General features: G+C 35.1%; 104 protein-coding genes and 1 tRNA gene (2 of these 105 cut by a window edge). 68 read left to right on the top strand and 37 right to left on the bottom strand.

Going from position 1 to position 115,343, the window contains the following annotated elements:
- The 3 genes from ACNQGN_RS01050 to katG form a co-directional block, all read left to right on the top strand.
- Window positions 1-689: the 3' portion of a rubredoxin gene (locus ACNQGN_RS01050; protein WP_417986021.1), read on the top strand. Its footprint begins 751 nt before the window's first position; the window shows 689 of its 1,440 coding nt (coding positions 752-1,440); the start codon falls outside the window, past its left edge; its stop codon occupies window positions 687-689.
- A 51-nt stretch (window positions 690-740) separates the two neighbouring features.
- Complete coding sequence (locus tag ACNQGN_RS01045) at window positions 741-1,289, top strand: acyl-CoA thioesterase (protein ID WP_417986020.1); 549 nt, start codon at window positions 741-743, stop codon at window positions 1,287-1,289.
- A 316-nt stretch (window positions 1,290-1,605) separates the two neighbouring features.
- A complete protein-coding gene (katG, locus tag ACNQGN_RS01040) occupies window positions 1,606-3,834 on the top strand; it encodes a catalase/peroxidase HPI (RefSeq protein ID WP_417986019.1) in 2,229 nt (742 codons plus the stop codon).
- A 155-nt stretch (window positions 3,835-3,989) separates the two neighbouring features.
- Here katG and ACNQGN_RS01035 read toward each other — a convergent pair whose 3' ends face one another.
- The 13 genes from ACNQGN_RS01035 to rocD form a co-directional block, all read right to left on the bottom strand.
- A complete protein-coding gene (locus ACNQGN_RS01035; RefSeq protein WP_417986018.1) occupies window positions 3,990-4,313 on the bottom strand; it encodes a cupin domain-containing protein in 324 nt (107 codons plus the stop codon).
- Between the two features lie 15 nt (window positions 4,314-4,328).
- Window positions 4,329-5,279 carry a bifunctional helix-turn-helix transcriptional regulator/GNAT family N-acetyltransferase gene (locus ACNQGN_RS01030; protein ID WP_417986017.1) on the bottom strand — a complete coding sequence of 317 codons (951 nt, stop codon included), beginning with the start codon at window positions 5,277-5,279 and terminating at the stop codon, window positions 4,329-4,331.
- A gap of 203 nt (window positions 5,280-5,482) precedes the next feature.
- Window positions 5,483-6,490: a GTP 3',8-cyclase MoaA gene (moaA, locus tag ACNQGN_RS01025; protein ID WP_417986016.1), complete on the bottom strand. Its 1,008-nt coding sequence runs from the start codon at window positions 6,488-6,490 to the stop codon at window positions 5,483-5,485.
- On the bottom strand, window positions 6,477-7,391 hold the full coding sequence (gene moaCB / locus ACNQGN_RS01020; RefSeq protein WP_417986015.1) for a bifunctional molybdenum cofactor biosynthesis protein MoaC/MoaB: 915 nt from the start codon (window positions 7,389-7,391) through the stop codon (window positions 6,477-6,479). The genes moaA and moaCB overlap by 14 nt, the downstream gene beginning before the upstream one ends.
- On the bottom strand, window positions 7,392-7,829 hold the full coding sequence (locus tag ACNQGN_RS01015; RefSeq protein ID WP_417986014.1) for a molybdenum cofactor biosynthesis protein MoaE: 438 nt from the start codon (window positions 7,827-7,829) through the stop codon (window positions 7,392-7,394).
- A gap of 18 nt (window positions 7,830-7,847) precedes the next feature.
- Entirely contained in the window at window positions 7,848-8,927 is a 1,080-nt protein-coding gene (gene moeB / locus ACNQGN_RS01010; protein ID WP_417986013.1) for a molybdopterin-synthase adenylyltransferase MoeB, read from the bottom strand.
- Between the two features lie 88 nt (window positions 8,928-9,015).
- Window positions 9,016-9,252 (bottom strand): MoaD/ThiS family protein, encoded by a 237-nt coding sequence (locus ACNQGN_RS01005; protein WP_417986012.1) that lies wholly within the window; start codon window positions 9,250-9,252, stop codon window positions 9,016-9,018.
- Window positions 9,249-10,046 carry a uroporphyrinogen-III C-methyltransferase gene (gene cobA, locus ACNQGN_RS01000; RefSeq protein WP_417986011.1) on the bottom strand — a complete coding sequence of 266 codons (798 nt, stop codon included), beginning with the start codon at window positions 10,044-10,046 and terminating at the stop codon, window positions 9,249-9,251. Before cobA ends, ACNQGN_RS01005 begins: the two co-directional genes overlap by 4 nt.
- A 5-nt stretch (window positions 10,047-10,051) precedes the next feature.
- A complete protein-coding gene (locus ACNQGN_RS00995; protein WP_417986010.1) occupies window positions 10,052-10,615 on the bottom strand; it encodes a molybdenum cofactor guanylyltransferase in 564 nt (187 codons plus the stop codon).
- A gap of 18 nt (window positions 10,616-10,633) precedes the next feature.
- Complete coding sequence (locus tag ACNQGN_RS00990) at window positions 10,634-11,377, bottom strand: sulfite exporter TauE/SafE family protein (protein ID WP_417986009.1); 744 nt, start codon at window positions 11,375-11,377, stop codon at window positions 10,634-10,636.
- 10 nt (window positions 11,378-11,387) lie between these two features.
- On the bottom strand, window positions 11,388-12,560 hold the full coding sequence (locus ACNQGN_RS00985) for a molybdopterin molybdotransferase MoeA (protein ID WP_417986008.1): 1,173 nt from the start codon (window positions 12,558-12,560) through the stop codon (window positions 11,388-11,390).
- Window positions 12,561-12,863: 303 nt separating this feature from the next.
- A complete protein-coding gene (locus ACNQGN_RS00980; protein WP_417986007.1) occupies window positions 12,864-13,826 on the bottom strand; it encodes an arginase in 963 nt (320 codons plus the stop codon).
- 10 nt (window positions 13,827-13,836) lie between these two features.
- Window positions 13,837-15,087, bottom strand: coding sequence for an ornithine--oxo-acid transaminase (gene rocD / locus ACNQGN_RS00975; RefSeq protein WP_417986006.1), 1,251 nt, complete (start codon window positions 15,085-15,087; stop codon window positions 13,837-13,839).
- Between the two features lie 227 nt (window positions 15,088-15,314).
- Here rocD and ACNQGN_RS00970 point away from each other — a divergent pair, with 227 nt between their 5' ends.
- The 5 genes from ACNQGN_RS00970 (at window position 15,315) to ACNQGN_RS00950 (ending at window position 21,006) form a co-directional block, all read left to right on the top strand.
- Complete coding sequence (locus ACNQGN_RS00970; protein WP_291249121.1) at window positions 15,315-15,767, top strand: Lrp/AsnC family transcriptional regulator; 453 nt, start codon at window positions 15,315-15,317, stop codon at window positions 15,765-15,767.
- 23 nt (window positions 15,768-15,790) lie between these two features.
- Entirely contained in the window at window positions 15,791-17,995 is a 2,205-nt protein-coding gene (locus tag ACNQGN_RS00965) for a penicillin acylase family protein (protein ID WP_417986005.1), read from the top strand.
- A gap of 145 nt (window positions 17,996-18,140) precedes the next feature.
- On the top strand, window positions 18,141-18,914 hold the full coding sequence (locus ACNQGN_RS00960; RefSeq protein ID WP_417986004.1) for a dienelactone hydrolase family protein: 774 nt from the start codon (window positions 18,141-18,143) through the stop codon (window positions 18,912-18,914).
- Window positions 18,915-18,946: 32 nt separating this feature from the next.
- Window positions 18,947-19,990 (top strand): DUF3667 domain-containing protein, encoded by a 1,044-nt coding sequence (locus ACNQGN_RS00955; RefSeq protein ID WP_417986003.1) that lies wholly within the window; start codon window positions 18,947-18,949, stop codon window positions 19,988-19,990.
- 5 nt (window positions 19,991-19,995) lie between these two features.
- Window positions 19,996-21,006: a M28 family peptidase gene (locus tag ACNQGN_RS00950; protein WP_417986002.1), complete on the top strand. Its 1,011-nt coding sequence runs from the start codon at window positions 19,996-19,998 to the stop codon at window positions 21,004-21,006.
- Between the two features lie 122 nt (window positions 21,007-21,128).
- Here the strand turns inward: ACNQGN_RS00950 and ACNQGN_RS00945 are convergent, their stop codons facing one another.
- The 6 genes from ACNQGN_RS00945 to ACNQGN_RS00920 form a co-directional block, all read right to left on the bottom strand.
- Window positions 21,129-21,986 (bottom strand): sulfurtransferase, encoded by an 858-nt coding sequence (locus ACNQGN_RS00945; RefSeq protein ID WP_417986001.1) that lies wholly within the window; start codon window positions 21,984-21,986, stop codon window positions 21,129-21,131.
- A 228-nt stretch (window positions 21,987-22,214) separates the two neighbouring features.
- Window positions 22,215-23,408, bottom strand: a complete 1,194-nt coding sequence (locus ACNQGN_RS00940) for a PAS domain-containing sensor histidine kinase (RefSeq protein WP_417986000.1) — start codon at window positions 23,406-23,408, stop codon at window positions 22,215-22,217.
- 405 nt (window positions 23,409-23,813) lie between these two features.
- Window positions 23,814-23,887, bottom strand: a tRNA-His gene (locus ACNQGN_RS00935).
- 75 nt (window positions 23,888-23,962) lie between these two features.
- Window positions 23,963-24,679 carry a bacillithiol biosynthesis deacetylase BshB1 gene (gene bshB1, locus ACNQGN_RS00930; RefSeq protein WP_417985999.1) on the bottom strand — a complete coding sequence of 239 codons (717 nt, stop codon included), beginning with the start codon at window positions 24,677-24,679 and terminating at the stop codon, window positions 23,963-23,965.
- Between the two features lie 95 nt (window positions 24,680-24,774).
- Window positions 24,775-25,836 carry a chorismate-binding protein gene (locus tag ACNQGN_RS00925; RefSeq protein ID WP_417985998.1) on the bottom strand — a complete coding sequence of 354 codons (1,062 nt, stop codon included), beginning with the start codon at window positions 25,834-25,836 and terminating at the stop codon, window positions 24,775-24,777.
- Complete coding sequence (locus tag ACNQGN_RS00920) at window positions 25,836-26,273, bottom strand: PaaI family thioesterase (RefSeq protein ID WP_417985997.1); 438 nt, start codon at window positions 26,271-26,273, stop codon at window positions 25,836-25,838. The genes ACNQGN_RS00925 and ACNQGN_RS00920 overlap by 1 nt, the downstream gene beginning before the upstream one ends.
- 139 nt (window positions 26,274-26,412) lie before the next feature.
- On the opposite strand from ACNQGN_RS00920, the gene ACNQGN_RS00915 reads away from it, so the two are divergent.
- The 12 genes from ACNQGN_RS00915 to ACNQGN_RS00860 all read left to right on the top strand — a co-directional run bounded on the left by ACNQGN_RS00915 (window position 26,413) and on the right by ACNQGN_RS00860 (window position 46,867).
- On the top strand, window positions 26,413-27,939 hold the full coding sequence (locus ACNQGN_RS00915; protein WP_417985996.1) for a hypothetical protein: 1,527 nt from the start codon (window positions 26,413-26,415) through the stop codon (window positions 27,937-27,939).
- 247 nt (window positions 27,940-28,186) lie between these two features.
- On the top strand, window positions 28,187-30,745 hold the full coding sequence (locus ACNQGN_RS00910) for an endonuclease (RefSeq protein ID WP_417985995.1): 2,559 nt from the start codon (window positions 28,187-28,189) through the stop codon (window positions 30,743-30,745).
- Window positions 30,746-30,834: 89 nt separating this feature from the next.
- Window positions 30,835-34,488 carry a phosphoribosylformylglycinamidine synthase gene (gene purL / locus ACNQGN_RS00905; protein ID WP_417985994.1) on the top strand — a complete coding sequence of 1,218 codons (3,654 nt, stop codon included), beginning with the start codon at window positions 30,835-30,837 and terminating at the stop codon, window positions 34,486-34,488.
- Between the two features lie 191 nt (window positions 34,489-34,679).
- Window positions 34,680-35,870, top strand: a complete 1,191-nt coding sequence (locus tag ACNQGN_RS00900) for a BaiN/RdsA family NAD(P)/FAD-dependent oxidoreductase (protein ID WP_417985993.1) — start codon at window positions 34,680-34,682, stop codon at window positions 35,868-35,870.
- A 660-nt stretch (window positions 35,871-36,530) separates the two neighbouring features.
- Complete coding sequence (locus tag ACNQGN_RS00895) at window positions 36,531-36,965, top strand: hypothetical protein (protein ID WP_417985992.1); 435 nt, start codon at window positions 36,531-36,533, stop codon at window positions 36,963-36,965.
- Between the two features lie 173 nt (window positions 36,966-37,138).
- Window positions 37,139-38,914, top strand: a complete 1,776-nt coding sequence (locus ACNQGN_RS00890) for an AMP-dependent synthetase/ligase (protein ID WP_417985991.1) — start codon at window positions 37,139-37,141, stop codon at window positions 38,912-38,914.
- 24 nt (window positions 38,915-38,938) lie between these two features.
- Complete coding sequence (locus ACNQGN_RS00885; RefSeq protein WP_417985990.1) at window positions 38,939-39,985, top strand: proline iminopeptidase-family hydrolase; 1,047 nt, start codon at window positions 38,939-38,941, stop codon at window positions 39,983-39,985.
- A gap of 191 nt (window positions 39,986-40,176) precedes the next feature.
- On the top strand, window positions 40,177-40,563 hold the full coding sequence (locus ACNQGN_RS00880) for a hypothetical protein (RefSeq protein ID WP_417985989.1): 387 nt from the start codon (window positions 40,177-40,179) through the stop codon (window positions 40,561-40,563).
- A 134-nt stretch (window positions 40,564-40,697) separates the two neighbouring features.
- Complete coding sequence (locus ACNQGN_RS00875) at window positions 40,698-41,165, top strand: MarR family winged helix-turn-helix transcriptional regulator (protein WP_417985988.1); 468 nt, start codon at window positions 40,698-40,700, stop codon at window positions 41,163-41,165.
- Window positions 41,149-43,539: a 3-hydroxyacyl-CoA dehydrogenase/enoyl-CoA hydratase family protein gene (locus ACNQGN_RS00870; protein ID WP_417985987.1), complete on the top strand. Its 2,391-nt coding sequence runs from the start codon at window positions 41,149-41,151 to the stop codon at window positions 43,537-43,539. The genes ACNQGN_RS00875 and ACNQGN_RS00870 overlap by 17 nt, the downstream gene beginning before the upstream one ends.
- Window positions 43,540-43,631: 92 nt before the next feature.
- On the top strand, window positions 43,632-44,813 hold the full coding sequence (locus tag ACNQGN_RS00865; RefSeq protein WP_417985986.1) for an acetyl-CoA C-acyltransferase: 1,182 nt from the start codon (window positions 43,632-43,634) through the stop codon (window positions 44,811-44,813).
- Window positions 44,814-45,076: 263 nt separating this feature from the next.
- Entirely contained in the window at window positions 45,077-46,867 is a 1,791-nt protein-coding gene (locus ACNQGN_RS00860) for an acyl-CoA dehydrogenase family protein (protein WP_417985985.1), read from the top strand.
- Window positions 46,868-46,945: 78 nt separating this feature from the next.
- Here ACNQGN_RS00860 and ACNQGN_RS00855 read toward each other — a convergent pair whose 3' ends face one another.
- The 3 genes from ACNQGN_RS00855 to ACNQGN_RS00845 all read right to left on the bottom strand — a co-directional run bounded on the left by ACNQGN_RS00855 (window position 46,946) and on the right by ACNQGN_RS00845 (window position 49,041).
- On the bottom strand, window positions 46,946-47,467 hold the full coding sequence (locus ACNQGN_RS00855) for a DUF4251 domain-containing protein (protein ID WP_417985984.1): 522 nt from the start codon (window positions 47,465-47,467) through the stop codon (window positions 46,946-46,948).
- A 90-nt stretch (window positions 47,468-47,557) separates the two neighbouring features.
- Window positions 47,558-47,986, bottom strand: coding sequence for an META domain-containing protein (locus ACNQGN_RS00850; RefSeq protein ID WP_417985983.1), 429 nt, complete (start codon window positions 47,984-47,986; stop codon window positions 47,558-47,560).
- 137 nt (window positions 47,987-48,123) lie between these two features.
- The gene (locus ACNQGN_RS00845) at window positions 48,124-49,041 is read right to left on the bottom strand and encodes a YihY/virulence factor BrkB family protein (protein WP_417985982.1); all 918 of its coding nucleotides are present in this window, start codon (window positions 49,039-49,041) and stop codon (window positions 48,124-48,126) included.
- Window positions 49,042-49,376: 335 nt separating this feature from the next.
- Between ACNQGN_RS00845 and ACNQGN_RS00840 the strand changes: the two genes are divergently transcribed.
- The 3 genes from ACNQGN_RS00840 to ACNQGN_RS00830 all read left to right on the top strand — a co-directional run bounded on the left by ACNQGN_RS00840 (window position 49,377) and on the right by ACNQGN_RS00830 (window position 51,784).
- Window positions 49,377-49,904: a superoxide dismutase family protein gene (locus ACNQGN_RS00840; protein WP_417985981.1), complete on the top strand. Its 528-nt coding sequence runs from the start codon at window positions 49,377-49,379 to the stop codon at window positions 49,902-49,904.
- 19 nt (window positions 49,905-49,923) lie between these two features.
- Window positions 49,924-50,493, top strand: coding sequence for a YdeI/OmpD-associated family protein (locus ACNQGN_RS00835; RefSeq protein WP_417985980.1), 570 nt, complete (start codon window positions 49,924-49,926; stop codon window positions 50,491-50,493).
- Between the two features lie 88 nt (window positions 50,494-50,581).
- Window positions 50,582-51,784: an LETM1-related biofilm-associated protein gene (locus tag ACNQGN_RS00830; protein WP_417985979.1), complete on the top strand. Its 1,203-nt coding sequence runs from the start codon at window positions 50,582-50,584 to the stop codon at window positions 51,782-51,784.
- Window positions 51,785-51,812: 28 nt separating this feature from the next.
- On the opposite strand, the gene can is transcribed toward ACNQGN_RS00830, so the two are convergent.
- Window positions 51,813-52,448, bottom strand: a complete 636-nt coding sequence (can, locus tag ACNQGN_RS00825; protein WP_417985978.1) for a carbonate dehydratase — start codon at window positions 52,446-52,448, stop codon at window positions 51,813-51,815.
- Window positions 52,449-52,734: 286 nt separating this feature from the next.
- On the opposite strand from can, the gene ACNQGN_RS00820 reads away from it, so the two are divergent.
- Complete coding sequence (locus ACNQGN_RS00820; protein WP_417985977.1) at window positions 52,735-53,676, top strand: LysR substrate-binding domain-containing protein; 942 nt, start codon at window positions 52,735-52,737, stop codon at window positions 53,674-53,676.
- A 43-nt stretch (window positions 53,677-53,719) separates the two neighbouring features.
- Here the strand turns inward: ACNQGN_RS00820 and ACNQGN_RS00815 are convergent, their stop codons facing one another.
- Together ACNQGN_RS00815 and mnmC2 are read right to left on the bottom strand one after the other, a co-directional pair.
- Window positions 53,720-53,917, bottom strand: a complete 198-nt coding sequence (locus ACNQGN_RS00815) for a hypothetical protein (RefSeq protein WP_143388061.1) — start codon at window positions 53,915-53,917, stop codon at window positions 53,720-53,722.
- 148 nt (window positions 53,918-54,065) lie between these two features.
- Complete coding sequence (gene mnmC2 / locus ACNQGN_RS00810) at window positions 54,066-54,728, bottom strand: tRNA (5-methylaminomethyl-2-thiouridine)(34)-methyltransferase MnmC2 (protein WP_417985976.1); 663 nt, start codon at window positions 54,726-54,728, stop codon at window positions 54,066-54,068.
- 306 nt (window positions 54,729-55,034) lie between these two features.
- Here mnmC2 and ACNQGN_RS00805 point away from each other — a divergent pair, with 306 nt between their 5' ends.
- A complete protein-coding gene (locus ACNQGN_RS00805; RefSeq protein WP_417985975.1) occupies window positions 55,035-56,102 on the top strand; it encodes a branched-chain amino acid aminotransferase in 1,068 nt (355 codons plus the stop codon).
- Window positions 56,103-56,191: 89 nt separating this feature from the next.
- Here ACNQGN_RS00805 and ACNQGN_RS00800 read toward each other — a convergent pair whose 3' ends face one another.
- Together ACNQGN_RS00800 and ACNQGN_RS00795 are read right to left on the bottom strand one after the other, a co-directional pair.
- Window positions 56,192-56,581 (bottom strand): pyrophosphohydrolase domain-containing protein, encoded by a 390-nt coding sequence (locus ACNQGN_RS00800; RefSeq protein WP_417985974.1) that lies wholly within the window; start codon window positions 56,579-56,581, stop codon window positions 56,192-56,194.
- A 309-nt stretch (window positions 56,582-56,890) separates the two neighbouring features.
- Complete coding sequence (locus ACNQGN_RS00795; protein WP_417985973.1) at window positions 56,891-58,930, bottom strand: dipeptidyl-peptidase 3 family protein; 2,040 nt, start codon at window positions 58,928-58,930, stop codon at window positions 56,891-56,893.
- A 288-nt stretch (window positions 58,931-59,218) separates the two neighbouring features.
- Here ACNQGN_RS00795 and ACNQGN_RS00790 point away from each other — a divergent pair, with 288 nt between their 5' ends.
- From ACNQGN_RS00790 to ACNQGN_RS00775, 4 genes are all read left to right on the top strand, one after another.
- Window positions 59,219-60,409, top strand: a complete 1,191-nt coding sequence (locus tag ACNQGN_RS00790) for an SRPBCC family protein (protein ID WP_417985972.1) — start codon at window positions 59,219-59,221, stop codon at window positions 60,407-60,409.
- Window positions 60,410-60,471: 62 nt separating this feature from the next.
- Window positions 60,472-61,014: an RNA polymerase sigma factor gene (locus ACNQGN_RS00785; RefSeq protein ID WP_417985971.1), complete on the top strand. Its 543-nt coding sequence runs from the start codon at window positions 60,472-60,474 to the stop codon at window positions 61,012-61,014.
- A 31-nt stretch (window positions 61,015-61,045) separates the two neighbouring features.
- On the top strand, window positions 61,046-61,459 hold the full coding sequence (locus ACNQGN_RS00780; RefSeq protein WP_417985970.1) for a hypothetical protein: 414 nt from the start codon (window positions 61,046-61,048) through the stop codon (window positions 61,457-61,459).
- A 40-nt stretch (window positions 61,460-61,499) separates the two neighbouring features.
- Complete coding sequence (locus ACNQGN_RS00775; protein ID WP_417985969.1) at window positions 61,500-61,958, top strand: sensor of ECF-type sigma factor; 459 nt, start codon at window positions 61,500-61,502, stop codon at window positions 61,956-61,958.
- A 274-nt stretch (window positions 61,959-62,232) separates the two neighbouring features.
- Here ACNQGN_RS00775 and ACNQGN_RS00770 read toward each other — a convergent pair whose 3' ends face one another.
- Window positions 62,233-63,297 carry a sialidase family protein gene (locus tag ACNQGN_RS00770; RefSeq protein WP_417985968.1) on the bottom strand — a complete coding sequence of 355 codons (1,065 nt, stop codon included), beginning with the start codon at window positions 63,295-63,297 and terminating at the stop codon, window positions 62,233-62,235.
- A gap of 114 nt (window positions 63,298-63,411) precedes the next feature.
- Between ACNQGN_RS00770 and ACNQGN_RS00765 the strand changes: the two genes are divergently transcribed.
- The 4 genes from ACNQGN_RS00765 (at window position 63,412) to ACNQGN_RS00750 (ending at window position 70,506) form a co-directional block, all read left to right on the top strand.
- Window positions 63,412-64,905 carry a hypothetical protein gene (locus ACNQGN_RS00765; RefSeq protein ID WP_417985967.1) on the top strand — a complete coding sequence of 498 codons (1,494 nt, stop codon included), beginning with the start codon at window positions 63,412-63,414 and terminating at the stop codon, window positions 64,903-64,905.
- Window positions 64,906-65,023: 118 nt separating this feature from the next.
- Window positions 65,024-66,985: a KUP/HAK/KT family potassium transporter gene (locus ACNQGN_RS00760; RefSeq protein ID WP_417985966.1), complete on the top strand. Its 1,962-nt coding sequence runs from the start codon at window positions 65,024-65,026 to the stop codon at window positions 66,983-66,985.
- 120 nt (window positions 66,986-67,105) lie between these two features.
- On the top strand, window positions 67,106-69,091 hold the full coding sequence (locus tag ACNQGN_RS00755) for a KUP/HAK/KT family potassium transporter (RefSeq protein ID WP_417985965.1): 1,986 nt from the start codon (window positions 67,106-67,108) through the stop codon (window positions 69,089-69,091).
- 179 nt (window positions 69,092-69,270) lie between these two features.
- On the top strand, window positions 69,271-70,506 hold the full coding sequence (locus ACNQGN_RS00750; protein WP_417985964.1) for an RsmB/NOP family class I SAM-dependent RNA methyltransferase: 1,236 nt from the start codon (window positions 69,271-69,273) through the stop codon (window positions 70,504-70,506).
- A gap of 125 nt (window positions 70,507-70,631) precedes the next feature.
- On the opposite strand, the gene rho is transcribed toward ACNQGN_RS00750, so the two are convergent.
- Window positions 70,632-72,431, bottom strand: coding sequence for a transcription termination factor Rho (rho, locus tag ACNQGN_RS00745; RefSeq protein WP_417985963.1), 1,800 nt, complete (start codon window positions 72,429-72,431; stop codon window positions 70,632-70,634).
- A 181-nt stretch (window positions 72,432-72,612) separates the two neighbouring features.
- Here rho and ACNQGN_RS00740 point away from each other — a divergent pair, with 181 nt between their 5' ends.
- The 3 genes from ACNQGN_RS00740 (at window position 72,613) to ACNQGN_RS00730 (ending at window position 75,551) form a co-directional block, all read left to right on the top strand.
- On the top strand, window positions 72,613-73,026 hold the full coding sequence (locus ACNQGN_RS00740) for a DUF4293 domain-containing protein (RefSeq protein ID WP_417985962.1): 414 nt from the start codon (window positions 72,613-72,615) through the stop codon (window positions 73,024-73,026).
- A gap of 143 nt (window positions 73,027-73,169) precedes the next feature.
- Window positions 73,170-73,832 (top strand): response regulator, encoded by a 663-nt coding sequence (locus ACNQGN_RS00735; protein WP_417985961.1) that lies wholly within the window; start codon window positions 73,170-73,172, stop codon window positions 73,830-73,832.
- Window positions 73,833-73,856: 24 nt separating this feature from the next.
- Window positions 73,857-75,551, top strand: coding sequence for a tetratricopeptide repeat-containing sensor histidine kinase (locus ACNQGN_RS00730; protein ID WP_417985960.1), 1,695 nt, complete (start codon window positions 73,857-73,859; stop codon window positions 75,549-75,551).
- 3 nt (window positions 75,552-75,554) lie between these two features.
- Here ACNQGN_RS00730 and ACNQGN_RS00725 read toward each other — a convergent pair whose 3' ends face one another.
- Window positions 75,555-76,052: a metallophosphoesterase family protein gene (locus tag ACNQGN_RS00725; RefSeq protein WP_417985959.1), complete on the bottom strand. Its 498-nt coding sequence runs from the start codon at window positions 76,050-76,052 to the stop codon at window positions 75,555-75,557.
- Window positions 76,053-76,335: 283 nt separating this feature from the next.
- Between ACNQGN_RS00725 and truA the strand changes: the two genes are divergently transcribed.
- The 5 genes from truA to ACNQGN_RS00700 all read left to right on the top strand — a co-directional run bounded on the left by truA (window position 76,336) and on the right by ACNQGN_RS00700 (window position 82,422).
- Complete coding sequence (gene truA / locus ACNQGN_RS00720; protein WP_417985958.1) at window positions 76,336-77,070, top strand: tRNA pseudouridine(38-40) synthase TruA; 735 nt, start codon at window positions 76,336-76,338, stop codon at window positions 77,068-77,070.
- Window positions 77,071-77,116: 46 nt separating this feature from the next.
- Window positions 77,117-78,871: an ABC transporter ATP-binding protein gene (locus tag ACNQGN_RS00715; RefSeq protein WP_417985957.1), complete on the top strand. Its 1,755-nt coding sequence runs from the start codon at window positions 77,117-77,119 to the stop codon at window positions 78,869-78,871.
- Between the two features lie 312 nt (window positions 78,872-79,183).
- Window positions 79,184-80,572, top strand: a complete 1,389-nt coding sequence (lpdA, locus tag ACNQGN_RS00710; RefSeq protein WP_417985956.1) for a dihydrolipoyl dehydrogenase — start codon at window positions 79,184-79,186, stop codon at window positions 80,570-80,572.
- 305 nt (window positions 80,573-80,877) lie between these two features.
- A complete protein-coding gene (locus ACNQGN_RS00705; protein WP_417985955.1) occupies window positions 80,878-81,651 on the top strand; it encodes a hypothetical protein in 774 nt (257 codons plus the stop codon).
- A gap of 282 nt (window positions 81,652-81,933) precedes the next feature.
- Entirely contained in the window at window positions 81,934-82,422 is a 489-nt protein-coding gene (locus ACNQGN_RS00700) for a hypothetical protein (RefSeq protein WP_417985954.1), read from the top strand.
- Between the two features lie 471 nt (window positions 82,423-82,893).
- On the opposite strand, the gene ACNQGN_RS00695 is transcribed toward ACNQGN_RS00700, so the two are convergent.
- Window positions 82,894-83,109: a hypothetical protein gene (locus tag ACNQGN_RS00695; RefSeq protein ID WP_417985953.1), complete on the bottom strand. Its 216-nt coding sequence runs from the start codon at window positions 83,107-83,109 to the stop codon at window positions 82,894-82,896.
- A gap of 172 nt (window positions 83,110-83,281) precedes the next feature.
- On the opposite strand from ACNQGN_RS00695, the gene ACNQGN_RS00690 reads away from it, so the two are divergent.
- From ACNQGN_RS00690 to ACNQGN_RS00660, 7 genes are all read left to right on the top strand, one after another.
- On the top strand, window positions 83,282-83,803 hold the full coding sequence (locus ACNQGN_RS00690; RefSeq protein ID WP_417985952.1) for a DUF6134 family protein: 522 nt from the start codon (window positions 83,282-83,284) through the stop codon (window positions 83,801-83,803).
- A 10-nt stretch (window positions 83,804-83,813) separates the two neighbouring features.
- A complete protein-coding gene (locus tag ACNQGN_RS00685) occupies window positions 83,814-84,503 on the top strand; it encodes a CPBP family intramembrane glutamic endopeptidase (RefSeq protein ID WP_417985951.1) in 690 nt (229 codons plus the stop codon).
- Window positions 84,500-85,489 carry an NAD-dependent epimerase/dehydratase family protein gene (locus ACNQGN_RS00680; protein ID WP_417985950.1) on the top strand — a complete coding sequence of 330 codons (990 nt, stop codon included), beginning with the start codon at window positions 84,500-84,502 and terminating at the stop codon, window positions 85,487-85,489. Before ACNQGN_RS00685 ends, ACNQGN_RS00680 begins: the two co-directional genes overlap by 4 nt.
- Window positions 85,482-86,288 carry an SDR family NAD(P)-dependent oxidoreductase gene (locus ACNQGN_RS00675; protein WP_417985949.1) on the top strand — a complete coding sequence of 269 codons (807 nt, stop codon included), beginning with the start codon at window positions 85,482-85,484 and terminating at the stop codon, window positions 86,286-86,288. The genes ACNQGN_RS00680 and ACNQGN_RS00675 overlap by 8 nt, the downstream gene beginning before the upstream one ends.
- Window positions 86,289-86,383: 95 nt before the next feature.
- Window positions 86,384-86,767 carry a heavy-metal-associated domain-containing protein gene (locus ACNQGN_RS00670; protein WP_417985948.1) on the top strand — a complete coding sequence of 128 codons (384 nt, stop codon included), beginning with the start codon at window positions 86,384-86,386 and terminating at the stop codon, window positions 86,765-86,767.
- Between the two features lie 343 nt (window positions 86,768-87,110).
- Window positions 87,111-87,461 carry an MmcQ/YjbR family DNA-binding protein gene (locus tag ACNQGN_RS00665; RefSeq protein ID WP_417985947.1) on the top strand — a complete coding sequence of 117 codons (351 nt, stop codon included), beginning with the start codon at window positions 87,111-87,113 and terminating at the stop codon, window positions 87,459-87,461.
- A 107-nt stretch (window positions 87,462-87,568) separates the two neighbouring features.
- Window positions 87,569-88,015, top strand: a complete 447-nt coding sequence (locus ACNQGN_RS00660) for an endo-arabinase (protein WP_417985946.1) — start codon at window positions 87,569-87,571, stop codon at window positions 88,013-88,015.
- 96 nt (window positions 88,016-88,111) lie between these two features.
- On the opposite strand, the gene ACNQGN_RS00655 is transcribed toward ACNQGN_RS00660, so the two are convergent.
- The 6 genes from ACNQGN_RS00655 to ACNQGN_RS00630 form a co-directional block, all read right to left on the bottom strand.
- Window positions 88,112-88,471 (bottom strand): response regulator transcription factor, encoded by a 360-nt coding sequence (locus ACNQGN_RS00655; protein ID WP_417985945.1) that lies wholly within the window; start codon window positions 88,469-88,471, stop codon window positions 88,112-88,114.
- Window positions 88,472-88,703: 232 nt separating this feature from the next.
- Window positions 88,704-91,058 (bottom strand): response regulator, encoded by a 2,355-nt coding sequence (locus ACNQGN_RS00650; RefSeq protein WP_417985944.1) that lies wholly within the window; start codon window positions 91,056-91,058, stop codon window positions 88,704-88,706.
- A 6-nt stretch (window positions 91,059-91,064) separates the two neighbouring features.
- Window positions 91,065-91,490 carry a response regulator gene (locus tag ACNQGN_RS00645; RefSeq protein WP_417985943.1) on the bottom strand — a complete coding sequence of 142 codons (426 nt, stop codon included), beginning with the start codon at window positions 91,488-91,490 and terminating at the stop codon, window positions 91,065-91,067.
- Between the two features lie 22 nt (window positions 91,491-91,512).
- Window positions 91,513-91,923, bottom strand: a complete 411-nt coding sequence (locus ACNQGN_RS00640; protein ID WP_417985942.1) for a response regulator — start codon at window positions 91,921-91,923, stop codon at window positions 91,513-91,515.
- A gap of 16 nt (window positions 91,924-91,939) precedes the next feature.
- Window positions 91,940-92,653, bottom strand: coding sequence for a sensor histidine kinase (locus tag ACNQGN_RS00635; protein WP_417985941.1), 714 nt, complete (start codon window positions 92,651-92,653; stop codon window positions 91,940-91,942).
- 10 nt (window positions 92,654-92,663) lie between these two features.
- The gene (locus ACNQGN_RS00630) at window positions 92,664-94,985 is read right to left on the bottom strand and encodes a PAS domain S-box protein (protein WP_417985940.1); all 2,322 of its coding nucleotides are present in this window, start codon (window positions 94,983-94,985) and stop codon (window positions 92,664-92,666) included.
- A gap of 613 nt (window positions 94,986-95,598) precedes the next feature.
- On the opposite strand from ACNQGN_RS00630, the gene ppsA reads away from it, so the two are divergent.
- The 20 genes from ppsA to ACNQGN_RS00530 form a co-directional block, all read left to right on the top strand.
- The gene (gene ppsA, locus ACNQGN_RS00625) at window positions 95,599-98,019 is read left to right on the top strand and encodes a phosphoenolpyruvate synthase (RefSeq protein ID WP_417985939.1); all 2,421 of its coding nucleotides are present in this window, start codon (window positions 95,599-95,601) and stop codon (window positions 98,017-98,019) included.
- Between the two features lie 8 nt (window positions 98,020-98,027).
- Complete coding sequence (locus tag ACNQGN_RS00620; RefSeq protein ID WP_417985938.1) at window positions 98,028-98,783, top strand: SDR family oxidoreductase; 756 nt, start codon at window positions 98,028-98,030, stop codon at window positions 98,781-98,783.
- A gap of 38 nt (window positions 98,784-98,821) precedes the next feature.
- On the top strand, window positions 98,822-99,280 hold the full coding sequence (locus ACNQGN_RS00615) for an OsmC family protein (RefSeq protein ID WP_417985937.1): 459 nt from the start codon (window positions 98,822-98,824) through the stop codon (window positions 99,278-99,280).
- 74 nt (window positions 99,281-99,354) lie between these two features.
- A complete protein-coding gene (gene acsA, locus ACNQGN_RS00610) occupies window positions 99,355-101,088 on the top strand; it encodes an acetate--CoA ligase (protein ID WP_417985936.1) in 1,734 nt (577 codons plus the stop codon).
- Between the two features lie 37 nt (window positions 101,089-101,125).
- Window positions 101,126-102,649 carry a S1C family serine protease gene (locus ACNQGN_RS00605; protein WP_417985935.1) on the top strand — a complete coding sequence of 508 codons (1,524 nt, stop codon included), beginning with the start codon at window positions 101,126-101,128 and terminating at the stop codon, window positions 102,647-102,649.
- Between the two features lie 66 nt (window positions 102,650-102,715).
- Window positions 102,716-103,705 carry a pyruvate dehydrogenase (acetyl-transferring) E1 component subunit alpha gene (pdhA, locus tag ACNQGN_RS00600; protein ID WP_417985934.1) on the top strand — a complete coding sequence of 330 codons (990 nt, stop codon included), beginning with the start codon at window positions 102,716-102,718 and terminating at the stop codon, window positions 103,703-103,705.
- 65 nt (window positions 103,706-103,770) lie between these two features.
- Entirely contained in the window at window positions 103,771-104,031 is a 261-nt protein-coding gene (locus tag ACNQGN_RS00595; RefSeq protein WP_417985933.1) for a zinc ribbon domain-containing protein, read from the top strand.
- A 26-nt stretch (window positions 104,032-104,057) separates the two neighbouring features.
- Complete coding sequence (locus ACNQGN_RS00590) at window positions 104,058-105,056, top strand: alpha-ketoacid dehydrogenase subunit beta (protein ID WP_417985932.1); 999 nt, start codon at window positions 104,058-104,060, stop codon at window positions 105,054-105,056.
- Entirely contained in the window at window positions 105,049-106,275 is a 1,227-nt protein-coding gene (locus tag ACNQGN_RS00585; RefSeq protein WP_417985931.1) for a dihydrolipoamide acetyltransferase family protein, read from the top strand. The genes ACNQGN_RS00590 and ACNQGN_RS00585 overlap by 8 nt, the downstream gene beginning before the upstream one ends.
- A complete protein-coding gene (locus ACNQGN_RS00580) occupies window positions 106,272-106,529 on the top strand; it encodes an acyl carrier protein (RefSeq protein WP_417985930.1) in 258 nt (85 codons plus the stop codon). Before ACNQGN_RS00585 ends, ACNQGN_RS00580 begins: the two co-directional genes overlap by 4 nt.
- A 10-nt stretch (window positions 106,530-106,539) precedes the next feature.
- Window positions 106,540-106,938, top strand: a complete 399-nt coding sequence (locus ACNQGN_RS00575) for a DUF2784 domain-containing protein (RefSeq protein WP_417985929.1) — start codon at window positions 106,540-106,542, stop codon at window positions 106,936-106,938.
- A 254-nt stretch (window positions 106,939-107,192) separates the two neighbouring features.
- Entirely contained in the window at window positions 107,193-108,182 is a 990-nt protein-coding gene (locus ACNQGN_RS00570) for an NAD(P)-dependent oxidoreductase (protein ID WP_417985928.1), read from the top strand.
- A 103-nt stretch (window positions 108,183-108,285) separates the two neighbouring features.
- Window positions 108,286-109,395: a site-2 protease family protein gene (locus tag ACNQGN_RS00565; protein ID WP_417985927.1), complete on the top strand. Its 1,110-nt coding sequence runs from the start codon at window positions 108,286-108,288 to the stop codon at window positions 109,393-109,395.
- Window positions 109,376-110,530, top strand: coding sequence for a phospholipase D-like domain-containing protein (locus tag ACNQGN_RS00560; RefSeq protein ID WP_417985926.1), 1,155 nt, complete (start codon window positions 109,376-109,378; stop codon window positions 110,528-110,530). Before ACNQGN_RS00565 ends, ACNQGN_RS00560 begins: the two co-directional genes overlap by 20 nt.
- Before the next feature lie 196 nt (window positions 110,531-110,726).
- Window positions 110,727-110,852, top strand: coding sequence for a hypothetical protein (locus ACNQGN_RS00555; RefSeq protein WP_417985925.1), 126 nt, complete (start codon window positions 110,727-110,729; stop codon window positions 110,850-110,852).
- A gap of 184 nt (window positions 110,853-111,036) precedes the next feature.
- A complete protein-coding gene (locus ACNQGN_RS00550; protein WP_417985924.1) occupies window positions 111,037-112,098 on the top strand; it encodes a reverse transcriptase domain-containing protein in 1,062 nt (353 codons plus the stop codon).
- Between the two features lie 76 nt (window positions 112,099-112,174).
- Window positions 112,175-112,747 (top strand): YceI family protein, encoded by a 573-nt coding sequence (locus ACNQGN_RS00545; protein ID WP_417985923.1) that lies wholly within the window; start codon window positions 112,175-112,177, stop codon window positions 112,745-112,747.
- A gap of 283 nt (window positions 112,748-113,030) precedes the next feature.
- Window positions 113,031-113,945 carry a DnaJ C-terminal domain-containing protein gene (locus ACNQGN_RS00540; RefSeq protein ID WP_417985922.1) on the top strand — a complete coding sequence of 305 codons (915 nt, stop codon included), beginning with the start codon at window positions 113,031-113,033 and terminating at the stop codon, window positions 113,943-113,945.
- Window positions 113,942-114,232, top strand: a complete 291-nt coding sequence (locus ACNQGN_RS00535; protein ID WP_417985921.1) for a chaperone modulator CbpM — start codon at window positions 113,942-113,944, stop codon at window positions 114,230-114,232. Before ACNQGN_RS00540 ends, ACNQGN_RS00535 begins: the two co-directional genes overlap by 4 nt.
- 278 nt (window positions 114,233-114,510) lie before the next feature.
- Window positions 114,511-115,343, top strand: the start of a protein-coding gene (locus ACNQGN_RS00530; RefSeq protein ID WP_417985920.1) for a cation-translocating P-type ATPase. Its footprint extends 1,762 nt past the window's final position; the window shows 833 of its 2,595 coding nt (coding positions 1-833); it begins with the start codon at window positions 114,511-114,513; its stop codon lies beyond the right edge, outside the window.

The following is a 115,343-nucleotide window of genomic DNA, read 5'->3' as shown; positions in this document are numbered from 1 at the left end:
TATGCATCACCCCCTGGAAGTCTTTTATCGTAAAAGGGATTCCAAAGGAGCGAAAATTAGATTGGGAAAAATTCTTAGGTAAAAAAGGAATTAATGTTCGCCACTCTTTATTGGAACTAAACTGGCATTTGCCTGTTGCCATGGAATGGGCTTTAAATCTTAAAACTTTCCTGGTTCGAACGCTGGATCAGTTTGACATAAGTACGTACGGACTTACCTTTGGTATATCCGAATACAATCGTGAAGGCCATTATTTCACTTCGATTGTGGTCGAAAAAAATGAATTACCAAAAGACTTAGAATCCATCAAAATTAGGGATACCTATAATGTTTTGTATGCCAAAAATTTTGACCCAAATACTAAAGAATATATTGTTCACGCACAAGATGTAGACAAACTGGAATTGCCAACCATCTTGATTGAACTGAGCAGAAAATATTTTGAAGAACTGGGAAATCTAATTATTGAAGTAAATACAACGGCCACAAAAAAAGAGAAAAAAGAACAAGACATTCACCAATGTCCGGAATGCCTGACTTTATACAATTCAGAATACGGTGATACTATTCAAGGCATTGAAAAAGGGGTTTTATTTAAAGATTTACCCGAGGACTATTGCTGCTCTTTATGTGAATCTCCAAAAATAAATTTCATAGTATTGAAAGGAGAAAAACTGGACTCTGTATAACATCAGTTCAAAAGAGAAAACAGTCCTTTTAAAAATAACAAAAATCGACATATGAATAATACTTTCAAAACAGTAAGCTCATCTCACATAACCATTTCTGAATTAATGTTACCTTCACATACTAATTTTAGTGGCAAAATACATGGAGGTTATATTTTGTCATTACTGGACCAGATTGCTTTTGCCTGCGCTTCAAAGTTTTCCGGAAATTATTGTGTAACCGCTTCTGTAGATACAGTGAATTTCTTAAAGCCTATTGAGGTGGGCGAATTGGTAACTATGAAAGCAAGTGTAAATTACGTGGGAACCAGTTCCATGATTATTGGTATTCGTGTAGAAGCCGAAAATATTCAGACAGGAGTCGTAAAACATTGCAATTCTTCTTATTTCACAATGGTTTCCAAAGACAAAGATGGAAAAAATGCACCCGTTCCCGGTTTAATTCTTACAAACCTAAAAGAAGTAAGCCGTTTCCAGAACTGTGTAAAACAAATTGATTTAAAAAAAGAAAGAGAATATCAAAAGAGCATTTCTACTTTTGGTTCTATTGAAAATATTTTAAGTCTAAACCTGTATAATGTTAAGGTGGAGTTACACTAATTAACTACTACCTAAAACGCTATCATTTTTAGCTTTGCTGAAAAGTGATTACAAAACTGCAATAGAAAGTAATATTTTTGCTTTTATTCCGGATCAATCAGGTATTTCAATGATTCTTGCGTTTGTAGGAGTACTTCCCCCTGGGCGATTTCCAAAAACTCCGATTCCCCTGCACTATTTAATCATTTTTCCATAAGTTGATTGCATAACTGACTTTAATAATAGCTATAATTTTTATCTATTGAAAAAATAATTTTCATAAATAAAAATTGCTAAATTAGCATTGAAAGTTTATAAAACAAAAATCAGCCCTATTATGGAAAACAACAATAATCTGAACACATTACCTGGTGACGCAAGTATGTGCCCGTTCTCAGGAGCAGCACAAAAGAAAAGCGCTGGCGCTGGTACAAGAAACAGTGACTGGTGGCCTAATCAATTAAAATTAAATATACTTCGCCAAAACTCGCCCCTATCCAATCCAATGGGAGCGGAATTCAACTATGCCGAAGCGTTCAATAGCCTCAATCTGGAGGCCGTGAAGAAAGACATCTTCGATCTGATGACCGCATCTCAAGAATGGTGGCCAGCAGATTACGGTCACTATGGACCGTTCTTTATTCGTATGGCATGGCATAGCGCAGGTACGTACCGTATCGCCGATGGCCGTGGCGGTGCGGGTTTCGGCACACAGCGATTTGCGCCACTTAACAGTTGGCCTGACAATGCAAACCTCGATAAGGCTCGTCTACTACTATGGCCAATCAAACAGAAATATGGTAAGAAAATTTCATGGGCTGACCTGATGATCCTCACTGGAAACTGTGCCCTTGAATCAATGGGATTCAAGACCTTCGGTTTTGCTGGCGGACGTGCCGATGTTTGGGAGCCTGCAGAAGACATCTATTGGGGTTCTGAAGGAAAGTGGCTGGACGACAATCGCTATTCGGGTGATCGTGATCTGGAAAATCCTCTTGCTGCCGTTCAGATGGGACTTATCTACGTGAATCCGGAAGGTCCAAACGGAAATCCTGATCCACTTGCATCAGCCCGTGACATTCGCGAGACTTTTGCCCGAATGGCAATGAATGACGAGGAAACTGTCGCGCTTATCGCTGGTGGTCACACCTTCGGAAAAACCCATGGTGCTGCCGACCCAAGTACGTATGTTGGTCCAGAACCTGGAGCTGCGCCCATGGAGGAGCAGGGTTGTGGCTGGAAAAATACATTTGGCACCGGAAATGGAGAAGATACTATTACCAGTGGCCTTGAAGGAGCGTGGACTACTACTCCTACGAAGTGGAGTAACAACTACTTCGAAAACCTGTTCGGTTTCGAATGGGAGTTAGCCAAAAGTCCAGCTGGAGCGCATCAATGGAAACCGAAGGCTGGTGCAGGTGCCGGTACAGTGCCGGATGCCCATAATCCTTCAAAGCGTCACGCACCAACAATGCTTACCGCTGACCTCGCCTTGAGAGTGGATCCTATTTATGAACCCATTTCAAGACATTTCCACCAGAATCCGCAGGAGTTTGCAGATGCCTTCAGTCGTGCATGGTTCAAGTTAACACACCGTGACATGGGCCCGATTGCACGCTATCTTGGTCCAGAAGTACCTCAGGAACAACTGATCTGGCAGGACCCTATCCCAAGTGTAACACACAAACTAATTGACGATAATGATATTGCTGCGCTGAAAGTTAAAATACTGGATTCAGGATTAACAGTATCCGAACTGGTAGCTACCGCCTGGGCTTCAGCATCAACGTTTCGTGGCTCCGATAAACGCGGTGGCGCAAACGGTGCTCGTATTCGTCTTGCACCGCAGAAAGACTGGAAAGTTAACAATCCAGCTCAACTGGAAAGGGTACTTAGCACTCTTGAAGGGATTCAAACAGCATTCAACAGCGCTCAGTTTGACGGTAAGCAGGTTTCACTGGCCGACCTGATCGTTCTTGCCGGATGTGCAGCAATTGAGAAAGCTGCTGAAAATGCGGGTCATACTGTAAAAGTTCCATTTACACCGGGAAGAGCTGATGCTTCACAAGAACAAACGGATGTGGAATCATTTGCTGTCCTGGAACCTGAAGCAGACGGTTTCCGTAACTATGTAAAGACAAAATACACTGTGTCCACGGAGGAAATGTTAGTGGACAGGGCACAATTATTGACGCTGACAGCGCCAGAGATGACCGTTCTTGTGGGTGGCTTGCGTGTCCTTAACACAGGCTTTGATCAGTCTCAAAACGGTGTTTTCACGAAGCGTCCTGAGGTTCTTACTAACTATTTCTTTGTGAACCTACTTGATTTAGGTACGACTTGGAAAGCAGCTTTAGATTCTCAAGAAGAATTTGAAGGCCGTGACCGTGCAACAGGCGAATTGAAATGGACGGGTAGTCGTGTCGATCTTATCTTCGGTTCGAACTCAGAGCTTAGAGCTATCGCTGAAGTATATGGATGTGATGATTCTCAAGAGAAGTTCGTTAAAGACTTTGTGGCTGCCTGGAACAAGGTAATGAATCTTGATCGCTTCGACTTGACCTAACAACACCTTGTATATCATAGTAAGAGGTGGTCCGTTCCGGAGCACCTCTTATATTTTCCAAGAAATCTACTTTTTTTGTTTCTACCAGCCGGATATATTTGCACGTATAACGTACCGTTGGGTTATCGGACTGTTGGCTAGTATAAAATAATTCTTTATAAATAATCCTCACGGATGGGTGTAAAAACGTCAACTACCTGACCTGCTTCAATAATTTCAATGGAATGCTCGCTATTGGCAGGAATGGAATAGGTATCTCCTTCGCATAATAAAAATTCTTCCCCAGCAAATTTCAATTTGTATTTCCCGGAAATAACATAACCGCTTTGTTCATTAGGGTGTTTATGGAAAGGAACAAAATCAGTCGATTTATACAGCATTTTTGTTACCATCGAATCTTTACCAATGGAAAGAACAACAAAATCAACTCCCAAAAATTGTTTTGAAATAGCATTCTCTTTTTTAACTATATTTTTCATATTTTTTAAAGTTAATTATTTTAAGTCTAATTCCATTTGAATGTTACAGCGTTTGTAAGGTGTGGCTTGTCCGGCAATTTTCCGGAAACCTAATTTCTGATATAGATTGATAGCGGGTTTAAGAATGGTATTGCTTTCCAGGTATAATTTGTAAGCACCCAATTCCTTTGCGGCATCAACTACGGCCTGACCAAGCAACCATCCGATGTTTTTCCCCTGTGCATTTGGAGAAACCGCCATCTTTGCCATTTCAAAATCATAGCTGGAGTCGTTCATTTTAATCAGTGCGCAAACGCCAAGGGGTTCATTATTGTGTAGTGCAACAAATATCTTCCCTCCTTTGTCCAGAATGTATTCTTTTGGATTGTCCAATGCTTTATAATCGGCTTCTTCCATTTCAAAATAAGTAGAAATCCATTCTTCATTGAGTGCTTTAAAGGCAGACTGATACTGGGATTCGTATTCCACAATCTGGACGTCTTTACTTTCTCGTACTTTCTTTTGCTCTTGTACTCTTCTGAACAAAGACTTTTGTTCCAGCAGAAATTCCCACTCTGCAATCGCTTCCCAAAGGTTATAGGTAGCTTCCTCTATAATTCCTGCAATGGCAGCATCAACGTCTGTGCATTGCACTCTGATTTGTTCCGACAGCAATACTCCCTTTTGGGTTAATCCAACGATATTCCTGCGTTTATCCTTAGACTGAAGGTTCTCCTCTACCAACCCGGCTACTTTCATCTCCTGAACTATTTTAGTCACCGATGGTTGGGAATGCCCAATTTCGTTAGCGATTTCGGTAATGGTCTTTTCGCCTTCTTCTGAAAGGACAAAGAACACTGGAAACCATTTTGGAGAAAATTCCACCTTGTATAGCGCATAAATTTGTGCTGCGTCCTCAGTTACTTTTGCAGTCAATAATCGCAACCGACTGCCCAATGCCATTTTTCCTGTTTTTTCGAATATCATCTTTTATTTTTATATAGTTAATTACATAATCGATTATGTAAATGTAAAAAATACTATTTTCACTTCCAAATTTATTTTTAAATGCTTAAAAAAAAGATGAAGTGAAGTTTTCCAGATAGCATCGTAAGGACTTGATCTGGCTATTAGGAATAAAGATCTTAATTAGAGTAGTATTGTTTTGTTTATACAAAATACATAGAAAATTAACCGCCAATAGCAATCATGCTTCGGTTATCCTGATTCAAAGTGGGATTGTTTACATCTTCAATAGTATTCATTCCTGCTCTTACTTTCTTCTTATTTTTAATGGCAAAACTGATGAGATCTTCTATTGCTTCACCGTTTCTGAAAGGCGTCAACAAATCTGTTTCGGAGTTGGAGAACAGACAGTTTTTTATTTTTCCATTAGCAGTCAATCGAATTCTATTACAGCCATCACAAAAAGGATTGGTTATAGAACTTATTATCCCAAAGCTACCCAGGTAGTTTTTTATTTTGAATTCTCTTGCAGTAAAGTTTTTATCGTCTTCCAATTTCTTTAAATCCGATGCTGGAAAATGATTTTTTACCTGTTCCAGAATTTCATTTTGAGAAACCATTCGGCTTCGATCCCAGTCATTTCCTGCAAAAGGCATGAATTCTATAAATCGAATCGAAATCGGTAAAAATTGAGTTAGTTTAATAAAATCCAGTATTTCATCATCGTTGAATCCTTTAATTAAAACCACATTTACTTTGACTTTGAAATCATTACTCAGTAACAGGTGTAAATTATCAATAACGCTCTGAAATTGGTCTCTCAGTGTAATAGAATTAAATTTTGAAGCAACCAAAGTATCTAAACTCAGGTTGATTTTTTTAACGTTAAACTCCTTTAAGACCGCAATATGCCTCTTGATCAGAATTCCGTTTGTAGTAATGGAGATCTCCGTTTGGAGCGAAGCAAGTCTGGCTATAATTTCAGGAAAATCTTTTCTTAATAAAGGTTCTCCCCCGGTAAGTCTTATTTTATCAACACCATTATTCACGAAGGTTTGGGCGATGGCGTGAATTTCGTCTGCGGTCATCAAACTCGCCTTTGGACTTAATACAATTCCATCAGCTGGCATGCAATAGGTACAACGCAAATTGCATTTCTCAATTAGAGAAATACGCAAATAGTTATGTTTACGTCCAAAATCATCCGTTAAAACAGCATTATTTGGTATCATGATTATTACCTTTTAAAATATGAAAAACATGAAGCACATGAGGAAATATGGCATCCATAGATTCCTTTGCTCCATTGGTTGAACCTGGCAAGGCCAATACCAATGAATTCCCTAAAGTTCCTGCAACTGTTCTGGAAAGCATGGAGTACGGCATGCGTTGTTGTCCATAACTCCGTATTGCTTCCTCAATTCCAGGAATTCTGCTTTCTAATAGCGGTTCCAAAGCTTGGGGTGTAACATCTCTTGGGGAAAGCCCTGTGCCTCCAGTAAAAATGATTAGTTGATTTTCTTTTGCGTACGCTTTAGTTCGCTCCTGAATCATATCAATTTCATCAGGGATAATTTCGTAATGCGTAGTTTCAACTCCGCAAACTTCTAATTTTTCGACAATTATTTTACCGGATCGATCTTGTTTATCTCCTGCAAAAATGGAATCTGAACAAACAAAAACCGCTGCCTTAATTACCGATGGAAATCTATTTTTGAAAGACGATTTTCCACCTTCTTTACTGATTAACTTAATCGTGGAAATTTCTATGTTTTTATCAATTGGTTTAAGCATATCATACATCGTCAGCGCCACGATCGAAGCACCATGCATTGCCTCTACCTCAACTCCGGTTTTATAAACCGTTTTAACTTTAAAAATAATATCGATACTTAATTCGTTGATTTCATACTCCACCGATGTAAATTCAATTGGAATAGGATGGCAATCCGGAATGGATAAATGTGTGTTTTTCACTGCAAATAAACCTGCTGTTTTTGCCATTTCCAGTACGTTTCCTTTTGGAACCAGATTATTCACAACGGCAGCAATTGTTTCCTGAAGACTAACAATTACTGTTGCCTTTGCCGTTGCTGTTCGGAGCGTACTTATTTTATGTGTGATATCAACCATTTATAACGTGTTTTTCTTCCAGGTAAAAGTACTGTTTTCAAATATTTCTTTACCAAAAATTGGCACATCTGTTTTAATCCAATTCACTATCGCTTCCGTGGCGTCATACACTTGCTTTCTTCTGGTTGCAGAAACAAAGACAAACAAACAGATTTCTCCTGCTTTAACCACTCCCAAACTGTGATAAATGTGCATGCAAATCAAATCGAATTGTGCAAAAGCTTTCTCTCTAATAGCATTCAGCGCTTCGTCCGCCATTTCTTCATAAGCTGTGTAATCAATTGCAGCTACCGTTTTACCATCAATTTCATCGGCTCTCACTTGACCCAAAAAAATATTGTGCGCACCAATAGTCTTTTTCGATTGGTGTTTGGCAATCGACTGCCCTATAAAATCCGAAGAAATTGGTCCCTGAATGAAAACAGTTTTCTTACTCATGATAATTATTTTTATATTTTAGAAAACAGAAATAGTTCCTTTATGTAGTATTTTATCCAATTCATTTGCACCACCAACGATACTTTTAACATTCTTAAAATTGTTATTTCTAAGGATTTCAACCGCTCTTTTACTTCTAATTCCTGACTGGCAAAAAACAAATAGCAATCCATTGGCATCTAGTTTATGCAAGGCTGCTTCTAAACGGTCTAAGGGAATTTGAATTCCGTTCTCGATTGTTATTTTTGGATATTCATCTAAATTTCGAACATCAAGAAAAACAACTGCTGAATTATTTATTTGTTCCAATGCAAGAGAAGCAAGAATTTCAATGGTTGAAGTTTCAACTACGGTATGTTTATTCTCGAAAGCTACTGCGTCCCAAGTAGTCACAACTGTTTTTGAAAACTCAAACTTCTGTTGCTCGTTATTCAACATATTATACACTAGTAATTTACCCGACAACAACTCTCCTGCTCCCAAAACCATTTTCAACACTTCATTCGCTTGAAACATACCGATAATCCCAACCGATATCCCCATAACACCAGCATCATTACAGTTTCTCACCTCGCTGGCTTCCTCAGGAAATAAACAGCGGTATGTAGGTCCATCTTCATAATTGAAAACAGAAACCTGTCCTTCAAATTTATATATAGAACCGTAAACAAATGGCTTATTGGTTACACAACACGCATCATTAATCAAATATTTGGTATTCAGATTATCCGTGGCATCGACCATAATATCATAGTGCTCGAATAAACTAATTGCATTTTTTGAATTTAATTTTTCGGTGATAGCGTTAATTTTTATCGAAGGATTCAATGCCAGAACCATTTCTTTTGCCTCAAGAACTTTACTTTTGCCCACCGAACTGCTTTTGTAAATCACTTGGCGTTGCAAATTGGTCACTTCAATTCTGTCATCGTCAATAATGCCAATTTCTCCTATTCCGGCTGCAGCCAAATAAGGTAAAACAGCGACACCCAATCCTCCTGCACCAATGATCAGGACTTTGGCTTGCTGCAATTTTTGCTGTCCAATAATACCTACTTCAGGAAGTATAATTTGTCGGTTGTATCGTGTTGTTTCCATAAATCTAGGTTTAAAACAGCAAACAAAAATTAAAAAATTTAGTAGTGATGCTGTGTTCTTTTTAATCGTTGATCAGCAATCAAAATCTCTATCCTCCTGCAAATGGAGGTAATAAAGCAACAATATCATTGCTTTTCAGAATATAATTTGCGGTATCCTGTATTATTTTTTGATTGATAGCAACACTAAAAGAAAGTTGACCCAATTGGTATTTTTGTTCTAATGATGCCAATAATTCATGTAAAGGTAAATCAGAAAAAGAAATTTCTTCTCCTTGACTGTTAGTTTTCTCGGCGATGGCGCCAAAATATTTTATTGCAATCATGCTGTTAAATTTAAATTTTGAAAAATGAACTCCTCTTCTGAGAATCCCTCTCGAAAATAAGTCGTTAATTTTGAAGCATTTCGCACCACTTCACCAATTACAATAATTGCCGGAGATGAAAGTTGTTTCTCTTCCACTAATTTCGTGATAGAACTAATGGTTCCAACTACTTTATTCTCCGTGTCTTTTGTTCCATTTTGAATGATAGCAACCGGCAAATCATCAGTTCTGTTGTTCTGATATATCGAAATAATTTCGTCCAGTTTATTCATTCCCATCAAAATAACCACCGTTGCAGATGACTGAGATGCCAAAGCGACATCTTTAGACAATTTATGATCTGAAGTAGTTCCTGTAATTACCCAAAAACTTTCAGCAACTCTTCTTTGTGTCAAACTGATTCCGTTAGAAGCCGGTACTCCTAAAGCAGATGAAATTCCCGGAACAATAGCGATTTCCAAATCAAATTTTTGAGCATATTCTATCTCTTCGCTTCCTCTTCCAAAAACAAATGGGTCGCCTCCTTTCAATCGAACGACATGACCACAACGCTTTGCCATCGACACAATCAATTCATTAATCTGATCTTGACTGTAGGCGTGACAACCAAAACGCTTTCCAACAAAAATGATTTCTGCCTTCGTCGCGTACTGCAACAACTCTTCATTTACAAGTGCATCATACAAAACAACGTCAGCACTTTCCAGCGCTTTGATTGCTTTTAAAGTAATTAACTCTACATCTCCGGGACCTGCTCCGACGATTGTCAATTTTGGTGTATTTGAATTTTTCATTTTAACTAGGATAAATTGGTATTCAATTCGTTTAACTCGGCAACAGAATTTATATTTTTAAACAACCCTCTTTTGGCATCCGTAATCGGAATCAATTGATGTTTTACACTTAAAATGAAGCGCATCATTTTTAAATCAGAAGCTTCAACAGCCTTTTTTAAAACAGGCAAACTATTTTTCGAATAAATCCCTATCAAAGGATGAATTCGTTCCTTATCTTCAAAAACAGAAACATCAAAATGTGACGTATGTTTTTCAACCAATTCTTCTAACATTTGAGTAGAAATTAAAGGAATATCACAACTCAATATCAAATTCATCTCAGTTTGCGAATGAACCAGCGCTGTATATATTCCACCCAAAGGTCCTTTATCAACTACTATATCTTTTATTTTCCTGTATGCTAAATAATCATAATGGCTTGTATTGGTAACCAATTGAATGTTCTGCGAAATTGGCAAAACTGCTTCAATAATATGCTCAATAAAAGGTTTGTTTTGGTACAACACCAATCCCTTCTCCGATTGCATTCGGCTGCTTTTTCCTCCACAAAGAATCGATACTTGCATATTTTTACATTTATTGGCTTAGACAATCAATTTTACACTCGCCATCAGGATTACTGTTGCTAACACATATTTCAGAACCTTATTAGAAAAATAGCCACTGCCGAAATACGCACCTAACATCCCTCCAAAAACAGCTATCGGAACTAAATAAACACTTTCCATCGGAAAGGTTTTATCCCCCATAAAATAGCCCGAAAGTCCCGCAATTGAATTCACCAGAATAAATAGACTTGAAATCGCTGCTGTTTCTTTTAACCTTGCCCAACCCAATAATAAAATAATCGGACTCAGGATAACACCGCCGCCGATACCTAACATTCCAGATAATAAACCAATTCCAAAACCAATTCCCATCGCTAGGGGAATATTTATATCAGTAAGTTCTTTTTCTTTAGAATTAAAGAACCCGAACAATCGCAACGCCGCCAGAATCAATACTATTCCTAACAATATTTTATAAAAGCTATTTTCCAACGGAATCATTCCTCCAATAAAAGCTGCTGGTACTGAGGTTATCGCAAAAGGATAAAATAATTTGGGTCTGAAGAAATCTTTTTTGTAGTAAAAGAAAAAAGAAATCGCTGAAACAAACAAATTAAGCAACAATGCCGAAGGTTTCATCACCGAAACAGGGAATGCAAAAATAGCCATCAACGCTAGATACCCCGAAGCGCCGCCATGTCCTACGCTGGAGTACAAAAAAGCGACCACCGTTAGTAATACGCCGAATAAAATCAAAAAATCATCATTTACTATTGACATCTGAAATCTATTAATTAAGTGGTATAACCGTCACTTCCTGATCTTTTTCAATATTAGCCACATCATAAGGCAAATAAATTAAAGCATTCGCTACTGCAAAAGTATTTAACATTGCTGAACTTTGACTCTCCAAAACCATAACTTTTTCGTCATCATAAAACCCTTTTAAAAATAAGGATTTTCCTGATATATTTTCAAATTCAGTGTTGATTTTTCTTTTAATTTTCGGCAAATGAATTGCATCAAAAGCCATACCTATTTTTAGGGCTGGATAAACATACACATAAAAACTTGTCAATGTCGAAGCTGGATTTCCGGGTAAAGCAAAAACTATCGTTTTGTCTTTTTTTCCAAAGAAAAGTGGCTTTCCTGGCTTCTGATTGATTTTATAGAATAACTCTTCAACTCCATTAGATAAAAGCGCTTCTTTCACAAAATCATAATCCCCAACTGAAATTCCGCCAGAAACAAGAACAACATCAAAAGCAGAAAGACAGCTTTTTAAAACTCTTTTTGTGGCTTTTAATTTATCCTTTACCCTAAATGTTTCAATTTTCTTAATCCCGATTCCTTGCAAAGCAGATTCAAGCATAATGGAATTGCTTTCGTAAATTTTTCCTTCAGGCAATTTTTTACCCACTTTTACCAATTCATTACCGGTAACTACGATAGCTACTCTTGGCTTGGCATAAACCGTGATTTCCGTGATTCCCAAACATGCTAAAAAACCAATAGCTGCAGGAGTAATCACCGTATTATTTTCGAGTACGAGTTCATTTTCTTTAATTTGCTCGCCTTTGTTTCTCACATTGGCAAAACGGGCAGGCATCTTAACAATTTCAACCGTTTTATTTTTAACCGTGGTATGTTCCTGCATCACAACCGTATCCAAATTATCCGGAACATATGCTCCCGTGAATATTCGAATCGCTTGCTCTTTCTTTATTTTTTTATTCGAAAAATCACCAGCTTGTGAAGTACTCACCACGTTAAACTGCTGTAATTCACTATGCATAAAAGCATAGCCATCCATCGCTGACTGACGGAAAGGCGGCATATCCATTGGCGAATATATTGCTTCAGCTAAAATAAAACCAAGTGATTTAGCCACTTTAATTTTTCTGATTGGCATCTTGCAACTATTTTCTGCAATAATCGATAAGGCTTGGTCCACTTGTATCATACAATTTTGAATAAAACTAAGTAAAAGTACTTATTGCAAATATACGTAAATCTGTGACGATGAACCAACAATTAACTATAATTGTATTCAAAATAAATATAGAAAGATTTAAGCCCTATTATTTATTAAAAAATGAACAAAGTAATACCAAATCTGCAAAATCTGTAAAAAAGAAATCCCAAAATTCATCTAAATTTTGGGATTTCATATACTAATTAAAAAATTTAAGATCATTCTGCAAGAAAAATCTGCATTTTATAAATAAATCAATACTCCCACGATTAAAATTAGTAAAATTGACATCTATTCAATTGGCAAGATAAGTGTCGCGGTAACAGCCTCTAAAACTTCGAAAGCTATTTCTGCCATTTTATTCCCTTTAATATCCAAAAGTGGATTTACTTCCACAACTTCCAGACAAATCACCTTCTTACTTTCGATAATCTGATTAATAATCGCAATGACTTCGTATTGATCAAATCCTTTAGGAACAGGAGTTCCCGTTCCATAAGAAATCATATCACAATCCATGGAATCCACATCAAAAGAAACATAAATCATATCACAATTTGATAATATACTTAAAGCTTCAGCCACACAAGTCTGCAGTCCCCTGTAACGTACTTCATGAACTTTATAATTCCTCATGTGCAACTTTTCAATCTGCTTATCTTCGGCTTCTTCGGTATCGCGAACACCAAAATAGATAACATCCTCGGCCACCACTTTAGCACCGTCACAGCCTATATTTTTCATATCCTCCCAATGCTGCTGTGTTTCAAGAGGCACCTCATTATTCTGACAGCTTAAATTATCATCTGCAATAGCCGCCGATAATGGCATCCCATGAATATTTCCCGAAGGCGAAGTATAAGGCGAATGCAAATCAGCATGGGCGTCAATCCAAATTACTCCTAATGTCTGTTCCTGATAAGCTGCTTTTATGCCACTTATAGTGCCCAATGCCGAGGAATGATCTCCTGATAAAACAATCGGAAAATAATTTTGTTCCAGATTTTTCTTTACAGCATGACAAACTCTGGTACATTGCTCCACAACGTGTTCTATTCTTTTGGCAGAGGTGCTCCGATTTTTATCATAAATAGACTCGTTATGCGTTTTCACATCTTCAAACTCAAATTGATTAAAATAGTCGCTATCTCTATTAATAGCGGCTATTTCGATAGCATCAATTCCTAAATCGGAGCCTCGTGTTCCTGCACCAATATCAGACCTGTTTTTAATTAACTTTATTGCTTTTTCCATTACAATTAGATTATCTGAAATCGTTTAATGCTTTTTCAATAATTTCAAGACATTCGTGAATTTGAGTTTGGGTAATCACTAATGGCGGGGCTAAGCGAATTTTATTACCATGTGTAGGCTTTGCCAATAAACCGTATTGGCTAAATTTCATACAAATATCCCACGCTAAATCAGAGTCTTCATCACAATCGATAACAATTGCATTTAACAGTCCTTTACCACGAACCGATTTAATTAGAGAATTTCTAGAAGCAATTTCGTTAAGTCCTGTTCTTAAAACAACTCCTAAGTGCGCCGCATTCTGCGCCAAATTTTCATCACGAACCACTTCAAGTGCTGCAATCGCAACTGCCGCTGCAACTGGATTTCCTCCAAAAGTAGAACCGTGTTGCCCTGGTTTGATAACGTTCATAATCGCATCATCAGCGAAAACTGCCGAAACTGGATAAACTCCACCCGAAATAGCTTTCCCTAAAATTAAAATATCCGGATGAACATCTTCATGATTAACGGCTAATAATTTTCCGGTACGAGCAATTCCCGTTTGCACTTCATCCGCTATGAATAAAGCATTGTGTTCTTCACAAAGCGCCTTGGCTTTTGCCAAATAGCCATCCGCAGGAACATACACCCCAGCTTCTCCCTGAATAGGTTCTACCAGGAAACCCGCTATATTTTTAGTTGATTTTAAAGCGTTTTCCAATGCTTCAATATCATCATATGGTATTTTTATAAATCCTGCTGTAAAAGGTCCAAAACTTTTACGTGCATTTTCATCATTCGAAAACGAAATAATCGTAGTTGTTCTTCCGTGAAAATTGCCCTCACAAACAATTATTTGCGCTTGATTTTCAGGAATTCCCTTTACTTCATACGCCCATTTTCTACAAATTTTCAACGCTGTTTCCACAGCCTCAGCACCCGTATTCATTGGCAAGACTTTATCGAAACCAAAATATTTGGTTACAAATTCTTCATAAGGTCCTAACTGATCGTTATAAAAAGCACGTGAAGTCAACGTCAATGTTTGCGCTTGTTTCACCATCGCACCAACAATTTTCGGATGGCAATGTCCTTGATTTACCGCCGAATAAGCCGACAAGAAATCAAAATATTTCTTTCCGTCTACGTCCCAAACATACACGCCTTCCCCTTTTTCTAAAACTACCGGTAAAGGATGATAATTATGAGCGCCATATTTATTTTCTTTTTCTATAAATGCTTCAAATTTTGAAGAAAGTGCTTGATGTGATTGTTCCATGACATGTGTTTTTTAAAACTTTCAAACAAAAATATATAATATTTTTTATTTTACAACAAAAAATATTAATTTTGACTTAATTTACTACCATAAAAATTAATAATAACTTAAAATTGTACGAAAATAAGTCATTTAGTAATAGTTTTCGATTTTAATTTCAATTCGCTACTAAATAATAATTACTTTTATAAATAGTAAAAAACCTTACTCAATTTAAAATAAATCTCATGGATGCATTAGATGAATTCGATATCAATATTATTAAAGAATTAGAAAAAGATGGTCGTATGGCATTTTCAGCTATTGCCACTACGCTAAAAATATCCAATACCATGGTGCACCAACGGGTAAATCGATTGACAGAGCAAGGAATTCTGGCAGGAATAAAACCTATTATAAACGAAAAGAAAATAGGCTACGACTGGGCTTCTTTTACGGGTATTACCTTAAATAAAGACCAGGATTCGAATAGAATAATTGAAGAATTGAAGAATATTCCTGAAATCACAGAATGTTATTATGTCACTGGTTCTTTTACGCTGTATATCAAAATAGTAGCGCAGAACCATGAGCACATGAGAAAAATCCTTTACGAGAAAATTGATAACATTCCGGGCATTTCAAAAACCGATTCTATAATAGAATTGGGTTGCGCTTTTAAACGGAATATAACATTATAATACCCAATTAACAGCTCAAAGAAATGAGAAACTATAGGAACTATCTGAAATTCGGCTTGTTATTACTCTGCATCAGTTTTCAATCCATCGCCCAAAAAACAGATGCAAAAGAAATTATCCGACTCAAAAAAATAGCTCAACAAGTTACTATAATTCGAGATAATTGGGGAATTGCGCATGTTTACGGCAAAACGGATGCCGATGCTGTTTTTGGTATGTTATACGCCCAATGTGAAGATGATTTCAAACGTGTCGAACTGAATTATATAGAAAAACTGGGCCGTCTTTCTGAAATAAAAGGAGAATCCTTTTTATATAATGATTTGGAAATCAAACTTCTGATTGATGTCAATGAAGCTAAAACCGATTATAAAAAAGCAGCACCCTGGCTCAAAAAACTATTAAACAGCTATGCCGATGGGATCAACTTTTACTTGCACACTCACCCCGAAACAAAGCCGGTTTTATTAAGTCATTTCGAACCATGGTATCCCTTACTTTGGACAGACGGCAGTATTGGGGCTATCAGCACCGCTGATCTTTCTACTGGAGAATTAAAAGCTTTTTATTCCGGAAATACAGCTAAAGTGGCTTATACTGAAAGAGAAAAAGAAATACAGACAGGTTCTAATGGTTTTGCTTTGGCCCCTGCCAAAACTGCTTCCGGAAATGCTATTCTTTACATAAATCCCCACACGTCTTTTTATTTCAGACCCGAAATACAAATCACTAGTGACGAAGGTCTTAATGTTTATGGCGCAGTTACCTGGGGGCAATTTTTTATTTACCAGGGATTCAATGAAAACTGCGGTTGGATGCATACTTCTTCAGGCGTGGATGTGGCTGACCTGTATGCAGAAAAAATCGTAGCCAAAAACAAAAAATTATTCTACGAATACAATAAAAAACTACTGCCTTTAAAAGAAAAAACACTTACTATAAGTTATCTAAAAAATGGAACGTTAATCCCTAAAGAATTCAAAACGTATTTTACCAATCATGGTCCGATTATGGTCAAAAGAGATGGGAAATGGATCAGTCTGAAATCAAATAACCGATCGATGAACAGTCTGGTGCAAAGTTGGACGAGAACAAAATCTAAGAGTTTTGATGATTATCAAAAGGCAATGGATTTAAAAGCCAATACCTCTAACAATACCGTTTATGCCGATAACAAAGGAAATATTGCTTATTGGCATGGAAACTTTATTCCAATTCGCGATAAAAAACTGAACTGGTCAAAAGTTGTGGATGGCACAACTTCAGCAACACAATGGAAAGGTTTACACGCTATTTCTGAGACAGTCCATCTCTATAATCCTGCAAATGGATGGTTGCAAAATTGCAACTCTAATCCGTATTCCGTAGCTGGCACTAACAGTCCAAAAGAGGAAAACTATTTACCTTATATGGCCCCTGATGGAGAAAATTTTAGAGGTGTAAATGCCGTGCGTCTTTTAAGTAAAGAAAACCAATACTCTTTAGATAAAATAATTGCAGACGGTTATGACACCAAACTTTCTGCGTTTGAAATATTAATTCCTTCCCTGATTGCTTCTTTTGAAAAAAACACGCAACCTAATGAACAGTTGTATGCTGATCTAGTGGAACCAATTGCAATTTTAAAAAAATGGGATTATTACGCTAAGGCCAATTCTATAGCCACGACATTGGCAAATGAATGGGCATTCAAATTAGATCCAATCATTAGAAAAGCCTACATTACTGAACAGGGGGAATTGGATCAGATAGAAAATACCAAATCTTTTGCAAAAAATGCCACCGCGGACCAACTACTGCCTCAATTGCAATTCGTCATAAATGAATTAAAAACGAAGTTTGGCACATGGCAAATTCCTTGGGGAGAAATAAATCGTTTCCAAAGGCTGTCCGGTGACATAACTCTTGAGTACGATGACAATAAGGAAAGTCTACCTATAGCGAATGCTTCAGCATCATGGGGGTGCTTACCCTCCTTCGCAAGTTCGTATCGAAAAGGTTCCAAAAAAAGATACGGTTACAGCGGCAATAGCTTTGTTTGCGCTGTAGAATTTGGAGCTAAAATAAAGGCAAAATCATTATTAGCTGGCGGAAATAGTGGCGATCCAAAATCAAACCATTTTTATGATCAAGCGGAGATGTACCAAAAAGGACAATTCAAAGAGGTCCTTTTCTACAAAGAAGACGTCCTAAAAAACGCAGAACGAACCTACCATCCTGGCCAGTAATTGTTTAACCCGATACCCTGATTTTTTTTCCCCGAAACAGCAAATTACTTCTTGCCTGTTTTTGTTATAAAAAAAGTTAAAAAGAGCTTGTTTATATAAAAAAATCACATTTTATTTTAGATATTTGTATGAAAAATAAAACTTTATGAAAAATATAGTCTTTTTAATTTTAGGAATTATACTGTTTTCCAATAGCACTTTTGCACAGTTAAAAGCAGTAAAATATAATGATGGGACCCAGGTACTAAATGGTTTTCAAGTACAGCCCATAAAAAAAAGCCCACAAAAACCAGGAATCCTTATACTTCCCGCTTGGAAAGGTATTGATAAACATTCGAAGAATACTGCGCAAAATTTAGCTAAACTAGGGTATTATGCTTTTGTAGCGGACATCTATGGTGAAGGAAATTATCCCAAAGACAATGCGGAAGCAGGACAAAAAGCAGGATTTTACAAAACAAATTACGCAGCATACCAAAAAAGAATTGCCTTAGCTTTGGAACAATTAATTAAATCCGGAGCCAATAAAGACAATATTGTAGTGATTGGTTTTTGTTTTGGCGGAACCGGAGCGCTTGAAGCAACACGCGGAAATCTAAATATAAAGGGAGCAGTTTCTTTTCATGGTGGTTTAGGAAAAGAAGCTTCGAGAACAGCCCAGCCTCTTACTGCTAAAATTTTAGTGTGTCACGGAGCCGATGATCCTTTTGTACCAAAAGAAGAAGTTACCGCTTTCCAGCAGGAAATGAGAGATTCAAAAGCCGATTGGCAAATGGTATATTACGCCAACGCAGTGCATTCTTTCACAGATCCCGAATCCGGAAATGATAATTCTAAAGGAGCTGCTTATAATGAAAAAGCCGCTAAACGCTCTTTCGATCATTTAAAAGTTTTCTTAGATGAAGTCTTGAAAAAATAATACAGATGCGATTATAACTAAAAAACGTTTTTATGGGGAAAACCGTTTTAAGAAAAGACAAAACCTGTCTAAATTGCAGATATGTTGTAGAAAACAGATTCTGTCCTAATTGTGGGCAGGAAAATACCGATACCCGAAAAACATTTCATCATTTGTTTATTCATTTTTTTGAAGACTTAACACATTACGAAAATGCTTTTTGGAAAACGATAAAGAACCTAATATTCAAACCTGCGACTTTAACAAAGGAATATCTTTCCGGAAAGCGATTGTCTTATTTGGCTCCCGTTCGACTTTATATTTTCATCAGTTTTGTAACATTTTTTCTTATAACCGTTTTTCCAAATGAAAAATCCAATCCAGTAAAAATTAACGAAAAAGAACCTATAACATACCCCGCAAAAGATAGTCTGAAAAACCGAAATAAAACTGCAGACAGCATTTTGACTAGCGAAGTTTCAATAAATGATTCTATTAAAAACAAGAGTGTGAAGATGGGCGAAAAAAAGGAATTTTTAAACTTTGGCTACAAATCTGTTCAGGAATTAGATTCCATACAACAACATGCGCCTGAATCTGAAAAACTATCTGATTTCAGTTATATGATCAATAGAAAATTTCAAGAGGTAAAAGACAAAAACAAAGAGGAATTATTTGAAAAATTCAAAGATTCATTCGTTCATAATTTCTCGAAAGTGTTGTTCATTTATATGCCACTTTTCGCCTTTTTTCTATGGGTTTTTCACAACAAAAAACGCTGGTATTACTTTGATCATGGTATCTTTACGCTGCATTATTTTTCGTTCTTATTATTAGTGTTTTTAATACTGTTTCTATTCACTAAAATACTTTCATCATTTAGAGATTCTGGTGGTATTGATTTCATTATTGGAGTATTTAACTTCGTCGGAATCTCTTGGATGCTCTATTATTTTTTTCCGGCCCATCATCGGTTTTATGGGGAAACCCGACTGGTTTCGTTACTAAAAAGTATGTTCCTGTTTATCATCAATTTCGTTATGCTCATTATAATTCTTACTTTATTTGCCATTTATACCTTTATTAATTTACATTAAAAAACATGAAAAAAATAACCTTATTAAGTTTGCTATTTGTTTTAAGCATAAGCTGCACTGTCAAAAAAATGGATATTGACGTTGAGCCTACCAAATACATGAATACCATAACAGCCAGTGATTTAAAAACACATCTTTACATCGTCGCTGCAGATTCAATGGAAGGGCGCGAAACAGGATCAGTCGGCCAGAAAAAAGCAGGCCTTTATCTTATAAATCAATATCAGAAAAATAACATTCCTTTTCCTAAAGGAGCAGCCGACTATTATCAAAAAATCCCTGCTGCTTTCCTGAATGCCAAACGTAACGAAAACTTATCTGATTCAGAGAATGTCTGGGCATTCATCGAAGGTTCCGAAAAGCCAAACGAAATCCTGGTTATTTCGGCTCATTACGACCACGTAGGTATAAAAGATGGTGAAGTATACAACGGCGCCGACGATGACGGTTCCGGAACAGTTGCGTTATTGGAAATTGCACAAGCTTTTCAAATTGCAAAAAAAGAGGGACACGGACCAAAACGTTCTATTATGTTTTTTCACGCAACTGGTGAAGAACATGGTTTGCACGGTTCCCGTTATTACTCGGAAAATCCTTTGTTCCCTTTGGCTAACACAATTACTGACATCAACATTGATATGATTGGCCGTCGTGACGATGCGCACCCGAATACCAACAATTATGTGTATTTAATTGGCTCAGATCGTTTATCAACTGACTTAGATAACATATGTAAGATCGCAAACGCCAAGTACATCAAAATGGATCTGGATTATAAATTCAACGACCCTAAAGATCCGAATCATTTTTATGAGCGTTCTGATCATTATAATTTTGCTAAACATGGTATTCCGGCAGTATTCCTTTTCAATGGTGTTCACGCTGATTACCATCAAAAAACGGATGAAGTTGAAAAAATAGAATTTGATGCTTTGACCAAAAGAACCCAACTTGCTTTTGTAATAGCATGGGAATTGGCAAACAGAGAAAACAGACCCGTAGTCGATAAAAAATAGATTCAGCTATAACAATGGATTTCCATTTGGGAGCCATAAACAAGAGCTTTGAATTCCTCCAAAGCTCTTGTTTCATCTGTATCTACGCAAAAAAACAGATTTCTTTTTGAAAATATTCATATTTACTTTTTCTTTGAAGTTGCTATCGGTCTATCGTTTCGGGACCACTCACTCCAAGAACCCACATACAGTTTTGGGATTTCAAGACCTGCATAAGCAATTGCCAAAAGTGTGTGACAGGCGGTTACACCGGAACCACAATGCACAATACAATTTTCAGCCTTTTTGCCCCCAAATTCTTTTAAATATTTATTCTTCAGCTCATGTGGCGATAGGAAAAACCCATTATTATCTAAATTAGTGGTAAAAGGAATGTTTATAGCGCCCGGAATATGACCGGCAACTAAATCAATCGGTTCTTTTTCTCCCTTGTATCGTTCCTCATCACGCACATCAATTACAAGAAAATTAGCCTCTTGTGCTACTTTATCAATTTCTTGAATGGTAGCTAACGGTAACAACCAATTTTCAATTTCATACGATTCCTTTTGCAACGGGATTTCAATTTTTGAGCTTGTTGAAAATCCAGCTTTAATAGCCGCTTGTAAGCCACCATCCAGCACCTGAACTTTCTCGTGTCCCGCAGATTTTAACATCCACCAGAAACGTGCTGCTGCATTAGCGCCATTTTTATCATCGTAAACCACTACATGACTCGTTGGCGTTATACCAAGATTTGCTAAAGTGTCAGAAAATTGTTCAACCGTAGGCAAAGGATGTCTGCCACCTACGGACACATCTGTGTTAATATTGGCCAACTGTGTATTCAAATCAACGTACAAAGCACCTTCCAAATGTTTTGCTTCATAATTTTCTTTAGCACCACTTCCATTACTGGCATCAATAATAACTAATTCACTCTTTGACTGCAAGGCAATTAATTGAATAGGTTTAATAATTGGTGAGATTTCTTGATGCATACGGCATTAGTTTTTAAAATAGTATAATTAATTTACTACTACAATTCTCAAAATTAGCTAAAAATAAAGAGTTTACCGTTTTTCAGCTGTGCTATTTTAACTCTTATTTACAACGTTCGAAACAGCTAAATAGAGCAGCTGTAAGGAATAATACCTATAGAATTTAGTCCAAAAAAAAATCCACTTATGTGGACTTTTACAATTTACTGACTAACCTTATAGTGCTTATTAAGCATGTTCGTCGAACTCAATTTTATCTGCACTATCTATTTTGTTCGGCTTCTCTATTGGCAATGTAAAATAAAAAGAAGAGCCTTCACCCTCTATACTTTCTACCCATATTTCACCACCGTTTTTTTCTAAAAACCCTTTTACCAATAATAATCCAATCCCCGCACCTTTATTTTCTACTCTTGCTTTTGAAAGAATATTCATTTGCGGCGTAAAAAGCTTGTCTTGAATTTCTTTGGACATACCAATACCTGAATCCTTTATCTGGACTATTATTTTATCGTCTTTTGCTTTTGCTGAAACCATTATTTCCCCTCCGGGTAGTGAATGTTTAATAGCATTAGAAACTATATTTTGAATAACGGAAAGTAACATTTTTCCATCTGCAAAAACTTTAGTATTCTCATCAATTTCATTGTGCAGATTTATTGCATTTAAAGAAGCAGTATCATTTAAAGTATCAAAAACTTTTTGCACATACTGGACAAGCTCGATTTTTCTCGGAGAAAACACTTCTGCTGCATATTTTATTCGTGCCCATTCGACCAGGTAGTCTAACATATTCAACTCATCAATTGATGCTTTGTAAAGGAGCTCAAGCATTTCCTTAACGGTGCTTGGATCCATTCTTTCAAAATTTGATTTCAAATATCCCGTAGTTGCGATAATACTGGATAATGGACTTCTCAAATCATGCGAAAGTATAGCTAGAACACTTTCTTTGTGAGTATTTAGATCTTCAAGTTCTTTTACATAATTTTTTATCGCGTCTTCTGATTTCTTTCTTTCCGTTAGGTCACGAAGGATCTTAACATATCCTAACATCTCTCCATCAATTCCTGTAAGTGGAAAAACTAAACCATAGGCGTAAAATATACTCTTGTCTTTGCAAATGTGCCATCTATTATCCGTTGCTCTTCCCTCTTTCAATGCGGTTGCAATTTCATTTTTCGAAACACCATTTTCTATATCTTCTTCTGTAAAAATTACATCAAAATGTTTTCCCATAATTTCATCAGGCTCATAACCGAAAATTTTTGATGCCCCTGAACTCCAGCTGTTGATTATAAATTCATTATCAATGGTGAGAATGGAGTAATCTTGTAAACTATCTATAATCTGACTATAAAACTCAGCAGTTGGAATATAATTACTTTTAAGAATTTTAGAATTAATTTGCTTGTTTTCCATTTGGTGCGTTAAAATGATATTTTAAAAAATTTGAAGGCAAGAGTATTTAAAAATGTGTTCAAAGATATACAAAAGCCAGATGAATCCTCAAAAATAAAAAATATTCCCCCAAAACATCAATAACGCACTATTAAAGAGTCAATTCCTAATCCATTTCCTATTTATAATCCATTAATTTCTTTGCGTTGTACTAAAGAACCTTTCATCCCAGTATTGGGTATTTTAATTTCTAAGAAACATTGTTTGTTTACGAAAACCTAAACAACTTCTTCAAGTACATAAAAATTTACACTGTACTACTCATCCTCCTATACAATATTCAAGCCAATAATTAAAACCGGTTTATTCCAAGAAAATTTATTCCACAAAAAAAGCCCCGAATTTCTTCGAGGCTTTTGCCTTTTGGGTGGATGACCGGGTTCGAACCGGCGACCCTCGGTACCACAAACCGATGCTCTAACCAGCTGAGCTACAACCACCATTTGCTTAGCGGTTGCAAATATACAACATAAGTTTACTTCTGCAAATAATTTTTTTAAAAAATTACAGCAAAATTATATCAAATCTCCTAAACTATTGACTGCCAAATATCTTTCTGCAGTAAAACCCTCAGCATATTCCAGTCCGGTTAGCCTTCCTAAATCCTTTGAACGATAATTTAAGCTTTCAAAGAAGTTCTTACTGGTTATTGGCGATTCCGGTTCTTTCGAATTTGCATCATAAAACTGAGAACCATAAGCCAAAATAGATTCTATTTTTTTATCAGTAAAGCCTGTAATATCTACAACAAAATCAGGTTCTATATTTTTCCACTGGATATAATGATAGACCACTTTTGGTCTCCAAGCTCCTTGCTTTAAGCCATTAACTGTCGTTTCTATTTTCATCAATCCCGATAAAAAACAAGCGTCAGAAACGAGCTTGCTTCCCTTTCCATGATCGATATGACGATCGTCAATTGCATTACAAAGCACAATATCCGGTTGATACTTGCGAATCATTTTTATGATTTCTAATTGGTGTTTTTCATCGTTCATAAAAAAGCCATCACGCATTTCAAGATTTTCACGTACTGAAACACCGAGTATTTTTGCAGCAGTATTTGCTTCCTGATCTCTTATTTCAGCTGAACCCCTTGTTCCTAATTCACCTCGGGTTAAATCAATTATTCCGACTGTTTTCCCAAGAGAGATTTCTTTTAAAATGGTTCCTGAACAACCCAATTCCACATCATCAGGGTGCGCACCAAAAGCAAGTATATCTAATTTCATTTTAATGTTCTTTATTACTTATTGCTGTTTTTATTTCTTATTAAAATTGTTTTTTTATTGATGACCAATATCTTACAATTCTCTCCTTACCCCTTTTACTTCCAAAGAACCCTTTTCATCGTCATTGATTTATTGACGCTTTCATTCCACTCCTTTTCCGGAATGCTGTCTTTTGTGATGCCGCAACCCATGTACAAAACCGCATGAGAATCTTCAATTTGCATACATCGCAAATTTACAAACAAATCAGAACTCCCATCCATTGCAAAACTACAGTTTAACTCTCCTAAAAAACCAGTATAAAAGCTCCTGTCATAATTTTCATTTTCCAAAATAAAAGCTTTTGATTTTTCTTTGGACAGACCACAAACCGCAGGCGTTGGATGCAATAAGCCGATTACTTGTTGCAAACTGAAATCCGGATTCAAAACCCCTGAAATATCCGTTTTAATATGCCAGACACTTCCTGCTTTTATACTATACGGCTTGGAAACCAAAATTTCCGAAGCTGCGTTTTGCAGTTTATTAACTATATAATCCGTCACAAATTGTTGCTCTTCCTTTTCTTTTTTCTCCCAAACAATCTCAATTGCACCCTTGTCTTTTTGAGTTCCTGCCAAAGCAATAGTTTCAAAAATATTTTTATTAGATTTTAGCAATTGCTCCGGAGTGGCACCAAGCCAGATTCCAATTTTTGGATGGTAAAAACAATAAACAAAAGTGGAAGGATACAAATGCGCCAAGTTTTCGAAAGCTGCTCCAAAATCGAAATTAACCAAGTCAACTGTTTCCTTTCGGGATACAACCACTTTCTCTAATTCGTTATTTTCGATTGCCTGAATTCCTTTGGCTACTATTATCTCAAAATTTTCTTTATCGGCCTGATCAGAATCCACAAATTGGTTCTCAGGAACCGTAAACTCCTTTTTCTCCCAAATAGCACTGGCAATTTCGCACTTATTTTCAGGAATCAAATACGTTTTAGTGCCATCAAAAGAAGCAAAAACAAAGCCTTTTTCGCTAAAATCATGTACTGAAAATAGCGTGTCATCATGCTGAAAAAGCCCAATTACGATATCAGAATTTGGCTTGCAATACAGTACAAAAGGTAAATTTTGCGTAAATTGATTTTTAGCTTTATCTAAAATTTCGTCCATTATTTGTCTTCACTTTTTCTTTTTGGCAAAACCATATTCGTCAATTTACAAAGTGAAATTAAGTTATCCTTTTCATCTGTAATTCGTATTTCCCACAGATGAATACTTCTGCCCTTGTGTACTATTCTTGCCGTTGCAGTTACGATTCCTTCCCGTTTTGCTTTCAAATGATTCGCCGATATTTCGATTCCGCGAACCTCACTGTGTTCTGAATTTATATACAACATCGATGCAGCACTTCCTACGCTTTCCGCCAAGGCCACCGAAGCGCCTCCGTGCAATAATCCCATAGGTTGATGGACTGCTGGCGTCACCGGCATTGTTGCCACTAAATAATCTTCTCCTGCATCAGTGTATTCAATATTCAGTGTTTGCATCAGTGTATTCTTTGAAATTTGATTGCAATATTGAAGAATTTTTTTCTTGTCAAATGTCATATTTCTGGCTTTAAAAATGTAAAATTAAATAAAAGATAAGTTACAAAATAGTAAATACAATTGTTATTCTAAATTCAAATTTTAAAATCGTTTCCTGTCCAAATAAGATTTTCCTTATTTTTACAAAAAAAATAACGAAATGCGTCCCAAAACTTTACTGTTTATCATCGGAATACTGTTATCTGTTTTCGCCTGTCGTTCAGATTTTGAGACCGTAGCCAGCACAGGTGATTTGACCTTTTCGAAAGATACAATCTATTTAGATACTGTTTTTACAAACATAGGCTCCAGCACTTATCGGCTTAAAGTGTACAATCACAGTAAAAATGACATCACCATTCCTACAATAAAATTAGCAAAGGGATTGAGTTCTAAATATAGAATAACAGTTGACGGAATGCGGGGAAACGAAGGAAAAATATTCAATAATGTGGATCTCCTGGCCAAAGACAGTTTATATATTTTTATAGAAACGACTGCCAATAGTTCCGATGCAAACCCAACTGACTTTCTATACACCGACCAAATTGAGTTTGATGGTGGTCAGAATTTGCAAAAAGTAGAGCTGGTTACACTCATTCAGGATGCTGTTTTCCTATATCCAAAACGTTTTGCCGATGGAACTACTGAAACACTTCCTATTGGTGAAGAAAAAATTGATGGCTTTTATCTGGATGAAAATGATCCTGTAAATGGTAATGAATTGCATTTTACCAATACGAAACCATATGTTATTTATGGTTACGCTGCCGTTCCTTCGGGGAAAACGGCAACTTTTGATGCAGGAGCCAGAGTCCATTTCCATGCAAATTCCGGCCTTATAGTATCTAATACTGCTTCAATACATGTAAACGGGGCAATTTCTAGCACAGACAAGATGGAAAATGAAGTCATTTTTGAAGGTGATCGATTAGAACCTGATTACTCAGATGTTCCCGGACAATGGGGAACGATTTGGCTTACCGACGGCAGCACCAATAATCAATTGAATCATGCCACAATCAAAAATGCAACTATTGGCTTACTGATTCAAAACAACGATGGAACACCTACAACTATAAAAAACACACAAATTTACAATTCAGCCAACTATGGTATTTTGGCGCAGACTGCAAAAATTAATGGAGAAAATCTAGTTATCAATAATGCAGGACAGGCGAGTTTAGCATGTTCCTATGGCGGAAATTATAATTTTACACATTGCACTTTTAACAACAACTGGAACAGCTCAGAACAAGTGGCTGTTTTAGTAAGCAATTACATTTTGGGAGCAGTTCCGGAAGTAAAAGATTTGACAGAAGCTACATTCAACAATTGTATTATATATGGTTCCTACTCCAACGAAATGATTTTAAACAAAAAAACAGGTGCTTCTTTTGAATACCAATTCAACAATTGCCTTTTAAAATTCAACGCTATTTCGAACCAATTCACCACGAATCCAGATTATCAGTTTGAAACCGATGCAGTACATTACAATGCAATTATTTTAAATAAAGACCCTAAATTCCTGAAAGTTTCCCTAAACAAATTCAACATTAATGAAACCTCTTCCGCTTTTGCAAAAGGAAATTCAGCCTATCTGATTCCCTTGGATATTATAGGAAACAATCGAACTACACCTCCTGATTTAGGAGCGTATCAAAACAAACCGTTTCCTAAATAATTTTAATTTCAGAGCGATTCCACACCAATTAATTGCATCAAAATTACCCTTTCCAGCATAGCTAGTTCAACTTTCGCCTCAATTTGAATGCTTTTTTTTTCACCAGTATTACGGTTAGTAAAATACGATTATCTTCACAATTTATTAACACAAACCGTTAAAAAAGTTATAAATTTGTACGTCTTCAAATGTTTCTGATTTGAAAATCCGGTTTTTGCCCCCCTACTAACCAAATCTACTTTAAACTATGAAAAAAATCTACTCTGCTCTATTATTGCTATTCTTCACTGCCGGTATTGCGCAAATACCAATTGGCTATTACACGAATGCCTCCGGCACAGGTTACACACTAAAAACACAATTATACAATATCATCAAAGGCCATAACGATAATGGGTATGCTGGTTTATATACCATTTACCAAACATCTGACAGGGATTATTACTTTGAAAATGACGCTACAATTTTAGATATGTATTCTGAAAATCCGACCGGAACAGATCCTTATAATTATTCGGCAGGAACAAGCCAAAGATGCGGAACGTATAGCGTAGAGGGTGACTGCTATAATAGAGAGCATATTATTCCTCAATCTGTATTCAATGAACAATCCCCAATGGTTTCAGATGCGCATTTTATAACACCAACAGACGGAAAAGTGAACGGACAGCGCTCCAATTATCCACACGGAACTGTGGCTTCCCCAACTTGGACCTCATTAAACGGAAGTAAACTTGGAGCAAGTACAATTGCTGGTTATTCCGGAACTATTTTCGAACCTATCAATGAATTCAAAGGTGATATTGCCCGCATGTACTTTTATTTTGCCACACGTTATGAGAACACTGTGGCGGGTTATTCCTATTCAATGTTCAATGGCACAAGTAATCAGGTATTTTCAACTGCTTTTTTAAACCTGCTTTTAACATGGCACAATCAAGATCCGGTAAGTACTAGAGAAATTGCCCGAAACAATGCCATTTATACATCTCAAAACAATAGAAACCCTTATATTGACCATCCTGAATACGTACAGGCAATTTGGAATCCAACCGCTGATGCGCAAGTACCATCTGCTCCAACTAATTTACTAGCAACCGGAACAACTTCTAGTTCTGTTTCATTAAGCTGGATCGCTTCCAGTGATAATGTGGGAGTAACTGGATATGATGTATATATGAACAGTGTTTTAAAAACAACTGTGCCCGGAACTACAACAGATATCACCGGACTAATAGCTTCAACAACGTATTCTTTCAATATAGTTGCCAAAGATGCAGCAGGAAATTCTTCCGCTTCAAGTACTGTAGTCAATGCTACAACAGCCGCTGGAACATCAATTACATATTGTACTTCTCAAGGCAATAGTACTGCAGATGAAAAAATTGGAAAAGTCATTTTTGGCGCCATAAATAATACAACGACAGGGACTGCTGGTTATGAAAATTTCACAGTATTATCTACAAATGTAACTTCCGGAACTGCAAATACCATTACAATTACTCCCTCATGGACCAGTACCGTTTACAGTGAAGGGTATGCCGTTTGGATTGACTATAACAAAAATGGGGCTTTCACTGATGCCGGTGAACTCGTTTGGTCTAAAACAACTTCAACAACGACTCCAGTATCAGGAACAATCAACATACCGACTTCAGCTGCATTAGGAATTACAAGAATGAGAGTTTCAATGAAATACAACTCCATTCCAACTTCTTGTGAAGCAATACCATATGGTCAAGTGGAGGATTACACTTTAAATATAGTTGCAGGAACTGCTGACACAACTGCTCCATCGGCCCCTACTGCTTTGACAGCATCAGGAACAACTCAAACTACAACCAATTTATCATGGACACCTTCTACAGACGATGTTGACGTTACCGGATATGAGGTGTACAGGGGAACAGCATTATTAGGAACCGTTTCAACCTCCACTTATAATGCTACTGGTTTAATCGCAGCTACAGCATACTCTTTCTCTGTGAAAGCAAAGGACGCAGCAGGAAATATTTCAGCCGCAAGCAACACGTTGAACGTGACAACTTCAGCTACAGGTGGTTCAACTGCAACCGATTTATTATTTTCAGAATATATTGAAGGCTCATCAAACAACAAAGCTTTGGAAATTTCAAATGCAACAGGTTCAGCAATCAACTTATCTGTTTATAGCATAAAAAAACAAACTAACGGAGCTGGTTCGTGGAGTACAGGATTAAACTTAACAGGAACATTGAATAACGGAACTAAATTCACCATTGTAAATAGTTTAATCGCTTCAAGCTGTTATCCTATAAGCTCGGCAAACCTTTCTACATCAGCTACCGAAATGGCTTTTAACGGAAATGATGCCGTAGGTTTATTCAAAAACGGAGTCTTACTTGACATAATTGGAACTTTTAACGGAGGAACGGCAAACTTTGCAGCTGATGAAACAATCAGAAGAAAAGCAACAGTTACCGCTCCAACTACCACATTCAATAAAACAACACAATGGGATTCTTATACTTCAGATACTTGTAACAATTTAGGAAGTCGTTTGATCCAAAAATCAATTAAAGAAGAGATTAATTTAGATTTAGGTGATATAACGCTATATCCAAATCCAACAAATGGTAATTTTTCCATTAATAATTCCAATAAGATGTATTCTATCGAAATCTACTCGATTATCGGTCAGAAAGTATTTGAAGAAAAAAATCGCACGAAGTCAGAGATTTCTGTCCCCCATATTCCCAATGGGATATATATGGTCAGAGTTATGATCGATTCAAATTCAGTCCTAAAAAAATTAATAATCAACTAGTAAAAAAGCGGCAAAATTGCCGCTTTTTTATTTCAAAATTTAATCTTAATTGACTAAATTTGCACCGCAATACAACAAACTAAAAAACAATGATCCATTTCTTTGAAAACCAAAGCAAAACTGTTTTTGCAGTACAAACGCAAAACGAAATTTCGGCTCAAGACATTTTAAAACTCAACTGGCTTTTTGCCAACTCCTATAAAATAGAAAAATCCGTATTGACGGATTTTTTTGTTGGCCCTCGCGCCACTATGATTACGCCTTGGAGTACTAATGCAGTGGAAATAACCCAAAACATGGGGATCTCCGGAATCATCCGAATTGAAGAATTCCAAAAAGCAACGGCCGATTTTTCTGATTTCGATCCAATGCTTTCTCAAAAATATGCCGAGTTAAATCAAGATATTTTCACTATCAATGTACTTCCTGAAGCTATTTTGGACATTGCTGATATCGCTGCCTACAATAAACAAGAAGGATTATCTTTAAGTCCTGAAGAAGTAGAATATTTAGACAATTTAGCGCTTAAATTAGGACGAAAACTAACGGATTCAGAAATTTTTGGTTTCTCGCAAGCCAACTCTGAACACTGTCGTCACAAGATTTTCAATGGAACCTTTATAATTGATGGCGAGGAAAAAGAATCTTCATTATTCAAATTAATCAAGAAAACCTCACAAGAAAACCCGAACGATATTGTTTCAGCTTATAAAGATAATGTTGCTTTCGTAAAAGGGCCTCGCGTGCAGCAATTTGCTCCAAAAAGTGCCGACAAACCTGATTTTTATGAAATAAAAGAATTTGATTCGGTTATTTCATTAAAAGCGGAAACGCATAATTTCCCCACAACTGTAGAACCTTTCAACGGAGCTGCAACGGGTTCTGGTGGAGAAATTCGAGACCGTTTAGCAGGCGGACAAGGTTCATTGCCAATGGCAGGAACCGCAGTTTACATGACTTCGTATTCTCGTTTATCAGAAAACAGACCATGGGAAAATGGTATGACCGAAAGAAATTGGTTGTATCAAACACCAATGGATATTTTGATCAAAGCGTCAAACGGAGCTTCTGATTTTGGAAATAAATTCGGACAGCCATTAATTACGGGTTCTATCCTGACTTTCGAACATGAAGAAGATGCTCGCAAACTAGGTTTCGACAAAGTGATTATGCAAGCCGGTGGAATTGGTTACGGAAAATTAGATCAAGCGATTAAGAAAAAACCACAAACAGGGGATAAAATTGTTATCCTTGGTGGGGAAAATTATAGAATCGGAATGGGTGGAGCTGCAGTTTCATCGGCAGATACCGGTGCCTTTAGTTCAGGAATTGAATTGAATGCAATCCAGCGTTCGAATCCAGAAATGCAAAAACGCGCTGCCAATGCCATTCGTGGTTTGGTAGAAAGTGATATCAATCCAATTGTCTCTATTCACGATCACGGTGCTGGCGGACATTTAAACTGTCTTTCGGAATTAGTAGAAGATACTGGTGGATTAATTAATTTAGACAAATTACCTGTAGGAGATCCTACTCTTTCAGCAAAAGAAATAATCGGTAACGAATCTCAGGAAAGAATGGGATTGGTTATTGGTAAAGAGAATATCGATTTATTGCAAAAAATTGCCGATCGTGAGCGTTCACCTATGTATCAAGTGGGTGACGTAACTGGAGATCACCGTTTTACTTTCGAATCAAAATCAACTGGTGCTAAACCAATGGATTTTGCCTTAGAAGACTTCTTTGGAAGTTCTCCAAAAGTGGTGATGACCGACAAAACGATCGTTAGAAACTATGCTGATTTAGACTATTCAATAAAAAATATCTCAACATACCTCGAGCAAGTACTTCAATTAGAAGCAGTGGCTTGTAAAGACTGGTTAACCAACAAAGTAGACCGATGCGTTGGTGGAAAAGTTGCCAAACAACAATGTGCCGGTCCATTACAATTGCCATTGAACAATTGTGGTGTAATGGCTTTGGATTACCTAGGTAAGGAAGGAATTGCAACTTCGATTGGTCACTCCCCTATTGCAGCATTAATTGATCCAGTTGCTGGTAGCCGAACCGCTATTGCAGAAGCATTATCAAATATTGTTTGGGCTCCAATAAAAGACGGCCTGGATGGAATTTCCCTTTCAGCCAACTGGATGTGGGCTTGTAAAAACGAAGGTGAAGATGCCCGTTTGTATGCAGCTGTACAAGGTTGTTCGGATTTTGCCATCGAATTAGGAATCAATATTCCAACCGGAAAAGATTCGCTTTCGATGAAACAAAAATATCCAAATGACGAGGTAATAGCGCCAGGAACGGTAATTATTTCAGCAGGTGGAAATTGTACCGACATTAGAAAAGTGGTAGAACCAGTTTTACAAAGAGACGGCGGTTCTATTTATTATATCAATTTATCACAAGATGATTTCAAACTAGGTGGTTCTTCGTTTGCACAAACGCTGAACACTATTGGAAATGAAGTACCAACTATTAAAGATGCTGCCTTTTTCAAAAGAGGCTTTAATACCATTCAAAAATTAATTTTAGATAATAACATACTTGCCGGACACGATATCGGAAGCGGTGGTTTAATCACTACTTTATTGGAGATGTGTTTTGCAGATGTGAATTTGGGAGCTAAAATAGATTTCTCTGTTTTCGAAGAAAAAGACATTATCAAATATCTTTTTGCTGAAAATATTGGAATTGTTTTCCAGGCAAAATCAGATGCTGAAGTTGAATCTAAATTAAACGCAAATAATGTTTCTTTCTACAAGTTAGGAACTGCTACAAATGAAGCGACTTTAGACTTCGGCCCTTGCAAATTAGACATTGCTAAATACAGAGATGTATGGTACAAAACGTCCTTTTTATTAGACCAGAAACAATCTAAAAACGGAACGGCTCAGGCACGTTTCGATAATTATAAAAACCAAGCTTTACACTATACTTTCCCTACACATTTTACAGGAAAAAAACCAGTTATCGACAATTCTAAACCTCGTCCAAAAGCAGCTATCATACGTGAAAAAGGAAGTAATTCTGAACGCGAAATGGCCAATGCAATGTACTTAGCCGGTTTTGATGTAAAAGATGTCCATATGACCGACTTGATTTCAGGTCGTGAAACTTTGGAAGACATTCAGTTTATCGGGGCTGTCGGCGGATTCTCAAATTCAGATGTTTTAGGTTCTGCCAAAGGTTGGGCCGGAGCGTTTTTATACAATGAAAAAGCAAAAACAGCTTTAGACAACTTCTTCAAAAGAGAAGATACTTTATCTGTTGGAATCTGTAACGGCTGTCAATTGTTTATGGAATTGGAAGTGATTAATCCTGAGCATCTAGTACACGGGAAAATGCTTCATAACGAAAGTAATAAACATGAAAGTATTTTTACATCAGTAACTGTACAGGAAAACAATTCTGTTATGCTTTCTTCATTAGCAGGAAGTACATTAGGAGTTTGGGTTTCGCATGGAGAAGGAAAATTTAGCCTACCAATGGGTGAAGAGAATTATAATATTGTTTCTAAATACGCATATGAAGCTTATCCTGCTAATCCAAACGGTTCTCATTTTGACGTTGCTATGCTTTGCGACAAAACAGGACGTCACTTGGTTATGATGCCTCACATTGAGCGTTCAACGTTCCAATGGAACTGGGCACATTATCCAAAAGACAGAGACGATGAAGTTTCGCCTTGGCATGAAGCATTTGTCAATGCCAGAAAATGGATGGATAAAGTCTAGTTTTTGTACACTATATTGAAAGCGCTCCCGAAAAGGAGCGTTTTTTTTATGGGTAGCTTCAGATTAAAAGTTCGTGTTAAGTTTATGCACAGCAAGATAATCCACATGAATTATGGTGCGTTTTGGTACTGCAATGTATAATAAAAGTGGTATAACAGGTTTAATCTTTAAACAAAGAGTATTTTTGTGGCGTGAAGAAATCAGTCTCAATTATTGGAGGAGGACCTGCCGCACTTTTACTTGCCGCATTCCTTGATCATCAGAAATTTAATGTTACCATTTACGAGAAAAATAAAACGCTTGGAAGAAAATTTCTTGTGGCTGGAAAGGGAGGATTTAACCTTACGCATTCAGAACCAATTGCTCAGCTTATAGCGCGTTACACCCCATCCGACTTTTTACAAGAAGCACTACTTGATTTTGACAATCATGATTTTCAAAATTGGATTGATCTCACCGGTATCCCAACATACATTGGCAGTAGTAAACGCGTCTATCCTGAAAACGGAATTAAACCTATTGCAGTGCTCAACGCTATCCTTGAGATCCTTAATAAACGCGGTGTTACCATTTGTTACCAACATACCTGGAAAGGCTGGAGTAATAACAATAATCTTGTATTCAATGTTGCCACAGAAGTAAAATCGGACTATACCATTTTTGCCCTGGGCGGAGGTAGCTGGAAAATCACTGGCTCAGACGGAAAGTGGCTTAATTTATTCAAAACACAAGGAATAGATGTTGTCCCGTTTAAAGCCTCAAATTGTGCTTATGGTGTAAACTGGAACAATGATTTCATCAATAAATACGAAGGGACGCCCCTTAAAAACATAGCTATTACCTGCAGGGATAAAAGTCAAAAAGGCGAAGTAGTGATTACAGGTTTGGGTTTAGAAGGTAATGCCATTTATGCAATCAGCCCACAAATTCGCGAGGAGCTTACTAACAAAGGAAAAGCTATAATCTATCTGGATCTAAAACCGACATTAAGTTATGATGCTTTGCATCAAAAGATCAAAAAATCAAATTTAAAAAAGACGAGCGAAACATTACAAAAAGAGCTTAAATTGACTAGCGCGCAGGTTGGACTTTTAAAAACTTATCTTTCAAAAGAAACCTACCTAAATCCGGAATTACTGGCACAAAACATCAAAAAACTCAGTATAGAAATCACAGGTTCTGCCCTATTGGATGAGGCAATATCCACAACTGGAGGAATTAAACTGGATGCCCTGGATGAAAATTTTCAATTGAAAATGATGAAACATCATTATTGTATTGGCGAAATGATAGACTTGGATGCGCCAACGGGCGGATACCTTCTTCAATCTTGCTTTAGCATGGGTGTCTTTCTTGCACGTCATCTCAATACAACCCATTAATGTTTTGATTTATTTTGGGATTTTTTATTTTTTTTTTCATTGTACAGATAAACAAAATTCTATTTAGTACTACCATTTTACAAACTAATTAATGGGTATCAAACTCGTGTACCATTTCGTTGGTCATAGACGGAAGGTTGGAAAACCTCTATGTACTTGATGCCATTGTGCCAACCTATCAAATTAGCAACAATACTACTAAACAGAATTTATATATTCAAAAATAGAATATGTAAGTATATTACTTTTATACAAAAAATGCCAGCACAACGATAGCGTAGTCCATTACAAATTTACAAATTAGCTTTATGAAAAACTATCTTTTCAAGGTTAATCAATCACTATAACTTTATGTAAATCAATAAGTTTAGGAACGATCAATACCGACATTTCTTATGGAAGTTCCCAATATGATGCTGAAAATGATCCGGCGGCTTGGGCATAATAATCATTGCAACGCTGGATTTGACGAATCAGTCTCCTGATAATACAATTTCAAAAAAGGGACAGAAGGCACTACCTGTCAAATAATGTACGTGTATACAAAGGGCTAAAATGATCCAGCATGCATTGTATTGATTCCTTTTTATGCGTTATTATTTGCTAAAAAAATCCTGATTAACTAGTTTTACATATAATCTTTATATTAAATCCAAACATATGAAATATCAAAATTTACTATTTTTCATCTTATCGCTGTCTTTTATCTCTTCTTATGCCCAGGTTGAAAAAATCACTGGTAAAGATGGTATTCATTACATTACTACAAACATTGGTTATCCTATTACAGGAACCTATCTCTTTGAAGGTTTAACAGAACCTATTGTACAATTAGATCCCAATGGAAATGGTATTTTTCAGTTACATGATTTATCAAAAACAACTATAGTCTGGGGAATGGAATGTTTTGAAGACGGCACTCCAAAATACAAGAAAGGATTTAATTATGCCGTTTACTCCCTTTGGTATAAGCAAAAAGAATCAAATTCAGAAACAGGCACAAAAGAAGACTGGACAAACTCCCATTTTTCAATCCATTTTCAAAAAAAGAAAATGTTTATTTTGGGGGAAAGAAGCAAAGACTATGTCGAGTAATCTTCAAGAGTAAATCTATCCGTAAACGATATTTTAGCTTAAAATCAATCTCTTAAACAGACTTTAAAGAAAACGATTTCGTCAAATGCAATAATTCTGTCTATTTAATTTTTTAAAAATAATAAATATCATAAATTTTTAATTAATTTGCGATAAAATTCAACCTCAGAATAATGACTTCTATAACCAGACTTTTTGATTTCCCCTATTATCAGCAAGATAAATATACTTCAATTCCAGATGCTTTGACAACAAAGCAAAATGGGGTTTGGATAAAAACATCTACTCAAGAGTACATTGCAAAAGCCAATGCTATTTCAAGAGCATTATTAAAATTAGGAGTTCAAAAGGACGATAAAATTGCTATCATTTCTTCTAATAACAGAACGGAATGGAATATTATGGATATTGGCATATTGCAAACAGGTGCACAAACAGTTCCTATCTATCCCACCATTTCTGAACATGATTATGAATATATCTTAAATCATTCTGGCGCAATTTATTGTTTTGTCTCCGACGCTGAAGTACTTCGAAAAGTAAATCTAATTCGGAATAAAGTTCCTCATGTCAAAGAAGTCTATGCATTCAACGAAATTGAAGGCTGCAAAAACTGGAATGAACTGCTAGTTCTTGGCGATAACCAAAGCAATCAAAATGAAGTTGAAATTAGAAAAAACAACGTAAAAACAGAAGATTTAGCAACCATTATTTATACCTCCGGAACAACCGGAAGACCAAAAGGAGTTATGCTTTCGCACAAAAACATTGTCTCTAATGTGCTGGACAGTGCCTCAAGAATTCCCTTTGAAGCAGGAAAAAGCCGTGCCTTGAGCTTCCTCCCTATTTGTCATATTTTTGAAAGAATGATTTTGTATTTATACCAATATTATGGCGTTTCGGTATATTTTGGCGAATCAATAGATAAAATCAGTGATAATCTAAAAGAAGTAAGACCAACTGTAATTACAGCTGTACCAAGGCTTCTTGAAAAAGTATATGATAAAATTTATGCCAAAGGAACTGAATTAACCGGTATTAAAAAGAAACTGTTCTTTTGGTCCATTGATTTAGGATTAATCTATGAACCTTATGGCAAAAATGGTGCTTGGTATGAGTTCCAACTTAAAATTGCCCGCAAACTTATTTTCAGCAAATGGAAAGAAGGTCTTGGTGGAAATCTTGATCTAATGGTTTCTGGAAGTGCTGCTTTACAACCTAGATTAGCACGAATTTTCGCTGCTGCAGAAATTCCGGTAATGGAAGGCTATGGTTTGACTGAAACATCACCTGTTATTTCCGTTAATGACATGAGAAATTATGGTTTCAGAGTAGGAACTGTGGGGAAAATAATTGATAATGTCGAGGTAATAATTGCTGAAGACGGAGAAATTCTCTGCAAAGGCCCCAACGTAATGATGGGGTATTACAAAGATGAAAAACTGACCAGCGAAGTAATCATAGACGGGTATTTCCACACGGGAGATATTGGAACATTTGACCAAGACGGATTCTTGAAAATTACGGATCGTAAAAAAGAGATGTTTAAAACCTCCGGCGGCAAATATATTGCACCACAATTAATTGAAAACACCATGAAACAATCCCGTTTCATTGAGCAAATTATGGTCATTGGTGACGGACAAAAGATGCCCGCAGCATTTATACAGCCAAGCTTCGAATTTATAAAAGAATGGGCTGTTATTCACGGAATCGACATTGGAAAAAGCAATGAGGAAATAATATCTAATGAAAAGGTTATCGCACGAATTCAAGAAGAGATTGACACCTTAAATGAAAAATTTGGTAGTTGGGAAAAAATTAAACGTTTTGAACTGACTCCTGACTTATGGTCTATTGAAGGTGGACAACTTACCCCTACGCTAAAACTAAAAAGAAAAATAGTGATGGATAAATACATCGATTTATTTCATAAAATTTACGGCTAGAATTTCATAAAAGTCATCTAAAACATGAATCTAAAAATCTTAATTTGTACGATCTTAAGCATCCTATTATTTTCTAATTGCCGAGAAAAAAACGAAGACGATTCGATAAAAGCAAATTATTTAGATTTTTCAAAACGAGACGATCAGCTGACCGGTGGTATCAAAATGATTCCGATAAGAACACCCAAAGGCACCTTTAAAGTTTGGACAAAACGAGTGGGCAACAATCCCAAAATAAAAGTGTTGCTCCTTCACGGCGGTCCAGGACTTACACATGAACTGTACGAGGCATTTGACGGCTATTTCCCTAACAAAAGTATTGAATACATCTACTACGACCAATTGGGCTCGTATTACAGCGATCAGCCTAATGACAATAGTTTATGGACCAATGAACGTTTTGTCGAAGAAGTCGAGCAAGTACGTATCGCACTAGGCTTAGACAGTTCTAATTTCTATATTCTCGGGCAATCTTGGGGTGGTATCCTTGCGATGGAATATGCGTTGAAATACCAGAAGAATCTGAAAGGCCTGATTATATCTAATATGATGGCCAGCATTCCAGAATATAATGCCTACGCGAAAGAAGTTTTGGCACCTCAAATGGATCCAAAAATACTAAAGCAATTGCAGGACATTGAGCAAAACAATGATTTTGACAATCCAAAATACAGTGAATTGCTTTTCAAATATTACTACACGGAACATATTTTAAGAAAACCACTGGAAGAATGGCCGGAATCCATCAACAGATGCTTCAAACACATTAACCCAAATGTATATGTTTATATGCAGGGTCATAGTGAATTTGGAATAACAGGAAATGCCACTCTAAAAAATTGGGATGTCAAATCAAGACTAAAAACCCTGACGGTTCCTACTCTTACTATTGGTTCGAAATACGACACTATGGATCCCGAGCATATGAAATGGATTGCCAGTGAAGTTCAAAACGGACGCTTTTTATTATGTCCTAACGGAAGCCACCTTTCTCAATACGATGATCCAAAAACCTATTTCCCCGGTGTGATCCAGTTTTTGAAAGATGTGGATAATGGGGAATTTAAGTAATCCTAAAACTTTATCGTAAATTATTACAACCTCATAACTAGCTAAGAAGATTATAAAAAATCCAAAACAAAAGTACCTTCAACTGACTTGGAGCAACAAACATTTCATATTTATTTGTTTTTTAACACTTTAGATATTATATTGTTATTTTTTAATACCTTTATTGCATTAACTATTAAAATCAAAAAATTATGAATTTGAAAAACTTTTTAGTTTCAGGTATTGTAGGTGGTATCGTCGAATTTCTTTTAGGATGGTTGTTGTATGGAATTTTATTTAAAGATGCATTTCAGACAACTGGAAATGAAAACATGTTATTCATATTTTTAGGATGCATGACTTTTGGATTTTTCGTCTCCTATATCTTTATAAAATGGGCCGGGATTTCAAATTTTGTTACTGGTTTTTCGGCAGGGGCAGTTATTGGATTGTTTTTTGGCCTTTACAGTAATTTCTTTATGAATTCCATGACAAGTGACATCAATTATCAAACCATGGGGTTAGACATTGTAATCACTATTGTAATGTCGGCAGTAGTTGGTGCCACAGTTGCACTTGTTAATGGGAAATTAAAGTAAAATATAAAAACACACAAAAAACTCCTCATTTTATGGGGAGTTTTTTGGTTTAAACAAAAATTCATAAAAAATAATTGAATCTATTATGCATGCATAGTATTTTTTTATTATATTTGAAATCGATATAGTTAGATATGAAAGATAAAACAATAGATTATATTTTACGCGCAACCTGGCAGGCAGTCTCCAGAATGTATAATGAGGAAGCCTCTAAATACGGCGCAACCATGGCAACAGGATTTGCGCTGTTGAGCATGGATAAAGAGAAAGGTACACCTTCTACCGCTTTAGGTCCAAAAATGGGCATGGAAGCAACAAGTCTTACCAGAACCCTAAAATCCATGGAGGACAAAGGCTTAATCATCCGAAAGAAAAATCCTGAAGATGGTCGTGGTGTTTTGATTTACTTAACCGAATTTGGTAAAGAGAAAAGAGAATTGTCAAAAAACACTGTTTTGAAATTCAATGAAACCGTGAGAAAACATATATCTGAGGAGAAAATTCAGCATTTTATAGAAGTGGCAGAAACGATCAATGAATTAATTCAAGACAAAAATATATTTAATCAAACTGAAAAAACAGAAAATGAAACGCACAATTAAAAAAGTTGCAGTAATTGGATCCGGAATTATGGGTTCAGGCATTGCTTGCCATTTTGCCAACATTGGAGTTGAAGTTTTACTCTTGGACATCGTTCCAAGGGAACTCACCGAAGCTGAAACTAAAAAAGGTCTTACTTTAGAAAGCAAAATCGTCAGAAACCGATTGGTGAATGAGCATTTGGCCACTTCTTTGAAATCAAAACCCTCCCCTATTTACAACCAGAAATTTGCCAGCAGAATTACTACTGGAAACACTACTGATGACATGGCAAAAATTGCTGCGGTCGATTGGATTATTGAAGTTGTGGTAGAACGTTTGGACATCAAAAAAATGGTTTTTGAACAAATTGAAAAATTCAGAAAACCGGGAACTTTGGTAACTTCAAACACTTCAGGAATTCCAATCCACTTTATGAGCGAAGGAAGAAGTGACGATTTTCAAAAACATTTCTGCGGCACGCACTTTTTTAACCCAGCGCGTTATTTAAAATTATTCGAAATTATTCCAGGTCCGCAAACTGCACCGGAAGTTTTGGATTTCTTAACTGATTATGGATCAAGATTCTTAGGAAAAACTCCGGTCGTTGCCAAAGATACTCCTGCGTTCATCGGTAATCGAATTGGAATTTACGGCATTCAGAGTTTGTTTCATTTGGTAAAAGAAATGGGATTAACAATTGAAGAAGTGGATAAGTTAACGGGGCCTGTTATTGGAAGACCAAAATCGGCTACTTTCAGAACCGTTGACGTAGTTGGATTGGATACTTTGGTGCATGTCGCCAATGGAATTTACGAAAACTGTCCAACTGATGAACAACACGAATTGTTCAAATTGCCGGATTTCGTCAACAAAATGATGGAAAACAAATGGTTTGGAAGCAAAACAGGACAAGGTTTTTATAAAAAAGTAGATAAGGATATTTTGTCTTTGGATTTAGATACTTTAGAATACCGTCCCGCTAAAAGAGCCTCATTTGCTACTTTAGAACTGACAAAAACGATTGACAAACCAATTGACCGTTTCAAAGTTTTAGTTAAAGGAAAAGACAAAGCAGGAGAATTCTATAGAAAAAATTTCGCTGGAATGTTCGCCTATGTTTCGAACAGAATTCCTGAAATTTCAGATGAATTATACAAAATAGACGATGCTATGAAAGCTGGTTTTGGATGGGAAAATGGTCCGTTCGAAATTTGGGATGCCATCGGTGTTGAAAAAGGAATCGAAATTATGAAGGCCGAAGGTTTAGTACCTGCTGCATGGGTAAATGATATGTTAGCTTCTGGAATTTCCAGTTTTTATTCTGTAAAAGAAGGAGCTACTTTTTACTACGATATTCCTACAAAATCGCAAACTAAAGTTCCGGGACAGGATGCATTTATCATCTTGAACAACATTCGCGAAACCAAAAAAGTGTGGGGCAACAGCGGAGCAGTTATACAAGATTTAGGAGACGGAATTCTAAATTTAGAATTTCAATCAAAAATGAATACGATTGGTGGTGATGTTTTGGCAGCTATAAATAAAGCAATCGATTTGTCGGAAAAAGAATACCAAGGATTGGTTATTGGAAATCAAGCGGCGAATTTCTCTGTGGGAGCTAATATCGGAATGATATTCATGATGGCGGTGGAACAAGAATACGATGAGCTGAACATGGCCATCAAAATGTTCCAGGACACTATGATGCGCGTTCGTTATTCCGGAATTCCAGTTATTGTTGCACCGCACGGAATGACTTTTGGCGGTGGTTGCGAAATGAGCTTACATGCTGACAAAGTAGTTGCTGCGGCAGAGACTTATATGGGATTAGTAGAATTTGGTGTTGGAGTAATTCCTGGCGGTGGCGGATCGAAAGAAATGGCATTGCGTGCCTCCGATTTATTCCATAAAAATGATGTGGAGTTAAATCTATTGCAAGAATATTTCTTAACTATTGCTATGGCCAAAGTATCTACTTCGGGCTACGAAGCTTTTGATACTGGTCTTTTACAACACGGGAAAGATAGTATTGTGGTCAACAAAGACCGTCAGATTGCCGAAGCAAAGAAACACGCTTTATTGATGGCAGAGGCGGGTTACACACAACCTATTCGTAGAACGGATGTAAAAGTTCTGGGTAAACAAGCCTTAGGAATGTTTCTTGTTGGTACAGACCAGATGCAAGCCGGAAAATACATCTCTGAACACGATAAGAAAATCGCTAACAAACTGGCTTATGTAATGGCTGGCGGTGATCTGTCAGAACCAACATTAGTAACGGAACAGTATCTATTGGATTTGGAACGTGAAGCGTTCTTGTCTCTTTGTACCGAAAGAAAAACATTGGAAAGAATTCAGTTTATGCTAACCAAAGGGAAACCGTTACGTAATTAATTATTTTAAATTATAAATGTTGAATTTTAATATTTCCGAAATATTCAAGTCAACTCCTAATTTAAAATTTATAATTCAAAATTTAAAACAATATGAAAACAGCCTATATAGTTAAAGCATACAGAACAGCCGTGGGGAAAGCTCCAAAAGGTTTGTTTAGATTTAAACGTCCTGATGAGCTGGCAGCAGAAACGATTCAGTTTATGATGAATGAGTTGCCTGATTTCGATAAAAAACGTATTGACGACGTAATGGTGGGCAATGCTATGCCGGAAGCAGAACAAGGATTAAACGTGGGACGATTAATCTCGTTGATGGGATTAAAAATCGAAGACGTTCCTGGTGTAACCGTAAACAGATACTGTGCCTCAGGATTAGAAACAATCGGGATGGCTACAGCCAAAATTCAATCAGGAATGGCAGATTGTATTATTGCCGGTGGTGCCGAGAGCATGAGTTTTATTCCAATGGGAGGCTACAAACCAACTCCGGATTATGCTGTTGCAAAAGCAGGGAATGAAGATTACTACTGGGGAATGGGACTAACTGCAGAAGCAGTTGCAAAACAATATAATGTTTCCAGAGCAGACCAAGATGAGTTTGCTTATAACTCTCACACTAAAGCCTTGAAAGCACAAGCTGAAGGTAGATTTGACAAACAAATTGTTCCCATTACTATTGAACAAACGTTTATCAATGAAAACGGCAAAAAGGAAACCAAATCCTATATCGTCAACAAAGATGAAGGTCCAAGAGCAGGAACTTCTATAGAAGCATTGGCCGGTTTAAAACCTGTTTTTGCAGCAGATGGAAGCGTGACTGCTGGCAATTCATCACAAATGAGTGATGGAGCAGCTTTTGTATTAATTATGAGCGAAGAAATGGTAAAAGAACTAAACCTTACTCCGATTGCTCGCTTGGTAAACTTTGCTTCTGCAGGAGTTGAACCACGAATCATGGGAATTGGACCTGTAAAAGCCATCCCAAAAGCGTTGAAACAGGCCGGATTACAATTGAAAGATATTGATTTAATTGAGTTAAATGAAGCATTTGCATCGCAATCATTAGCTGTTATTCGTGAATTAGGTTTAAATCCTGACATCGTAAACGTCAATGGTGGAGCGATTGCATTAGGTCATCCGCTGGGTTGTACAGGCGCCAAATTATCGGTTCAATTATTTGACGAAATGAGACATAGGGGAAGCAAATATGGAATTGTGAGTATGTGTGTAGGTACCGGGCAAGGGAGTGCAGGGATTTATGAACTGCTTTAATTTATCCACGGTAAAAAACTGCATTCTTTATTTCAAAACAAATAGTACGATTCGTACCAAGTAATGTAGCTGAAGAAGCTGCGGAATAAAATATTTGGTTACTATTATTAGAAAAATCTAACCTAATCTCAGTTTCAAAGGCTAATTCTCCTACTGAAGCATATTTTGAAGGCAACAACCAAAATAATAAACTTCTCAGAAAAGGTTAAACAATTTACATCAAGCATTTAAAATTTATAATTTAAAATTTAATAAATTAAGTCATGAGCGACAAAACAAGAGGAGGTCAATTCCTAGTTAAAGAAACAAAGTGCGAAGATATTTTTACTCCGGAAGATTTTTCGGAAGAGCAATTAATGATGCGTGACTCTGTAAGAGAGTTTGTAGATAAAGAACTATGGGCAAATAAGGATCGTTTTGAGAAAAAAGATTATGCTTACACGCAAGAGTGCATGAAAAAAGCAGGGGATTTGGGACTTTTAGGGGTTGCTGTTCCTGAAGCTTATGGCGGATTAGGAATGGGATTTGTTTCTACTATGTTAGTGTGTGACTATATTTCGGGAGCTACCGGTTCATTTTCTACCGCTTTTGGAGCACATACAGGCATTGGAACAATGCCAATCACTTTGTATGGAACAGAAGAACAAAAACAAAAATACGTTCCTAAATTAGCTTCTGGCGAATGGTTTGGAGCCTACTGTCTGACGGAACCAGGCGCAGGATCTGATGCTAACTCTGGAAAAACTAAAGCCGTTTTATCTGAAGATGGAACGCATTACAAAATTACGGGACAAAAAATGTGGATTTCAAATGCAGGATTTTGTTCTTTATTCATCATTTTTGCACGTATTGGTGATGATAAAAACATTACTGGTTTCATCCTTGAAAATACCGATGATAACGGAATTTCGATGGGAGAAGAAGAGCATAAACTAGGAATTCGTGCTTCTTCAACACGTCAGGTCTTCTTCAGTGAAACTAAAGTTCCAGTAGAGAACATGTTATCCGAAAGAGGAAATGGTTTCAAAATCGCAATGAATGCTTTGAACGTAGGGCGTATCAAACTAGCAGCAGCTTGCCTTGATGCTCAAAGAAGAGTAATTTCAGGTTCTATAAAATATGCAAACGAAAGAATTCAGTTCAACACTGCAATTTCTCAATTCGGTGCCATCCGATATAAATTAGCCGAAATGGCAACGAGTTGTTATGCAGGAGAAAGTGGTTCATACCGCGCAGCAAAAGACATTGAAGACCGAATTATGGCTCGTGAGGCTGAAGGTGCTACGCATCAGGAAGCGGAGTTGAAGGGTGTTGAAGAATATGCAATTGAATGTTCTATCCTAAAAGTAGCTGTCTCTGAGGACATTCAAAACTGTGCCGATGAAGGTATCCAAATCTTTGGCGGAATGGGATTCTCTGAAGATACTCCGATGGAGAGTGCATGGAGAGATGCGAGAATTGCGCGTATTTATGAAGGAACTAATGAAATTAACAGAATGCTTTCGGTAGGGATGTTAATCAAAAAAGCAATGAAGGGTCATGTTGATTTACTTGGACCTGCATCAAAAGTACAGGAAGAATTAATGGGAATTCCTTCTTTTGACACACCCGACTATTCTGAATTATTTACAGAAGAAAAAGAAATGATCAGCAAATTGAAAAAAGCATTTTTGATGGTTGCCGGCGGAGCTGTTCAAAAATACGGCCCAGATTTAGATGCTCACCAACAGCTATTGATGGCGGCTTCTGATATTCTGATCGAAATTTACATGGCGGAAAGCACTATTCTCAGAACTGAAAAATTAGCTAAAAAAGAAGGAGAAGCCAAAGTACAAGAGCAGATTGCCATGGCAAAATTATACTTATACAAAGCGGTCGATATTGTAACTCAAAAAGGCAAAGAAAGTGTAATCTCTTTTGCTGAAGGCGATGAACAACGCATGATGCTCATGGGCTTACGCCGTTTTACAAAATACACCAACATGCCAAATATTGTAGGATTGAGAGAAATTATCACTTCAAAATTAGTAGCTGAAAATGAATATTGTTTCTAATTCAAAGAAAGTTTTTAGTTGAATTAAAACTGCCTTGTTCAAAAAAACAAGGCAGTTTTTTTTGCTTTTAATAAAAAACTACTTGACCTCTTTTTTCTCTATTGGTCTTATCTCTCCATTATAAGAAATGGAGCTTCGATTATTAGAGTTAATGGTAAGTGTTGCACTACCTTCAAAAAAAACAGAAAGAAACAGTGTATATACATCCGTATCGCCTTTAACAACTGTTTTTATCTGATAGTTCTTTTTGCCTTTTTTAACAGTAAATTCTTTTGGGTTACCTTCAAATTTTAGCCCTACATCCCCGCTATAAGCAACACCGCTGTAACCTCGTCCAAAAAAAGGCATTTCACTCGTAATTTTGTCTGGCGTGAATTCCACATAATTAGAATTAGTTGTCAAATCTATAGTTCTAAACCCTTGCGGCAAAGCTGTCCTACCTATAAAAACAAACTCTTTAGAATCAACCAAAGATGCTGTCTTTTTTTCTTTTTCAATTTTGCGTTCCGCTCTTAACTGTCTTTTACTCTTCTCCTGAGCATAACCTGATGATACAATAAGTGAAAGAAACAGTACTAAAAATAACATTTTCGTTTTCATGGTATCCCTTTTTAATATTCAGCTACAACTATTAATAATTAGCAGCAAAATTAATACACAACCTAAAAATTTTATATAAAAAACTTGAATTTATTTTTTATCAAAACGCATCATTTCTATAGCACCCATGCTGAAATGCAGTGTTTTTCCATCTTCTGAAACAGAATAAGAATCTATTTTTTGAAGTGTTGACATATAAATATTTTCACCTTCTCCCGGGCAAAACATTTTGGTTACCGCCATTGGATCTTTGAAACTGATTGTATTTCCATTAGCATTCAATTTTCCGGAATAACGGTTGCAACTGTTATTACCTGACACGCTATTCTCTTTCAAATTGAAATTGATGGTCGGCTTATTGTTCGGATATAATCCTTCAAAAGCTATTCTTGGTCCTGTAATGTAATTTAACTCCCAAACCCCTTCTAGCGATGCTGTTCCACTAGTTGCTGTTTTTACTGAATTACAAGAAATAAAGGACAGACCTACAATAGTTAGCGCCCAAAATATTTTTTTCATATGATCTGTTTTTAATTATAATACTTTAAAAGTAGAACAAAAATATTGCCAGTATTCCTGTTTAAAAAAAAACAACAAAAATAAAGACTTTTAAAATCATTTCCTGAATTCCCAAAATCTGAAAAACTAAAAATAATTTATTTCTTTTTAAGCTCTGTTACCTCTACCTTAATTCCAACAGCATAAGCATTTGGAATAATTTTATTCCCATGTGCATTGGCATATACTTTAGTGAATTCCGCACCAAAATACAAGATTATAGCCGAATAGTATACCCAAATCAAAATAATGATAATTGAACCCGCAGCACCATAAACTGTTGCAACTGTAGAACTTCCTAAATAAAAACCAATGGCAAATTTACCAAACATGAAGAAAAATGACGTAAAACTGGCTCCTATTAAAGTATCTTTCCAGTCAATGTCCCCATCAGGTAAGGTTTTAAAAATAATCGAAAACAACATTGTCGTAGTTGCAAACAAAATTAATGTATTGAAAATATATAATAAATAAAACGTCGTGTCGGGAAAATAAATAAGCAATCTTGTATTTACAACGTCCATCACTGTATTTACCATCAAACTCACCATCAATAAAAAACCAACTGAAGCAATCATTGAAAAAGACATAAGTCTGTTTTTAAGAAATTTCACAATCCCTTTGTTGGGTTTTGCTTTTAAACCCCAAATAAAATTGATTGAACTTTGTATTTCAGCAAATACTCCCGAAGCACCTATTAGTAACATAATCCCTCCAAATATCGTTGCAAACGTAACGCTATCGGACAATTCAATATTTTTAACGGTTTCCTGAATTTGAATGGCAGCTTCATTACCGACCATTCCATTAATTTGACCGAAGAATCTTCCGGTAACCGCTTCTCTTCCAAAGAAAAAACTAAAAATTGACAAAATAATAATTAACAGTGGAGGCAGTGAAAAAATAGTGTAATAGGACAATGAGGCACTTAATTTTATGGCATTATCATCCTCAAATTCCTGATACGTTCGTTTTAACAGACCCCAACTTGTCTTGGCTAATTCTTTATGCTTCATTTCAAAGTTATTTTAATTTATTCTAAAAAGAAAAAATTTAGGTATTCCGATTCTCATTTGTTTATCCCAAAAATTAAAGTCACATAGTATGACTATCCCAAATAGTCATGCTTTCAAAATTACGAAGATAATGTGTACCAATTTGAAATGAATTTTACATAATTCCTTTATAAAATTAAAGTAAAAGCAAAATAAACAGTGTTACACCGAAGAAACAATAGCAGCAAAATCAAATACTTAAATTAAAATTACACGCGGTGTTCCCCGAAAAACAAGATCTTTCTTTCAATACAAATTATATTTCATTAACTTTATAAAAAATTAAACCATTACTAATGAAAAAAATATTCCTATCCCTTGCGCTAATTATTACTGTAATCATTGGTTGTAAAACAAGCAGCGATTCAAGTGATTCAAAAAAATTAAACATCGTTTTCGAATCAAAAAGCAACAGTAAAGTTACAGGCACAGCAACATTTGTTGAAAAAAATGGTACAGTAACTTTTGTTGCTAAATTAGCCGGATTAACTCCAGGTGTTCATGCAATACATATTCACGAGAAGTCAGATTGTACAGCTGCTGACGGAAGTTCTGCAGGAGGACATTGGAATCCAACTTTCAAAAAACACGGAAAATTAGGAGAAGGCGAAGCGCATAAGGGTGATATCGGTAATTTTACTGCTGATGAAAAAGGAAATGGAACTATTACTTTCACCACTACGGAATGGGCCATTGGTTCGGAAGATCAAACTAAAAACATTCTGGGCAAAGGGCTAATCGTTCATCAGGGAGCTGATGATTATGTTTCACAACCTGCCGGTAATGCCGGAGCCAGAGTAGCCTGTTCTGCTATAATTAACTAGTTTTTTTAAAAGATTTTGATTGGAAGATAAAGAGCATCTCTATTTTAAAAACGCAAAGGAGTGGCGAGATTGGCTGAACCAAAATCATCAGTCTTCAAAAGGCGTATATCTAATTTTTTACAAAGTCAGTAGTGAATTTGAAAGTATGCGATGGGAAGAAGCCGTTCAAGTTGCTATTTGCTTCGGTTGGATTGATTCAACAGTAAGAAAAATGGACGAAGAGCGTCGGAAACAAGTTTTTTCTCCAAGAAAAGACAAAAGCGTCTGGAGCAAACTAAATAAAACGCATATCGAAAAACTCATTATAGAAAATCAAATGCATGAAAGTGGATTAGCAAAAATTGAAATTGCTAAAAAAAATGGCAGCTGGACTTCATTAGATGCAGTAGAGAATTTGATTATGCCATTAGATCTGGAAATGGCTTTTAGCAAAAATAGCTTCGCCCTCGAAAACTATAAAAATTTTAGTCCTTTCTATAGAAAAAGTTATCTCTATTGGCTTAATCAGGCTAAAAGAGCCGAAACAAGAAACAATAGGATAACCGAAATCATAAAACTTTGTACTCAAAATAAAAAAAATAGAGATTAGTTTTTTGCAATAAATAATTAAAACTTAACCTAAACTTTTCCAAGCAACCATAAAAAAAAACATAGCTTTGTAGCTTCAAATTAAAGCAATGATTAACCCTTCAGCATCAGGTTGGATAGATAAATTTTTTTTAGAACAAAAATTTTCTAAGGAAACTGTTTCTAAAACTACAGATTCATTTTATCATAAGGTCAGAAATACCGGTTTTATATATGGCCATATAATTACATTTGAAACAGTAAACACAATTAATACCAAAGGATGGTTTAAGGAAGAGATTTCTAAAGTCGCATTATTAAACACATTATACGATGTTTTTTGTCTGACCAACGAAGAAATTATTCCAGAAAATTTCATTAAGCAGGTTGTTACTTTTTACAATCAAATGAATCCTCAGGGATTTAATTTATTTAAAAAAATAATGCCTAAACATTCTCTTTCCCTAACGCTGGAAAAAATAATTGATGAACGAGTCCAAACTAACGATACTGTCATCAGTAAAAGTTTCTCCCATCTTGTAACGAATGCTTTATTATTTATAGATATACTCGCTTTTCATCAATACTTACTACATGGAGCAATTCCTGAAAAATATCTAAAAAAGATTGAAGAAACGGTAGTTAATATCGTAACACTTGCCCTAAAAATCAAGTCCAATAAATCGCAATATGACGATCTGTTGATTAAACTTTTTGAAGCTTCCATACGCTACAGTAAATTTTCCAAAGTTTCTGTTCAAAGTCTAGAGACACTTCAACTGGATTACTTTACAAATGAACTTGAAAAATTTTATTTGATAGATATTGCCGGAATGGCACTTTGGAGTGATGGTGAAATCGAAAATGATGAAGCCTACTTTTTACATTCATTAGCAGAAATTCTATCAGTTTCAGATGATTTTGTAGATCGGAGTATAAACTGCACCAACGAATTTATTACTAAACATAAAAAAGAGATTCCTTATTTTAATTATTCAAATCCTGTCAAACACTTTTACGACCAAACCACACAAAGTGTGGTTACGTTGATAAGCCGTAATAAAAACAGATTAATTAAGGAAATTGTTCAAAGCAAAGAATTAATGGTTTTATTGGCCTATTCCACTCGCAGGGATTTGGACGAAAAAGAAAAGAAAAAAGTAAAAAAACAGTTGTTGGAGATTTGCAAAACGATTCCTTCGCTGACGATATTTTTACTTCCGGGCGGTAGCTTGCTATTGCCTATTTTGATTAAATTTATCCCAACACTTTTACCGTCGGCTTTTAATGAAAACCTCGACGAAAGTGAATAAAAAAATCGCTCTAAAAGCGATTTTTTTTTTAAAATCTTAATTTATATACATCATCCAAATCTTTATTGGAACTGATATTGACATCTAAATCAGTTACAAATCCAGAATTCAATCCGTACGCCCAACCATGTAATGTTAATTCCTGTCCATTTTTCCAAGCTGCTTGCACAATGGAAGTTTTAGACAAATCAAATACTTGTTCCTTCACATTAATTTCTACAAAAGCATTGAATCGTTCATTTTCATCAAGAATTGAATCCAAATATTCGTTATGGAGACGATAAATATCTTTTATATGACGAATCCAGTTGTCAATAATTCCAATAGATTCATTTCCCATAGCAGCTTTAATACCGCCACAACCATAGTGTCCACAAACAAGCACGTGTTTTACTTTCAAAACATTTACAGCATAATCCAGAACGCTTAACATATTCATATCGGTATGGATCACCATATTGGCAATATTTCTATGAACAAAAACTTCTCCTGGTTTTGCACCAACAATTTCATTGGCCGGAACTCTACTGTCCGAACAGCCTATCCACAATAATGGTGGTGTTTGTCCTTTAGCCAAATCCTGAAAATAATTCGGATCTATTGCTAAAGAAGCTTCGACCCATTTTTTATTATTTTCTAATATTTTTTTATAAAAATCGCTCATAAGAAATACTGTCTTTGTTGAATCAAATGTAAAATAAAAGTAATCGTTTTATTTGCCTAAAAAAAATCATTTTCCATTTTTCACATTATTTCACATTCGTTTTAATATTGTTATAATTCTCCTCCCAAAAGTACATTGCAATTAATTCAGATTCTTTAACAGCTAATTCGAGAACCTCTATTTTCAGTATTACTTACTTTTTTTAAATTTAGTATCACTTTTAACCCAAAACACTATAGTAAAAAATTATAGTTTCACTAAATTTGCATCAGAAATTACTATAAACATGACAATCACTCAATTAAAATATGTCTTGGCTGTGGCCGAACATAAAAATTTCACTCTTGCTGCCGAAAAATGTTTTGTAACACAACCAACTTTGAGCATGCAAATTCAAAAAATAGAGGAAGAATTAAGCATTCAAATATTTGACCGAACAAAAAAACCAATTCAGCTTACAGACATTGGACAAAAAATTGTCAATCAAGCTAAAAACATTGTTAATGAAGCTGATCGAATTCAGGATATCGTGGAACAACAAAAAGGTTTTATTGGCGGGGAATTCAGACTAGGAATAATTCCCACTATTATGCCAACATTACTACCAATGTTTTTGAGCAATTTTATAAAAAAATATCCTAAAGTAAAGCTCATAATTGAAGAGTTAAATACTGGAGAGATTATTACAAAACTCAATAACGGGCATCTCGATGCTGCCATTGCTGCAACACCTTTGATGGAAGAAAAAATTAAAGAAATTGTTTTGTACTTTGAACCTTTTGTAGCTTATATCCCTGAGAGTCATCATAATTTTCAAAAAGAAGAAATAGAAGTCTCTGATTTAAACTTAGACGAGATTCTACTATTACAGGACGGACATTGTTTCCGTGATGGAATTTTGAATTTATGTAAAAATACCGGTAAAAATGAAATCAATCGTTTTCAAATAGAAAGCGGAAGTTTTGAAACTCTAATAAAATTAGCAGATGAAGGTTTAGGAACGACATTATTACCTTATTTGCATACCTTAGATTTGAAAGAATCTGACAAAATAAAGTTGCGCCATTTTAAGGAACCAAAGCCTGCACGGGAAGTCAGCTTGATTTTCCCAAAAAGCGAATTAAAGATTCAGATAATTGATGCACTTAGAACCACAATTGCAGGTGTAATAAAAGGAGCAATCGTTTTTCAAAATGTCCAAATTATAAGTCCTCTTCAAAAAAAATAAAGCACATGCATAAAAAAAGGAACCAATTTTAGGTTCCTTTTTTTTATGAATTTACGATAAGCAAACATTGTTTTAATTCTGGTTTTCCAATCGTGAAATTTAGTAACCATTCTCGCAACTGCTCCATCTCGTATGGTAATAATGTTTTGATGGCTTTTTCTAATTCTTTGCAAAAAAGCATCGGATCGAAACTTACTCTTTCCAATACTGATTTTGTGTAATCAAACATAATTTTCGACATAATAAATTAAGATTTGGGTTATCACTTATTATAAAGTGTTGTAAAAATACATTTTTTTAACACACAACATTACTAATTAACGTTCTTTTTTGTTTTTTATTTTAGCCCCAAATAAAGTCAATTGTCAAGCAAAAATATCCATGTTTTATTATTCTTTTCTGGCACGAAACATTTCTCTTTTCCCAGGAGGCCCTTCTAGTTTTTCAACTGTAAAACCTACTTCTATCATGCTTCTTTTTACCACACCACGTGCCGCATAAGTAACCAAAACTCCCTTTGGTTTAAGGCTATTATACATTTTCTCAAAAATTTTAGTACTCCATAACTCGGGCTGAACCCTATATCCAAAGGCATCAAAATAGATTAAATCAAATTTTTCTAAATCATCTATTTCCTCAAAAAACTGTTTCCTTTTTGTCAATGCAAATTCATTGCTCAAAACAAGCTGCTCTCCCCAATTACTCTCATGCATTTTTTTAAACACGGCATCTTCACTTCCAGCATTCAGTTCCTCAACATAATTCATCAATAAAACCTCCTCGGATGATATTGGATAAGCCTCTACCCCAACATAATCGATCGACTGATTCATTTTACGTGCTTCCAGAAAAGTGATAAATGCATTTAAGCCTGTTCCAAAACCAATTTCTAAAATGGAAACCTGGCTATTCTCAAATAAAGACAAACCATTTTTAATAAAAACATGTTGCGCTTCTTGAATTGCTCCGTGTTTAGAATGATAACATTCATCCCATTCTTGTAAATGAATGGTTGTTGAACCGTCGAGCGTTTGGATTATTTCTCTTTTCAAAATTATAAATTGAGGTTGTTCTTGTTTTATAGGTAAATAAGATGCTCAAATTTAATCAAAACCAAAACGTATTAGTCCAAAAAAATCTATATTTTTTAGATATTTCATATAATTTGACTATAAATATTTAGATTTTTTAAAAAATAAATAAATCACACTTAAATGCTATAATTAATGGCATTTTGATAAGTATTTCGATGATTTTTATTTAATTTTGCAAACATTAAAGTACCTTTTTTAAAATCAAAGGTTTTAATGCTCAAGCATATCACTTATAAAAAATAAAAATAAATAATATCCTTTATTATGAGTACAACTCAAACTAGCAAAATTGAAATAATTAAAGCACCTTCTTCAAAAATAAATGAAGTAGATTTTGGAAACTTAAGCTTTGGTTCTGTTTTTACAGATCATTTATTCGAGTGTGATTTTAAAAATGGTGAATGGCAAAAACCGGTCATTAAGCCTTATGCTCCTTTTTTGTTAGATCCATCTACAAGAGTTTTTCACTATGGCCAGGCTATTTTTGAAGGTATGAAAGCATACAAAGATGATAATAATGATATTTGGCTTTTTAGACCTGATGAAAACTACAAACGATTTAATAAATCTGCTGTAAGGATGGCTATGCCGGAAGTTCCTGAAGATGTATTTATGAATGGTCTAAATCAATTGTTACAATTAGATGAAGCTTGGATAAAAAAAGGAAAAGGAAACGCCATGTATATCAGACCGTTTATGATTGCTACGGGTACCGGAGTGATCGCAAATCCGTCAGATGAATATAAATTCATGATTATTTTATCGCCTGTAACATCCTATTATTCTGGTGATGTTAAAGTACTTATTGCTGAACATTTTAGTAGAGCTGCAAATGGAGGAATAGGAGCTGCAAAAGCTGCCGGAAATTATGCTGCTCAATTTTATCCTACCGACTTAGCTAATAAAGAAGGATTTCAACAAGTAATTTGGACTGATGATGCAACGCATACCAAACTTGAAGAAGCAGGTACAATGAATGTGTTTTTTAGAATTAACAATACTTTGCTAACTGCTCCTGTAAGCGAAAGAATTCTTGATGGTGTAACCCGAAAAACGTTAATTGATTTAGCAAAAAGTGAAGGCATAAATGTAGAAATTCGTCCCGTTTTAGTTTCAGAACTTGTTGAAGCTTCCGAAAACGGAACTTTAAAGGAAATATTTGGAGCTGGAACCGCTGCAGTGGTAAGCCCAATTTCTGGATTCTCTTATAAAGATGTCTATCATGACTTACCAAAAATTGAAGACTCTATAGCATTACAATTAAAAGACAAACTGACCAATATTCAAAATAAATTGGAAGAAGATACTTTTGGCTGGACTGTTAAAGTATAAATTTCCTGATTTTAGATTTATAAAAAAAGCGATTTTCATTATGAAAATCGCTTTTTTTATACCTTATTCGAATTCCAATTAAACACTATCTACCTATTATCCAGTATTTTAGAAAAATCAGGTTTAAAATAATTAGGCCCCTTCATTACTTTTCCATCTTCTCGGTAAATAGGTTTTCCATCTTCGTCCAACTTACTCATATTACTGCGTTGAATTTCATCAAAAACTTCTTCTATTTTATGTTGCAAGCCATGTTCAATAATAGTTCCACACAGAATATACATCATATCTCCTAACGCGTCCGCAATTTCTACTATGTCATTATTTTGAACGGCTTCCAGATATTCTTCGTTTTCCTCTTTCATCAGGTTGTATCGAAGAATGTACTTACTTTCCCCTAAATTAGCAGTAGGAATTTCATTATGACCTATTTTAAATGCTGTATGAAATTCCTTAACTGAGTTTATTTGTTTTTGCATATTTATATTTTATTAAATGAAAAGGCAAATTAGTAACTATTTCTAAACAATTAACTAAATTTGCCTGAAAAAATTTAAACTATGTTTAGTCAAGGACAATTAGTGTTTGCAGGCTGTTTTTTTGTTGCTTTTGTTATTGCAGCAATTTATGCCTACCGAAAAGATATCAGAATACATAAAGAGTTTTACAAGGGTAACTACAAGATCTTAGTAGGTTTCTTAATTTTTATTGGAATACTATTTATGATAAAAATATTTTTCAAACGTTAAATTTTTTATTTTTATTTAAATTATACTTCTAGTTTTCGATTAGTTTTCTGATGGCAAAAACCCAAAGGTTTTAGAATACTTCAACATTTGTTCCGCAAATGTTTTTGGCTGTTGTACTTCTATCGAAATAATTCTACCATTTTTATCTAATTTTGGAATCAATACTGGATTTACAAAACCACTATAAGGGGCAGAAGCAAATTGTTTGTTACGCTCCAAAACTTCAGCATGCAATTTCTGATCTACTTTTACACCATAATTTTCCACTAATGCTTTCCCTGCGTTATAATCACCTTCTGATTTGATTCGTTGCACTTCTCTTAACAATTGCCCAAATAAATCATGTAGCTTTTGATAATCCGTAATATTGAAATACGTTTTTCCTTTGCGGGTGATTTTCTCAATAACATTGTCATTTTTTCCTTTCTCAAAAACCCAGGCACTTACCCACTGGCGATTTCTCATGTGTGATTCTTCAATATTAGAACCTAATTCTAATCGTACTAATTGCATCATTAATCCATTTCTGATATAATTATTATAAGAATCCATCCCTAGTTTTTTCCAATCATCGACTAATCCTAATTCTTGCAATTTGGGGCTGTACAAATAATATAATGCCACTAGATCCGCTCTTCCTTCTTCAAGTGTTGAGGCATAACTTTTCAAGGATTCTTTTGGAGTTCCGACACCTGGATTTATTTGCCCTGAGGCATGACCAACTACTTCATGTAAAGAAGTATGCATCTTACCTCCTATTTCTCCATATTTTTTTGCCAACACAATTTCTTCTTCATCATTTGCAAACTCCTCTAACTTTCCTTTTCCGGCAGCTTCAGCGTATGAATCGATAATATTACTTAAAGAAACGGACTTGGAACCATGCTCCGCGCGAATCCAATCTGCGTTAGGAAGATTAACTCCAATAGGTGTGCTTGGCGAAGCATCACCGGATTCTCCTGCTACAATAACCGTTTTATAAGAAACCCCAACTACATTTTTCTTTTTATGTTCTGGTAGTAATGGAGAATTATCTTCAAACCATTGTGCATTTTTAGAGACTACTTCCATCTTTGCCGACATGTCAAAATCTTTTATCTGAACGATTCCTTCATAAGAACCTCTGTATCCTAACGGATCATTGTAAACTTCGATAAAACCATTGATATAGTCTATATTTCCCTCAGTTGCATGCACCCAGGCAATGTTATAGTCATCCCAGGTTTTCAGGCTACCTGTTTTGTAATAACTGATTAGCAATCCTAAAGCATCTGCTTGTTTTTTATTCTCGGCAACAATTTTGGCTTTTTCTAACCAATAAATAATTTTATCAATAGCCGCTCCATACATACCACCACTTTTCCAAACTTTTTCTACTAATTGTCCCTTTGCGTTGCGAACTAATTTAGAATTCAAACCATAAGAATATGGCTTTTTAGGATCTGGACTTTTTTTCTTAGCATAGAAATCTTCCGTTTCTTTTAATGAAATTCCTTTTCCGTAAAAGTTAATTGCTGAGCCTTCCAATAAACCTTTCGATTCATCAAGATTAACTTTTTTTACATCAATATCATTAAAGATGACAGCTGCAATAGTTGGTGACAAAACTGTTTTAGTCGCTTTCATCAACCCATCGAAATATGCTGCAGAAAAACCTGGCTTAATTTTATCACTGGAATAATGATGGTGTATTCCATTTGAAAACCATACCCTTTTAAGATAAATTTCAAAATTTTTCCAGTCTTCGGAGGTTTTATCCCCTTTATAATTTTTGTAAATGTTCTCTAAGGCTTTTCTGATTTTTAGATTGTATTTATAATTTTGGTCCCACATTATATCACGACCCGACGTTCCGGCCTGTGTCAAATAATACACTAATCTTTGCTCTTTTAGAGTAAGATTTTCCCAACCTGGAATTTGATAACGCAACACTTTAATATCTGCAAATTGCTCCACAACATAATTAAAAAAAGAGTCCTTTTCTGTTATTTTCACTTCAACGTTTTTTGTTTTTTGTGCACTACAAATAACAGAAACAGTAAGGGTAATAAAAACACTTAAAATTTTAATTGATTTCATTATTAATTATATTTAGGGGTTAAATAAACTATTATTCAACAAATATACATATTCTTTAAATAAATAATAAAACCACCTTCCAATTATCGTTGTTACGATCCAATTTAAATACCAATTGTATTTTCTATCCAATATTTTTTTGAATTCAGAGTTTATAAATTAAGAATTAAGTTTCAAAAAACGATACACATGGCAGTGAACTAAAAGAACCTCTTTTATAATTTTTTGCTACTTACTCAACTATATTAATAAAATTTTTAACTTTACAAGTTAAAACAGCCTATTACCATGAGGATTTTAAAATATCTATTTCTTTTACTTTTACTTAGCTTAGTTGCACTGTCCATTTTTATTGCAACACAAAAAGGAGATTTTACTGTTGAAAGAAGCAAAGTCATTAATTCCCCAAAATCGGCAGTGTTTAATTTTGTGAACGATTTTAAAAACTGGGAAGACTTTGGTTCATGGGCCATAGAAGATCCTGAGATAAAAATAACGTATCCTCAAAATACTATTGGAAAAGGTGCATCCTATTCCTGGGAAGGAACAAGTGGTAGTGGTAAAATCAAAACAATTTTTGTAAAAGAAAATGACAGTATTTCTCAAAAAATGAATTCTGACGGCACAATTTCCGATGTCTTCTGGAGCTTCAAAGATACAGTCGGAGGAACTAAAGTGACGTGGAGAACAAAAGGAAAAATGAGCTTTCTTTTCAAAATTTATTCAGCTTTCAATGGTGGTGTTGAAAAAATTATAGGTGGCTTATACGAAAAAAGCTTAGCCAACTTAGACAAAACCCTTGATTATGAAATAAATACTTATTCAGTAAAAGTGGAAGGTTTAGTAAAAAAGCCAGAAATCTTTTATTTGCATCAAACTTTTACCAGCAAAATTTCAAGTATTATTAAAAATTATAAAATCGTTTCCCCAAAAATAATACTGTTCTGTGAAAAAAATAATATTCCAATCACAGGGAAATCATTTATTCTATACCATACCTATGACTCGGCAAAAGGACTTGCCAAAATATCTATATGTGTACCAATTAAAAATCAAATTTTCACAAGCGAAGGAAGTGATCTTTATTCTGCAAAATTAGAAGCATTCGAAGCGGTAAAAACTGTTTTAATCGGTGATTATTCCCACAGACAAAAAGCTTTGGACAAAACATCCAAGTATCTTAATGCCAATCGATTAGCTCCTGACCCCGCAATTTCACATCTCGAAATTTATGCAAAAGGCAAAACTGAAATAAAAAACCCATCGAAATGGGTTACTGAAATTTATTCTCCTATAAAACCAAAAGTCGAAGCTGTTAAATATTACAAACCAGCCGCTATTAAAACCGAAGAAGTAGCACCAACAGAACCAGTTGTAAAAACTAATGAAGCTATAAAAACGGAACCAATTGAAAAACCTAAACAGCTTATAAAAAAATCAACTGCTCCAAAAAAGGAAGAAGAAGAATCTGAATTTTAATTTTTTTTCATCCTTGATTAAACCTAATAGATATATTCCATTCTAACTGATAAATAATAGCTTTGCACGAGGAAAAGGAATTTATTCAAAAACTATTGAACCCTAAAACGCAGAATGAAGCGTTTCAACAACTCTTGCAGGACTACCAAAGACCGCTCTACAATCATATTCGTAATATTGTATTGAACCATGATGATACTGACGATATTTTGCAAAATACATTTATAAAAGTATTTCAAAATTTAAAGAACTTTAAGGGCGAGAGCAAACTTTTCTCTTGGATATATCGCATTGCGACTAATGAAGCGTTGACTTTTTTGAATCAAAAAGCAAAAATCAATGGAATCTCATCTGAAACATTACAAAACAAAACCATTGACAATTTAAAAGCCGATGTTTTTTTTGATGGAAATGAAATTCAATTAAAATTACAAAAAGCCATTGCCGTTTTACCCGAAAAGCAACAATTAGTTTTCAAAATGAAATATTTTGAAGAATTAAAATATGAACAAATATCAGAAATCCTAGGGACATCCGTAGGTGCTTTGAAAGCATCTTATCATCACGCCGTAAAAAAAATTGAAGCCTTTGTAACGGCAAATTAAACCTTTTTCATTTAATTAAGTCTAAAGTATTATGAAAGCATTTAAATTAGAAAACGAACCTAAAATGGACTCAGGATTTAAAACTCCGGACTATTATTTTGAAAATTTTTCAACCAAAATGATGGAGCAATTACCTGTAAGCGAGCCAAAAGTAATTTCTATTTTTCAAAAAAGAAAAAACATAATTATAATGGTTGCCGCAGTATTCGTTCTTGCATTGATGATTCCTATTTTAATGCCCTCTTCAACAAACATGAAAGAGCTGGACTCAACTACTTTAGAAAATTACATAGCCTATCAATCTAATGTAAATCAATATGATTTGATAAGTGTCCTAGAAACCGAAGATATTAATAATATTAAAACAACTGTTGTACTGGAAGACCAAGCCATCGAAGATCTTTTAACCACAAATTCCAACTTAGAACATCTTATTTTAGAATAAAAAATGTTTTTTCCAAGTTAAAATCAAAAAAAATAAAAAAATGAATATTAAAAAACTATTTCCAATACTGCTTCTTTTTGTTTCTTTTAATTTTTACGCACAAGGCGAAAAAATGAAAGAGAAAAGAGAACAAATCAAAGCTTTAAAAGTAGCTTTTCTGACCACCGAATTAGATCTGACAGCTAATGAAGCGGAAAAATTCTGGCCAATCTTCAACACCTTTGATGACAAACAATTCGAATTGAGACATCAAAAAATGAAGGCTTTCATGAAAAAAATGAATGATGGCTCTCTAGATAAAATGACTGAAAAAGAAGCGAATACTTTTTTGACGCAAATGGAAAGTACGGAAGAAGAATTATTCCTGCTAAGAAAAAAATTCATGCAAAATATGAAAGGAATACTTCCTGCCGTGAAAATCATCAAATATAGAAAAGCTGAAGAGGATTTTAGCAGAAAACTGCTACAACAATATCGAAATAAAGGCCCTAAAAAATAATACATTTTGTTTAATTAGCTCAAAAAAAAAGGCACTAAGCCTGATCTAAAAGGGCTACACTCTGGACAAATATGTATTAATCATATTTAAAAAAAGTGCAGACTAACATTTTGAAAATTTAAAAAACAAGCGATTGTTGAATAGCGTAATACTATTCTCAATCGCTTGTTTGCTACTACTATATTCGATGGGACAATTAGCCTAAAGAGGCTCCCAAGCAAATAATTTTTCAAAAAAGAACAATAGAATACTTGAATTTAGCGCTTAGGTATTTTTATTTTTTGAAATTTAAGCGAATCATCTTATTCTTTCCAGCTGCAATAGCGGTATTCTCATCGATAAACCGAATGGTAAAAAGACTGGGATCTGCAGATAGCTGTTTCCACGAATTACCTCTATCCGAAGAATAATACAATCCGGACGCACCTACTGAAACTAATCCTGCCCCATCGCTCTTTGGAACATATTGTATGCAGGAAGCATATCCGAAACCTTGGTTCTCCGCAATTAATTTCCAAGTTTTTCCTCCATTCGCTGTAAAAGCTTTATTTCCTGAATTTTGTTGTGGCACTTCATAATTTCCACCTGCGATAAATCCTTTTTTCGAATCATAAAAATCAGCTGTAAAAATTCCAGTCATGGCTTTTCCCTGAACAATTGGAGTATCAAAAACCTCCCAAGTTTTTCCTTTATCCGGTGCGTAAAAAACTCTTGCTTTTTTTCCTCCTGAAACAATCCATGTTTTATTCCCTTTTAAAACAATATTTGTGTTGCTTGCTGCAAAAGCTGCTTCTCCCTCAATCACTTTTGGCAATTTACTCGAGGGGATTTTATTCCATGAATTTCCACCGTCACGAGTAATTAATATCGAAAGACAATTGGATATCGGATCTCCTATAGCTATTCCATCTGTATCATTCCAAAATTGCATACTATCATAAAATACTTTTTCGTGATTTTCCTTATAAACCAATTCTATTTCTGAATTATCTTTAGAAATTCTATAAAGCAAAGCCGGATTGGAAACAGTAAGGATAAAAACAGCTGAAGTTGTTTGTGCAATACTTCTAAATTCAAACTTCAAACTATCATTCGCAATCTTGTTTTCATTTCTTTTACTTTTTTCCAAATCATAAAAACCAAATCTTGATTTATCAGCCGCATACCACACTTTATTAGCATCAATTAGTATCGCTCTAATGCTCATTTCATCTTGAAACAAGGTGTCAATCTGGACAGACTGAAAATCAGTATTATTTAATTTTACAGCAACATAACCAGTTGTTTTACAGGATATAAAAACACTTAAAAACAGCACAATTAAAAAAATATTTTTCATTTTATATGATTTTTATGACGAATTTACAACTAAAAATAGTATTACCAATGGACGCCAAATTTATTGGCACAGTAATTGAATATTGAAAAAACATTAAACTTAATACTATTAATTATGAAAACGAAACTACTTCTTTTAAGTCTATTGACTTCTGTTTTCGCAACACAAATACAAGCGCAAGACAGAACCACAATAAATGCCATGAATTCTGAGATTAGCGACAACTTAGATTTACGGGCAGTTGCATCAATTTTTGGAGATTCGAGAGATCTTCAGGATTTCGAAAGACAGTTAAATGACCCAGAACTTCAAATATCAAATTTGGATTTAAATAATGATAATGAAGTTGATTATTTACGAGTAATTGAAACCGTAGAAAATCGAACTCACGTAATTGTCATTCAGGCCGTTCTTGATCGTGAGGTCTTTCAGGATGTTGCTACAATTGACGTTGAGAAAGACAGAAACAACAATATTCATGTGCAAGTTGTAGGCGATGTCTACATGTATGGCCAAAATTACATTTATGAGCCTGTATATTACAGTACACCGCTAATTTATGCTTCTTTCTGGAGCTCAAATTACCGTCCTTATTACTCAACCTGGAATTGGGGGTATTATCCTTCTTATTATTATGCCTGGAATCCATTCCCAGTTTACAGATACAGAAATAACATCAACATTAGTTTGAATATAAACAACAATTATAACTATGTTACTTACAGAAGAAGCAATAGAGCCGCAGAATTATATCGCACTAGACGTTCAAATGGTTATGAAAGACAATATCCAAATTATGCTTTTTCAAGAAGAAATTCTCAAGTAACAAACCGTTATGAATTAGACCAAAGAAGAGGTGTTAGAAATGTTGGTAGCAGAACAAATTCTTCTAGAGAAACAGTTGGACAAAGAACTAATTCGCAAAGAGATTATTCTCAAAACAGAACAAATCCTTCTAGAGAAGCGGGATCACAAAGAACTAATTCCCAAAGAGACTATTCTCAAAACAGAACAAATCCTTCCAGAGAAGCGGGATCACAAAGAACTAATTCCCAAAGAGACTATTCTCAAAACAGAACGAATCCTTCCAGAGAAGCAGCGCCGCAAAGAAATAATTCTCAAAGGGACTATTCTCAAAACAGAACGAATCCATCCAGAGAAGCAGCGCCACAAAGAACTAATTCTCAAAGGGACTATTCTCAAAACAGAACGAATCCTTCCAGAGAAGCAGCGCCGCAAAGAGCGGAGTCACAAAGAGACTATTCTCAAAACAGATCGAATCCTTCCAGAGAAGCAGCGCCGCAAAGAGCGGAGTCACAAAGAGACTATTCTCAAAACAGATCGAATCCTTCCAGAGAAGCCGCTCCGCAAAGAACTAATTCCCAAAGAGACTATTCTCAGAACAGATCGAATCCTTCAAGACAAGCAGCTCCGCAAAGAACGGAGTCTCAAAGAGACTATTCTCAAAACAGAACGGCTCCTGCGAGACAAGTTGCCCCTCAGAGAGCAGAACAACAGAACAGAGGTAACTCTTCAAGAGAATCAGCTCCGCAAAGAACAGAAAATCAAAGAGGCAATTCTTCAAAAAATGATAATAGAAGATCATAAAAACTTTAATGTTTTTTTTTTAAAAGCACGGCTCCTAAGGCCGTGTTTTTTTTTATTCGATAAAAAGCTGAAAATTATTATAAAAGCGTAAATTTGACCAGTTTTTTAAAAAATATTCATGAGCACTTCGCATAAAAACCTCCACAGTCAATGGACACTAGGTGGACTATTAATTTCATTAGGAATAATTTACGGTGATATTGGAACTTCACCATTATATGTAATGAAAGCCATTCTTGGTGATCATATCATTGATGCAGATATTGTTTTAGGCGGAATATCATGTGTTTTTTGGACACTTACATTACAAACAACCATCAAATATGTTCTTATAACCCTAAGCGCTGACAACCATGGTGAAGGTGGTATTTTTGCGCTATATGCACTGGTCAAAAAAACAAAAATTAAATGGTTAATTGTCCCCGCAATAATTGGGGGAAGTGCCTTGCTCGCTGATGGAATTATAACCCCTCCCATCTCAGTATCTTCTGCTGTTGAAGGAATTAGAACCTATTATCCTGAAATAAATACAATCCCTATAGTCATCGGTATACTATTTGTACTTTTTACTATTCAGCAATTTGGGACCAAATTAGTTGGTAAGTTTTTTGCACCCATGATGCTTATTTGGTTTGGTATGCTAGCTATTCTGGGAATAGCACAAATTACTCAACACACTGAGGTTTTAAAAGCTATCAATCCATATTACGCCTATCATTTATTGACCATTCATCCAGAAGGTTTTTTTGTTTTAGGATTTGTATTTCTATGTACAACAGGTGCTGAAGCATTGTACTCGGACATGGGACATTGTGGACGAAAAAATATTAGAATTAGCTGGATTTTTGTAAAAACAGCTTTGGTGCTTAATTATTTTGGTCAAGCCGCTTATTTAATACATCACGAGGGAGAAACATTACAAAGTTTGGGTGGAAAAAACGGAAATCCCTTTTACCTGATAATGCCTGACTGGTTTCAACCCATAGGAATCGTAATAGCAACCCTTGCGGCAGTAATTGCTTCACAAGCATTAATTAGCGGGTCATTTACTTTGATAAATGAGGCGATGCGATTAAACTTCTGGCCAAAAGTAAAAATTAAATATCCGACCGAATTAAAAGGGCAATTGTATATTCCATCGATAAACTGGTTACTCTTTTTGGGATGTGTTGGAATCGTATTGCACTTTGAAGAATCCAGTAATATGGAACATGCTTATGGACTGGCTATTATCCTATGTATGATAATGACCACCATTTTACTTAACTTTTATTTGATAATGAAAAGGGTAAAATTGTATTTTATTGTACCATTGATTACCATTTATCTAATAATTGAATTTAGTTTTCTGGCCGCAAATATTACGAAGTTCTCTGACGGTGGTTATGTTACTCTTTTTATCGCAATAGCCTTGATAGCTGTGATGACGATTTGGTATTTAGCTAAGAAAATCAACAAGAGTTATACTAAAATTGTTAAAATTGAAGATTACAAAAAAGTACTTGTTGAATTGAGTGCCGATTTATCAATCCCAAAATATGCTACACATTTAGTCTATATGACTAATGCAGGACGAATCGATGAGATTGAAGAAAAAGTAATGTATTCCATTTTACAAAAAAGACCTAAAAGAGCCGATATTTATTGGTTTGTCCATGTGAATATATTAACGGAACCTTATAAAACTGAATATAAAGTAACTGAAATTGTCAAAGATGATTTATATCGTGTTGATTTTAATTTAGGTTTTAGAGAACCTACAAAAATAAACCTGATGTTTAAAGAAGTAATCAAAGATATGGTACAAAAAGGAGAAGTAGATATTACCAGCAGATATGAATCTTTGAATAAAAACAATATCATAGGCGATTTTAAATTTGTTTTATCTGAAAAATTTCTTTCTAATGATAGTGACTTAAGATGGCATGAAAAAATAATTATGAACTCCTATTTCTTAATTAAAAAACTAAGTTTATCTGAAGAAAGAGCTTTTGGTTTAGACAGTAGCTCTGTAAAAATAGAAAAATTTCCAATGGTCCTTCATGCACCTGAAAACATAGGCTTGACCAGAGTTAAATAAATTATTTTAAACACACAATCTTTTTAAAAACGCCGTACTAATTACGGTGTTTTTTTATGGTAGAAAAAGCGCTAATTTATTTAAAAAGAGTAAATTTGATAAGTTATATAAAAATTATTCATGAGTACTTCGCATAAAAACATACACAGTCAGCTTTCTGCAGCTGGTTTATTGATCACTTTAGGAATAATTTATGGGGATATTGGCACCTCCCCTTTATATGTAATGAAAGCCATAATAGGAGAACATGCCATAAACAAGCAATTAATATTAGGTGGTTTATCCTGTATATTGTGGACATTGACTTTACAAACTACTTTAAAATATGTAATTATTACCCTCAATGCGGATAATCATGGCGAAGGTGGTATTTTTTCATTATATTCTCTAGTAAAAAAAACTAAAATACAATGGCTAATTGTTCCCGCGATTATTGGGGGAAGTTTATTATTGGCTGAAGGTATAATTACGCCTCCGATTTCGGTATCCTCTGCAGTCGAAGGACTGCGCATTTTCAAACCCGACATCCCAACAATCCCAATTGTAATAGCGATACTTTTTATACTCTTCAGCATTCAGCAATTTGGCGCTAAACTGGTAAGTAAGTTTTTCTCTCCTACCATGTTAGTATGGTTTACTATGCTTGGCGTTTTAGGTTGCCTACAAATTTTTAAAAATATTGAAATCTTTAAAGCCATTAATCCTTACTATGGCTATAAGCTATTAACTTCAGATCGTGCTGGAGAAGGGTTTTTAATTCTTGGAGCGGTATTTCTATGCACAACCGGAGCCGAAGCTTTATATTCGGATATGGGACATTGTGGAAGACGAAATATCAGAGTAAGTTGGATTTTTGTAAAAACAACATTGATTCTGAATTATTTTGGACAAGGAGCTTTTTTACTAATGCACGAAGGAAAAACATTAGCGCAATTAGGAAGTTCCAATCACAATCCATTTTATTTAATCATGGCCGATTGGTTTCAACCCATTGGAATTGTCATTGCAACGTTTGCCGCTATTATTGCTTCGCAGGCATTAATAAGTGGCTCATTTACATTAATTAACGAAGCCATGCGTTTGAATTTTTGGCCAAAAGTAAGAATCAACTACCCAACGGATGTAAAAGGGCAACTATACATCCCTTCGATAAACTGGTTACTATTTCTAGGTTGTGTTGGTATCATTTTATACTTCAAGGAATCTAAATACATGGAGCATGCCTACGGTCTGTCAATAATTTTAGGGATGATGATGACGACAACGCTATTAAATTTCTATTTGATAATGAAAAGAGTCAAATGGTATTTCATGACGCCTTTAATAACATTATACGGCACTATAGAAATTGGCTTTTTGTACGCTAACATTTCTAAATTTATGGAAGGTGGCTACGTTACACTATTTGTAGCAATATTTATGATTTTCACAATGAGCACTTGGTTTTTAGCAAAAAAAATTAGTAAAAATTACACCCAAATTGTTAAAATTGAAGATTACATAAAAGTTCTTGGTGAGTTAAGTCATGATGAAACAATCCCAAAATATGCGACCCATTTGGTATACATGACCAACGCAACCAGATCAGATGAAATTGAAGAAAAAGTAATGTATTCAATCCTTCGAAAAAGACCAAAGAGAGCTGACATCTACTGGTTTATACATGTAAATGTGTTAAATGAACCCTATAAAAAAGAATACCGAGTAACAGAAATACTAAAAGATGATTTATACAGAGTTGATTTTTACCTGGGTTTTAGAGAACCAACAAAAATAAACTTAATGTTCAAAGAAGTTATCAAGGATATGGTTAGCAAAGGTGAAATGGACATTTCAAGCAGATATGAATCCTTAAATAAAAATAACATTATAGGGGATTTCAAATTTGTGTTATCCGAAAAATTCCTTTCCAATGATAGTGATTTAACTTTCTTTGAAAAAATTGTAATGAATACCTATTTCGTTTTGAAAAAATTCAGTTTGTCTGAAGGAAAAGCTTTTGGTTTAGACAATAGTTCTGTAAAAGTAGAACAATTTCCTATGGTGCTTCATCCACCGGAAATTATCAATATGAAAAGAATCGAAAAGTCTAATCCTAACATGTAACCGCTACGATTTTCTTTACGTCATATCTTATTTCAAAAAAGTTTTTTTCTCTGTTAGAAAAAAACTTTTTTGTTTTTATCTATTGTACAAATGTTTTCAATGAACTACTGAATAAACTCCTAAAGTACAAATACAAACTCAGCTAAAAAAAACCTACCTTTGCACCTCAATTATTTAAAATGAGATTACACAGAAATTTAGTTTACACAACAATAGATGCCTTAAACGCCATTTTTAATGAAGGCGAATATGCTGACAAAGTGGTAGCAAGATCCTTAAAAAAAGACAAACGTTGGGGAAGCTCTGACAGAAAATTTGTTGCCGAAACCATCTACGAAATTGTACGTTGGAAAAGATTATATGCAGAAATAGCAGAAGTAAAAGAGCCTTTTGACAGAGACAATATTTGGAGAATGTTTTCAGTTTGGGCAGTACTAAGAGGCTACCCTATTCCGGATTGGCGTCAATTGGAAGGAACTCCGGAAAGAAAAATAAAAGGTCGTTTTGATGAACTTTCAAAAGTGAGAGCTTTAAAAGAATCAATTCCAGATTGGATGGATGAATTAGGAGTTAAAGAATTAGGTGAAAAAGTTTGGGCAACGGAGATAACAGCTCAAAACCAGCCTGCAAAAGTTATCCTAAGGGTAAATACCCTTAAGACAACCAGAGAAGCTCTACGTGCGATTTTAATGGATTTAAACATTGAAACGGAAACACTTAAAAACCAGCCAGATGCTTTAGTTTTAAAAGAAAGAGCTAACGTTTTCCTGACTGACGCTTTCAAACAGGGTTTCTTTGAGGTACAGGATGCCAATTCCCAATTAGTAGCTGCGTTTCTTGATGTAAAACCAGGAATGCGTGTCGTTGATACGTGTGCGGGTGCAGGTGGAAAAACATTACACATTGCTTCTTTAATGGAAAACAAAGGACAATTAATTGCAATGGATTTGTATGAAAGCAAATTGAAGCAATTAAAAATCAGAGCAAAAAGAGATGGCGCTTTCAATATTGAATACCGTATTATTGACTCGACTAAAATCATCAAAAAATTACACGAAAAAGCGGACCGTGTTTTAATTGACGCTCCATGCAGTGGTTTAGGAGTTCTTAAAAGAAATCCGGATGCAAAGTGGAAATTAAAGCCTGAATTTATCGATAACATCCGTAAAGTACAATCGGAAGTTTTAGAAAGTTATTCTAAAATTGTAAAGCCAGGTGGAAAATTAGTGTATGCTACTTGTTCTATATTACCATCAGAAAATCAAGAACAAATTGCTCGTTTTTTGACTACTGACATTGGTAAACAATTCAATTTTATTAAAGATCAAAAAATATTGGCTTCAGAATCTGGTTTCGATGGCTTTTATATGGCTTTGCTAGAACGAAAAGAAGAAATAAAAGAAGTTAAGGCTTAAAACTAAAAACTTCTAAAAACTAAAAAATCCTCGAAATTTCGAGGATTTTTTTATATCATATCATTTCAAATTTCAGTTCAAGGTTATTTAACAATCTCAAACCTGAAGCCTTAATTTTTTTAATATCAATCATTCATCGAGATTAAAAACTCTTCATTATTCTTAGTTTTCTTAAAACGATCATTAATGAAATCCATTGCCTCCACTGGGTTCATATCCGAAAGATATTTTCGCATAATCCACATTCTTTGCAATGTTTTTTGATCTAATAACATATCATCACGTCTTGTACTTGAAGAAGTCAAATCGATTGCCGGGAAGATACGCTTGTTCGCAATTTTTCGGTCCAACTGCAACTCCATATTACCAGTACCTTTAAATTCCTCAAAAATAACTTCATCCATTTTCGAACCAGTTTCTGTCAAAGCAGTAGCGATTATACTTAACGAACCACCATTTTCAACGTTACGGGCAGCTCCAAAGAAACGCTTTGGTTTTTGCAATGCATTAGCATCAACACCTCCACTTAATACTTTACCTGAAGCTGGCTGAACCGTATTGTAGGCTCTAGCCAAACGCGTAATGGAATCCAAAAGAATCACTACATCGTGACCACATTCAACCAAACGCTTGGCCTTTTCAAGAACGATATTAGCAATTTTCACATGCTCCTGCGGTTCTCTGTCAAAAGTAGAAGCAATTACTTCACCACGCACACTACGTTGCATGTCCGTAACCTCTTCCGGGCGCTCATCTATTAATAAAACAATCAAATAAACTTCAGGATGATTCGCCGCAATTGCATTGGCAATTTCCTTAAGTAACATTGTTTTACCTGTTTTCGGTTGCGCCACAATCATTCCACGCTGTCCCTTTCCTATTGGAGAGAATAAATCGATTATACGCGTTGAAATAGTGCTTTGTTTTTCAGCCAGTTTGAATTTCTCTGAAGGAAAAACTGGCGTTAAATGTTCGAATGAAACTCTATCACGAACCACTTGAGGATCGTGTCCGTTTATTTTTAAAACCCTTACTAATGGAAAAAATTTCTCTCCTTCTTTTGGTGGACGAACCACACCTTTTACTGTATCACCGGTTTTAAGACCGAACAATCTAATTTGAGAAGTCGATAAATAAATATCATCTGGCGAAGCCAAATAATTGTAATCTGAAGAACGCAAGAATCCATATCCATCAGGCATCATTTCAAGAACACCTTCGCTTTCAATTATTCCATCAAATTCAAAGTCCGAAGCAGCAAAATTACTTTTCTTATTTTTAAAATTTGGATTTTGATTCCCGTTCTGGTTTGGGTTCTGGTTTGGGTTCTGATTCGGGTTCTGGTTTGGGTTCTGGTTTGGGTTCTGCTTATGTAATTGATTCGGGTTTATTTTTTTTACCGGTGCCGGAACTTCTATTTTCTCCTCGCTAGCTATTTCGGCAACATCTACGTTTTCTTTGGTTGCTTCTTTTACTTCCTCTTTATCCTTTTTTAAAGCAATTTTCTTTTCATAGGCCGATTTATTAAACTTAATAATCTTCCCAACTTTTTTTTCTACATCTACTGCCTCAGAAATTTCACTTACTTCCTTAACAGGTTCACTTGCTTCAACCGGAAAATCTGCTGCTAGTGGAGCGCTTACTTCCTCAACAGCTTCTTCTTTTTCGAAAAGAGACTTTGCTACGGTTTTTTGAATGGCTGCTTTTTTAACAGGAACGATTCGAACTCTCTTAGGCTTATCGTCTTCAACATTAATTTCCTTTTTTGTATCTAATGTCGAATCAACGCTAGCCGCTTGATGCTCTAAAATATGACTAATTAATGTCTCTTTTTTTACACCGTTAAACTTTATGGTTTTAGCTGATTTAGCTATTTCTTGAAGCTCAGATAGCTTCATTTCTTTTAATGCAGAAATATCAAACATGAATGTTCTTTGAGTTTAATTAATTTGGAAAATTGTAAAGATAGGTAGTAAACTTTTTAATTTTGAATCAACCGCAGTATGAAGTGCTTACGGAATTGTTATGCAATAATACGAATAAAATTTAATCATACAATAGCATTTATAAAAAAGAAAATATATTTTTGTAGAACAAATTCAAACCATGATACAAAGAATTCAAACCATTTATTTATTTCTTGCTTTTGTAGTAACAGGAATTTTACCATTTTTCATTCCTCTATGGACAATGAGCAATGATTCCGAATATTATTTCATGCAAAATCAAGTTTATGTAATCTTATTTGGTTTAAGCACAACGCTTACTTTATTGAGTATTGTATCTTATAAAAAAAGACAAAATCAATTTGTTATCGGCAGATTGAATATCATATTAAATTTAATTTTATTAGGATTGTTTGTATATCGTTCATTAAACTTATCTGGAGAGACACTGGTTGTTTCGGAGAAAGGTATTGGGATGTTTCTACCTGTAGTTGCTATCGTATTATTAGTGTTAGCTAATAAGGCCATCAAAAAGGATGAAGATCTTGTAAAATCAGTGGACAGATTGAGGTAAACCTATAAACTTAGTTTATTAGTGCGAAGGAAACCCGAATGTAACAATTCGGGTTTTTTTGTGCACATAATACTATAAAAATACTAAAAATCTTACTAAATGATTCATTAAATTTTTATAAATTTGAACCTGGTAATTCCCCTATGAAAACAAAAATCAGAATCCATTTAGCGGACGATCATCAAATACTTATTGATGGAATCACTACTTTACTGCGAACCATACCTAATTATGAAGTGGTTGGCTTCTCCTTAAATGGAAACAACATTTACGATGACGTTACGAATAACAAATCCGACATTCTTATACTGGATATCAACATGCCTCAAAAAGACGGAATTGAGGTAATTAAAGAATTTGCAGAAAAAGGTTTTCCGTGCAAGGTTATTATTCTCTCCAGTTATGATGACTTGAAATTGATAAAAGAAATCATGAAACTTGGCGCAAGCGGCTATTTAACAAAACAATGTGCCGGCGAAAATATTGTTGAAGCCATTGCGGCAATTTCAAACGGAGAAGAGTATTTTTGCAAACCTATTCGGGAAAAAATCTTTAATTCTTTCACAAAGAACAATCCAAAACTAAACAAATACGAATCGGCTTCAAATTCAATTTTGACAGGACGCGAATTGGAAATAATTACTTTGATTTCATTAGAATACAGTGGAAAGGAAATTAGCGAGCAATTATTTATCAGTATAAATACAGTTGAAACGCACCGTAAAAACATAATGAAAAAATTAGATCTAAAAAACACCATCAGTCTGGTCAAATATGCCCTTAAAAACAATTTGATTAGATCATAAACCCAGCAGTAAAAGTTCTATTTTATGCCTCAATTCCGAATTAACATATTGTCTTTGTTTCTGCTATTGTTTCTTAACACTGCTTTTTCCGCACAGCAAAAAACGCCTACAAAAAAAGAAATTACAGTATTGGCAAAAGAGGCAAATCAATACATGAAGGAAGGCCATTTTGAAAAATCTCTGGTAAAAGCCAGAATCGCTTTACACTATGCCATTGCCAGTAAGGATGATAACCTTATAGCTTCAATTTACAATACAATTGGCGCCAATTTTGATGAATTAGCAGAATTTGACAAAGCCTTTTTTTACTACAATAAGGGCTTACTTTATGCTAATAAAACCAACAATAATCAATTAAAAAACTGGCTGTATAATAATTTAGGAAACATCTATTGTTTTGATAAAAAACAATATGAAAAAGGGATTCTTTGTTATAAAAAATCATTAGAATACTGCAAAAAAACAAGTGATTTGAGTCAAACTGTTTTTACAAAACTCAATATTGCCTGGGCTTATTTTGATATTGGTGATTTTAGCAAAGGATTACCTTATCTAAAGTACATCAATCAACACCACAAAAAACATGGAGACACATCTACTCTGGTAGCACTTAACATGTTAAACGGCATGTATTACAGCTATAAAAACGACGCTGAAAAAGCACACTTCTTTTTCCAAAATGCTATACGATTAGGACGTCAGGGAGATGAAAAATCAGATTTGTCTCTATCACACCAAGAATATTCCAAATTTTTATTAAAAAACGGCGAATATCAAAAAGCATATGAAAATCTGGCGCTGTATAACTCCATTACAGCCGAACTTAATTATGAGGAGAAACTAAAAAAGGCTAACGTTGCAGGAATTAATCTCGAAATCGACAGATACAAAAGAGAGATTGATACCATAGAAACAAAATACAAATCCAGCCAATATTTATTATTAGAAAAACAGTCTAAGAATAAAAAAATCAGCATTGTCGTTATTTCGCTATTGCTGTTAATTATAATTCTTTTTTACTTTTCATTCCAGAATGCAAGACTAAAACAAAACAATAAACTCAAAGACCTGCAAAGCAAAATTCAGGAAAATATCATTAATGCTTCCATCAACGGACAGGAACAGGAAAGAAAAAAAATAGCCGCTTTTTTACATGATAATATCAGCGCTTTGCTGTCTTCAGCAGGATTACATTTAAATGTTTTCACATCTCAAAATCAATCACCCCCTCAAGAAATACTAAAGACTAAAGCCATATTAGTTGAAGCACACGATAAAGTTCGCGATCTATCCCATGAACTTATGCCCTCTCTTTTGGCTCGTTTTGGTTTGTTTTACGCACTGGAAGACCTAAGCGAAAAAAATTCAAATTCTGTAATTCAATTTAAATATTCAAGTCCGGTAGCTACAAAAACACGCTATAACGAAGAATTTGAAATGAAAATTTATTTTATCATCAGTGAACTATTGAATAATATAACCAAACACAGTCAGGCAAACACTGCAAAGATTACAATACAGGAAAACAATAATGCCTTACAAATTCATGTCTATGACAACGGAAAAGGTTTTGATCCCGCTCATTTTCATTTCCTTGAAGGTTTTGGACTCAATCAGATCCAGGCGCGGATAAACAATTTAAAAGGAGGTATTTCTATCGATTCCAAACAAAACTCCGGAACATCAATCTATATAGCCGTGCCTATTGCATACAGATAAAAGTTATCCTTTTTTCTCTATTTCTATAATTTCTAAATCCTTTATTTTATCGCCATCAATCACAAAACGCAGCATCGTGCGCACTTGATGAAAACCACTTTTTCCGGCAGCTCCAGGATTCATGTGCAATAAATTATGCTTTTTATCAAACATCACTTTCAAAATGTGCGAATGTCCGCAAATAAATAATTTAGGAGGATTTTTATCCATCTCTGCTTTTATATTGGGGTTGTATTTCCCCGGATAACCGCCAATATGAGTAATCCAGACAGCAACGTCTTCGCAAACAAACCGATTGTGTAGCGGAAATTCCAATCGGGCTTTTGCGTCATCAATATTGCCATAAACACATCGCAGCGGCTTTAGTTTTTTTATGGTATCCGTTACTGCTAAATCACCAATATCACCCGCGTGCCAAACTTCGTCAGCCTGTGCAACATATTTTAAAATAGTATCGTCAATGTGACTGTGTGTATCGGAGAGCAGCAAAATTTTTTTCAAAGTATTTGTTTTATTTTCGAGTAATTTACTGCTATCCGGATCAATATTTTATGCTTTTAAGAAAAAGCATAAGCGGATTTTCACCTCTTTCAGGTCTGCAATTTTGTCGCAAAAATAAACATTCAAATTCCAAATAAAAAATCCATTTAAAACTTAACAAACTTTTGCACCATAGCGCCTTCGTGACACAAAAATTAATAAGTATCTTTGCTACTTAAAAGTACAAAACCCGATTTCTCTCAGAATAATCTGAAATCTGAAATCTGAAATCTGAAATCTAACCTTGAGATATTTCATAAAATTAGCATACAACGGAACCCATTATCACGGCTGGCAATACCAACCCAATGCTTCGTCGGTTCAAGAAACGATGAATAAAGCATTTTCTGTGTTATTGAATAAAGAGATTAATCTCATGGGAGCCGGACGAACGGATACCGGAGTTCACGCAAAGGAAATGTATGCTCATTTTGATTTTGAAACTGCAATCAATAGTCCAAATCTAGTCCACAAACTCAACTCCTATTTGCCCAACGACATTGTTGTTTATGACATCATTCCAGTGTCTGATGAAGCACACACTCGTTTTGACGCTTTAAAACGAACGTATGAATATCATATCAACACGTTTAAAGATGTGTTTTCACAGGAACAAAGTTGGTATTTCCATCAAAAACTAGATGTGGATTTAATGAATGAAGCTGCAAAACTACTATTCAATCATACTGATTTTCAGTGCTTTTCAAAAGTCAATACGGATGTAAACACTTTCGACTGCACCATTTTTGAAGCGTATTGGAAACAGGAAAACGGCAACCTTATTTTTACGATTTCTGCCAACCGTTTCCTACGTAACATGGTACGTGCCATTGTGGGAACATTAGTAAACATAGGATTACATAAGATTACATTAGTCGATTTTACCGCCATCATTGAAGGAAAAAACAGAGATAAAGCTGGTTTTTCGGTTCCAGCGCATGGTTTGTATTTGACCAAAATAGAGTACGATTATTTATAGTTAGACTATAAACATTATGCCTAAAGCATAAGGCTAAAAAAAATATATGAAAGCAAAAGCATTTGACACCCGATTATTCAAACGAATATTAAAATTCACCAAACCGTACCAATGGCGTTTTAATGGCGTGATCATTTTTGCCATTTCACTTTCGATATTTGCGGCATTACGTCCATATTTATTAAAACAAACCGTTGATGGATATATTGCAACCCAAGACCAACAGGGATTATTAATGTATGTAATCCTGATGGGAATTGTGCTTTTGTTTGAAGTATTTTCACAATTTTATTTTGTGTATTGGGCCAACTGGCTTGGTCAGGATATTGTAAAAGATATTCGAACCAAATTGTTTCATCATATTTTGACGTTTCGAATGAAATATTTTGATCACGTTCCTGTAGGCCAGCTCGTAACGCGTTCCGTTTCGGACATTGAATCTATCGCACGAATTTTCAGTCAGGGTCTGTTCATGATTATCAGTGACCTGATGAAAATGTTTGTAGTATTAATTTTTATGTTCTATATGAACTGGAAATTGACCTGGATTGTGATTGTAGCCATGCCTATTCTGGTTTTTTTCACCCGAATATTCCAAAAGAAAATGCAAGTCGCTTTTGAGGAAGTACGAACACAAATCGCTAATATGAACTCCTTTGTACAGGAACGTGTCACAGGAATGAAAATTGTACAACTTTTTAACAGAGAGGATATTGAATATGAAAAATTCAAAAGCATCAACGACAAGCACAAAAAAGCGTGGATAAAAACTATCCTTTATAACTCCATCTTTTTCCCTATTGCTGATATTATTTCATCTTTGACACTAGGTTTTATTGTTTTGTATGGTGGAATCAAAATATTAAACGGTGATAATTTTACCACTTTTGGAGATTTATTTTCGTACACCATGTTCATCGGAATGCTTTTTAATCCATTACGCCAAATTGCGGATAAATTCAATGAGATGCAACTTGGAATGATTGCTGCCAATCGTGTTTTTGATATTTTGGACACCCAGGATCAAATTCAGGACACAGGAACTATCGAAGCGCCAATTTTTAAGGGAAATATAAAATTTGAAAACGTTCGTTTTGGTTATATTCCTGAAGAAGATGTCATCAAAGGAATTGACCTACAGGTAAATGCAGGACAAACCATTGCCATTGTGGGTTCCACAGGCGCAGGAAAATCTACTATTATCAATTTATTAAACCGTTTTTACGAAATTAACAGCGGTTCTATTTATATAGACAATCACAACATCGAAAACTACACTTTAAGTTCCTTACGCACACAAATTGCGGTGGTTTTACAAGATGTTTTCCTTTTTGCCGATACTATTTTCAATAATATAACCTTGAATAATCCAGCGATAAGCAGAGAACAGGTTTTAGCTGCAGCAAAAAAAATTGGCGTCCATAATTTCATTATGAGTTTGCCAGATAATTATGATTTTGACGTCAAAGAGCGTGGAGTAATGCTATCGTCAGGACAACGCCAGCTAATTGCCTTTTTGAGGGCTTACGTCAGCAATCCAAGCATTTTAATTCTGGACGAAGCGACTTCATCGATTGACACCTACTCAGAAGAATTGATTCAGCGCGCTACGGAAACAATTACCGAAGGCAGAACCTCGATTGTCATAGCCCATAGACTTGCAACAATTGTCAATGCTGATAAAATTGTGGTTATGGATAAAGGATTGATCGTGGAACAAGGGACGCACCAAGAGTTAATTAACCGTGAAAGCGGGTATTATAAGAACTTATATGACTCCCAATTCTCAGTGGCTAATTAGTTTTGTCCCTAAGATACAAAATGCATATTTTTTTTTTCGATTCCAACCACTACGTTTTTAAATTCAGATTAAAAATTAGTGCATTTGAGACTAAAAAAAACCTCGCATGTATAATTGACAAAACTGTAAGTATATTTAAAATAACGGTGTTTTTTTGAAAATTTGTTAGTTTACTACTTTATTTCGTTGAAACTTTCTCAAAACGGAATAAATCCTTAAATTCGCCCAATCAATTAAATAAGAGCAACAGACAAAAATGAAATATGTTTTACGAATTTCATTTTTACAATTAAAAAAATAAATACTTAAACAATGAAATACGATATTATAGTTTTAGGAAGTGGCCCAGGCGGTTATGTTACAGCCATTAGAGCATCACAATTAGGCTTTAAAGTAGCCGTTATTGAAAAAGAAAACTTAGGCGGAGTATGCTTGAACTGGGGTTGTATCCCTACCAAAGCGTTATTAAAATCAGCACAGGTTTTTGATTATCTAAAACACGCTTCCGATTACGGATTGACTGTTTCATCATTTGACAAAGACTTTCCCGCTGTTGTTCAACGCAGTCGAAGTGTTGCTGACGGAATGAGCAAAGGTGTTCAGTTCTTGATGAAAAAGAACAAAATCGACGTAATTGATGGTTTTGGAAAACTAAAACCAGGAAAAAAAGTTGATGTTACTGACAAAGATAACAAAGTCACTGAATACAGTGCGGATCATATCATTGTTGCCACTGGGGCACGTTCCCGTGAGTTACCCAACTTACCTCAGGACGGTGTAAAAGTAATTGGCTATAGACAAGCAATGACTTTGACTACACAACCTAAATCTATGATTATTGTAGGTTCCGGAGCAATTGGAGTAGAATTTGCACATTTCTATAACGCAATGGGAACTGATGTTACCATTGTAGAATTCATGCCAAACGTAGTTCCTGTAGAAGACGAAGACATTTCGAAACAAATGGAACGATCATTGAAAAAAGCAGGTATCAAAATCATGACCAGCTCATCAGTTGAACGAATTGACACCACTGGAGCAGGTGTGAAAGCATTTGTAAAAACAGCCAAAGGAGAAGAGGTTTTAGAAGCGGAGATCTTACTTTCAGCAGTAGGAATAAAAACAAATATTGAAAACATAGGATTAGAAGAAGTTGGTATTGCCACTGATAGAGATAAAATATTAGTAAACGCCTACAACCAAACCAATATCCCAGGATATTATGCCATCGGTGATGTTACACCAGGACAAGCATTAGCACACGTAGCTTCTGCTGAAGGAATTAATTGCGTAGAAAAAATTGCAGGACTCCACGTAGAACCTATCGATTACGGAAACGTACCGGGTTGTACATATGCAACTCCTGAAATTGCCTCAGTAGGTTTGACGGAAAAACAAGCTAAAGAAAAAGGATACGAATTGAAAATTGGTAAATTCCCATTTTCGGCTTCAGGAAAAGCGAAAGCTGCAGGAACACCGGATGGTTTTGTAAAAGTAATTTTTGATGCTAAATATGGTGAATGGTTGGGTTGTCACATGATTGGAGCTGGTGTTACAGATATGATTGCCGAGGCAGTTGTAGCTCGTAAACTGGAAACAACAGGACACGAAATCCTAAAATCAATTCACCCACACCCAACAATGAGTGAAGCAGTTATGGAAGCTGTTGCTGATGCATATGGCGAGGTAATACACTTATAGATCTTAGATCGTAAAGTAACGATTTTTGATTTCAGATTTAATAATCCGATTTGTGAAAGCAAGTCGGATTTTTTTATGGAATCATCCCATTACTACAACAGAATTATACTGTAAGATAGCTTAAGAAACAACGCTTTTTAGTACGCTCTAAATCCAATCACAAACCTATTAACAATTAATTATGAAACATATATAAATAATTACGTAACAAAAATTTGACATTCAATCACGTACTTTGAATAGATCAAAATAGTTAAAAATAAATAGAGTCATTTTTTTTTATACCTATTTAAAAAGTGCGTCTTATGAAAAATATTTATCTTACTACCGGAACAATAAATGAAGTTTTTAATGAACTCGAAACCTCCTTTAAAGGAAATTTGAATTCAAACAATAACGAATTTAATTTAACCTTAGATTCAGATTTAAGTAAGGGAAATATTGAGGGAATATCATTTATAAATGGTATTACTTCAATTCAGGTTACTATTTCATTTTCTGATGATACATTGCTGAGTATTGAATCCTCGGATAAATCATCTCTTTTATTTGCCTACTGCACTGAGGGATCCATCAACCATAGCTTTGGTGTGTCTGGACACAAATCAACCCTAAGAAAACACCAATCAGCAGTAATGACCAGTAGTCGAAGTATCAATACTATATTGCATTTCAAAAAAAACATACCTATTAAATTTTCTCTTATAAAAGTTGAAATTGAAGACTCCGTGAATAACCCTATAATTTCAAGATTAAAAAAAACCTTTTTAAATAAACAACAAAATTACAGCTATCTGGGTATCCAAAATTTAAAAATCATGAAGGAATTTGATCAGTTGGACTCCGTGACTGAACAGGGAATGACTGGACTTATTATGAAAAAAGAAATTATTCAATCTATTTTAACAATTGAAATTGATCATCATACTGACAATTTGATTAAAATGTCACGTGCAATTAAACGTTCGGCACTAAATCAAATGAATGAATTAAAAAAGATAACTAGTATTATTAAAAACTATTCCCTCGAAGCAATATATAGTAAAGTTAGTACTTCAAAAAAACAAAATCTTTATTAAGCAACCCATCGAAAGGTCTGGATATTAATCATCCCAAAACCCGTAACTGCGTTTGCACCACTTTCAGTAAGAAAAATAATCTAATTTTAATTCCCACAATAGTCGGATTTCAGATCCCCAACTCTGATTTTCTTATGCTTTTATAGCAAATAAAAAGACATATTTTAATTAAAAATATTTTAACTTTTTAACATTTAAATTAATAATAATTCGTAAATTTGATTGTATTGTACGATATTTATACGGAAATATGTTAAAATTTAATAATTTAATTTATTTGCTATGAAAACACTAAGACAATTCAGTTTAAAGCCGGTATTGATTGTTATTTTAATTACACCCGCTTGCGCTAATACTTTAGATGATTTAAAGACCGGTAATCATTTAAATGGTTTAACTCCAATAGATAAACAAAACAATGTAACTATTGTTGTTACTGATGGAACTCTGAAAATAAGTTTTTATTGGGACACTGATTTCAATGAAACAATTAATTTCAATAAATTAAATTTTAGTTTTGAAGCAAATAACGCGCTAACTGCCACTGATGGTATAAATACATATAATGGAACCTGGTTAATTACAGACACTAGTGGTTACATCGATAATTTGACAGATTTGAAATTCGATATTACTTTAACATCTCCAATAAATTTTGTAGAAACAATAAATGAATGGGAAGTGATTGATAAATCCCAAAGTTATATCAAACTAAAAAATGTAATCGGTGACAATGGAGGAATAGACTTATTAACATTTAGTAAAAATTAAAAACTTGGCAAACAAATACTACGTACAATAAAAATGGCTGCACAATAATGTCTTTTTAATGTTCAATCAATATTTAAAATCCAGCAGACCCGATGCACTCTTTGGGCTACCTGATGGCTATGGAAGTTAATGCTGATCATGAATTAAAAATCCTAGATCCGTTTTACTTTATTCTAAAAAATGAGGTGAAAACGGATTTTTGATGACTACTGTTTTGGTATTTGACTTTTCAATCTTTACTTAAAAACAAACACAACATACTAACAAACAATACTTTAACATTAAAAAAGGATCTTATTTGAGATTTTTTAATGTATTTTTTTGTAAATTAGTGGTGTAGATTAAGACGTATTTCTTTATTCTTTCTCATTCTAAACTCGCTAGATTAGCAACACTGCCTTTCCATACATGCGATAAAAAATAGCGATTTGAATGAAAACCGATTAAGACAATACCATAATTTAACCCATTCTACTCAGACAGTTTCAAAGTCCCCAAAATTAACAAGGTAAATGAATTTATAAAGTTTGAATTTGCCCCAAAATTAAATATTATTTCAAATGCTTTGGGAGTATGAATTACTGTAGGACCAGAAGTACCTGCAGTGAATGAAATTGTAACGATTGTTACTTTCTTTAGTTTTGCCAAAAGGCAAGACATTTGTGATAAACTTAAAATAGAAGTCATGATACCGTTTCTGATTTATATTTTATTAAAAAAATACCACAACCAAACCTGGGTGAAAAAAGTTTTACTAACAACTAACTTTTTAAAAACCCTTCTGCACAGGAATTTTTCTCTTTTTATGTTAAGTCTTCTATTGCTCATTTCAATAATAGCAAAAGCTCAAAATCTACAGTTGAATTATAAAATAATACGAGCTGGAAATGACATTGGAACATTGCAACTTGAAAAAAAAATTGTTGGAAATAAATCAAGCCTGTTATTGATTTCTGAAATAAAAACCCGTCTCATTTTTTTGATTACGGTATCGGTAAAAGAATCCGCAACTTTTGAAAATGGAAAACTCATTTATTCTTCCCAATTCCGAAAAACGAACGGCATAACAAAATTGGATAAACAGACAAGCTTTGTAATAGACAAATATGAAGTAATAGAAAATGGTAAAAAGGAAAAACTAAGCGTCCCTTTTATCGGCGCAAACCTATTGAGCCTGTATTTTCTAGAACCTACAGCTACAAAAGCTGTATATAGTGACATCCAACAGTGCTTTGTCAAAGTAACAAAAACGCATGATGGTGGCTATAAAATTAAATTTCCAGATGGCAACAGCAATAGCTTTTATTACGAAAAGGGTATCTGCACTAAAATAAAGATCAGCAATTCCTTTTATCTGATTGAAATAATTCACGAACCTTAAAAAATTCTTCATGCAAACAACAAACATTACGGTATATCTCTTTTGTTATGCTCTGTTTTTTCTATTCAGCTGGATCAGTAAGATCAAGAATAGCCAAAGATTAATTAATGATGAGGGGATTTTTACTTCAAATCCAGGAAAGCTTATTGGATTTCATGTCATAGGAATAATTTTGTTTGGGATTATCCCAATAATACTATTGAAACATTCCACTTTGGAAGTTTTAATTAGTAACAGAATCTTGGACAGCTCTTTTGTTTTTTTATTCATTCTGATTTTTATACTCCTCTTAACCATTGTATACAAACAAAGTAGATATGCTTCCCTAAAAAACCAAAAACCATACGGAAGTATTGTCCATTTATCTTCGCCTTTTTTTATTCTCTACTTCATCGTTAGAACTATCTTTCTGTTTGCTTACGAATTATGGTTTAGAGGTTTTTTACTTTTTGACAGTATCGCTTGGTTAGGAATAACCATGGCTGTCACAGTAAATGTTTTTCTTTATGTATTGTTACACATTTTTAACAGCAAAAAAGAGATATTGGTTTGTATACCTTTTGGCCTGCTAGTTTGTTTTTTTAATATATTATTTAATGCCGCATGGCCTGCTATTATTCTTCATATTGGTGTTTCATTAGTATACGAACTTACTTTTTACCGGTCTTATTTATATACATCTAAAATAGAAAGGTTATGAAAATTTTAATAACTGGAGCAACAGGATTTGTAGGGCACCAACTTGCACTAAAGCTGGCCGAAGGCGGAAATGACATCAATATATTGGTACGAAACCCTAATTCAGTCCATATTCCTGTTCATAAAAACATTCGAGCCTTTACGGGTGATATTACTGACAAGCAATCCATTACCGCTGTAATTAAGGAATGTGAACAAGTATATCATACCGCTGCTCTGGTAAAAATATTTGATAAAGACCCCCGTCTTTTTCATGAAATAAATGTAGAAGGAACTCGCAATATGCTCGAAAAATCACTTGAATCGGGTGTTAAAAAATTTGTATTCACCAGTAGTTGCAGTGTAATAGGACCATCATTGAAAGACCCCATGTGTGAAGATGACTCGCGCACTACCACCTTTGATAATAATTATGACATTACAAAATTTCTTGCCGAAAACCTTGTTACCGATTATGTCCATAAAGGACTAATTACAGTCATTGTATCTCCTTCAAAAGTATTTGGTCCTGGTATTGAAACCCACCCAATCAGTGTAAACAAAGTACTAAATAAATTTATCAACGGCAGTATCACTTTCATTCCCAAACCTGGTAATCTGGCAGCCAATTACTGTTTTATTGATGATGTGGTCAATGGTCACATACTTGCGATGGAAAATGGGACTGGAGGCGAAAAATATATACTCGGCGGTGAAAATGTATCTTTTGTGGATTTTTTTCAAACTGTTCGTTTACTGACCGGAACAAAAGCCACACTGATTCAGACGCCTGAATTTTTCATAAAAATATGGGCTGCGCTCCAATGGATACAATACAAAACGATCAATAAAGAACCTTATGTGACAAAAGAAGGTATTCAACAAATATTCTGCAACAAAATTTTCAGTAGTGATAAAGCAATCCGTCAATTAGGCTACCAAATTACCCCTCTAAAAGAAGGGCTTCAACAGACAATCCAATTTTTAAAAAATAAAACCCATGCATAATTATTTTTATACATTGATAACAGGTGCCAGTGAAGGATTTGGAAAAGCATTGGCAATCGAGTGTGCCACAAGAAAAATGAATCTAATCCTTGTGGCTCTCCCCGACACTAAACTTTATGCGGTGGCCGAATCCATAAAACAACAATACAAAGTTGACGTAATAGTTCTTGAAAAAGATCTAACAATTGAAGAGAATTGCATTTTGGTTTTTAAAGAAGTGGAACAACTTAAGTTATCCGTGAATATGCTCATCAATAATGCAGGAATAGGAAGTACCATGTTATTCAGTGAAGGAAGTCTATCTTTTTATCAAAAGCAGCTAAAATTAAATGTGATCGCTACTACCTTACTCACCAGCTTGTTTCTTGAAATGTTAAAGAGTAATAAACCCTCTCATATTTTAAATGTAGGAAGTCTGTGTAGCTTCTTTTTTCTGGCAAAAAAACAAGTGTATGGTGCCACCAAATCCTATATCTATTTCTTTTCAAAAAGCCTGCGACGTGAATTGAAATCTGACGGTATAAATGTTAGTGTTATTTGCCCTGGCGGAATGAATACAAATTCATCCGTTATGATCACCAATAAAGCAAACAACTGGCTAATGCGCATGTCACTAATGAATCCGGAAGACGTTGCACCAATCGCTATTAAAGGTCTACTAAACCGAAAGGAAATTATTATTCCCGGACGAATCAATAAATTATTTTTACTGGCAGACAAGTTGTTGCCTCCAATCATCAACGAAATGATCTCAACTCATCATATGAAAAAGTTAAAATCTGTTTCAGTAACAGAATAGTAACCGATATGCAGATCCATAGGCGCTGAAATCAGATTGAAAATTATTTTGATTAGTTGTAACAGGACTCAAATTATAGCTTAAAATCCTTATTTTTGTCTAAAATAAATTACACTGCAATGAAACTGATTTCTCCTAAACTGATTACTATAATCTTTACAATACTTTTAACAGCATTTTCTTATGGACAAGCCAAGAAAAACGGAAAAGCTGTTATCAAAACGAATATTTATTGTGACCACTGTAAAACGTGCGAAACTTGCGGAAAAAACTTTCAGTCAAAAATGCTGAAAATCCAAGGTGTTAAAATGTATGAACTTGATGAAAAAGCGATGACAGTAACAGTATATTATAATGCAACAAAGACAAATCCGGAAACAATTAAAACAGCGATTTCAAAACTAGGCTACGATGCCGATGAAAAGAAAGCGGATATCCTGGCTTATGAAAAATTAGATTCCTGCTGTAAAAAAGTATAATCAAAATCTTCACGTAACAAAGTGACCTGTTTTTATTAGTTGTTTACTGCCAATTGCAACTGTTTTTTTTTTAGTATCTCCCATGACTTCGAGTGCCTTTTACGAGCACTATCGCAAGGGCCTATGCATCAGAAAAAGGTTTTTAGAAAAACGGAAATTAATACATCTGTTTTTTTTAATGAGGTATTTTAAACCTAAAAGTAAATATTAACAAATGCTGCGTTTTGATTATCCTTTAATTCGCATATATTTACTTTCTAATTGACAAAATGGTTTCGTTTGGATTATCACACCAACTTAAGTTGACTCCAATTTAAAACAAACACGTTTAAACAGCTCGCAAATGGACATTGAAGATATAAGACTTATTTGCCAAGAAATGCCCGGCGTAACGGAAGATATTAAATGGAAACATGATCTGGTATTCTCTATTGGCGGAAAAATGTTTTGCGTAGTGGGATTAGATCAACTCCCTACAACCGCTTCTTTTAAAGTTAAGGATGAAGATTTCGAAGAAATCAGCAATTGGACTAATTTTAAACCTGCTCCATATGTCGCTAAATACAAGTGGGTTTTTATTGAAGACATTACTAAAATGCGAAGGGCTGAATGGGAAAAACATCTGGAACAATCTTATACTCTGGTGAAAGATAAACTGACCGTAAAATTAAGAAAGCAATATAACTTGGAGTAAAAACCAATAAAAAAACAAAAATATCTTTTAGGATCCCATCAATAACTGATTAGAGTATCGCCTTTAGTCCCCAATATTTTTTAATAAATCATTTAAATAACATTACTATGAAATGGAAATTATCATTTTTCTTAATTATAAGTATAAGCATTTTAGGCTACAGTCAAATAATTGATGAATCCGAAGCAATAAAAAGAGTACTTGAAAAAGAATCGGCCACGTGGAGAGCCCGCGACAGTAAAGGCCATACGGAGTGTTGGCATATTAAGCCATACAGCAGAATATTGGTTTCGACCACTGAAGGCGTTACGATAGACGTTCCTCCTACTGCAATGATCAATACAAATCCCAATTCCATGGGCAATGGAGGTTCTTCGCTGAATACCAATTACAAAATGAGTATTCACGAGAATAATGCCTGGGTGAGTCATGACGAAGAATCAACCGCGAAAGATGGCAAAAAAACTTTCTCTTATGAAATCAGATTATTAGAAAAAATAGAAGGGCAATGGAAATTGGTAGGACAGTCTATTCATATTTACAAACCTAAATAAAAAGAAATGCTGCCCATGAAGGCATTCTTTTGAAAACGATGGTCTACTATTTTAAAACTCTTTTCCCATTTACGTAATAAGAAACAACTAAAAAAGTTATTTCAATAAAAGACGTTTAATCCTAACAATCAACTCATTGGGACTAAATGGTTTTGTTATAAAATCATCCGCACCCAAATCAAAAGCCTTTAATACGTTTTTTTCTAGACCTGCCGCTGATAATATAATTACTGGAATATTGAGTTTCAACTCTACTTTTACTTTTCTAACGATATCTAATCCAGAAGCAAAAGGCATTTCTATATCTGAAAGGATTAGATCCGGATTCTCGGAAACTATTTTTTCTAATGCTACATTACCGTCCAGGCATGGGATAACTTCATACCCTTCCCTGATCAGCTTAAACTCCATAGTTTTTAGCAGCATCTCATCATCTTCGGCTATTAATATTTTCATTTATTGAATAATTAGCAACATGGGAATTAAGTCTTTTAAAAAATTGCTTTTTGTCATTCTTAAATACAAAGCAGCTTTCTCAAAATTAGACTTTTAAAACCTGTAATAGTATCAATATATTAGATATTTGTTGTAAAATTATGGTGTAAAACAAACCAATCTTATATAAAAAGAACAATTACAGTTTATAATAACAATTACGTTTTTTAGTCTGATTTGGTTTTATTACTGGCTATATTTTAGAAAAACCATGCACTTCTTCCAATTCATCGAAAACAAGCTGACAAATTTCATAAAACTTTTCAACTTCAGCTTTTCGCTTTTGCCCTAAAGGATTTACCTCTATTTCGCTTTCAATAATTTCAATACAGAGTGATGCTTTTGTTATACCTAATAAACTTATAGAAGATTTTAATTTATGTACTTCAGCTTTTAAAACTATTATATTATCAATTGCATTTGCGACAAGGATACTTTCTAAAGCTCCAGGGGCATTATTTAAAAACAAGGATACCATTTTCTCAATAAAAGCGGTATCTCCATCAGCAAACTCGTTTAAATAATTAAAATTTAGTAATCTTTCGGCAGTGCCTTTTTCTTCTGATAAATCAATTGATTCTATTCTATCTACATTCATTAAATTGTGGTGTAATTTTTCAAGCAATACATTAAAATCAAAAGGTTTAGACAGGTAGTCATTCATGCCACTTTCCAAACTCCTTTTTTCTTCAACTAATGTAGCGTGCGCAGTTAATGCTATTATTGGGATATTCGATTTATACCCCATATTGGTACGTATGTATTTTGTAACCTCATTTCCATCCATTTCTGGCATTTGGATATCCATAAGGATTATATCATAATTATTCTTTTCAATTTTTTCGATGGCAATTTTTCCATTTTCTGCGATATCAATTTCTTTTTCCCATCGGGCAAATACTTTGATTGCTAAAAGTTGATTCAATTCATTGTCTTCAACCAAAAGTATTTTTATGCCTTTTAAGAAATTGGATGATAATTCTTCTTTTTTTACTTTTATAGGTTCAACAATACCTTTTTGAGCCTTTTTATAGTGTAACAAAAAAGAAAAATCACTCCCTTTTGAAACTTCACTTTCTACTGTTATTACGCCACCTTGCAATTCAATGAGTTTACGGGTAATGGTAAGTCCTAAACCGGTTCCGCCAAATTTCCTCGTTGTTTCATTTGATGCCTGATTAAAACTTTCAAAAATGGAATCAATCTTATCTTTTGGGATACCAATGCCGGTATCAATAACCGTAAATTGGATAGAAGTTTCAAATTCCGATTCTTTCTTTTGAGAAATCGTTAGCTCAACATATCCTTTCTCTGTAAATTTCAAAGCATTTCCGACCAGATTAATCAGGATTTGTGATAATCTTGTTGGGTCGCCAATTAACAAATCATTTATTTTAGGGTCGATTTCACATAATAATTTTACTTTTTTCTCTTTTGAAGTTGGAGAAAGGAGCTCAATTACTGAATTTACAATTTTCGACAAAGAGAAGTTTACATCTTCAAATGTCATTTTATTGGCATCTATTTTAGAAAAATCAAGGATATCATTAATGATCGTCATTAAGTTTGTACTGGCTCTTTTTATAGCTTCCACACTTTGTTTCTGATCACTGTCTAAATCTGTACTTTCCAGAATTCTTGCAAATCCAATTATTCCATTCATCGGAGTTCGAATTTCATGACTCATATTTGTCAGAAACTGCTCTTTTACCCTCACCGATTGTTCTGCAATATCTTTCGCATTTATCAATTCCCTTTCAATGCGTTTTTGATCACTAATATCTTGAATAGTACCTAAAATTTTGAATGGTACATTATGTTCATTATTCAAACATTTTATAAATTCATTGACGTACTTAATTGTTCCATTTTCACATAATAAACTATGACTAAACTGAATTTCTGAATTACTATTTTTAACGTAATTTAGATTACTTTCAAAAAGCTCAATATCTTCTGAATTAATTAAACAGGATTTAATAAGCGCTATAGAAGGAATCCTATTTTTGTCAATTTCAAAAATATTGAAAACTTCTTCCGAGAAAAAAACAGCCCCATCATTTAGATTTATTTCCCAACTCCCAATCTTGGCTAATTTTTGAGCTTCATAAAGTCTGTTGGCATTAATATTTAAAGCTAATTCTGTTTTCTTACGCAGTTCAAGACTTTCGTGAAGTTTCATTGCATTTCTGATACTTTGTGAAATCCCATCAGGGGTTAATAGTGTTTTAGGAATATAATCCGAAGCTCCTCCTAAAATAGCTTGACTGGCAATTTTTTCGTCCCCTTGTGAAGTCACAAAAATAACCGGAGTTTCTATCCCTAAATCACGTAGTTTTTTTAAAAAAGAAATTCCATCACTATCAGGCATCATGTAGTCTAAAAAAATCAGATCATACGAAAATGATTTGATCTTTTCAATGCCTTCTTTAGCTGAAAAAGCACTTTCAACATCCGCAATAATTCCGGAGTGGGATATGGAACGGATTATCGTAATCGAATCAACTTTATCATCATCGATTATCAGTATTTTTAGAGCAACAGCCATATTTTTTTACTTTTTTTCACTTGAAAATTCAATGATGTTCCAATAGTCATTAAGTATTGAAAAAAAACTTGTTATTTTTTCTCTTTCATCCGGTTTGTGCATGTATCCGGCAATGTTTAAATTTAAAGCTGCTGCTTTATTTTTATCATTTTCTGTTCTTGTGATTACAAACACTAAAATTGATTTTAGATCCGGATGAACTCGTATCCTATGTAATAAAGATATCCCGTTTAAACTCTCCTCATTAATATCTATCAATACGATTTTAGGGATTGGTGATATTTTATTATCTCCCTGCAACATCATCCATGCTTCGACATCGTTTTGGGCTACATGCAAAGTGGATTTAATACCGATTTCCGAAAATGCGTTTTTTACATTTTCGAAATCCGCTCTACAACTGTCTACTAGCAAGATATTTGAACTCGTCATAACGTAAATTTAATAAAAAAATTTACATTTCACATAATTGCCAAAAATTATTAAGTGTAGAAACTGACGAAACAAACTTTTCAAAAGACAATGGTTTTAAAATATATCCTGCTACATTCAAATTATAGGCTTTAATTTTATCACTGTCTTCATTTGAAGTCGTCATGACAAACACAGATATATTTTTAAGTCTTTCATTCTCCCTTAAAACTTTCAAGAATTCTATTCCGTTCATCTTAGGCATGTTAATATCCAAGATAATGATTTTTGGTAACGGAATAATTTTATCCTCAAGCAATTCTAATGCTTCAACTCCATTTCCTGCTACAAAAAGTGGGTTTTTAATATTATTTTTAGAGAATGCTCTTTTAACATTCATTACATCAACCTCATCGTCCTCAACTAACAAAATGTTTACCAATCTATGTGTCATAATTTTATTTTTTTATTTACTGTTTTGGCCAATTAAAGCTAAAAACCGAACCGTAATTTGCCGCTGGCGCATATTGAAATGCTCCCCCTACCATTTTAATTATTTTAGTGCTTATCGCTAATCCTGCACCGGTCGAATCTACAAGATCTTTCGAATTTACCGTATAGAAAATAGAAAAAATTTTGTCTCTTACCCCTTCCGGTATTCCCGGACCATCGTCACTTACTTTTATTTCATAATCTTTTTCATTTTCAGTCACTTCAACAAACACATTCTTGATCTCTTTATCATGAAATCGAACCGCGTTATCCAGTAAACTAAACAGTACTTTTTGGAGTTTTTTACCCAACGTAACGGCTTTTTCGTTTTTTAGATGATAGGTAAAATGAAATTGAACATTTGACTTCTCTTCTAACATTTCAATACAATCTGCAACTAATTTTGGAATATTAACTTCATACAGTTCCATCTCACTCTTGTCGACGCGTGAAAATTCAAGCAATGCATTCATCATATTTTCAAGGCGTCCTACTCTGTTTTTCAGCAATTTAAAATTGTCCAGAATCTCTTTATCTGCAGTACTCCCTAAATCATCTTCAATCCACGTGGTTATGTTTGAAATGGCCCGCATTGGTGTTTTTATATCATGCGACACAATATAAACAAACTCCTCAAATTCATTTTTAAGAGCCACTAATTCCTGCTGACATTTTTTTTCTGATGCTGTCATGTTCGCTTATTTATTTAGGAAGGGTAAAAATAAAACTTGTTCCATTATCATTTTCAGATTCTATATAGATACGACCTTCTTTTTCTTCAATTATCTTTTTAACAATAGACAAACCAATACCCGTACTCTCTTTTTTGTCACGCGCTTCAATGGTTTGAAAAACTTCAAATACCTTTTTATGATATTCCTCAGCGATACCCGGACCATTATCTTTTACAGTAAATTGATGAAAATCAACTAACGACTCATATAAGCATTCTATTTCTCCAATAGGCTTATCATTATACTTCACCGAATTGCTTATAAGATTGCTAAAAACCTGTTGCAAAAGTATTTTTTCTGTCTCGATAATAGGCATATTTTCAGCAATTGAAATTTCAAATCCTTCAATAGGAACAATAAAATCAATAATCTGATTCAGCATTTTCTTTAAATCGGTCGTCTCTTTCTCAATTTCGGTTCGTCCAATGCGGGAATAGTCCAAAACGCCATTAATCAGATTTTCCATTCGCACTATCCTTCCCCTCAGTAATCCAAAATTTGTACTTACCTCATCCGGCATTTCAGGCATATCTTCAGTAATCCATTCCGCGAGATTATTTATAGCCCTTAGTGGTGCTTTGAGATCATGGGATACTACATATGCAAACTGATCCAGTTCTAAATTCTTTTTTTCAAGATCTTTTAGGGCATTATTTAATTTTTCTTTTGCTAATTTTTCCTGCGTAATATCAGTACTAATGGCAATGTATTGATACGGTTTTCCTTTTGCGTTCAAAAAAGGAACAATGGTCCTGCTTTCCCAATAATAAGACCCGTCTTTTGATCGATTTTTTATTTCCCCTTTCCAAACATTTCCGTTGGCAATCGTCACAAACATGCCTCTGGAAAATTCTGTTGGATGGTAGCCCGAACTAATAATTTGCTGATCCTGTCCTATCAATTCTTCTTTAGAATATTTAGAAATTGTACGGAAATTTTCGTTGGTATAAGTGAATATCCCTTTTTGATCTGTAACAGCAACAATTGCTGCTTCATCCAATGCGGATTTAATATCTCGAATCTCTTTATTTTTCCTGAGTATTTTTTGTTCAGCTAATGTTTTTTCTGTAATATCCTGGACCGTTCCTTGAACTCCAATAACTTCTCCTTTTTCATTTCTATACGGTTTTCCTATTCCCACAACATATTTTATAGTTCTATCAGAGAATAAAACTCTATGATTATAAACTATGTCGGCACCAGTAATTATCGTATTTTCAATTGCTTTATCAAGATTCGATAGATCATCAGGGTGAATTTTGCTTCGGTATTCCTTAAAAAGTTGATCAGAAGGCAATTCTTCTAAATCAAAAATCTGATAGTGGCCTTTAGACCAAATAAGTTCATTTGTAATTAAATCAAACTTCCAGCTTCCAATTTTAGCTATGCTTTGTGACTCATCCAATAATTTATTGCTACTAATTAAATTTAGCTCTGCTTCTTTCTCCTTTGTCTTGTCCCTGGCAATACAATATAGATATCCGGTATCAGGATCCGGAGTTGTATTCCAACTCAATAAAATATACTTGCCATTTTTACAACGATAACGGTTTTCAAAACTAATGTTTGTTCTTTCTTCAAAAAGTTTTTCAATTTCCTTTAATGTTTTATCTAAATCTTCCGGATGAATATAATCTATAAATGGCTTACCTTCTAATTCCTCTTTTGAATACCCCAATACATCCGTAAAGGCAGGATTAACTTTATAAAAGAAACCATCCACGTTTGCAATACAAACCAAATCTTTAGAAAGTTCAATAAAATTCTGTAATTCTTTCTGGGATTTAATAAAATCCCTATTTTTTTTTCGGGAATCCAATAATAAGACGACTTGATTGGCAAGTAATTTCAACCCTTTCTTTTGTTCATCAGTCAATATTCTGGGCGTCGTATCGATAACACAAAGCGATCCCAGATTAAAGCCATTTTTATCCTGAAGCGGTGCTCCAGCATAAAATCGAACATTAGGATTTCCAGTAACAAAAGGATTGTCAGCAAATGTCTCATTTTCTATGGCATCCCTGATCTCAAATACTTCATCGCCCATAATCGTATACTGACAAAAAGACAATTCTCTTGGAGTTTCCGTTACATCTAACCCTATACTTGATTTAAACCACTGTCTTTCATCATCAATTAAACTTACCACAGCTATTGGAGTTCCACAAATATAAGAGGCCAGCTGAGCAATAGAATCATATTCTTTTTCCGGTAAAGAACCCAGAATTGCATATTCGTCAAGTGCTTTGAGTCTTTCTATCTCATTTTCCGGTTTCGGATTTATTTTCATTTTTGGGGCTTTCTTTAAATCAGAGTTAGACTCCAGAAGCTGTAAATTTAAACCGTTTGAATAAATATTCATTCAAAATTCTATAGTTATACTCACTATATTTAAACTAAACTTACAAATTTTGTATCCCTACAAAAATAAAATTATTTTTGAATTATAAATCTTTTTCTAAGCTTAAAATCCCAAAGAATTATATTTATTTTTCCTATCGGTGGTTTGCACACCTCTCTTTTAAACCACCCCAAAAAACACTTAAAACTTTATCCGGATAAAAGCAGCGTTCACCGGTACGTTTTAATCTGTTTGGTTTTTTTAAATCAAAATACAAACTACTGTTTTTTAATCACTTAAATAAAAAATATATTAAAAAAAATATATTTTTTGTGCCAAAAAAATAATTATTTGTTTAAATTTACAGTATTGGTTTTAATAAGCAGGTACACCTACTACACCCTTTTTTTAAGCCACAAAGATGATTCGTGATTTTTAAAACCTACTTCCGAATTACAAAAATTTACGATCGGATTAACTAAAAATTCTGCCTCAAATATTTTTCTATTGTCACCATTCTAATAGACTAATAATAGTCTGTTTCTATTTAAAAAAATACGAAATGGAAAAGTACAAACACATTCTTTTTTTCGACCAAATTGGCATTGAAGCCATAGGTAAAGTTGGAGGTAAAAATGCTTCTCTTGGCGAAATGTACAATCAACTCAATCCGATTGGCATTGCCATTCCTAACGGATTTGCAGTTACTGCAGAAGCCTACAGACTATTCCGTATGACAAATAATCTGGAGCAGCCTCTTAAAGATTTATTGCTTTTATTGGATACAAAACAGTATTCAAATCTTTCTTCTATTGGAGAAAAAGCAAGAAACCTAATTTTATCAGCAACGATTCCTACTGAAATTCGTGATGAAATTCAGCGCGCCTACCAATCCCTTAGTGAACAATGTGGTCGTACTAATCTTGACGTGGCAGTGCGCAGTAGTGCTACCTCGGAGGATTTGCCAACTGCGAGTTTTGCAGGCCAAATGCAATCCTTTTTAAATATTAGTGGTCCAGCCCAATTACTGGATGCCGTACACCGTTGTTTTGTGTCCTTATTTACGGATCGTGCTATCAAATACCGTCATGATATGGGCTTCGCCAAATTAGACATTGCTATCTCTGTTGGCGTACAACAAATGGTTAGGAGTGACAAAGCTGCTGCAGGCGTGGCTTTTACAATTGATCCTGACAGCGGATTTGAGAACACCATCATCATTAATAGTTGCTGGGGATTGGGTGAAAATATTGTTCAGGGTACCGTTACACCAGATGAATGGATTGTGTTTAAACCCACTTTAAATAATCCAGATTTAAATCCAATTTTAAAAAGACAGTGCGGTAGAAAAGAGTTTACGATGGTTTATTCCGATAAGTCAGGCAGTGAATCGGCAGAAAATACAATTGTAAATAGTGACACTTCGGTAGAAAAACGAAATCAGTTTTCACTGAACGATACTGAAGTCGTCCAGCTTTCCCAATGGTGCTACAGTATTGAAAACCACTATAAAAAAGCAATGGATATTGAATGGGCAAAAGACGGTTTGAACAACCAACTTTATATCGTTCAGGCACGCCCGGAAACCGTTCATGGAAAAGCAAATAAGCAAGTACGAGAAATCTATAAACTCAATGAGAAAGGTATCCTTTTAACCCATGGAATTGCTCTTGGAGATAAGATCGCTTCGGGTCAGGCCCGAATTCTAAATAGTCCGCAAGAAGGCCATTTATTGCAAGCAGGGGAAATTTTAGTGACTGATTTAACGAATCCCGATTGGGATCCCATCATGAAAAGAGCTTCGGCAATTATCACCAATAAAGGCGGGCGTACCAGCCATGCTGCCATTGTGGCTCGCGAACTGGGAATTGTTGCAGTAGTGGGTTGTGGAAATGCTACTTCTGTGCTAAAAAATGGTCAGAAAATCACTGTTTCCTGTGCCGAAGGTAAAGAAGGAAATGTATATGAGGGAGTGCTGCAATGGGAAATAAACGAGCAGGATTTCAGTAAACTTGAAATGCCAAAAACAGACCCGATGCTTATTCTTGCCGACCCCGAAAGAGCCTTTGAATTAAGCCATTACCCCAATCAGGGAGTGGGCTTAATGCGAATGGAATTTGCCATTTCAAATACCATCAAAATTCATCCGCTCGCATTATGCGAACCCGAAAAAATAAGCGATGCTACCATCGCTGCCGAGATAGCAGCATTAACCAGTTCTTATGCTGACCCTAAAAATTATTTTATTGATAAACTAGCCGAAGCAGTTTCTATAGTAGCTGCCGCTTTCTATCCTAAGGATGTGATTGTGCGGATGAGTGATTTTAAAAGTAATGAATATGCCAACCTGATTGGTGGAAAATATTATGAGCCTGACGAAGAAAATCCCATGATTGGTTTTCGTGGAGCATCCCGTTATTACAGCGATTTTTATAGAAAAGGTTTTGCACTAGAATGTGAGGCCATGAAAAAAGTACGAAACGAAATGGGACTTCATAATGTAAAACTGATGATTCCTTTTTGCAGGACATTCGAAGAAGGAGAAAATGTTCTTAATGAAATGGCTAAAAACGGATTAGTACAGGGTATCAATGCACTGGAAGTATATGTCATGATTGAAATCCCAAGCAATGTATTAATGGCCGATGAATATGCAAAACTCTTTGATGGTTTCTCTATTGGCTCTAATGATTTAACACAACTCACATTAGGTTTAGATCGCGACTCCGCATTAGTGAGTTATTTGTTTGATGAAGAAAATCCAGCGATAAAATATTTGATTAAGGAAACGATTCGGGTTGCCAAACGATTTGAAATTAAAGTAGGTTTGTGCGGACAGGCTCCCAGTGACATCCCTGAATTTGCTAAATTTTTAGTAAACGAAGGCATTGACAGTATCTCGTTTAATCCCGATGCATTGATAAAAGGAATCGAAAATATTTTAGAAGCAGAAAGGAAAACAAAAAGAAAAATTCTAATGTAAAAATCATCATGGAAACAATATTCAAAAATAAAGTGGCTATTGTAACGGGCGGCTCATCGGGAATTGGTAGGGCCACAGCAATTGCTTTTGCCAAAAAAGGAGCTAAAGTGGTCGTAGTAGATGTAATCGAAAGCAATGAAACGACGAACCTCATCAAAGATTTGGGAGGTGAAGCGATATTTATCAAATGTGATGTTTCGAAAACTACAGATGTAAAAGCAATGGTTGAAAAAACTATTGAAGCTTTTGGCCGATTGGATTATGCCTATAATAATGCAGGTATTGAAGGACTATCCGCACCTACTTACGAATGTACAGAAGAGAACTGGGACAAAACCATTGCTATAAACCTAAAAGGAATCTGGCTTTGCATGAAATATGAAATCCCCGAAATCTTAAAACAAGGTAAAGGCGCTATTGTAAACTGTGCTTCGGTAGCCGGACTCGTTGGATTCGCAGGCTTACCTGCTTATGTAGCGTCAAAACACGGGGTAATTGGATTAACAAAAACTGCGGCCCTTGAATGTGCTAAACTCGGAATCCGGGTGAATGTTGTTTGTCCCGGCGTAATACAAACACCAATGATCGATCGCCTTACCGGAAAAACCAAAGAAGCAATAGAAGAATTTACAGGTCTGGAACCGGTCGGACGTTTTGGTCAGCCTGAAGAAATAGCCAACGCAGTCGTTTGGATGTGCTCAGATGAAGCTTCTTTTGTAACCGGTCATGCCATGGCAGTGGATGGTGGCTTTGTAGCACAATAATTTTTTTAAATTTAATTTTTAAGTAAAACCCTTACACAATGTACATCTACGAAGTAAATCTAAAATGGAAAGGCAAAAGAAAAGGACTTTTAAGCTCTCCTGTTTTGCCGCAAAATATTGAAGTGGCCACACCTCCTGAATTCCCTAAAGGAATAGAAGAAATCTGGTCCCCTGAACATCTTTTTGCTGCATCAATAAACAGTTGCTTATTGACAACTTTTCTATCAATTGCCGAAAATTCAAAACTGCAGTTTATCAGTTTTGATAGTAAATCTATTTGCAATGTTGATATGATCGATGGCAAATACACGATTACCGAAATTATTCTACAACCAAAACTTGTAATACCCTATTCCCAAAAACCGGAGAGGGCAAGACATATTTTGGAGATGAGCGAAAAGGCCTGTATAATTTCCAGTGCCATTAAAGCAACCATCCGATTAGAGCCCGAAATAATTATCGAGCATAATCTTGTTCCGGTTGGCAATTCATTCTAGCCTGTAAAGGCAGTAACAGAAAATATGGAATTATTTATATTCTCTTTAGTCTCATTTTAAAAAATAAAAAAAGTATGATTTCCATCAAAAATAAAATAGAACATCATCTTTTGGATTATGAGAAAGTGCAGGCTTCTTTTTCATGGGACACTATTGCCCGAGAATTAAGTGGCCTTCCTGATAAAAAGGGATTAAATATCGCTTACGAAGCCATTGATCGTCATGCGAAAAGTCATCTGAAAGATACAGTGGCGTTCCGTTTTATTCGAAAAGACAGAAACTTTCAGGACTTCACGTATTCCGAATTGCAAAAACAGACCTCAAAATTTGCCAATGTGCTTCAGAATTTGGGTATTCAAAAAGGGGAGTGTGTTTTCTCTTTGACAGGAAGAATTCCCGAATTATATACAGCCGCTCTGGGAACATTAAAATGCACTGCGGTCTTTTGTCCGCTATTTTCCGTTTTTGGACCTGAGCCTGTCTATCAAAGACTCAGCAAAGGCGAGGCGACAGTTTTAATAACAACATCCGCTTTATTTGACAAGACCATAAAACAAATTCTCGACAGACTGCCTTTGATTCGGCACATCATTATTAGCGACGCAACCTCGCATATTTCAGAAAAAATAGTATCCTTTTCCAAACTTATGGAACAGGCAAGCGAAAACTTCGTTATTCCGAAAACCAATCCGGAAGATCCGGCATTACTCCATTTTACAAGCGGAACCACCGGAATGCCAAAAGGTGTTTTACATGTGCACCAAGCCGTTCTTACGCATTACATAACAGGTAAATACGTACTTGATTTTCAAGAAGGAGACCGGTACTGGTGTACTGCTGATCCGGGTTGGGTTACCGGTACTTCCTACGGGATTATCGCGCCTTTAGTTAACGGTGTTACCGCTATTGTTGATGAAGCAGAATTTGATGCTGCAAGATGGTATTCTATACTTGAAGAACACAAAATAAATATTTGGTACACCGCCCCCACTGCAATTAGAAGATTGATGCGTATGGAAATAAAACCCTGCACAGAATATAATCTTGAAAATCTTCGTCTCATTTTGAGTGTGGGAGAACCGCTTTATGCCGAAGCCGTGCTTTGGGGCGAAGAAAATTTCGGTATACCGATTCTGGACAATTGGTGGCAAACCGAAACCGGGGGTATTATGATTGCCAATTATCCTTCGATGAAAGTAAAACCCGGTTCGATGGGGAAACCGTTACCCGGAGTAGAAATTGCCATTGCATCGGTAAATGACAAACAGCTAAAACTTATTACAGAACCTAATGTTCAGGGACATTTGGTTTTAAAAAAAGGATTTCCGTCTCTTTTTAGAGGGTATTTACATGAAACAGAACGCTATAACAAATGCTTTATTGGCGAATGGTACCTCAGCGGTGACTTGGCCAAAAAAGATGCCGATGGCTATTTTTGGTTTATCGGTCGTGCCGATGATATTATCAAAACTTCAGGACATATGGTGGGACCCTTTGAAGTCGAAAGTAACCTGATGCGCCATCCGGCAGTGGCAGAGGCGGCAGTCATTGGAAAACCAGAGCCCAGTATTGGTGAATTGGTAAAAGCTTTTGTGGTATTAAAAACCGGAAAAGAGCCTACTGAGGAAACCAAAATGGATATTATGGGTTTTGCTCGAAAGGAAATGGGACCGGCCGTTGCTCCTAAAGAAATTGAATTTGTGGAAAGCATTCCCAAAACCCGCAGCGGAAAAATTTTACGACGGTTATTAAAAGCGCGAGAACTGGGATTACCGGAAGGAGATATTTCAACATTGGAACAATCCTAACCTATTTTCAGACCCGAAAAAACTAATAATTCCAGCAATGAAACGATCTAAAAAAATGCATTCGAAAAGTCAAATGGTCTATTTGTTTATTATCCTTCTACTATTTCAAGGTTGCCAAGCACAGGATAAGAAAAATGAAAAAGATATAGAAGAAATTCAGAAAAATGCTAGTTCCATCCCGGATAAAATTTCATATTCGAGCAACGTAGATTTCAGATTAGCTGCCAAAATAGCCACACCCGGGGTAGTGCATATTAAATGTCGTTTCAAATCACAAATGCAACAGTATCAAAATGAAGATAACGATGAATTTCATAATTTGCCTGATCCTTTAAAAGATTTTTTCAGAAATGATCCGTATTTCAGACAATTTAGATTCCAAAGTCCCCAATCCCCAAATTATGATTCTCAGCCTGTAATTGGCAGTGGATCTGGAGTAATATTGACTCCTGATGGATATATAATTACGAACAATCATCTGGTAAAAAATGCAGAGGAAATCAATATAACTCTGTTTGACGGACGCTCCTATCCTGCCAAAGTTATTGGTAATGATCCACAAACAGATCTCGCCCTTCTCAAAATTGATGAAAAGAACCTTTCCTTCATTAGGTACGGTGATAGCGACAGCATAGAAGTAGGAGAATGGGTGGTTGCCGTTGGAAATCCTTTTAATCTCGCCTCAACGGTTACGGCAGGAATTGTAAGTGCCAAAGCCCGAAATATAAACATCTTAAGTGATCAGGGTGCTATCGAATCATTCATACAAACTGACGCTGCAGTGAATCCTGGTAATAGCGGTGGCGCTTTGGTAACCTTAGAAGGAAAACTGATTGGAATAAATACTGCCATAGCGACACCTACAGGAGTCTATGCAGGATATGCTTTTGCTATTCCTGTAGACATTGTAAAAAAAGTAGCCAATGATCTGATGAATCTTGGAACCGTTCAAAGAGGCATTTTGGGAGTAAGCATTCGTGACTTAAACAGTGTTATTGCAAAGGAAATACATATTGACCGTGCCAATGGCGTTTATGTCGATAGTGTAATGGTAAGCGGAGCCGCCAAAGAAGCCGGTGTCAAAGCGAAAGATGTAATAATCAGTATTGATAATATTGAAACAATTACTGCGTCAAAATTACAGGAGGTTATTATGCGAAAACGTCCAGGCGAAAAAGTAAAAATTATACTGATCAGAAACGGTAAAGAAAAAAAAGAACTTACTGCTACACTAAAAAAACAGGAAAGTAGCGCTACAATTATAAAAACCAAAAGTTTGGATTTACTTAAGGATTTAGGTGCTGAACTGGTTGAGATTACGCAGGAAGACAAGAAAAATTACACTATTAGAAACGGACTAAAAGTCACAAAACTTTATGATGGAAAACTGAAAAGATACACCGACATACGCGAAGGATTTGTAATTACATCAATTAACAATAAAGCCGTTTCTACTATTAAGTCTTTTATCGAAGCTTTTGAAGCACAAAAAGGAGGCATAATGCTGGAAGGAAAATATGCCGGCGATCCTTATTATTATTACTATGCATTTGGTATGTAAAATAAAACTAAAGAGGAATCACGGCTCACAATTTGGATCAATAAACCAATCTAATACTAATAACAAATGGCGCAATCTGCAACAATACCGAAACCTATGGATGCAAAAAAAGGTCTTTTACTTTTGTATCAAATGTTGCTTATTCGACGCTTTGAAGAGAAAGCGGCAGAACAATATTCGAAAGCCAAAATTCGGGGTTTCCTGCACTTATATATTGGCGAAGAAGCGGTAGCAGTGGGTGTAAATCAAGCTTTGGATGAAGAGGATAATGTCTTAAGCACTTATAGGGATCATGGCCATGCCTTGTCGCGAAAAATTGATGCCGATCTTATCATGGCCGAGTTATACGGCAAACAGCAAGGCTGCAGTCGAGGCAGAGGCGGTTCTATGCATTTATTTGACACCTCAAAAAAATTTTATGGTGGTAATGCTATTGTATCCGCTCACCTTCCCATAGCTGTTGGAATGGCATTAGCTTCCAAAAAACAAAAGAAAACCAATATCACCTGTTGTTTTTTTGGTGAAGGCGCCGCTGCTGAAGGAGAATTTCATGAAGCCATGAATTTGGCCGCACTTTGGAAAGTTCCTGTCCTGTTTGTCTGTGAAAACAATCTGTACGCTATGGGAACTGCAATCAGATACACCCATTCCATGACAGAGATTGAAAAAAAAGGTGCTGCTTATGGAATCGAATCTGCCGCGGTCGATGGTATGAATTTAATGGACGTTGTTAACGCTGCTAATATTGCAGTCCAAAAAGTTAGGAATACTGGAAATCCCTATTTATTGGTTTGCAATGCCTATCGATTTCGGGCGCATTCTATGGCTGACGCCGAATTGTACCGTGATAAAAAGGAAGTTGAGGAGTGGAAAAAACGCGATCCTATTCCACAATTTGAGGAATTTCTAGTGCAACAAAAATGGATTACTATCGATGAAATTACAGAAATGGAACTCAAAATCGAAGCAAAAATACAAAAAGCAGTAGACTTTGCCGAAGCAGGAACCTGGGAACCATTGCACCAATTGACAAAATTTGTTTACAGTGAAAATTAAATTTTATAGCGAATAAGCATTACCGATTCTTAAGCATATCCACTAACTATTTAAAAATCAAAACCATGGAAAATAGAATATTTTGTCAAAGTTGCGGTATGCCTCTTGACTCCGAAGCTCTAAAAGGAACAGAACAAAATGGCTTGAAAAGCAATGAATATTGTAAGTATTGTTATGAGAATGGCGCTTTTAAAAAGCCAGACATGACATTGGAAGGCATGAAGAATACAGTGGAAACTCAAATGAAAAAATTGAACCTTCCTGTCTATACAATTCAGAGAGCAGTCAATATTTTACCAGTATTAAAGCGATGGAAAAATAGCTAATAGGTTTTTAGAAACACTACACAAAAATGGAGAATAGTAACGACAAAATAACGATCACTTATCGGGAGGCTTTGAAACAAGGTCTTCGCCAGGCACTCCAAAATGACGAGCGTGTTTTTTTAATGGGAGAAGACGTGGGGCGCTATGGAGGAGCTTTTGCCGTAACTCGAGGTCTGTTACAGGAATTTGGAGAAGAACGGATTATGGATGTACCACTTTCCGAATCTGGTTTTGTGGGAGCCGGGATAGGCGCTGCAATAGCTGGAATGAGACCAATTGTTGAATTAATGACCGTCAATTTTGGACTGCTAGCCATGGACCAGATTGTTAACAATGCCGCCACGTTTCAGCACATGACCGGTGGCCAATTGAATGTTCCAATTGTCATTAGAATGAGCTGTGGTGTTAGCCGACAGTCGGCAGCGCAACATTCGCACAGCTGGGAACCATTTTATGCCCATGTTCCCGGATTGATTGTTTTATCGGTGGGAACACATGAGGATGCGCGGGGAATGCTGCTCAAGGCACTACAAAGTTCAGATCCGATTATTATTTTTGAATATACTTCAATGCTTAATATCGAAAAAGAAATAGCAGCTGATATAGGCATGATTGACATTACTACAGCCAAAGTAGTACGAGAGGGAAAAGATATTTCTATTATCTCTTACGGAACATGCGTTTACAAAAGTCTGGAGGCTGCAGCCGAATTAGCTGCTGTTGGGATTGATGCTGAAGTTATTAATTTACGGGTGTTGCGCCCCTTAGATGAAAAAACGTTCCTCATTTCGGTGGCCAAAACACATCAGGTGTTGATTGTGGAAGACGCATGGCGTTCCGGAAGCATTTCCTCGGAAATCAGCGCACGAATTATGGAAAAAGGATTTTATGACTTAGATGCACCCGTACAACGATTGTGCGGTGTTGAAGTACCTATTCCCTACCCTGCTCATCTGGAAGATGCTGCAGTTCCCCAGAAAAATGACATCGTTAACGCGGTAAAAAAAATGATACGCCATGATTGAATTTCTAATGCCAAGTTTGGGCGCTGATATGGAAGACGGTACTTTGATCGAATGGAAAAAAAAAACCGGCGATACCGTAAAACGCGGTGATATTATTGCCGAAGTGGAAACGCAAAAAGGACTGATCGAAATCGAAGTTTTTGATGAAGGAACTATCGGAAAATTACTGATTCAGGAAGGATCCAAAGTGCCGGTAGGAACTGTCATGGCACTAATTAATCCAACTGGAGTTCCTTTAGAAACAAGGGAAGAAAAAATTCCTGAGAAAGAATCATTAGTACTACAACAAATAGAAAAAATTTCGGAGAAAGAAGCAATAGAAGAAAAAATAATAGAACCAATCACCGTAAAAAAAGTCATAGAAATACATCTTAAAGCCTCTCCATTAGCGAAAAGAATTGCTGACGATAACCATATTGACCTTTCGCTGATCAAGGGAACCGGTCCCGATCAGGCCATAACTAAAGAGGATGTCGACAATGCGATAGCCTCACGAGAAAAAACTGAAATAGAAAAAACTGAAAAAACACCTCTTGCAATAGAGAAAGGAGGAACTCCTGCCCAAGCAATTCGTTCCGCTGTTGCGGCCGCCATGAGTAAATCTAAGAGAGAAATTCCACACTACTATTTAGAAAAAAGGATTGATATGACACATGCATTGGCATGGCTGCAGATTGCGAACGAGCATCGTAGCGTAAAAAAAAGACTGCTTCCTGTTACCCTATTGATAAAAGCAACGGCGAAATCACTCACTGAATTTCCAGAATTAAATGCTATATGGGATAATGGCTTACAGCTAAAAAAAGATATTATTATTGGTTTTGTGGTATCCTTGCGTACCGGAGGCGTTATTGTTCCTGCTCTTTATCAGGTTAATTTAAAAAATGTCGATGAAATTATGGATGCCTTAAATGATATTATTCCCAGAGCCCGAGCATTGCGATTGCGAAGTTCGGAATTGAGTGATCCTACCATAACAATAACAAGTATAGGTGATGGCGGAGCCGATTTGGTTTTTGGTATAATCTATCCTCCGCAAGTCGCTATTATTGGTTTTGGAAACATTCAGGAACAGCCTTTTGCAGCCGAAGGAATGATTGGTTCCAGGTCTTGCGTAGATGTTACACTGGCTGGTGACCATCGCGCCACCGACGGATTGACAGGCAGCCGGTTTTTATTTTCTTTAAACAAACATTTACAAACACCTGAATTATTATGACCGAAGTAGAAATTAAAACTATTATTTTTCAATTACTAAAAAAGATTGCTCCCGAGACGGAGCCTTCTGAATTGAAACCCGATGAGAATATTAGAGAAACACTTACGATCGATTCTTTTGATACGTTGCAATTCATCGTGGCACTGAATGACAAACTAGGAATAGAAATTCCGGAACAGGATTATGGAAAAATCACAACTCTAAAAGATTTAGTATCTTACATTTTGAATAAAAGAGCAGTTCCGGAGCGATAAAAACACGACTATGAGTAAATTTATTCTGGATCTTATGGATTATTTTTTTTTTGTATTTCATACCCTACTCCTCTTGTTCAATATATTTGGCTGGATTATTCCGCGCTGGCGATTTGCAAATTTGATTACTTTATCACTTACTGCATTTTCATGGTTTATACTGGGAATTTGGTACGGCTTTGGTTATTGTCCGTTTACACATTGGCATTGGAAAATACGGCACCTTTTGGGCTATCATGATGGCAGCAATTCTTATATCCATTTTTTAATTCTAAAAACAACAGGGATCAATTTTTCGGAAAATTTTGTTGATATCTTAACCGTAATTGTCTTTTTTACAGCATTAACTATCAGCATCTATTTCGCCGTAAGTAAGAAGATATTGCATCGAAAGTTAAAAAAGAAATAACTGTAAAAAATCTAAAACCAGGTGTTTTTTTAACCGCTTGCATTTTGTTGTAAACCAATGCCAAAACAGAATAAATATTTCTATTTTCGAGCCCGAATTATTCCGATACATCAAATTTATGACTTAAATTGATGTAACTTTACATAAGTTCTTTCTTCACAAAAGAAACTACAATTTATTGATTTTTAACTATTTGAATGCCCCACATTTTTACGAATGCGCTTTAATTTATTGATATTAAAAAATTCAAAAAAATGAAAGTATTAGTATATAGTATATTGGGATTTGATAAACCTTTTCTAAAAAAAGCAGCACATGGCAATCATGAATTAGTTTTTACAGGGCAGTCTTTGAATAAAAGTACCGTGATTTTTGCCAAAGGCTTTGATGCCGTTTCTCTTTTTACTTCTGATGATGCTTCCGAAGCAATATTAGAAAAATTATACAGCTATGGTGTTAAATACATTGCCCTGCGTTCTGTAGCTCATGATCATGTTGATTTAGCAAGAGCAAGATCTTTAGCAATGAAAGTAGCCAATGTGCCGACTTATTCGCCTCATGCCGTTGCTGAACTTGCAGCAGCTTTAGTATTGGCATTAAACAGAAAACTGGTTTTCGGTCAGACGCTAATGCAAATAGGCGATTATCGTTTGGATCATTTAGTAGGTTTTGATTTGTATGGAAAAACAGTAGGCATCGTGGGGACCGGTAAAATTGGTGCCTCTTTTGCAAGAATTATGCATGGCTTTGGCTGCAATATTCTGGCATTTGACATTGAGGAAAACAAGGAGCTAATGAATGAAATTCCTATTGTTTATGCTTCGCTGGAAGATGTATGCAAAAATTCTGATGTCCTATCTGTCCACTACATACACAATCGAACAACAGACTATTTGTTTAACAAATCCATTTTTTCGATTATGAAAAAGGGGATCATCTTTATCAATACTGCTCATGGAAAACTTGTAAACACAGAGGATTTAGTAGAAGCCGTAGAAAACAAAACGCTCGCTGCAGTTGGCTTGGATGTTTATGAAAAGGAGAAACCAATATTTTTTCAGGACCATACAGACGCTCCCGTAAATGACTCCTTATTTCTAAAACTCCGCTCCTATCCTAACGTATTGATTACAGGACATCAGGGGTTTTTAACAAATGAAGCATTAGAGGCACTGGCCCATACTACCATTGCTAATTTAAATGCTTGGGCTTATAATGGTATTTCTGAAAATGAAGTACAATGATTGAAGCTTTGTATTCATTTCTAAACGAATACAATATATTGATTTTTATTATTTGCTTATTTTTTTACTCATACTATGATTAATAGTACTAAAAATTTAAAAAATGAAAGGGTCTTTTAAACTTGGAAAAGTAGCAGGTATTGGAATATTTATTCACTGGACCTTCTCCTTACTTATTTTGTTTATCATTTTCATTAACTACAGATCAGGCCAAAATATGGAGCAAATAATATGGTCTGTTGCATTTATTTTGTGTATTTTCATTACTGTATTACTGCACGAACTCGGTCATGCATTAGCAGCAAAAAACTATAACATAACGACCAAAGACATCACACTTTTACCTATTGGCGGTTTAGCCCGACTGGAACGAATCCCTGAAAAGCCTTCGGAAGAATTAGTAGTCGCTTTTGCGGGACCTCTGGTAAACATCTCTTTGGCATTACTCACAGGACTTTTTATTACGATTCCAGATACTTCGGAGCAATTGATGACTGAATTATCTCATGGTATCAATGCCAATAATTTCTTTCTCAATTTCTTTTTAGTCAATTTTTGGCTAGCCATTTTTAATTTAATTCCGGCTTTCCCAATGGACGGTGGGAGAATTTTACGTGCGCTGTTGTCTTTTAAATTACAAAGACATGTTGCCACAAGAATCTCGGCAAGAATTGGTCAATTATTAGCAATGGCTTTTATTCTTATTGGTTTTTTCACGTCCCCGTTTTTGATTTTTATAGGTATATTTGTCATCATAGGCGCTCAAGTTGAAGCAGATTATACCGAATCGAAATTCATGTTGAAGGGTTTTAAAGTACACGATGTTGTAATGAAAAATTACCCAACTATAGATGCGAATGAAAAAATAAAAACAGCGGTAGCATTAGTTCTGGACAGCCAAAACAAGAATTTTTTGATTACGGAAGATGCTATTCCTGTTGGAACACTCAATCGGGATGAAATTATAGTAGCACTGTCCGAAAAAGGAGACGACGAATTCATTTATAATGTCATGGATCGAAATTTAGTTTATCTTGACAGTAGTTCCCTTTTGGAAAATATCTTTGAACTCATACAACTCAATAAATCAAGATTAATGCTGGTTATGGAAAATAATGAACTTGTAGGCACTCTGGATGTAGAAAACCTTATGGAATTCATTTTAATTAATGAGGTAAAAATAAACAATGCCCATGATGAAAAGAAAAAATAACTGTGATGCCTCTAAAAGCCTCGAACTTGTTTATAGTGGCGAAGATTATTTTTCTCGATTAGAAGCTATTATACTTAATTCCCAATTTGAAATCGATATTCAGATGTATATTTTTGAAAACGATTTAATAGGTAAAAGAATTATTACCGCTTTAAAAGAAGCTGCTGCACGTGGTGTTAAAATTTATATTCTTTTAGATGGATTAGGCTCTTTATCCTTTCCCTCAGAAATAAGAAACGACCTGAAGCAATCTGGCATTAACATTCGTTTTTTTGCCCCTTTATTTTCAGCATACACCTTTTATCTTGGCAGAAGATTACATCATAAAGTAGTTGTTGCCGATGCAAAAATCATACTGATAGGAGGAATAAATGTAGCCGATAAATACTATGGAACACTCACAGAACCACCTTGGCTTGACTATGCGGTTCAATTAAATGGTGAAATTGCTGAACCTCTTCAAAAACTTTGCAGAGATCTCTATTTTAAGAAAAGACGTTTGGGCAGCAAAAAAATCAAATCAGCCTTTCATCTTCAGGAGGATGCTTTGGTACGCATCATTCAGAATGACTGGTTAAAACGGAAAAATGAAATTTGCAATGAATATATAAAGTCCATTCGAAACGCAAAAAAAGAAATAATTATAGTGGGAAGCTATTTTCTTCCCGGCTTACGAATCGTTCAGGCGCTGAAAAAAGCTTCCAAAAACAAGGTAGAGATTAAATTAATTCTGTCCGGAATATCAGATTTGCCTATGACAAGGCGTGCTACTTGCTTTCTCTATGGCAAACTGCTTAAATACAACATCGAATTATACGAATGGGATAAATCTATTTTGCATGGAAAAACAGCAGTAATAGATGGTTGCTGGACAACTATAGGCTCTTTCAACCTGAATAATTTAAGTTCCTATGGAAGTGTAGAAATGAATGTGGAAATAAATTCTATTCCTTTTTCTACAATGTATCGATCCCACCTTAACCAAATTATTGCGCAATGTCAAAGGGTAACTCCAGAATCACTACGAATTAAAACTAATTTATTCACAAAAATCATCAACCTTCTTTCCTATTTTTTTACCCGAATAATAGAAATAATCGTTACCTACACACCTTATAAACGATTCAATTATTGAAACAATTCCAGGGCAATAGTTCGCTTTTACTTCATAAACAGAAAAATCAATATTCTGTTCCGTTAGGGTAAATTTACAGGGAAAATAAATTATGATTATAAGTATTGTTAATTAAATATTTTTTGTAACTTTAGCTCATATAACACTATAAACAAGCATTTTACACATTTTAAATACTGATTTAGAATTTAAAAAAATGGAACCACATCGCATAAAAACTAAAAAAAAAGAGGACTGGATTCAAAAGGATTTAAAGAATAAAATCCCAAAATTAGACAGAAAAACAATATTTGTTCCAGGTCAGGATGAATTGTTTTTCTAGTCCCTTCCTCAAAGCTTTGTTAACCCAGGTTAGCGACGGAGCCGTGAGTCACTGTTCTGTAATTGAATGCTCTTTCAAGCACCAGGTTTAAAAGATTCTCCGCGGAGCTCCAAACTTTTAAACCGGTATTCTTAATCGGGGTTAGGGACAAAATAGTCCCTACTCCATTAACGATTTAAACCCTATGGATTTTGATCAATACAAAGAAGCCTTTATAAAGGAAGCCCGTAAAATAGGATATTCCCTGCCCAATATTCAACGTTGTCTGGATTATGCTGAAATTTTATTTTCACATGATATACCTGTAATTTACAATCCTGCCCATTTAGCAGCTCATGTAGGATACAAAAAAGAATACCTAAAAAAAGCATCTCTTTTCCCCAAGTATTTTTATCGGGATTTTGAGATTGCTAAAAAAAATGGAACCAAACGACTTATTTCTGAACCCCTTCCCAGTTTGAAAGAAATCCAAATCTGGATTCTAAGAAATATTCTTTACAAAACGGCTCTTAGTCCTTTTGCAAAAGCATACAGACCTAGTGTAACGCTGCTGGAAAACCTTAGATTTCATAAAAACCAACCCAAAGTTTTCACGCTGGATTTAGAAAATTTCTTTTCATCAATTACCATTAAGGCAATTGAAAAAGAGTTCCATCAGTTAGGATATTCTAAAATGGTCTCAAAACTTCTTTCCAAATTATGCACCCGTGATAAAACTTTGCCACAAGGCGCTCCTACGAGTCCCTATCTTTCGAATTTAATTTTTAAAGATGCCGATTCTGAAATTGCTGCGTATTGCAAAGCGCAAAAAATAAGATACACCCGTTATGCCGATGACATGAGCTTTTCCGGTGATTTTGATGAGGATGAACTACTCCTTAAAGTAACGGAAATCGTTGAGAAATTAAACCTTCGTATTAATAAAAACAAAACCAGGCTCATGACTTCCAATACACGGCAAGCCGTTACAGGTATTGTAGTCAATGAGAAACCTCAGGTTGTGTTTCATAAACGCAATACATTAAGACAGGCAATGTATTACATAAAGAAATTTGGTTTTGAGGAACATCGCGAATACAAGGAAATCGATCAGAAGAATTACTTAGAACATTTGCTGGGAAAAATAAATTTTGTACTACAAATCAATCCAAAAGACACCGAATTTATTGGGTATAAATCGGTACTTATAGACCTAAAAAAGAAACAAGACTTAAAAGCATTAGAAGACGAATTATTACCAATATGATAATCAATATTTAAGTATTAAAAGCAGATAGATTACAACAGCACTCAGAGATTCCACCTAGTATAAAAAAAACATCATGAAAAAAATAACAACAATTATCGCAACACTGTTTCTATCGACTTTTCTATTTGCACAAACAACTTGGAAAGCGGACCCAATGCATTCTAAATTATCTTTTAGCACCGTGCATCATGGCATTTCAGATATTGCCGGATTATTCAAAACATTTGAGATAATCGCCACAACCAGCGAAACCGATTTTAGTGACGCCGCCTTTGAACTTTCAATAGAAGTAGCATCAATCGATACTGAAGTAGAAATGCGGGATAATCATTTACGAAGTGCTGAATTCTTTGAAGTAGAAAAATATCCAAAAATGACTTTCAAAAGTACATCAATAGAAAAAACTGAAAAAGACAAATACAAATTAATGGGCAACCTCAAACTACATGGAATAACAAAGCCGGTAACCATCAATATGTGGTACAGAGGAACTATAGAAAATCCACAATCAAAAGCACTCACCGCTGGTTTTCAATTTAGTGGAATACTAAAACGTTCTGATTTTGATATTGGTCCAAAATTTCCTGCGCCAATGATAAGTGATGAAGTAAAAATTAAAGTAAATAGTGAATTTATCAAACAATAATTTTTCTATAATGAACGCTATAAATCCCATCATTGATCCAGGATAAATAGATTACAAAAGAACACGTTTCTTATCTTGATTAGTCCTAAAAAAGACCAGTTCTTTTTTAGGACTAATCATATATAAATCAATGAAATAATCTATTTTATCCGTTTTACAACTAAAAATTGATTAAATTTGATAAGAGAAATGCTCCATTAAACAGGATGAATTTTGATACCTCATACTGTCACAAGAAGATAAAACTAATCATAGTAGCAGCAAATATAAAAAACAATCTGCGATGGCATTTATAGACTATTACAAGATTCTTGAGGTGGATAAAAAAGCAACCGAAGCCGATATAAAGAAGGCTTATCGAAAACTCGCCCGAAAATACCATCCCGACTTAAATCCCAACAATAAGGAAGCCGAAAGAAAATTCAAAGAAATAAATGAGGCCAATGAAGTATTGAGCCATGCCGAGAATCGTAAAAAATACGATGAATACGGTGAAAACTGGCAGCATGCTGAGGAATATGAAAAAGCAAAACAGCAAGGTCAATACGCAAGAGGCGGACAGCAAGGGGGGTTTGGCGGAGGTGCTGGCGGATTTGGTGGCGACGGAGGAGATTTTTCTGATTTTTTTGAATCAATGTTTGGTGGTCGTTCATCAGGGAGACAAAGTGGAGGCAAAGCCCAATATAAAGGACAAGATTTCAGCACTGAGTTGCACCTTGATCTAAAAGACACGTACACAACTCACAAGCGAACCTTAACTATCAACGGCAAAAGCATACGAATTACTATTCCTGCCGGAGTAGAGAATGGCCAGCAAATAAAAATTAGCGGGTTGGGTGGTGAAGGAGCTGGCGGAGGGCCTAAAGGAGATTTGTATCTCACCTTCACAGTTGAAAACCATACCAATTTTAAACTAGACAAACACAATCTATATTCCACCTTTGAATTAGATTTGTATACCGCCATATTGGGTGGCGAAATCACCGCAGATACATTTGACGGAAAGGTAAAACTGACCGTAAAACCCGGAACCCAAAATGGCACAAAAGTAAAACTGAAAGGAAAAGGATTTCCTATTTATAAAAAGGAAGGAGAATTTGGTGATTTATATATTACCTATCAAATACAAATACCCACAAATCTTACCGAAAAGGAAAAGGAATTATTTACCGAACTTGCTAAGTTAAGAATGTCATGAACATAGAAAACCTCATCCCTGTACCAGCACTATGCATCCATTATGAAGTAGAAATGTCTTTCTTTAACAATCTCAGCGAAATGGGTCTGATCGAAATAAAAACGATTAAAGAAACGCAATATATCGATACCAGTATTTATGAAATAGAAAAAATGATCAGAATGCACCAGGAATTAGCCGTTAACATCGAAGGAATTGATGTGGTACTTAATCTGTTGCAAAAAATAGATGATTTACAAAATGAATTGATTTCTGTTAAAAACAGATTACGTTTGTATGAAAGTTGAATGGTACTTAAAACTGTATTAATCCTTAAAAAATATCTAAAATCTAAAAAGTGATACTTTATAGTAGCCAATAGCATCATACGTTCTATCCGCAAGTCAGCTCTAAAATCAAGCCCTCATCCCCTGACCTTACAACAAGTAGTTATTAGCTATTCTATGAATGGTATATTTTGGCGGTCACTGCAATGCAATCCTATTTAAGCGAACATTTTGCTCATGCAAGCAGTTTAGGATAAAGTTTTTTCGCTACCTATATCATAAAAATAAAAACCAAAACGATGAACTGGCATTTGCTCCCTCTTTCGGAAATAGCCCATCTGCTGAGTACTAATCCATCCGGCATTGATGCTGTAACGGCATCCCAGCGCTTGCATAAACACGGGAAAAATCAAATTGAGGACAAAAAAAAGAAGACTATTTTGCAAATGCTACTACATCAGCTATTAGACTTCATGATAGTCATCCTTATAATAGCAGCAGTTATTTCTGGAATATTGGGCGATGTAACAGATGCGGTAATAATTCTTTCCATTGTTGTAATTAACGCTCTTGTAGGGTTCATACAAGAATACCGTGCAGAAAAAGCAATGGAAGCATTAAAGAATATGGCAGCAAACCATGCCCTTATTTTACGTCAAGAAAAAATAATTGATATTCCTGCTTCCGATTTAGTGCCAGGAGATGTCGTACTACTTGAGGCCGGAAATATTATTCCCGCAGATGTCCGCTTTTTTGAAACACATCAGGTAAAAGTGGACGAATCAGCCCTTACGGGGGAATCCAATAACGTGGAAAAAAATCCGGAAGAACTTTCCGCAGGTGAATATCCGCTTGGCGACCGGACAAATATTGGTTATAAAGGAACATCCATTACCAACGGACGAGGACTTGCTTATGTGGTGGCGACCGGAATGAATACTGAACTAGGGCAAATTGCAAAAATGATTCAGACCGATGAAACCACCACCCCCTTACAAAAAAGGCTAACCGCTTTTGGAAAACGATTATCGGTTGCCATTCTTATAATCTGCACCGTAATTTTCCTTATCGGATGGTTGCGCGGAGAATCTGTTTTAACGATGCTGATTACTTCCATTTCGCTTGCTGTTGC

The sequence above is a fragment of the Flavobacterium rhamnosi genome, from assembly GCF_048286515.1.
In the GTDB taxonomy this organism is placed as follows: Bacteria; Bacteroidota; Bacteroidia; order Flavobacteriales; family Flavobacteriaceae; genus Flavobacterium.
Note: the sequence above shows the minus strand (reverse complement) of the source record. Positions and strands in the feature narration are given on the sequence as shown.

Bases quoted from the DNA above. Each gene is read 5' to 3' on its own strand.
- ACNQGN_RS00695 (WP_417985953.1), bottom strand. From the start codon at position 83,109: ATGACTTCTATTTTAAGTTTATCACAAATGTCTTGCCTTTTGGCAAAA.
- ACNQGN_RS00965 (WP_417986005.1), top strand. From the start codon at position 15,791: ATGAGAAACTATAGGAACTATCTGAAATTCGGCTTGTTATTACTCTGC.
- ACNQGN_RS00790 (WP_417985972.1), top strand. From the start codon at position 59,219: ATGAGGATTTTAAAATATCTATTTCTTTTACTTTTACTTAGCTTAGTT.
- ACNQGN_RS00875 (WP_417985988.1), top strand. From the start codon at position 40,698: ATGAAAGATAAAACAATAGATTATATTTTACGCGCAACCTGGCAGGCA.
- ACNQGN_RS00570 (WP_417985928.1), top strand. From the start codon at position 107,193: ATGAAAGTATTAGTATATAGTATATTGGGATTTGATAAACCTTTTCTA.
- ACNQGN_RS00565 (WP_417985927.1), top strand. From the start codon at position 108,286: ATGAAAGGGTCTTTTAAACTTGGAAAAGTAGCAGGTATTGGAATATTT.
- ACNQGN_RS00865 (WP_417985986.1), top strand. From the start codon at position 43,632: ATGAAAACAGCCTATATAGTTAAAGCATACAGAACAGCCGTGGGGAAA.
- ACNQGN_RS00920 (WP_417985997.1), bottom strand. From the start codon at position 26,273: ATGACATTTGACAAGAAAAAAATTCTTCAATATTGCAATCAAATTTCA.
- ACNQGN_RS00770 (WP_417985968.1), bottom strand. From the start codon at position 63,297: ATGAAAAATATTTTTTTAATTGTGCTGTTTTTAAGTGTTTTTATATCC.
- ACNQGN_RS00980 (WP_417986007.1), bottom strand. From the start codon at position 13,826: ATGGAAAAAGCAATAAAGTTAATTAAAAACAGGTCTGATATTGGTGCA.
- ACNQGN_RS00805 (WP_417985975.1), top strand. From the start codon at position 55,035: ATGAGTACAACTCAAACTAGCAAAATTGAAATAATTAAAGCACCTTCT.
- purL (WP_417985994.1), top strand. From the start codon at position 30,835: ATGATCCATTTCTTTGAAAACCAAAGCAAAACTGTTTTTGCAGTACAA.
- ACNQGN_RS00750 (WP_417985964.1), top strand. From the start codon at position 69,271: ATGAGATTACACAGAAATTTAGTTTACACAACAATAGATGCCTTAAAC.
- lpdA (WP_417985956.1), top strand. From the start codon at position 79,184: ATGAAATACGATATTATAGTTTTAGGAAGTGGCCCAGGCGGTTATGTT.
- ACNQGN_RS00845 (WP_417985982.1), bottom strand. From the start codon at position 49,041: ATGAAGCATAAAGAATTAGCCAAGACAAGTTGGGGTCTGTTAAAACGA.
- ACNQGN_RS00885 (WP_417985990.1), top strand. From the start codon at position 38,939: ATGAATCTAAAAATCTTAATTTGTACGATCTTAAGCATCCTATTATTT.
- ACNQGN_RS00550 (WP_417985924.1), top strand. From the start codon at position 111,037: ATGGATTTTGATCAATACAAAGAAGCCTTTATAAAGGAAGCCCGTAAA.
- ACNQGN_RS00615 (WP_417985937.1), top strand. From the start codon at position 98,822: ATGTACATCTACGAAGTAAATCTAAAATGGAAAGGCAAAAGAAAAGGA.
- ACNQGN_RS01030 (WP_417986017.1), bottom strand. From the start codon at position 5,279: ATGATATTCGAAAAAACAGGAAAAATGGCATTGGGCAGTCGGTTGCGA.
- ACNQGN_RS00915 (WP_417985996.1), top strand. From the start codon at position 26,413: ATGCGTCCCAAAACTTTACTGTTTATCATCGGAATACTGTTATCTGTT.
- ACNQGN_RS00655 (WP_417985945.1), bottom strand. From the start codon at position 88,471: ATGAAAATATTAATAGCCGAAGATGATGAGATGCTGCTAAAAACTATG.
- ACNQGN_RS00940 (WP_417986000.1), bottom strand. From the start codon at position 23,408: ATGGAAAACAAGCAAATTAATTCTAAAATTCTTAAAAGTAATTATATT.
- ACNQGN_RS00645 (WP_417985943.1), bottom strand. From the start codon at position 91,490: ATGACGAGTTCAAATATCTTGCTAGTAGACAGTTGTAGAGCGGATTTC.
- ACNQGN_RS00635 (WP_417985941.1), bottom strand. From the start codon at position 92,653: ATGACAGCATCAGAAAAAAAATGTCAGCAGGAATTAGTGGCTCTTAAA.
- ACNQGN_RS00955 (WP_417986003.1), top strand. From the start codon at position 18,947: ATGGGGAAAACCGTTTTAAGAAAAGACAAAACCTGTCTAAATTGCAGA.
- ACNQGN_RS00555 (WP_417985925.1), top strand. From the start codon at position 110,727: ATGGAACCACATCGCATAAAAACTAAAAAAAAAGAGGACTGGATTCAA.
- ACNQGN_RS00535 (WP_417985921.1), top strand. From the start codon at position 113,942: ATGAACATAGAAAACCTCATCCCTGTACCAGCACTATGCATCCATTAT.
- ACNQGN_RS00680 (WP_417985950.1), top strand. From the start codon at position 84,500: ATGAAAATTTTAATAACTGGAGCAACAGGATTTGTAGGGCACCAACTT.
- bshB1 (WP_417985999.1), bottom strand. From the start codon at position 24,679: ATGAAATTAGATATACTTGCTTTTGGTGCGCACCCTGATGATGTGGAA.
- ACNQGN_RS00800 (WP_417985974.1), bottom strand. From the start codon at position 56,581: ATGCAAAAACAAATAAACTCAGTTAAGGAATTTCATACAGCATTTAAA.
- ACNQGN_RS00995 (WP_417986010.1), bottom strand. From the start codon at position 10,615: ATGCAAGTATCGATTCTTTGTGGAGGAAAAAGCAGCCGAATGCAATCG.
- ACNQGN_RS00870 (WP_417985987.1), top strand. From the start codon at position 41,149: ATGAAACGCACAATTAAAAAAGTTGCAGTAATTGGATCCGGAATTATG.
- ACNQGN_RS00950 (WP_417986002.1), top strand. From the start codon at position 19,996: ATGAAAAAAATAACCTTATTAAGTTTGCTATTTGTTTTAAGCATAAGC.
- moaA (WP_417986016.1), bottom strand. From the start codon at position 6,490: ATGATACCAAATAATGCTGTTTTAACGGATGATTTTGGACGTAAACAT.
- ACNQGN_RS00890 (WP_417985991.1), top strand. From the start codon at position 37,139: ATGACTTCTATAACCAGACTTTTTGATTTCCCCTATTATCAGCAAGAT.
- ACNQGN_RS00880 (WP_417985989.1), top strand. From the start codon at position 40,177: ATGAATTTGAAAAACTTTTTAGTTTCAGGTATTGTAGGTGGTATCGTC.
- ACNQGN_RS00910 (WP_417985995.1), top strand. From the start codon at position 28,187: ATGAAAAAAATCTACTCTGCTCTATTATTGCTATTCTTCACTGCCGGT.
- ACNQGN_RS00970 (WP_291249121.1), top strand. From the start codon at position 15,315: ATGGATGCATTAGATGAATTCGATATCAATATTATTAAAGAATTAGAA.
- ACNQGN_RS01015 (WP_417986014.1), bottom strand. From the start codon at position 7,829: ATGAGTAAGAAAACTGTTTTCATTCAGGGACCAATTTCTTCGGATTTT.
- ACNQGN_RS00860 (WP_417985985.1), top strand. From the start codon at position 45,077: ATGAGCGACAAAACAAGAGGAGGTCAATTCCTAGTTAAAGAAACAAAG.
- ACNQGN_RS00775 (WP_417985969.1), top strand. From the start codon at position 61,500: ATGAATATTAAAAAACTATTTCCAATACTGCTTCTTTTTGTTTCTTTT.
- acsA (WP_417985936.1), top strand. From the start codon at position 99,355: ATGATTTCCATCAAAAATAAAATAGAACATCATCTTTTGGATTATGAG.
- ACNQGN_RS00945 (WP_417986001.1), bottom strand. From the start codon at position 21,986: ATGCATCAAGAAATCTCACCAATTATTAAACCTATTCAATTAATTGCC.
- ACNQGN_RS00830 (WP_417985979.1), top strand. From the start codon at position 50,582: ATGATTAACCCTTCAGCATCAGGTTGGATAGATAAATTTTTTTTAGAA.
- ACNQGN_RS00740 (WP_417985962.1), top strand. From the start codon at position 72,613: ATGATACAAAGAATTCAAACCATTTATTTATTTCTTGCTTTTGTAGTA.
- ACNQGN_RS00715 (WP_417985957.1), top strand. From the start codon at position 77,117: ATGAAAGCAAAAGCATTTGACACCCGATTATTCAAACGAATATTAAAA.
- ACNQGN_RS00815 (WP_143388061.1), bottom strand. From the start codon at position 53,917: ATGTCGAAAATTATGTTTGATTACACAAAATCAGTATTGGAAAGAGTA.
- rho (WP_417985963.1), bottom strand. From the start codon at position 72,431: ATGTTTGATATTTCTGCATTAAAAGAAATGAAGCTATCTGAGCTTCAA.
- ACNQGN_RS00795 (WP_417985973.1), bottom strand. From the start codon at position 58,930: ATGAAATCAATTAAAATTTTAAGTGTTTTTATTACCCTTACTGTTTCT.
- ACNQGN_RS00730 (WP_417985960.1), top strand. From the start codon at position 73,857: ATGCCTCAATTCCGAATTAACATATTGTCTTTGTTTCTGCTATTGTTT.
- ppsA (WP_417985939.1), top strand. From the start codon at position 95,599: ATGGAAAAGTACAAACACATTCTTTTTTTCGACCAAATTGGCATTGAA.
- ACNQGN_RS00760 (WP_417985966.1), top strand. From the start codon at position 65,024: ATGAGCACTTCGCATAAAAACCTCCACAGTCAATGGACACTAGGTGGA.
- moeB (WP_417986013.1), bottom strand. From the start codon at position 8,927: ATGGAAACAACACGATACAACCGACAAATTATACTTCCTGAAGTAGGT.
- ACNQGN_RS00855 (WP_417985984.1), bottom strand. From the start codon at position 47,467: ATGAAAACGAAAATGTTATTTTTAGTACTGTTTCTTTCACTTATTGTA.
- katG (WP_417986019.1), top strand. From the start codon at position 1,606: ATGGAAAACAACAATAATCTGAACACATTACCTGGTGACGCAAGTATG.
- ACNQGN_RS00895 (WP_417985992.1), top strand. From the start codon at position 36,531: ATGAAATATCAAAATTTACTATTTTTCATCTTATCGCTGTCTTTTATC.
- ACNQGN_RS00780 (WP_417985970.1), top strand. From the start codon at position 61,046: ATGAAAGCATTTAAATTAGAAAACGAACCTAAAATGGACTCAGGATTT.
- ACNQGN_RS00685 (WP_417985951.1), top strand. From the start codon at position 83,814: ATGCAAACAACAAACATTACGGTATATCTCTTTTGTTATGCTCTGTTT.
- ACNQGN_RS00735 (WP_417985961.1), top strand. From the start codon at position 73,170: ATGAAAACAAAAATCAGAATCCATTTAGCGGACGATCATCAAATACTT.
- ACNQGN_RS00545 (WP_417985923.1), top strand. From the start codon at position 112,175: ATGAAAAAAATAACAACAATTATCGCAACACTGTTTCTATCGACTTTT.
- ACNQGN_RS00850 (WP_417985983.1), bottom strand. From the start codon at position 47,986: ATGAAAAAAATATTTTGGGCGCTAACTATTGTAGGTCTGTCCTTTATT.
- ACNQGN_RS00960 (WP_417986004.1), top strand. From the start codon at position 18,141: ATGAAAAATATAGTCTTTTTAATTTTAGGAATTATACTGTTTTCCAAT.
- ACNQGN_RS00590 (WP_417985932.1), top strand. From the start codon at position 104,058: ATGGAGAATAGTAACGACAAAATAACGATCACTTATCGGGAGGCTTTG.
- ACNQGN_RS00705 (WP_417985955.1), top strand. From the start codon at position 80,878: ATGAAAAATATTTATCTTACTACCGGAACAATAAATGAAGTTTTTAAT.
- ACNQGN_RS00620 (WP_417985938.1), top strand. From the start codon at position 98,028: ATGGAAACAATATTCAAAAATAAAGTGGCTATTGTAACGGGCGGCTCA.
- ACNQGN_RS00630 (WP_417985940.1), bottom strand. From the start codon at position 94,985: ATGAAAATAAATCCGAAACCGGAAAATGAGATAGAAAGACTCAAAGCA.
- cobA (WP_417986011.1), bottom strand. From the start codon at position 10,046: ATGAAAAATTCAAATACACCAAAATTGACAATCGTCGGAGCAGGTCCC.
- ACNQGN_RS00640 (WP_417985942.1), bottom strand. From the start codon at position 91,923: ATGACACATAGATTGGTAAACATTTTGTTAGTTGAGGACGATGAGGTT.
- ACNQGN_RS00990 (WP_417986009.1), bottom strand. From the start codon at position 11,377: ATGTCAATAGTAAATGATGATTTTTTGATTTTATTCGGCGTATTACTA.
- ACNQGN_RS00665 (WP_417985947.1), top strand. From the start codon at position 87,111: ATGGACATTGAAGATATAAGACTTATTTGCCAAGAAATGCCCGGCGTA.
- ACNQGN_RS00560 (WP_417985926.1), top strand. From the start codon at position 109,376: ATGATGAAAAGAAAAAATAACTGTGATGCCTCTAAAAGCCTCGAACTT.
- ACNQGN_RS00840 (WP_417985981.1), top strand. From the start codon at position 49,377: ATGAAAAAAATATTCCTATCCCTTGCGCTAATTATTACTGTAATCATT.
- ACNQGN_RS01035 (WP_417986018.1), bottom strand. From the start codon at position 4,313: ATGAAAAATATAGTTAAAAAAGAGAATGCTATTTCAAAACAATTTTTG.
- ACNQGN_RS00985 (WP_417986008.1), bottom strand. From the start codon at position 12,560: ATGATACAAGTGGACCAAGCCTTATCGATTATTGCAGAAAATAGTTGC.
- rocD (WP_417986006.1), bottom strand. From the start codon at position 15,087: ATGGAACAATCACATCAAGCACTTTCTTCAAAATTTGAAGCATTTATA.
- ACNQGN_RS00755 (WP_417985965.1), top strand. From the start codon at position 67,106: ATGAGTACTTCGCATAAAAACATACACAGTCAGCTTTCTGCAGCTGGT.
- ACNQGN_RS00605 (WP_417985935.1), top strand. From the start codon at position 101,126: ATGAAACGATCTAAAAAAATGCATTCGAAAAGTCAAATGGTCTATTTG.
- ACNQGN_RS00700 (WP_417985954.1), top strand. From the start codon at position 81,934: ATGAAAACACTAAGACAATTCAGTTTAAAGCCGGTATTGATTGTTATT.
- ACNQGN_RS00650 (WP_417985944.1), bottom strand. From the start codon at position 91,058: ATGGCTGTTGCTCTAAAAATACTGATAATCGATGATGATAAAGTTGAT.
- pdhA (WP_417985934.1), top strand. From the start codon at position 102,716: ATGGCGCAATCTGCAACAATACCGAAACCTATGGATGCAAAAAAAGGT.
- ACNQGN_RS01045 (WP_417986020.1), top strand. From the start codon at position 741: ATGAATAATACTTTCAAAACAGTAAGCTCATCTCACATAACCATTTCT.
- ACNQGN_RS00540 (WP_417985922.1), top strand. From the start codon at position 113,031: ATGGCATTTATAGACTATTACAAGATTCTTGAGGTGGATAAAAAAGCA.
- ACNQGN_RS00820 (WP_417985977.1), top strand. From the start codon at position 52,735: ATGACAATCACTCAATTAAAATATGTCTTGGCTGTGGCCGAACATAAA.
- can (WP_417985978.1), bottom strand. From the start codon at position 52,448: ATGAGCGATTTTTATAAAAAAATATTAGAAAATAATAAAAAATGGGTC.
- ACNQGN_RS00585 (WP_417985931.1), top strand. From the start codon at position 105,049: ATGATTGAATTTCTAATGCCAAGTTTGGGCGCTGATATGGAAGACGGT.
- ACNQGN_RS00675 (WP_417985949.1), top strand. From the start codon at position 85,482: ATGCATAATTATTTTTATACATTGATAACAGGTGCCAGTGAAGGATTT.
- moaCB (WP_417986015.1), bottom strand. From the start codon at position 7,391: ATGGTTGATATCACACATAAAATAAGTACGCTCCGAACAGCAACGGCA.
- ACNQGN_RS00595 (WP_417985933.1), top strand. From the start codon at position 103,771: ATGGAAAATAGAATATTTTGTCAAAGTTGCGGTATGCCTCTTGACTCC.
- ACNQGN_RS01005 (WP_417986012.1), bottom strand. From the start codon at position 9,252: ATGATTGCAATAAAATATTTTGGCGCCATCGCCGAGAAAACTAACAGT.
- ACNQGN_RS00575 (WP_417985929.1), top strand. From the start codon at position 106,540: ATGAGTAAATTTATTCTGGATCTTATGGATTATTTTTTTTTTGTATTT.
- ACNQGN_RS00765 (WP_417985967.1), top strand. From the start codon at position 63,412: ATGAAAACGAAACTACTTCTTTTAAGTCTATTGACTTCTGTTTTCGCA.
- ACNQGN_RS00660 (WP_417985946.1), top strand. From the start codon at position 87,569: ATGAAATGGAAATTATCATTTTTCTTAATTATAAGTATAAGCATTTTA.
- ACNQGN_RS00925 (WP_417985998.1), bottom strand. From the start codon at position 25,836: ATGGACGAAATTTTAGATAAAGCTAAAAATCAATTTACGCAAAATTTA.
- ACNQGN_RS00580 (WP_417985930.1), top strand. From the start codon at position 106,272: ATGACCGAAGTAGAAATTAAAACTATTATTTTTCAATTACTAAAAAAG.